Source organism: Agrobacterium deltaense RV3, assembly GCF_900013505.1.
Taxonomy (GTDB): domain Bacteria; phylum Pseudomonadota; class Alphaproteobacteria; order Rhizobiales; family Rhizobiaceae; genus Agrobacterium; species Agrobacterium leguminum.
The window spans coordinates 1,698,325-1,789,640 of sequence record NZ_LT009746.1; the positions used below are offsets into that span (position 1 = coordinate 1,698,325).

82 protein-coding genes and 2 pseudogenes are annotated in these 91,316 nt (G+C 61.1%); 33 read left to right on the forward strand and 51 right to left on the reverse strand.

Annotation, left to right across the window (positions count from 1 at the left end; translation table 11 throughout):
* Positions 1-129 precede the first annotated feature (129 nt).
* From trhO to AGR7B_RS22160, 3 genes are all read right to left on the reverse strand, one after another.
* Positions 130-1,074, reverse strand: a complete 945-nt coding sequence (gene trhO, locus AGR7B_RS22150) for an oxygen-dependent tRNA uridine(34) hydroxylase TrhO (RefSeq protein WP_080857907.1) — start codon at positions 1,072-1,074, stop codon at positions 130-132.
* A gap of 291 nt (positions 1,075-1,365) precedes the next feature.
* Positions 1,366-2,274, reverse strand: a complete 909-nt coding sequence (locus tag AGR7B_RS22155) for a CHAD domain-containing protein (protein WP_080857908.1) — start codon at positions 2,272-2,274, stop codon at positions 1,366-1,368.
* Complete coding sequence (locus AGR7B_RS22160) at positions 2,258-2,746, reverse strand: CYTH domain-containing protein (protein ID WP_065655372.1); 489 nt, start codon at positions 2,744-2,746, stop codon at positions 2,258-2,260. Before AGR7B_RS22160 ends, AGR7B_RS22155 begins: the two co-directional genes overlap by 17 nt.
* A gap of 171 nt (positions 2,747-2,917) precedes the next feature.
* Between AGR7B_RS22160 and AGR7B_RS22165 the strand changes: the two genes are divergently transcribed.
* The 4 genes from AGR7B_RS22165 (at position 2,918) to AGR7B_RS22180 (ending at position 5,569) form a co-directional block, all read left to right on the forward strand.
* Positions 2,918-3,556, forward strand: coding sequence for a 2-dehydro-3-deoxy-phosphogluconate aldolase (locus AGR7B_RS22165; protein WP_004433419.1), 639 nt, complete (start codon positions 2,918-2,920; stop codon positions 3,554-3,556).
* 108 nt (positions 3,557-3,664) lie between these two features.
* Positions 3,665-4,360: a tellurite resistance TerB family protein gene (locus AGR7B_RS22170; RefSeq protein WP_004445183.1), complete on the forward strand. Its 696-nt coding sequence runs from the start codon at positions 3,665-3,667 to the stop codon at positions 4,358-4,360.
* A gap of 269 nt (positions 4,361-4,629) precedes the next feature.
* Positions 4,630-5,322 carry a GNAT family N-acetyltransferase gene (locus AGR7B_RS22175; RefSeq protein ID WP_080857909.1) on the forward strand — a complete coding sequence of 231 codons (693 nt, stop codon included), beginning with the start codon at positions 4,630-4,632 and terminating at the stop codon, positions 5,320-5,322.
* Positions 5,309-5,569: a hypothetical protein gene (locus AGR7B_RS22180; RefSeq protein WP_080857910.1), complete on the forward strand. Its 261-nt coding sequence runs from the start codon at positions 5,309-5,311 to the stop codon at positions 5,567-5,569. The genes AGR7B_RS22175 and AGR7B_RS22180 overlap by 14 nt, the downstream gene beginning before the upstream one ends.
* Here AGR7B_RS22180 and AGR7B_RS22185 read toward each other — a convergent pair.
* From AGR7B_RS22185 to AGR7B_RS22195, 3 genes are all read right to left on the reverse strand, one after another.
* On the reverse strand, positions 5,566-6,615 hold the full coding sequence (locus AGR7B_RS22185) for a nickel/cobalt transporter (RefSeq protein ID WP_078053199.1): 1,050 nt from the start codon (positions 6,613-6,615) through the stop codon (positions 5,566-5,568). The two genes, AGR7B_RS22180 and AGR7B_RS22185, sit on opposite strands and share 4 nt — an antisense overlap.
* On the reverse strand, positions 6,609-7,250 hold the full coding sequence (locus AGR7B_RS22190; protein WP_161987894.1) for a DUF1007 family protein: 642 nt from the start codon (positions 7,248-7,250) through the stop codon (positions 6,609-6,611). The genes AGR7B_RS22185 and AGR7B_RS22190 overlap by 7 nt, the downstream gene beginning before the upstream one ends.
* A gap of 107 nt (positions 7,251-7,357) precedes the next feature.
* Positions 7,358-8,536, reverse strand: coding sequence for a hypothetical protein (locus AGR7B_RS22195; protein WP_080857912.1), 1,179 nt, complete (start codon positions 8,534-8,536; stop codon positions 7,358-7,360).
* 270 nt (positions 8,537-8,806) lie between these two features.
* On the opposite strand from AGR7B_RS22195, the gene AGR7B_RS22200 reads away from it, so the two are divergent.
* The 3 genes and pseudogenes from AGR7B_RS22200 (at position 8,807) to AGR7B_RS22210 (ending at position 11,779) form a co-directional block, all read left to right on the forward strand.
* Entirely contained in the window at positions 8,807-9,094 is a 288-nt protein-coding gene (locus AGR7B_RS22200; RefSeq protein WP_004433441.1) for a hypothetical protein, read from the forward strand.
* A 525-nt stretch (positions 9,095-9,619) separates the two neighbouring features.
* Positions 9,620-10,267, forward strand: coding sequence for an outer membrane protein (locus tag AGR7B_RS22205; protein WP_080857913.1), 648 nt, complete (start codon positions 9,620-9,622; stop codon positions 10,265-10,267).
* A gap of 328 nt (positions 10,268-10,595) precedes the next feature.
* A pseudogene (locus AGR7B_RS22210) lies at positions 10,596-11,779 on the forward strand (MFS transporter).
* A gap of 28 nt (positions 11,780-11,807) precedes the next feature.
* Here AGR7B_RS22210 and AGR7B_RS22215 read toward each other — a convergent pair.
* The 3 genes from AGR7B_RS22215 to AGR7B_RS22230 form a co-directional block, all read right to left on the reverse strand.
* Entirely contained in the window at positions 11,808-12,800 is a 993-nt protein-coding gene (locus AGR7B_RS22215) for a WD40 repeat domain-containing protein (RefSeq protein ID WP_004433450.1), read from the reverse strand.
* A gap of 482 nt (positions 12,801-13,282) precedes the next feature.
* Positions 13,283-14,401: a CobW family GTP-binding protein gene (locus AGR7B_RS22225; RefSeq protein WP_059758487.1), complete on the reverse strand. Its 1,119-nt coding sequence runs from the start codon at positions 14,399-14,401 to the stop codon at positions 13,283-13,285.
* 113 nt (positions 14,402-14,514) lie between these two features.
* Positions 14,515-15,315 carry a creatininase family protein gene (locus AGR7B_RS22230; protein ID WP_078053192.1) on the reverse strand — a complete coding sequence of 267 codons (801 nt, stop codon included), beginning with the start codon at positions 15,313-15,315 and terminating at the stop codon, positions 14,515-14,517.
* A 79-nt stretch (positions 15,316-15,394) separates the two neighbouring features.
* Between AGR7B_RS22230 and AGR7B_RS22235 the strand changes: the two genes are divergently transcribed.
* The 3 genes from AGR7B_RS22235 (at position 15,395) to AGR7B_RS22245 (ending at position 18,362) form a co-directional block, all read left to right on the forward strand.
* Complete coding sequence (locus tag AGR7B_RS22235; protein WP_035263256.1) at positions 15,395-15,904, forward strand: MarR family winged helix-turn-helix transcriptional regulator; 510 nt, start codon at positions 15,395-15,397, stop codon at positions 15,902-15,904.
* A gap of 134 nt (positions 15,905-16,038) precedes the next feature.
* Positions 16,039-17,061 carry a LacI family DNA-binding transcriptional regulator gene (locus tag AGR7B_RS22240; RefSeq protein ID WP_080857914.1) on the forward strand — a complete coding sequence of 341 codons (1,023 nt, stop codon included), beginning with the start codon at positions 16,039-16,041 and terminating at the stop codon, positions 17,059-17,061.
* Between the two features lie 338 nt (positions 17,062-17,399).
* Positions 17,400-18,362, forward strand: a complete 963-nt coding sequence (locus AGR7B_RS22245; RefSeq protein WP_080857915.1) for a 2-hydroxyacid dehydrogenase — start codon at positions 17,400-17,402, stop codon at positions 18,360-18,362.
* A gap of 162 nt (positions 18,363-18,524) precedes the next feature.
* Here the strand turns inward: AGR7B_RS22245 and AGR7B_RS22250 are convergent, their stop codons facing one another.
* The 11 genes from AGR7B_RS22250 to AGR7B_RS22305 form a co-directional block, all read right to left on the reverse strand.
* A complete protein-coding gene (locus tag AGR7B_RS22250) occupies positions 18,525-19,652 on the reverse strand; it encodes a Gfo/Idh/MocA family protein (protein WP_080857916.1) in 1,128 nt (375 codons plus the stop codon).
* A 235-nt stretch (positions 19,653-19,887) separates the two neighbouring features.
* Positions 19,888-20,700, reverse strand: a complete 813-nt coding sequence (gene iolB / locus AGR7B_RS22260; RefSeq protein WP_080857918.1) for a 5-deoxy-glucuronate isomerase — start codon at positions 20,698-20,700, stop codon at positions 19,888-19,890.
* Positions 20,701-20,890: 190 nt separating this feature from the next.
* Positions 20,891-21,799 carry a myo-inosose-2 dehydratase gene (gene iolE / locus AGR7B_RS22265; RefSeq protein ID WP_080857919.1) on the reverse strand — a complete coding sequence of 303 codons (909 nt, stop codon included), beginning with the start codon at positions 21,797-21,799 and terminating at the stop codon, positions 20,891-20,893.
* 1 nt (position 21,800) lies between these two features.
* Positions 21,801-23,627 (reverse strand): 3D-(3,5/4)-trihydroxycyclohexane-1,2-dione acylhydrolase (decyclizing), encoded by a 1,827-nt coding sequence (iolD, locus tag AGR7B_RS22270; protein ID WP_080857920.1) that lies wholly within the window; start codon positions 23,625-23,627, stop codon positions 21,801-21,803.
* A complete protein-coding gene (locus AGR7B_RS22275) occupies positions 23,624-25,540 on the reverse strand; it encodes a bifunctional 5-dehydro-2-deoxygluconokinase/5-dehydro-2-deoxyphosphogluconate aldolase (protein ID WP_080857921.1) in 1,917 nt (638 codons plus the stop codon). Before AGR7B_RS22275 ends, iolD begins: the two co-directional genes overlap by 4 nt.
* A gap of 208 nt (positions 25,541-25,748) precedes the next feature.
* Complete coding sequence (locus AGR7B_RS22280) at positions 25,749-26,564, reverse strand: MurR/RpiR family transcriptional regulator (RefSeq protein WP_080857922.1); 816 nt, start codon at positions 26,562-26,564, stop codon at positions 25,749-25,751.
* Between the two features lie 275 nt (positions 26,565-26,839).
* A complete protein-coding gene (locus AGR7B_RS22285; protein WP_080857923.1) occupies positions 26,840-27,556 on the reverse strand; it encodes an ABC transporter ATP-binding protein in 717 nt (238 codons plus the stop codon).
* Positions 27,537-28,301 (reverse strand): ABC transporter ATP-binding protein, encoded by a 765-nt coding sequence (locus AGR7B_RS22290; protein WP_080857924.1) that lies wholly within the window; start codon positions 28,299-28,301, stop codon positions 27,537-27,539. Before AGR7B_RS22290 ends, AGR7B_RS22285 begins: the two co-directional genes overlap by 20 nt.
* Positions 28,298-29,305: a branched-chain amino acid ABC transporter permease gene (locus AGR7B_RS22295; protein ID WP_080857925.1), complete on the reverse strand. Its 1,008-nt coding sequence runs from the start codon at positions 29,303-29,305 to the stop codon at positions 28,298-28,300. The genes AGR7B_RS22290 and AGR7B_RS22295 overlap by 4 nt, the downstream gene beginning before the upstream one ends.
* A gap of 1 nt (position 29,306) precedes the next feature.
* Positions 29,307-30,170, reverse strand: coding sequence for a branched-chain amino acid ABC transporter permease (locus AGR7B_RS22300; protein ID WP_003519826.1), 864 nt, complete (start codon positions 30,168-30,170; stop codon positions 29,307-29,309).
* 89 nt (positions 30,171-30,259) lie between these two features.
* Positions 30,260-31,432: an ABC transporter substrate-binding protein gene (locus AGR7B_RS22305; protein WP_080857926.1), complete on the reverse strand. Its 1,173-nt coding sequence runs from the start codon at positions 31,430-31,432 to the stop codon at positions 30,260-30,262.
* A gap of 377 nt (positions 31,433-31,809) precedes the next feature.
* On the opposite strand from AGR7B_RS22305, the gene AGR7B_RS22310 reads away from it, so the two are divergent.
* On the forward strand, positions 31,810-32,181 hold the full coding sequence (locus AGR7B_RS22310; RefSeq protein ID WP_080857927.1) for a hypothetical protein: 372 nt from the start codon (positions 31,810-31,812) through the stop codon (positions 32,179-32,181).
* 27 nt (positions 32,182-32,208) lie between these two features.
* Here the strand turns inward: AGR7B_RS22310 and AGR7B_RS22315 are convergent, their stop codons facing one another.
* The 6 genes from AGR7B_RS22315 to AGR7B_RS22340 all read right to left on the reverse strand — a co-directional run bounded on the left by AGR7B_RS22315 (position 32,209) and on the right by AGR7B_RS22340 (position 41,743).
* Positions 32,209-33,942, reverse strand: a complete 1,734-nt coding sequence (locus tag AGR7B_RS22315) for a M14 family metallopeptidase (RefSeq protein WP_080857928.1) — start codon at positions 33,940-33,942, stop codon at positions 32,209-32,211.
* A 5-nt stretch (positions 33,943-33,947) separates the two neighbouring features.
* A complete protein-coding gene (locus AGR7B_RS22320) occupies positions 33,948-34,796 on the reverse strand; it encodes an ABC transporter permease (protein ID WP_078053180.1) in 849 nt (282 codons plus the stop codon).
* A 6-nt stretch (positions 34,797-34,802) separates the two neighbouring features.
* Positions 34,803-35,726, reverse strand: coding sequence for an ABC transporter permease (locus tag AGR7B_RS22325; RefSeq protein ID WP_161987893.1), 924 nt, complete (start codon positions 35,724-35,726; stop codon positions 34,803-34,805).
* 75 nt (positions 35,727-35,801) lie between these two features.
* Positions 35,802-37,337, reverse strand: coding sequence for an ABC transporter substrate-binding protein (locus tag AGR7B_RS22330; RefSeq protein WP_080857929.1), 1,536 nt, complete (start codon positions 37,335-37,337; stop codon positions 35,802-35,804).
* A gap of 41 nt (positions 37,338-37,378) precedes the next feature.
* The gene (locus AGR7B_RS22335; RefSeq protein ID WP_080857930.1) at positions 37,379-39,199 is read right to left on the reverse strand and encodes an ABC transporter ATP-binding protein; all 1,821 of its coding nucleotides are present in this window, start codon (positions 39,197-39,199) and stop codon (positions 37,379-37,381) included.
* A 642-nt stretch (positions 39,200-39,841) separates the two neighbouring features.
* Positions 39,842-41,743, reverse strand: a complete 1,902-nt coding sequence (locus AGR7B_RS22340) for a bifunctional sugar phosphate isomerase/epimerase/4-hydroxyphenylpyruvate dioxygenase family protein (protein ID WP_080858213.1) — start codon at positions 41,741-41,743, stop codon at positions 39,842-39,844.
* A gap of 124 nt (positions 41,744-41,867) precedes the next feature.
* Here AGR7B_RS22340 and AGR7B_RS22345 point away from each other — a divergent pair, with 124 nt between their 5' ends.
* Positions 41,868-42,560, forward strand: a complete 693-nt coding sequence (locus AGR7B_RS22345) for a TetR/AcrR family transcriptional regulator (protein ID WP_080857931.1) — start codon at positions 41,868-41,870, stop codon at positions 42,558-42,560.
* On the opposite strand, the gene aroQ is transcribed toward AGR7B_RS22345, so the two are convergent.
* The 11 genes from aroQ to pcaD all read right to left on the reverse strand — a co-directional run bounded on the left by aroQ (position 42,535) and on the right by pcaD (position 51,132).
* Positions 42,535-42,978 (reverse strand): type II 3-dehydroquinate dehydratase, encoded by a 444-nt coding sequence (aroQ, locus tag AGR7B_RS22350; protein WP_065655344.1) that lies wholly within the window; start codon positions 42,976-42,978, stop codon positions 42,535-42,537. The genes AGR7B_RS22345 and aroQ overlap by 26 nt on opposite strands.
* Positions 42,975-43,844 carry a shikimate dehydrogenase gene (locus AGR7B_RS22355; RefSeq protein WP_080858214.1) on the reverse strand — a complete coding sequence of 290 codons (870 nt, stop codon included), beginning with the start codon at positions 43,842-43,844 and terminating at the stop codon, positions 42,975-42,977. The genes aroQ and AGR7B_RS22355 overlap by 4 nt, the downstream gene beginning before the upstream one ends.
* Positions 43,845-43,916: 72 nt before the next feature.
* Positions 43,917-44,675: an amino acid ABC transporter ATP-binding protein gene (locus tag AGR7B_RS22360; protein WP_078053225.1), complete on the reverse strand. Its 759-nt coding sequence runs from the start codon at positions 44,673-44,675 to the stop codon at positions 43,917-43,919.
* 202 nt (positions 44,676-44,877) lie between these two features.
* On the reverse strand, positions 44,878-45,717 hold the full coding sequence (locus AGR7B_RS22365) for a transporter substrate-binding domain-containing protein (protein WP_078053175.1): 840 nt from the start codon (positions 45,715-45,717) through the stop codon (positions 44,878-44,880).
* 41 nt (positions 45,718-45,758) lie between these two features.
* On the reverse strand, positions 45,759-46,409 hold the full coding sequence (locus AGR7B_RS22370; protein ID WP_035262651.1) for an amino acid ABC transporter permease: 651 nt from the start codon (positions 46,407-46,409) through the stop codon (positions 45,759-45,761).
* Positions 46,410-46,419: 10 nt separating this feature from the next.
* Complete coding sequence (locus tag AGR7B_RS22375; protein ID WP_059758436.1) at positions 46,420-47,088, reverse strand: amino acid ABC transporter permease; 669 nt, start codon at positions 47,086-47,088, stop codon at positions 46,420-46,422.
* 369 nt (positions 47,089-47,457) lie between these two features.
* Positions 47,458-48,519 (reverse strand): 3-carboxy-cis,cis-muconate cycloisomerase, encoded by a 1,062-nt coding sequence (locus AGR7B_RS22380; RefSeq protein ID WP_080857932.1) that lies wholly within the window; start codon positions 48,517-48,519, stop codon positions 47,458-47,460.
* A 32-nt stretch (positions 48,520-48,551) separates the two neighbouring features.
* Positions 48,552-49,172, reverse strand: a complete 621-nt coding sequence (gene pcaG / locus AGR7B_RS22385; RefSeq protein WP_065655341.1) for a protocatechuate 3,4-dioxygenase subunit alpha — start codon at positions 49,170-49,172, stop codon at positions 48,552-48,554.
* A 2-nt stretch (positions 49,173-49,174) separates the two neighbouring features.
* Positions 49,175-49,915 (reverse strand): protocatechuate 3,4-dioxygenase subunit beta, encoded by a 741-nt coding sequence (gene pcaH, locus AGR7B_RS22390; protein WP_065655340.1) that lies wholly within the window; start codon positions 49,913-49,915, stop codon positions 49,175-49,177.
* Complete coding sequence (pcaC, locus tag AGR7B_RS22395; protein WP_065655339.1) at positions 49,912-50,331, reverse strand: 4-carboxymuconolactone decarboxylase; 420 nt, start codon at positions 50,329-50,331, stop codon at positions 49,912-49,914. Before pcaC ends, pcaH begins: the two co-directional genes overlap by 4 nt.
* A 3-nt stretch (positions 50,332-50,334) precedes the next feature.
* Positions 50,335-51,132, reverse strand: coding sequence for a 3-oxoadipate enol-lactonase (gene pcaD / locus AGR7B_RS22400; RefSeq protein WP_080857933.1), 798 nt, complete (start codon positions 51,130-51,132; stop codon positions 50,335-50,337).
* Positions 51,133-51,226: 94 nt separating this feature from the next.
* Here pcaD and pcaQ point away from each other — a divergent pair, with 94 nt between their 5' ends.
* Positions 51,227-52,168, forward strand: a complete 942-nt coding sequence (gene pcaQ / locus AGR7B_RS22405) for a pca operon transcription factor PcaQ (RefSeq protein WP_065655337.1) — start codon at positions 51,227-51,229, stop codon at positions 52,166-52,168.
* Positions 52,169-52,366: 198 nt separating this feature from the next.
* Here the strand turns inward: pcaQ and pobA are convergent, their stop codons facing one another.
* Positions 52,367-53,539, reverse strand: a complete 1,173-nt coding sequence (gene pobA, locus AGR7B_RS22410) for a 4-hydroxybenzoate 3-monooxygenase (RefSeq protein WP_080857934.1) — start codon at positions 53,537-53,539, stop codon at positions 52,367-52,369.
* 117 nt (positions 53,540-53,656) lie between these two features.
* Here pobA and AGR7B_RS22415 point away from each other — a divergent pair, with 117 nt between their 5' ends.
* A complete protein-coding gene (locus AGR7B_RS22415) occupies positions 53,657-54,580 on the forward strand; it encodes a helix-turn-helix domain-containing protein (RefSeq protein WP_080857935.1) in 924 nt (307 codons plus the stop codon).
* Here the strand turns inward: AGR7B_RS22415 and AGR7B_RS22420 are convergent.
* A complete protein-coding gene (locus AGR7B_RS22420) occupies positions 54,550-55,311 on the reverse strand; it encodes an IclR family transcriptional regulator (RefSeq protein ID WP_080858215.1) in 762 nt (253 codons plus the stop codon). The genes AGR7B_RS22415 and AGR7B_RS22420 overlap by 31 nt on opposite strands.
* A gap of 136 nt (positions 55,312-55,447) precedes the next feature.
* Here AGR7B_RS22420 and AGR7B_RS22425 point away from each other — a divergent pair, with 136 nt between their 5' ends.
* The 10 genes from AGR7B_RS22425 to AGR7B_RS22475 all read left to right on the forward strand — a co-directional run bounded on the left by AGR7B_RS22425 (position 55,448) and on the right by AGR7B_RS22475 (position 65,772).
* Entirely contained in the window at positions 55,448-56,155 is a 708-nt protein-coding gene (locus AGR7B_RS22425) for a 3-oxoacid CoA-transferase subunit A (RefSeq protein WP_080857936.1), read from the forward strand.
* Entirely contained in the window at positions 56,152-56,847 is a 696-nt protein-coding gene (locus AGR7B_RS22430) for a CoA transferase subunit B (RefSeq protein ID WP_003519795.1), read from the forward strand. Before AGR7B_RS22425 ends, AGR7B_RS22430 begins: the two co-directional genes overlap by 4 nt.
* Before the next feature lie 10 nt (positions 56,848-56,857).
* Positions 56,858-58,063 (forward strand): 3-oxoadipyl-CoA thiolase, encoded by a 1,206-nt coding sequence (gene pcaF / locus AGR7B_RS22435; RefSeq protein WP_080857937.1) that lies wholly within the window; start codon positions 56,858-56,860, stop codon positions 58,061-58,063.
* Positions 58,064-58,467: 404 nt separating this feature from the next.
* The gene (locus AGR7B_RS22445; protein ID WP_059758408.1) at positions 58,468-59,496 is read left to right on the forward strand and encodes a LacI family DNA-binding transcriptional regulator; all 1,029 of its coding nucleotides are present in this window, start codon (positions 58,468-58,470) and stop codon (positions 59,494-59,496) included.
* A gap of 278 nt (positions 59,497-59,774) precedes the next feature.
* Complete coding sequence (locus AGR7B_RS22450; RefSeq protein WP_080857939.1) at positions 59,775-60,716, forward strand: sugar ABC transporter substrate-binding protein; 942 nt, start codon at positions 59,775-59,777, stop codon at positions 60,714-60,716.
* 137 nt (positions 60,717-60,853) lie between these two features.
* The gene (locus AGR7B_RS22455) at positions 60,854-61,762 is read left to right on the forward strand and encodes a sugar ABC transporter substrate-binding protein (RefSeq protein WP_162934257.1); all 909 of its coding nucleotides are present in this window, start codon (positions 60,854-60,856) and stop codon (positions 61,760-61,762) included.
* 45 nt (positions 61,763-61,807) lie between these two features.
* Positions 61,808-62,704 carry a sugar phosphate isomerase/epimerase family protein gene (locus AGR7B_RS22460; RefSeq protein ID WP_020808848.1) on the forward strand — a complete coding sequence of 299 codons (897 nt, stop codon included), beginning with the start codon at positions 61,808-61,810 and terminating at the stop codon, positions 62,702-62,704.
* Positions 62,705-62,714: 10 nt separating this feature from the next.
* Positions 62,715-63,725 (forward strand): Gfo/Idh/MocA family protein, encoded by a 1,011-nt coding sequence (locus AGR7B_RS22465; protein WP_065655329.1) that lies wholly within the window; start codon positions 62,715-62,717, stop codon positions 63,723-63,725.
* Between the two features lie 8 nt (positions 63,726-63,733).
* Positions 63,734-64,519: a TIM barrel protein gene (locus AGR7B_RS22470; RefSeq protein WP_080857941.1), complete on the forward strand. Its 786-nt coding sequence runs from the start codon at positions 63,734-63,736 to the stop codon at positions 64,517-64,519.
* Positions 64,520-64,725: 206 nt separating this feature from the next.
* Positions 64,726-65,772, forward strand: a complete 1,047-nt coding sequence (locus AGR7B_RS22475) for a LacI family DNA-binding transcriptional regulator (protein ID WP_208616052.1) — start codon at positions 64,726-64,728, stop codon at positions 65,770-65,772.
* Positions 65,773-65,781: 9 nt separating this feature from the next.
* Here AGR7B_RS22475 and AGR7B_RS22480 read toward each other — a convergent pair whose 3' ends face one another.
* The 6 genes from AGR7B_RS22480 to AGR7B_RS22505 are packed head-to-tail and all read right to left on the reverse strand — an operon-like array spanning position 65,782 to position 73,925.
* A complete protein-coding gene (locus AGR7B_RS22480; RefSeq protein ID WP_020808844.1) occupies positions 65,782-66,831 on the reverse strand; it encodes a carbohydrate ABC transporter permease in 1,050 nt (349 codons plus the stop codon).
* Positions 66,832-66,833: 2 nt separating this feature from the next.
* Entirely contained in the window at positions 66,834-67,829 is a 996-nt protein-coding gene (locus tag AGR7B_RS22485) for a carbohydrate ABC transporter permease (RefSeq protein ID WP_080819041.1), read from the reverse strand.
* Position 67,830: 1 nt separating this feature from the next.
* Positions 67,831-68,937, reverse strand: a complete 1,107-nt coding sequence (locus tag AGR7B_RS22490) for an ABC transporter ATP-binding protein (protein ID WP_080857943.1) — start codon at positions 68,935-68,937, stop codon at positions 67,831-67,833.
* Positions 68,937-70,289, reverse strand: coding sequence for a polygalacturonase PglB (gene pglB, locus AGR7B_RS22495; RefSeq protein WP_162934230.1), 1,353 nt, complete (start codon positions 70,287-70,289; stop codon positions 68,937-68,939). The genes AGR7B_RS22490 and pglB overlap by 1 nt, the downstream gene beginning before the upstream one ends.
* 5 nt (positions 70,290-70,294) lie before the next feature.
* Positions 70,295-71,389: a beta-galactosidase BglB gene (bglB, locus tag AGR7B_RS22500; protein ID WP_080857945.1), complete on the reverse strand. Its 1,095-nt coding sequence runs from the start codon at positions 71,387-71,389 to the stop codon at positions 70,295-70,297.
* A gap of 13 nt (positions 71,390-71,402) precedes the next feature.
* Complete coding sequence (locus AGR7B_RS22505; protein ID WP_080857946.1) at positions 71,403-73,925, reverse strand: hypothetical protein; 2,523 nt, start codon at positions 73,923-73,925, stop codon at positions 71,403-71,405.
* A 194-nt stretch (positions 73,926-74,119) separates the two neighbouring features.
* Between AGR7B_RS22505 and AGR7B_RS22510 the strand changes: the two genes are divergently transcribed.
* Positions 74,120-75,400, forward strand: a complete 1,281-nt coding sequence (locus AGR7B_RS22510; protein ID WP_031233411.1) for an ABC transporter substrate-binding protein — start codon at positions 74,120-74,122, stop codon at positions 75,398-75,400.
* A gap of 253 nt (positions 75,401-75,653) precedes the next feature.
* Positions 75,654-77,636 (forward strand): phosphatase PAP2 family protein, encoded by a 1,983-nt coding sequence (locus tag AGR7B_RS26455; protein WP_080857947.1) that lies wholly within the window; start codon positions 75,654-75,656, stop codon positions 77,634-77,636.
* 56 nt (positions 77,637-77,692) lie between these two features.
* On the opposite strand, the gene AGR7B_RS22520 is transcribed toward AGR7B_RS26455, so the two are convergent.
* From AGR7B_RS22520 to AGR7B_RS22540, 5 genes are all read right to left on the reverse strand, one after another.
* Positions 77,693-78,916 carry an MFS transporter gene (locus tag AGR7B_RS22520; protein ID WP_080857948.1) on the reverse strand — a complete coding sequence of 408 codons (1,224 nt, stop codon included), beginning with the start codon at positions 78,914-78,916 and terminating at the stop codon, positions 77,693-77,695.
* Complete coding sequence (locus tag AGR7B_RS22525) at positions 78,916-81,345, reverse strand: TonB-dependent siderophore receptor (protein WP_080857949.1); 2,430 nt, start codon at positions 81,343-81,345, stop codon at positions 78,916-78,918. Before AGR7B_RS22525 ends, AGR7B_RS22520 begins: the two co-directional genes overlap by 1 nt.
* Positions 81,346-81,453: 108 nt before the next feature.
* Positions 81,454-82,422 carry a FecR family protein gene (locus tag AGR7B_RS22530; RefSeq protein WP_080857950.1) on the reverse strand — a complete coding sequence of 323 codons (969 nt, stop codon included), beginning with the start codon at positions 82,420-82,422 and terminating at the stop codon, positions 81,454-81,456.
* Positions 82,423-82,506: 84 nt separating this feature from the next.
* Positions 82,507-83,013 carry an RNA polymerase sigma factor gene (locus tag AGR7B_RS22535; protein WP_080857951.1) on the reverse strand — a complete coding sequence of 169 codons (507 nt, stop codon included), beginning with the start codon at positions 83,011-83,013 and terminating at the stop codon, positions 82,507-82,509.
* Positions 83,014-83,210: 197 nt separating this feature from the next.
* Entirely contained in the window at positions 83,211-84,359 is a 1,149-nt protein-coding gene (locus AGR7B_RS22540; RefSeq protein ID WP_080857952.1) for an ROK family transcriptional regulator, read from the reverse strand.
* 145 nt (positions 84,360-84,504) lie between these two features.
* On the opposite strand from AGR7B_RS22540, the gene AGR7B_RS22545 reads away from it, so the two are divergent.
* The 6 genes from AGR7B_RS22545 (at position 84,505) to AGR7B_RS22570 (ending at position 90,300) form a co-directional block, all read left to right on the forward strand.
* Positions 84,505-85,734 carry an ABC transporter substrate-binding protein gene (locus tag AGR7B_RS22545; RefSeq protein ID WP_080857953.1) on the forward strand — a complete coding sequence of 410 codons (1,230 nt, stop codon included), beginning with the start codon at positions 84,505-84,507 and terminating at the stop codon, positions 85,732-85,734.
* A gap of 83 nt (positions 85,735-85,817) precedes the next feature.
* Positions 85,818-86,858 (forward strand): ABC transporter ATP-binding protein, encoded by a 1,041-nt coding sequence (locus AGR7B_RS22550; protein WP_080857954.1) that lies wholly within the window; start codon positions 85,818-85,820, stop codon positions 86,856-86,858.
* Positions 86,858-87,712 (forward strand): ABC transporter permease, encoded by an 855-nt coding sequence (locus tag AGR7B_RS22555; RefSeq protein ID WP_080857955.1) that lies wholly within the window; start codon positions 86,858-86,860, stop codon positions 87,710-87,712. Before AGR7B_RS22550 ends, AGR7B_RS22555 begins: the two co-directional genes overlap by 1 nt.
* Positions 87,712-88,575 (forward strand): ABC transporter permease, encoded by an 864-nt coding sequence (locus tag AGR7B_RS22560; protein WP_080857956.1) that lies wholly within the window; start codon positions 87,712-87,714, stop codon positions 88,573-88,575. Before AGR7B_RS22555 ends, AGR7B_RS22560 begins: the two co-directional genes overlap by 1 nt.
* A 46-nt stretch (positions 88,576-88,621) precedes the next feature.
* Positions 88,622-89,518, forward strand: a complete 897-nt coding sequence (locus tag AGR7B_RS22565) for a glycerophosphodiester phosphodiesterase family protein (RefSeq protein ID WP_080857957.1) — start codon at positions 88,622-88,624, stop codon at positions 89,516-89,518.
* On the forward strand, positions 89,515-90,300 hold the full coding sequence (locus tag AGR7B_RS22570; protein WP_080857958.1) for an inositol monophosphatase family protein: 786 nt from the start codon (positions 89,515-89,517) through the stop codon (positions 90,298-90,300). Before AGR7B_RS22565 ends, AGR7B_RS22570 begins: the two co-directional genes overlap by 4 nt.
* A gap of 104 nt (positions 90,301-90,404) precedes the next feature.
* Here the strand turns inward: AGR7B_RS22570 and AGR7B_RS22575 are convergent.
* Positions 90,405-90,884, reverse strand: a pseudogene (locus tag AGR7B_RS22575) (SDR family NAD(P)-dependent oxidoreductase); the annotation flags it as partial.
* Positions 90,885-91,049: 165 nt separating this feature from the next.
* On the opposite strand from AGR7B_RS22575, the gene AGR7B_RS26550 reads away from it, so the two are divergent.
* Positions 91,050-91,259, forward strand: coding sequence for a hypothetical protein (locus AGR7B_RS26550; RefSeq protein WP_420868492.1), 210 nt, complete (start codon positions 91,050-91,052; stop codon positions 91,257-91,259).
* The last annotated feature ends 57 nt before the right edge of the window (positions 91,260-91,316 follow it).

The following is a 91,316-nucleotide window of genomic DNA, read 5'->3' on the forward strand; positions in this document are numbered from 1 at the left end:
CCACGCTGCCGGATCTCGGAGAGCTTGCCCCCTCATCCCGCTGCCGCGGACTTCTCCCCGGCGGGGAGAAGAAATACGCGGGGGCCGCTCAATCGAAATCCTACTCTGAATACCGATCGCCGACCGGGCTTACCGCCCCAGATGCCGCTCGCCACGCTTCTTTGCCAGTTCGATCTGCTGCTGCCGGTCGCGGAAGCGCTGGCGATCCTCTTCGCTGCGATCATCGTAGCAGCTTGGGCAGGACACGCCTTCCTCGAATTTGGGGGATAGGCGCACTTCCGGTGTGATCGGATTGCGGCAGGCGTGGCAAAGCTGGTGGTCGCCTTCGGCAAGGCCGTGCACCACGGAGACGCGCTCGTCGAAGACGAAGCAGGCGCCTTCCCACAGGCTTTCTTCTTCCGGCACTTCTTCCAGATATTTCAGGATGCCGCCCTTGAGGTGATAGACCTCGTCGAAACCCTGTTCCTTCATGAAGGCCGTGGCCTTTTCGCAGCGAATGCCGCCAGTGCAATACATGGCAATCTTCGGCTTGTTGTGCAGGCCGGGATTGTTCTTCACCCAGTCGGGAAACTCGCGGAAAGTTTTCGTCTGGGGATCGACCGCGCCCTTGAAGACGCCGATGGCGGTCTCGTAATCGTTGCGGGTGTCGATGACGATTGTATCCGGATCGGAGATCAGCTCGTTCCAGTCGCGCGCCTCGACATAGGTGCCGACGATGCGGTTCGGATCGATATCCGGCACGCCCATGGTGACGATCTCTTTTTTGAGCTTCACCTTCAGCCGCACGAAAGGCATGTGCGAGGCGCGGCTTTCCTTGTGCTCCAGCGCGGTAAATTCCGGCTGGGCGCGCAGGAAGGAGAGCACGGCGTGAATGCCCGCATCCGGCCCGGCAATGGTGCCGTTGATACCTTCGGCAGCAAGCAGCAGCGTGCCCTTGACGCCGTTTTCCTGGCAGAGCGCAAACAACGGCTCGCGCAGGCTCTCGAACCGCGGCAGGCGGGCGAAATGATAAAGCGCGGCCACAAGGAAATCACCAGAGACTTCCGGGCGGGGGAGAATGGTCGTGTCGGTCATGGGCGCTGAAATACAGCGACGGCGGCCGCAAAGCAATATTTATCGGCGGGTTCGGGTATTTTGAAAATCGTCAAATCGGGAGGGTTTGCGGGCTTTCTGTCGCTCCTGCCGCCGTGTGCAGGCAACAGGGTGTTGCATTGGCGCCTCCGTCATTCCGGCCTTGAGCCGGAATCCAGCCGACGCGCGTCTGCGCGGCGGAGAGAATCTTTTCAGCCCAAGGACTTGGGCTGGCTGGATTCCGGCTCAAGGCCGGAATGACGGAGGTGGGTGAGCGCCGAAAGTGGCGTTAGCCTATTTCGCCGCCTGCCGCCACAACAGGCCGACGATGCGGCTTTCGGTGCGGGCGGATTCGGAAAACACCTCGTTTGCCAGCGCAAGGCCTTCCGTGCGCAGCGCCTGCTGCCTCTCGATGATCGCGTCCAGCAGCAGGGCCAGCCGCTCGCCATTGCCGAAACGCTCCGGCTCGCGGTCGGCGACGGCGGCAAGAACCGAGAGATCGTGCTCGTGGCCGAGAATATCCACCAGCCGCTTGGTATCGGCCCGCTTGGCGCGCATGGCGGAAGGCCAGAGCCGGCGCATCAGGCCAAGATGCATCCAATAAGCCTGCCCGGACTTGCGCAATTCATGGAAATGCTCGGCGTCGGCCTGCTTATGGCAATCGGTGAGCGCCTTGCGCGCCCTTTTTCTCTGTTTCGCCCAGGCGCTTTTCAGCAGCCGGGCGGTGTCTTTCAACTCATCCGGCAGCGACAGGTCCTCGAGCTTCTGGCGCGCTTCCCCGCAGCCGGCAATGGCGGCGGCTATGGCCTCGTCGAGACCCGCTTCATGTTCTATGGCGTCGTCGCGGCGCGCGCGCAGCATCGCGGTGATCGAGCGCAGCGCTTCGCCCTGCGCATCGGAACGCGCGAAGGCCTCGAGATATTCCGCTGTCTCCACCAGCGCCGTCGCATCGCGCGCAAAGGCGAGGGAGCGGGCGATATCGCGAATACGGGCGTTTTCTTCGCGGCCGAAATCCGGCGCCCCCTTGCGGATGAGGCGATAGAGGGCGCGCAGCCGCTTGAACCGCTTGCGGGCGTCGTGCACGGCCTCGTGCGATCCGGACGGCTGGTCGCGAAGGATCGTGACCGTATCGTCGATCAGCTCCAGCCCGGCCCGACGGATTTCATTGTCGAAGGGCTTTTTCGGATCAATTCTGAAGGGCATCCGGCAGGTCTCCGTTCGGACAGTCCATGGCGAGCGACTGGTTGGAGAAGCGCTTGTCTCCGGTGACTTCCCTGCCCAGCCAGGACGGCAGATCGGGATCGGCATTCTCGTCGTTCATTTCCACTTCCGCCACCACCAGCCCGTGATATTTCCCTTCGAAAACATCCACTTCCCAGGTGAAGCCGCCATGATCGACGGTGTGGCGGGTTTTTTCGATCACAACCCCCGGCGCGCTCGCCATCAGCTCTTCGGCGTCCTTGAGGGGGATTGAATATTCATATTCGTCGCGGACAAGCGCGCTTGCGCCGATCTTGATGGTCAGGGTCGCATCGCGCTGGTCGACGATCCTGACCCGGACCGAGCGGTTTTCCATCGAGGCGACATATGCCTGCCGGAAAGCCATGCTATGCGTGACCTCATTGCGCCATTCACCGCCTGCAACAAGAAACTTCCGTTCAATTTCCTTGGCCATGCTGTCTCCGCGAACTGGGGCGCCAGATTATCGCAATATGATAGTGCGATGAAGCGAATTGATTGAAGTATCTGGATAAAAATGCGGCTGGCGCGCCTCGACATGAAAGCCGAGGCAGGCTAATCGGTAGACGGAATTTCAATCGTTTCAATTGCGCAAGGGAGGCTCATCTTGGCCCAGGACTCCGAAAAACTGCTCTCCATCCTCAAGCTCCAGCCGGTCGTGCCGGTGCTGATCGTGGATGACGCCGCTTCCGCCGTGCCGCTTGCGCGCGCTTTGGTCGCAGGCGGCCTGAAGGCGATCGAGATCACCATGCGCACACCGGCGGCGCTCGATGCCATCCGCGCGGTTGCGGCGGAAGTGGAGGGTGCGAATGTCGGCGCCGGCACCATTCTCAATGCCAGGGATTTCGAAGCTGCGGCGGAAGCCGGCTCCACCTTCATCGTCAGCCCCGGCATCAATAAAAGCGTGCTGGAAGCCGCACGCGGTTCGAAGGTGCCGCTGCTTCCGGGTGCTGCCACCGCCAGCGAAGTCATGGCGCTGCGCGACGAGGGTTACAAGGTGCTGAAGTTCTTCCCGGCCGAACAGGCGGGCGGCGCACCTTATCTCAAGGCGCTGTCCTCGCCGCTCGCCGGCACGGTCTTCTGCCCGACCGGCAGCGTGTCGCTCAAGAACGCCAATGATTACCTCTCCCTGCCGAACGTCGTCTGCGTCGGCGGCTCCTGGGTTGCCCCGCGCGAACTGGTGGCGACGGGTGACTGGGCGGGCATTACCAAGCTTGCCGCTGAAGCCGCCGCACTGCGCGCCTGATTTGCATTCTGTCAAACCCGTTCACGAAGGCGTGAGCGGGTTTGACATTTGTATTCGGCCCACGGCTTCCTATCTCCCCTGTAGATTTGACCTCTACAGGAGATTTTGATGTTCGACGCCAAGAAGCTTCTTGAACAATTCCTCGGCTCGCAGGTGCCGGGCCTTTCGGGAAGCGTCCGTGACAGAGCCGGGCAGGCCGCCGATATCGCCAAGAATAATCCTCTGAAGGCCGGCGCGCTCGCCGCCGCCATTCTGGGCACCAAGACCGGCCGCAAGCTCGCCGGCAATGTCGCCACCATCGGCGGTGTCGCCGCCATCGCCGGTCTCGGTTACCTCGCCTACAAGAATTACAAGTCCGGCCAGGCGCCTGAAGCAGCGCCAAAACCCGAGCCGGAGCTGCTCGCCCCGCCCGCCGATTCCGCCTTCCATCCGCAATCGCCCGCTCTTTCCAACGATTTTGCGCTGAAGCTCATCCAGGCGATGATCGCCGCCGCCAAGGCGGATGGTCATATCGATGAGAAGGAGCGCGCCAATATCATGGACAAGGTGCAGGTCTCCGGCCTCGATAGCGAAGCCGAGCGGTTCCTCGAAAAAGAGCTGGCCGATCCTCTCGACATCGACGCGCTGGTGGCTGCCGCCCGCACGGAAGAGCAGAAGGTGGAGCTTTACACCGCCTCGCGGCTTGCCATCGAGGCCGATACGCGGGCGGAGCGGGGGTATCTCGACCTTCTTGCCGGGCGGCTTGGGCTGCCGGATGCGCTGGTGGACCATATCGAGGCGACGGTGGTGGCGGCGAAGGTTTGAGGTAGGCGTTTAGCCTCGGCGGGCGCGGTTCACCCCCCTCTGCCTGCCGGGCATCTCCCCCTCAAGGGGGGAGATCGACCCGAGGCGATCTCTTGGCCATCTTCAACGTTGCGAGTAAGCGAGCGTTTCCTTCTGGCTGATCTCCGTCCCTTGAGGGGAGATGCCCGGCAGGGCAGAGGGGGGTGAACCGCGCCCGCCGACCCGACACATGCACTGTTGTCATCCCGCCCCGCTTGCCCTAATCCTTCTCCCAGCAAATGGGGAAGAGAATGCGCGATCTGAGTGATTTCAAGGGATGTCCGCCGCCGCAGCCGGTGGTGTTGAAGGGCCGTTACGTGACGGCGGAGCCGTTCGATCGCGAAAAACATCTCGCAAGGCTCTGGGCCGCACTTGGCGGCGAGGGCGTGAATGAACTGCTCAAATATTTCCCGCAAAGCGCCTTTCCCGATGCCGACGCTTTCGGCGACTGGCTCGTCGGCGCAGGGCAGAAGCTCAACTGGGTCACGCTGGTCTTCGTTGAAAACGCCACCGGCGATATCGTCGGCATGGCGAGCTACATGCGGCCCGATCCCGCCAATGGCGTGGTCGAGGTCGGCTCCGTCGCCCATGGCGCGAAGATGAAGCGCTCGCCTCTTTCCACCGAGGCGCATTACCTGATGGCGAAACATGTTTTCGAGGATCTGGGGTATCGCCGTTACGAGTGGAAATGCCACAATGAAAACGAGCCCTCCAAGATAACGGCGAAGCGTTATGGCTTCACCTTCGAGGGCGTTTTCCGCCAGCATATGATCTCGAAGGGCCAGAACCGCGATACGGCGTGGTTTTCCATGATCGACGGCGAATGGCCGCTGATCGGCAAGGCCTTCGAAGCCTGGCTTTCGCCGGAGAATTTTGCGGCCGATGGCGCGCAGAAGCGCAAGCTTGAGGATATCCGTGCGGAGTTTGCCGATGCCGTTGCCTGAACACTCGGCGCCTGAAAATCCGGCGCCTGAAAAGCCGCGCCCCGGCAAGAAGGATTGGTCTCCGGCCTTCGCCGCCGCCCTCATCATCGTCGGTTTCGGGCTGGTCTTCTTCGTCATGCCGAAGATCATGCTGTGGCTCGGCGATTATTCGCCCTGGCTCGCCGCTGCCTTCGGTACGGTGGCGGTACTGTGTTTCTTCCTGCTGTTCTGGCTGCGCGCCCGTTACCAGCGTCGCCGTGACGGTTAGAGCTGAAGCGACGCGCCGAGCAGCAACAGCCCCATGATGAGCACGAACAGCGCACCGGCGATCTCTATCGCATGGCTGATGCCGGCTGCCCTGCGGCTGCCGGGGCCGGCGAAACGCACGGCGAGGCCTTTTGCCGAGACGGCCATGATGGCGAGCAGCGATACCGTTATGGCCGTGCCGAGCGACATGGCGAGGACGGAGAGCACACCGCCGAGATAAAGCCCGTTCAGAAGCGCGAAGCTCATGACGATGATCGCGCCAGAGCAGGGCCTGAGCCCCACGGCGATGATGGCGGACCATGCCTCGTGCAGGCTGAAGTTCTTGCCCTTGAGCAGCATCGGATCCGGCGCATGGGATTTACCGCAGGCGGCGCAGAGATCGCCCGTGCCGTCATGGTCGTGATCGGCAAAAACCGGCTTGCCCTGGAACCGCAGCCCCGTGCCCATGCCGCTGGTTCGGGCCACCGATGCCTCGCCCGCCGTGGCGAAGACGGGAACGGGTTCCCGCCGGATGCGCAGCGACCAGAGTTTTCGCACCAGCAGCCAGGCGCCGAACAGCGCCACCATGGCGAAGCTGGCGATTTCCATCGCCTGCGTCGCCTTCGTCATGGTGATGGAGGTGCCGCGCAGCACCAGCCAGGCCGCACCGACGAGGCCGATGGCGACCGCACCCTGAATGAGCGCCGAAACGAAGGAAATGAGAATGCCGCGTTTCAGCTGCGTCTCATTGGCGATCATATAGGACGAAATGACCGCTTTGCCGTGGCCGGGACCGGCGGCATGGAAAACGCCATAAGCAAAGGAGAGGCCGATCAGCGAGCTGAGCGCCCAGCCATCCTCACGCATGGCCTTCAACGCGCCGGTCAGTGCCCGATAAAACATCTGCTGGTGCACGTTGATCCATTGCATCAGCGGCGCGAAGGGGCCGCCGACGGAAAAGGAAGGCTCGGCCGAGCCGATGCCGAGCGGCGATTGCGCATGGGCCGCACCGGCCACGACAATGAGGCCAATGGCGACTGCGAAGAGGCCGGCCCTGCGGCTCAGCATGAGACCTCCAGCCGGGTGGCGAAGAGTTTGGTCATGTCGGTGCCGGTCGGATCGTTGAAGAAGGCGTCGGTGAGCGTGCCCTGGTTCTGCGAGATCACCTCGTCGGGATCGGGACGGACGACATGATGCTTGCAGGCATTCAGATCCTTACCCTGCGTGGCGATATCGCCGTCCTTGGCGAAATCGATTGCCGTATACATGGTCGGATCCCAGGCGCCGAAGCTGAGCTTGCCCTTGACGGCCAGAGGCTTGGTCGGCTTCACGGAGAAGAACATCAGGATCTGCTGATCCTTATAGTCCACGTGAATGGCCTCGGGCTTCCCAAATTCCACCGGTTTTCCATTGGCGGTGATGAAGGTGTAGTAGGAATATTCGGCGAGCGATTCCAGCACGGTATTGCCGATCTCGGCCAGTTCGTCCTTGTCGAGCTTCAGATCGCTGTTCTTGTCGTAATCCATCACCACGCTTGCCGAGAACATCTCGTCGAAACGCCAGATATTGCGCACTTCCTGAACGGTGCCGTTCGGCCCCTCGACGATTTCCATGCGGGCTTCGGCAAAGATATGCGGATGCGCCGCCGCGGCGACGGGAACGCAGGCAAGGCCGGCCGCGAGGAGCAAAAAGCGTCTGTTCATTATCCGGTCTGTCCTGCCTTCGAATCTGGAAGGCCCGACTCTAGCAGAAATTGGGACCGAATTTCGACCTGATGCGGCTGATCCTTCGCGCGGGCCGACACTAAATTTCAGAAGGTGCCGCTGAAACGCGAGGTGATGCTGGAGCCGCTATAGGCAAGATCGGTATCGCGCTCGCCATGCAGCAGGCGGTTGAACTCCACCTCCAGCTTGCTGTTCTTGCCGGTATCGAAGGAGAGCGTCGCGACCAGCCGGCGCTCGCTGGTATCGTAATTATAATAGATCCAGTCCTTGTGGACCCGGTGCAGCGCAAGATCGAGCCCCACCTTTTCGGTGAGCCTGCTTTTTATGACGAATTGAAAGCGGCGATGGAATTCGGCAATCGGGTCATCCGGGTCGAAAAGCGCATAGTCCTGCGAAAAGCCCGCGCCGAAGGCGATGTGCTCAGTGGCCTTCACCTCGGCCTCGGCCCGCAGATAGGGGCGGGTGCGCTTTACCTTGTCGCTGATCTCATCGCCGGAAATGGATGTGAAGCCCGCTTCGGCCAGAACCGCGAAACGGTCGGAGAACTTGTAACCATAGGCCAGAGAACCTCGCAGCGTGTTGGCCGGGAAACGTTCATATTTTTCCTGCTGCCCCTCCGGCACGGCGATACGGTCGTAAGCAAGCGTCAACCCGGCCTCGCCGCCGCCGAGTGATCGTGCATGTTCGGCCTTCAGCGATAAAAGCGCCTCGTTCGCTTCCAGTCGGGTGGGCAGGAAATAGGCCGGGCGGAAGCGCGCCTTGCCTTTCATCAGGCTGGCGAGGCTTGCCGTCAGCGTATTCTTGCCGCCAAGGGCGAGGATGCCGAGCTGGGAAGACGCCTCCAGCTTGTGATCCAGCTGCCGGTAGCCAATGTCTTCTTCCGGCAGGTGCAGGAAAATATCGCCGGCATCGCTGCGGGTGCCGCGCAGCTCAAGGGCCCATTCCAGCTTCTCGGAAAATCGTTTCGTCAGCCCCAGCGCCGCGATGGTGTTATGTTCATTGGCGAAACGATAGCGGGGCAGGCGAACCTCTTCCTGCTCGAGTGAATAACGCAGCTCAGCCCCTTCCAGCGCGATCTTGCCGTTGAGCCCGAAGCCGGCGCGCAGCGAAATCGCGCTCAGCCGGTTGGTGTCGGCGAAATAATTGCTGTCATAAGCAATGCCGGATTTATAGGTGACATTGTGCTCATCGGCCTTTTCCCCCGCCCGCGCGCCGCAGGCGCAGGCAAGCCCGAGAACAAGCGCGATATATCCCCCCACCCTCATTCGCATCTCCGGTATCTAATTAAGCAATATCTTATATTTGGATGGTTAATAAAGTTTCCCGCACCGCTTTACTGTCGCGATACAGGTGCCGACCGGCATTGTTCGAACAAGAGGTGGAAGCGCGAAGATGCGATATGTAAAATTTTATTAAAATCGCAAGTATTAGTGTTAATCGTTTATTGTAATATTAGCCTTTGCTTGAATTAGAATACTCTAAATATACAGTTCAGTTACGCCAGATGGCGTGATCAAACAAAAGAGGAGAGAGAAATGATTGCAAAGTTCGCTTGTGTAGCCGCTATTCTTACTGTCGCTTCCGTTGGTCAGGCCAATGCGGGCGGTCTTCTGGGAGGCATCCTGTCCGGCAACAGCAACAAGGGCGGCGCCCTTGTCGTCGTCTCGCCCAGCATCGATCTGGGTGTCAGCGGCATCCTGTCCAATAACGGGATCCTGAACGGCAACAAGACCGGCATCCTGAACGGTGTGCTGAACGGCAACAAGACGTCCGTCGATGTCATCGACAACAAGAATGACGGCGGCAAAAAGCGCCGCCACTAACTGAAACCCGGAACGGGATGGCGAAACCATCGGGCTTTTCTCCATCCCGCTCCAACGCAACAGCTCGAAAATCATCAGGGATTTTCGACGCAGACGATGCGCGCAGCGCATAAGCCGGCAATGATCCTTGAGTTGCGTGTGTTTGACGCATGGCGTTTCCGGCAAGAACAAACGGCGCATCGCATGACTGGAAGAGGGCCTCGCGGCCCTCTTTTTTTATTCTGGATGCTCCATCAGCACCTTGTGTCCGCCGATCCGTGAAGGCTTCGGAAAGGGGGTGCGCCGATGGATATTTATATTTTCATATTATAATTTCTATATTTGTAATAAATGAAATTATAAAGTAAAAATATGATCTATATTTTAAAATACTTTCATTTTTGCTGCTGCTGTTACTTGCTTTTAACTTTTGGATGTTTCAATTAACACGTGTCCACGACTCGCCATTTGTGATTGTGATTTCGGTGGCGGGTATGTTCGCGGCTCGCATTTCGGCGGGTAAGGAAGTTTTGAAGGAGCTATTTCATGTTGAAACAATCATTTCTCGCGCTCGCCGCGCTCGGCGTTCTTTCCGGCGCAGCCATTGCTGCCGATGCCGTCAGCGACATTCCGGCAGCACCTGTCGTCAACGATGCCGCGCCTGCCTTCTCCTGGGACGGTTTTTACGCCGGTGTTTCGGGCGGCTATGGCTGGGAGCGGTTGAAAACGACTGAAGACGGTGAGACCGACAAGCATAGTTTCGATGGCGCTCGCTTTGCGGGCTTTGCCGGTTACAATGCCGAAGTCGCGCCGTCCGTCATTCTCGGTGTCGAGGGTGATCTCGGTTATGCCTGGGGCAAAAAGACGATCAACCTCAGCAAGGTTTCCTCGGGCCTGAACGGCTCCGCGCGCCTGCGTGCCGGCTATGCGGTCGACCGCGCCCTGATCTACACCGCCGGTGGTTACACCGCGACGGACAGCGAGATCAAGACGCCCTTCGGCAATACCAGCAAGATGCTGAATGGCTGGACGATTGGCGCCGGCATCGATTACGCCTTCACCGACAACGTATTCGGCCGTCTCGAATATCGTTACAACGACTTCGGCAAGGAAACCTACACTGTCCGGGGCATTTCCGCCGATGGAAAGCTCAGCGAACATGTCGTCAGCGTCGGTCTCGGCGTAAAGTTCTGATTTGCGGATTTTCGTTTCCGAAGAGGGTCGCCCATCTTTGCGGTGGCGGTATCGGGGGCGACAGTTCGACGCATATCGATCCATAACCAGCCCGGCGGCAAGAAAAACCGCCGGGCAGGTGCTTCTAATTGAGTGACACGGGCTTGCGGTTGAGGGCTTGCGTCCAGCCCCAGGGCGGCAGCCAGGCCCGGCATAAAAGAAGCGGCTTCGCCTTTAACCGGCAATGAAACCGCATCCTGCTTTCCAAGCAGGCTTGAACAGCGGGCCTTTTTGATGTGATGGTGGTCGCCGCCATCCCGTCCCGCCTCCCAGCCTTCAGTCGATTCCCATGCTCCAGAAAAGCACTTTGCCGGGCGCTTTCGATCGTCAGGCCTATTTGATCGCCCTGCTGGTTTTTATTGCCGGCAGCACCAATGCAGCTGTCGTGCCATTTATCGGTTTTTACATCATCCAGGTGCTCGGCCATCCGCCGGCCACCGTCGGTTTTTACAGCGTCACGGCGGCGCTGGCTTCGATTGCCGCCAGCCGTGTTTATGGCGAGCGTGTCGATGCCGGGGTGCGGGTGAGGCCGTTGTTGATGCTTTCCGTGTGCGGCGCTTTTGTCGCGGCCGCGGCGGCGAGTTTCGGGCATCTGGCGCTGCTGGTGGCGATAACGGCGACCGGCATGGGGCTTTCCAATGCCGCCAGCACGCTCATTTTCAGTTACGGCCGGTATCATGGCCGGGTGAAGGCGCTCGATACGGCCGCCTATAATGCCTTCCTGCGGACGATGGTGTCGCTGGCATGGATGCTGCTGCCTGCCGCCGCCTATCTGATCTTCGATCTTGCCGGCGCGAAGGCCGTGTTCGTGAATGCCATGCTGATGGCGGTCATCTGGGGCGGGCTTGCCCTTGCGGTCGTGCCGCGCGATCAGACCAGCCCGATGGAGCGGCGACCGGCGGGTGACGACGATACACGGCGCAACCTGCCGCTGCTTCTGGCGGCGGCCGCCAGCTTCTGCATGTCTTTTGCCCATGCTCTCTGCGCCTCGGCCCTGCCGGTGTTTCTGGTGCGGGAGGTCGGCCTGCCGGATTACGTGCCGGGCCTGTCGCTCAGCGTCAAATGCGCCATGGAGGTTCTGTTCATCCTGCTTGCGCCGCGAATGATGCGCCGCTTCAGCGCCCGCCTGCTTCTGGGCGTTTCGGCGGTGATGGCCATCGTCGCCTTCAACGTCATCGCCTCGGTCACCACATTGCCGGCCATGATCGCGGGTGCAGCGCTGGAAGGCGCCTATTACGGCCTTTGTGCCGGCACTTGCCTTACTTTCGTGCAGGGCTTTGCGCGCGGCCGCACGGCCCGGGCGACGGCGCTCTACATGAACTCCATTTTCCTCGCCGCGCTTTTTGCGGTGCCGCTGATGGGCTTCGTATCGCAATATGCGAGTTTCGGCGTCTCGATCCGGCTCGCTTCGGTTGGTGCGCGGGCGCGGCCTTGCTGCTGTTGTTTTTGACGCGGCGGCAGGTGGGGGAGTAGGGCGGCCTGTTACCCCCGCGTCCATCCCTCAAGCCGAAATATCGATGATCCCGCAATCCCCCGCTTCGGAGGCGAAGGCAAGCAGCTTGCCCGTGGCGCTCCAGTCCATGCCGGTGATGGCGCCCTTGCCGGGGCGGCGCAGCAGGGCTTCCTTGCCATCGGCAAGGCGAACGCCGAGGATCATGCCGTCGATGAAGCCGATGGCGAGCACATCTTCCACGGGGTGGAAGGCGACATTGGTGACCATGATGTTGGCGCGGCTGCCGAGTTCTTCCGGGGCCTTGCCCATCGGGCCGTCCTTGCCGGCAAACGGCCAGACGATGGCGGCCGGCGCACCGGAAGAGGCGAGCCATTTGCCCTTTGCCGACCAGGAGACGGATTTGACCTTGGCGGGATAACCCGTCATGCGCATATGGCGGGCTTCCATGCCGCCCTTGGTGGCTTCCATCTTCCAGCCGTGCAGGGCATTTTCCTGCATGGTAGTGACGAGGAACTTGCCATCGGGCGAAAAGGTGACGCCCGTATGGGCGCCCTTCCATTCCAGATCGACGGGATCGCCGGCGGTCGCCACCCAGTGCAATGTCACACCGTTATAACGGGCAACGGCAATGCGCAGGCCCTTGGGCGCAAACGCGATGGCCTCCACCGTGCGCTCTTCCTTGAATTCCTTGACCGTGCCGTCCGACAGCCGGACGAAACTGGATTTGCCGACGCCATAAGCGACAGCCTTCTGCGGCCCCCCGGCAACGACGCCCACCCATTTGCGCGGCACATTGGCGATTTCGCCGATGCTGCCGTCATGGCCGATGCGCAGCACGCGGCCGTCTTCACCGCCGGAAAGCAGGGTGGCGCTATAGGGATCGCGCACGCAGGTCAGAAGCCCGTCATGCGCCTCAGTCACCTTCTCGCCGCCATCCAGCCGGTGAATGGTGCCGGCGGCGGTGGCAAACAGGGGAATGTCGCCGAGAAAATGGGTCGAGACCACGTGGCCTTCGATATCAAGCGGGGCAACAGTCGGCATGAGGCATCGGTCTTTCGTATCTGTGTCGGATGGGCGGGGGCGTTGCTCCCGCTCGCTGGCATGGTTCTAGAGCATTTCCGGCAAAAGCGGAACCGCTTTTACGTTCGGACGATTCGTGAAATCAAGGAGATAGAGCGATTTGTGGTAGAGGAACCACCCTACACGACAGTTAAAATCATTGACGCGCCGGCGCTCCGGGCTCACCCCCCTCTGTCCTGCCGGACATCTCCCCCTCAAGGGGGGAGATCGGCAAGACGCTTTCTTGTCACTTCATTCTCGACCGTCGAGAGGTGCGAAACCTCGCCACGGGCCGATCTCCGCCCTTGAGGGGGAGATGTCCGGCAGGACAGAGGGGGGTGAGCCCGGAGCGCCGGAGTGTCAATGATTTTCAACTGCCGTATACGGTGTCGAAGAACGCGCGTCGGGCGGATGACGGACGCAGCCGCACCCCGGTCTGGCACCGGGGTGACGGGGCCGAACGATCAGGCCGTCGCGAGGCAGGCGTTGAAGCTCTTTTCCAGCTTCTCGCGGTCCAGTTCGCGGCCGATGAAGACGAGGCGGCTTTCGCGTTTTTCGTCTTCCTTCCACGGGCGCTGGTGGTCGCCCTCGATGATCATGTGCACGCCCTGCACCACGTAACGTTCCGCATCGCCCTTGAAGGCGATGATGCCCTTGAGGCGCAGAATGTTCGGGCCATCGGTCTGGGTGACCTTCTGGATCCACGGGAAGAACCGCTCGGGGTTCATCTCGCCGCCGCGCAGCGAGACCGACTGCACCGTCACATCATGGATCGGCGAAACCGCGCCATGGTGGTGATGATCGTGGCCATGGTCATGATCGTGGTGATGATGCCCATGATCGTGGTCATGGTCATGATGATGGTGGTCATGATCGTGGTGGTGATGATCGCAATCAGGGCCGCAAACATGGTCGTCATGGCCGTGCTCGAGGAAATGCGGATCGTTTTCCAGCGCGCGCTCCAGATTGAAGGCGCCCTGATCGAGAACCCGGGCGAGATCGACGCCGGACCGGGTGGTCTTGTAGATGCGCGCGGAAGGATTGATGGCGCGCACGATATCCTCGATGCGGGCCACTTCCTCCGGCGAAACGAGATCGGTCTTGTTGACGACGACGACATCGGCAAAGGCGATCTGGTCTTCGGCCTCGCGGCTGTCCTTCAGGCGCAGCGGCAGGTGCTTGGCGTCAACCAGGGCAACGACGGCGTCAAGCTCGGTCTTGGCGCGCACGTCGTCATCCATGAAGAAGGTCTGGGCGACGGGAACGGGATCGGCAAGACCTGTCGTTTCGACGATGATGCCATCGAAACGGCCGGGACGGCGCATCAGGCCTTCAACGACGCGGATGAGGTCGCCGCGCACCGTGCAGCACACGCAGCCATTGTTCATTTCGTAGATTTCTTCATCGGACTCGACGATCAGATCGTTATCGATGCCGATCTCGCCGAATTCATTGACGATGACAGCGTATTTCTTGCCGTGGTTCTCGGAGAGAATGCGGTTGAGAAGCGTCGTTTTGCCGGCGCCGAGATATCCCGTCAGGACGGTGACTGGAATGGGCTTGGCTATAGCTGTTTCGGTCATGGAAAACCCCGCGTGGAGAGAGGCCGTCAGGCCTCAGGAAGATGTGTCGTCGTCCATATAGGCGCGACGTCCGGGCAGTTCAAAGAGATTTTGGCCGAATTCGGCCATGGCACTCAAATTTTGTTATGAAATAACGTTATGTCAAAAGCGTGGATATCTTCAAGCAGTTCGACAAGGCCTTTTACGGCATGGGAAATCAGCCTTTCGCCCTTTTCCGCAGTGGCGGCGGCGGCGTTTCCGGCAACGCCATCAGGGTTGAGGTCGCTCATCAGCCAGCCGAAGGCGTGGGGGCCATAGGCGCGCAGGTGTTTGAAGCGGCTGGCGAAATCGCTCTGGCGGGAGGGAAAGTCTTCGGCCTTCTGCATCGCCACGCGTTCGGGATGAAGCGCCAGCATGACCGATGTTTCGATATCGCCGCCATGGATGTCGACCGCCTTGTCCTCCGGCTTCACGATATCGGCCGGTACGCCGAAACGGGTCCAGCTTGTGGCGACCGCCAGCATGCCGAAACGGGCGCGGGCCTCGGTGGCGACGATGGTCATCAGCGGTGAGTTGCCGCCATGGGCGTTCAGCATCACGAATTTGCGCACGCCCTTTTTATATTCCGCCTCGGCGATGCCGAGCCAGCGCTCGATGGCCTCATCGTAACGCAGGGTTTTCGTGCCCGGCACATTCATGTGTTCGATGGAATAGCCGACCGGTTCCGCCGGCAGGAAGGAGACGGGCAGGTGGGCGGGCAGGGTGGCGGCGAGACGGGCGGCGATGCCTTCGGCAATCAGCGTATCGGTCTCGAAGGGCAGGTGCGGCCCATGCTGTTCATGCGCGCCGAGCGGCAGCACGGAAATTGCAGCTGTTGCGCGAAGATGCGGGTCTGTTACGTTTTCGTCGTGATAATGCGTGTATGAGTTTGGCATATGGCAGTCCGCGCGTGCATTCGTTAAGGATTTCCAGCAACATATATCGGTTCCGCCACAGGGTAAAAGGCACTCGCATATGAGCAAGGACAAAACCGGGCATAAGGACAAAAGCGCCAAGAAGGAAAAGGGCGGCAAGAAGGTAAAGGACGCCAAAAAACGGGATGAGAATTTCAACCCCGAGGAACTGGCGCAATCCATCACCCAGGCGGCCCGTTCCATGCGCACGGCGCTGAGCCACAGCCTTGCCGAAAGCGGGCTTTATGCGGGCCAGGACGGCGTTATCCTGGCGCTGGCGCAGGAAGGCAGCCTCACGCCGGGGCAGATCGCCCAGAAACTCGGCGTCAAGGCGCCGACCATGACACGCACCATCGGCCGCATGGAAGCACAGGGCTTCGTGGAACGCAGCGGCGACGACGAGGATGGCCGCGTGACGCTGGTGAAGCTGACGGAAGCGGGTTTGAAAAGCGTCGAACACATCAATGTTTCCATCGCCAATTGCGGCGCAAGAGCCGTCGAGGGGCTTTCGGCCAAGGATGTGCGCAACATCGTTAAACTCTTGAAGGCCATAGACGCCAATCTTCAATAATTTTTGCTGAAATTTTTAAAATAACCATCTGTTTTGTGGGTATTCCTTAAACGGGTTGCGGATTTTGTTTAAATTGTTTAATTGCAATTTAAACGGAGCCATCCGTCACTGACACGCGTTTGGGGAGGAATGCCGTGGCCCAAAAGGTCAAACTGTCCACGATTGCCGAAAGCCTCGGTCTTTCGACCGCCACCATTTCTCTTGCATTGCGCGACAGCCCGCTGGTCGCTGCCGATACGCGGGACAAGATCAAGGAACAGGCGCGGGCGCTGGGATACATCTACAACCGCCGCGCCGCCAGCCTGCGCACCTCGCGTTCCGGCATCGTCGGTGTGGTATTCCACGATGTGATGAACCCGTTTTACGGGGAAATTCTGAAAGCCATCGAAAGTGAGCTGGACCGCAGCCGCCAGACCTTCATTCTTTCCAACCACTACGATTCGGTGGAAAAACAACGCACCTTCATCGAAACGCTGCTGCAGCTCGGTTCCGACGGCATCATCATGTCACCGGCCATCGGCACGCCGATCGAGGATATGACGCTGGCCGAAGAAAACGGCATGCCCGCCATTCTGGTGGCGCGTTCCATGGACGGCGTCGACATGCCGACCTATCGCGGCGACGACAGCTACGGCATTTCGCTCGCCACCAACCATCTGATCAGCCTCGGCCACCGCACCATCGCCATGGTTGGCGGCACCGACCAGACATCGACGGGCCGTGACCGTTATCAGGGTTATGTCAATGCGCTGCGCAAGGCCGGCATCGAGGTCGATCCGAACCTTCGCATTCCCGGCCCGCGCTCCAAGCAGGGCGGTTTCGAGGCTGCCGTGCATTTCCTCTCCCTGCCGCAGAAACCGACGGCGGCCGTCTGCTGGAACGATCTCGTTGCCATCGGTCTCATGAACGGCATTTCCCGCGCCGGTCTGGTGCCGGGTGTCGATATTTCCGTCACCGGCTACGACGATCTGGAAGAGGCGGCGATCGCTACGCCGGCGCTGATCACCGTTTCCAACGGCCAGGCCGAGGTGGGGCGCTTGGCGGCCCGCGCGCTGCTGGACCGGCTGGCGGGCAGCCACGAGCCTGACGGCATTCACCTCATCAAGCCGGAAATGCGCATCCGGCAATCGACCGGGCCGGTGCGGCCGCGGGTGTGAGGCTTCAGACGATGGGAAATGGTGCGCGTTCTGTGCATTGCACCTTTCCGTCATTGCGGCCTTGAGCCGGAATCCAGTCACCGCGTGTCTACGCGGTGAAAAAGACTCTCTCAGCCAAGGACTTGGGCTGGCTGGATGCCGGATCCAGTCCGGCATGACGGTGAGGGCGCTTAAAAAAATCGGCATGAAACTTCCGTCTGCCCCCATAGCATCCCCTTATTGCCCTTTTCACAGCCGTCTTTGTTTGAAAAGATCGCCGCCCAGAGGAGTGGGATGGCGGAAGGTTCGCCTGAAAGCCGCTCCGGCTATCGGAATGTTATCAGGAGGAATATCCGCTCATGTCTGACAAAAAGGCCGTCGTTCTCGTTCCCGGCAAGATAAACCCGCGCGTTCTCGAACGCCTCGAAGGCAAGGTCGAGATCGTGACTGTGCCTGCCGGCGCCGAGCCGGTTCTGCCTGATGGTGCGGCCGAGCGTGTTAACGCCATTGCCGTTTCCGGCGTCGTCAACGCCAAATGGATCGATGCGCTGCCGAAGCTCGAGATCATCGCCAATTTCGGCGTGGGTTATGATGGCGTCGACGCCAAACATGCCGCTACGCGTGGCATCGTGGTGACGAATACGCCTGATGTGCTGAACGACGAGGTGGCGGATACAACGATTGCGCTTTTGATCAACACCGTGCGCCGTCTTTATCAGGCCGAGACCTGGTTGCGCGACGGCAAATGGGTTGGCGAAGGTCCGTTCGCGCTGTCGCCGTTTTCGCTGCGCGGCCGCAAGGTGGGTCTCTTTGGCATGGGTCGCATCGGGCAGGAAATCGCCAAGCGGCTGGAGCCTTTCAAGGTGGAAATCGGATACCACACCCGCAGCAAACGGGATGGCCTTTCCTACACCTATTACGACTCGCTGAAGGAGATGGCGGAAGCGGTCGATATATTGATCTGCATCGTGCCGGGCACGCCGGAAACGCATAAGGCGATCAACGCCGAAATCCTGACGGCGCTGGGGCCTGAGGGCGTGTTCATCAATGTCGGGCGCGGTTCCAGCGTCGATGAGGATGCGCTTTTGCAGGCGCTTAAGAGCGGTGCTGTGGGCGCTGCCGGTCTCGATGTGTTCTATGCCGAGCCGAAGGTGCCGGAAGCCTTCCTGTCGCTGCCGAACGTCTCCCTGCTGCCGCATGTCGCCTCCGCCTCGGTTCCGACGCGCAACGCCATGGCCGATCTGGTGGCCGATAATATTCTCGGCTGGTTCAAGGACGGCAAGGTGCTGACGCCGGTGCCGGAAACGCCGGTCAAGGGGTGAGGCTTTACCGCCACACGCCCGTCACCCCGGACTAGATCCGGGGTCCAGCGCGATCAAGTCCTTGATCGCGAAATACTCCTCTCACGGCGCAGACGCGCCGTGGCTGGATACCGGCTCAAGGCCGGTATGACGGAGGAGACGTTTTCGCCCTTTGTGGGCGTTCTATTCCGCAATCTCCGCACTTCCCACCCATCGCCCTTCCGCAAATGATCGCGCCATGGCATGAATGCTGCGCTCGATCTTCAGCCCTTCCTCGAAATCGATGATATGGGCCTTTTTCCCCTCGATTGCCGCGATCAGTTCCCGGCATTCGATCACCTTCAGATCGTTGAAGCCGAGGCCGTGGCCGGGGGCGGGGATGAAGCGGTCGTAGGGCTTGTGGTGCGGTGCGGTGAGAATTGTTCTGAAACCCTGTTCTTCCGGGCGTCCATCCGTGGTGTAGAGCTGGAACTCGTTCATCCGCTCCTGATCGAACAGGATCGAGCCGGTGGAACCATAAATCTGGATGGCGATGCGGCCCTTGCGGCCCCAGGCGGAACGGTTGGCAATGAGCACGGCGGAAATGCCGCCTTCGAGCTTCAGCAGCACGCTGGCGAGGTCATGTGTTTCGACGGCGCGTTCGCCACCGCCGGCAAGCGGCCGGGTTTCATAAGGCTTCACCATGTCGGTGATGGCGCTTTCGGCATGGCCGAAGAGGGCGAAGAGCAGGGACAGAGGGTGCACGGCAAAATCGTCCAGCGCGCCGTAACCGGAGGAAGATTCGCTCTTCCAGTAGAAGGGCTGGGTGGCATCCGCCATGAAGTCCTCGTCCATTTCGGCGCGGACGTGATAGACCCTGCCGATGGCGCCTTCGTCGATCAGACGGCGGATATGGCGGATGACGGGGTTCTGAATATAGTTGTAACCCATCGCTGCCGCCTTGCCGGAGCGGCGGGCCGCATCGCGCATCTTCACCGCGTCAGCAAAAGCGGGCGCCATCGGCTTTTCGCACCAGACATGTTTGCCGGCCTCAAGGGCGGCAATCGCCATTTCCGGGTGGAAGGCGTTGGGCGTGGTGACCGAGATCACGTCGATCTCGGGGTCGGAAAGCAGGTCGCGCCAGTTGCCCGTCGAACGGGTAAAACCGAACTCGGCGGCTTTCTTCGCGGCAAGCTCGGGGTTAACTTCCGCGAGCGTCACGAGGCGGGGGCGTTCCACATCGCCGAAGACGCTGGTGACGTTGTTCCACGCCAGCGCGTGGCATTTGCCCATGTAACCGGTGCCGATAAGGCCCACGCCAAGAGCGGCCATGGTATTCTCCTCCTGAAATTATTTGAATTAATTCAATTGTTTGGATGCGTTGGTTCAGCTCCGACGCAGAGTCGAGAAGTACCTCCGCAGACCCCTCATTCCTGTGCCTGTCACAGGAATCCAGCCGACGCGCGTCGCGCGACGGAAAGACTCCTTTCAGCCCAAGGACTTGGGCTGGCTGTATCCCTGTGACAAGCACAGGGATGAGGAGGCGGCGGTGTTTGCCTGAAATGCCTTACGGATTATCCCGCTTGAAAATCCAGTCGTGATCCGGGTGGTTCTTGAACCGCCATTTGCGCATCGGCCCCGCCATCACGTTCAGATAGTACATCTCATAACCATAGGGCGCGCCGCAGGGGTGGTGGCCCTTTGGCACCAGCACGACATCGCCGTCCGACACCGCCATGGTCTCATCCAGCGAACCGTCTTCGGTGAAGACGCGCTGGAAGCCGAAACCCTGCGCCGGGTTGAGGCGATGATAATAGGTCTCCTCCAGATAGGTCATATCGGGATAGTTATCCTCATCATGCCGGTGCGGCGGATAGGAGGACCAGTTGCCCGACGGCGTGAAGACTTCCGTTACCAGCAGGCTGTCGGCCACATCGCGCTCTTCCATGGCGATGGGGAAGATGTAACGCGTATTGGCGCCCTTGCCACGCTCGGTCAGCTGCACGCCATTCGGGCCGATCTGCTGCGCCTCGCGGCTGCCTTTTTCGCCGGGTGCGGTGCAGACACCGATGGTGCAATCCGTTGTGGCGGTCAGCGACCATTCGGAGCCGGCCGGAACATAAACGCAATGCGGCGGCTTGCGCTCGAACACATTCATGCGGTCGCCGAGTTCACCGAAGTCCTTACCGCCTGCGGAAATCGTCGCCTTGCCTTCCACCAGCACGAGGATGACTTCCGTATCGCCGGTGTTTTCCGCCGCCGTCTCGCCCGGCTTCAGGCGGTAGAGGCCGAAACCGACATAACCCCAATCCGCGCTTTGGGGCGTGATATCGTGCACCTTGCCGCTGGTCGCGACCGGCTTGCGCAGAAGTGAGGTCATGGTGGTGTTCCTTTTTGGTCAGTCGTTCGTCGGTTCTTGCCATCTCGTCACCCCGGCCTTGAGCCGGGGTCCAGCCGACGCGCGTCCGCGCGGCGGGGACAACTCTTTTCAGCCCAAGGACTTGGGCTGGCTGGATACCGGCTCAAGGCCGGTATGACGGGCGGGGTATGCCGCCCGTTATCGGTTCAGTTCAAGCAGCCTGAGCCTTGTCCAGCCCTGCCTCGCGCGCAAAAGCCTTCAGCGATTTCAGCCCGAGGCTCTGATATTCGAACGGGTTGCGCACGTCAGGGTCCTGTTCCGCCTCGATCACCAGCCAGCCGCTGTAACCATGCTCGGCCGCCACCTTCAGCACCGGCGGGAAGTTCACGCCGCCTTCGCTGTCGCCGGGAACGGTGAACACGCCGCGGCGCACGCCTTCGAGGAAGGAGAGCCGCTCACCCCGAACCTGATCGGCAATGGCAGGGCGCACATTCTTGGCATGGATATGGCCGACACGACCCATGTATTTCTGCGCAACGCGCACGGGATCGCCGCCGCCGAACAGGCAATGGCCGGTATCGAGCAGCAGATGCGTCTTCGGGCCGGTGTGTTTCATCAGGAGATCTATTTCCTCTTCGCTCTCGACCACCGTTCCCATGTGGTGGTGATAAACGAGGGTGATACCCTGTTCTGCGGCAAAGGCGGCCAGGGCCTCGACGCCCGCGCCGAATTTCGCCCAGTCCCCGGCCGCAAGGCGCGGACGGTCGACCAGCGCCTTGTTGTCATCGCCATGGATGGCATTGGAGGTCTCGCAGACGATGATGACCTTCGAGCCCATGGCTTTCAGCAGGTCAAGCGCCGGCTGCATCGCCTTCTTTTCGGACTCGATGTCGTCGGTCAGAAGGTTCAGCGAATGCCAGCCGGAGACGAAGGAGAGGCCGCGCGGCGAAAGCACGCCCTTCAGGCCTTCCGCCTCAGTCGGGAACTTGTGGCCCTTCTCGATGCCGTCAAAACCGATCTTGGCGGTTTCATCGAGGCATTGTTCGAGGCTGATATGCGCGCCCAGCGTGCGGTCGTCGTCGTTGGACCAGGCAATCGGGTTGGTTCCGTAACGGATCATCTTACTGTCTTTCCTTGACATGGTTTTCATAACGGACGCGGGCCGGGCCGATTTCGGCGCGGTCGGAAACTTCTGGCACCGCGACATCCCACCAGTGACCGCCGGCCTGCGGCGTCGGGTAAGGGTCGGTATCGATAACGATGACGGTGGTGCGGCTGGAGGCACGGGCTGCCGCAAGCGCCTCTTCCAGCTCGGTAATGGTGGAAACCTTGCGCGCATCCGCCCCCATCGAGCCTGCATGGGCCACGAAATCGATGGCGATCGGGTTGACGTTGGTGTGGGCGTAGAGATTGTTGAACTCCGCGCCGCCGGTTTCCATCTGCAGCCGGTTGATGCAGCCGTAACCGCGATTGTCGGTGATGACGAGCGTGATCTTCACGCCCATGGCAACCGAGGTCGCAAGCTCGGAATTCATCATCATGTAGGAACCGTCGCCGACCATGACGATCACGTCGCGGTCCGGTTCCGCCATCTTGATGCCGAGGCCGCCGGCCACTTCATAACCCATGCAGGAGAAGCCGTATTCCATGTGATAGGAGAGCGGCAGCTTGGATTTCCACAGCTGGTGAAGCTCGCCCGGCATGGTGCCGGCCGCGCACATGACGACGGTATTGTCACGCGACTGGCGCTGCACCGCGCCGATGACCTGCATGTCGGTGGGCAGGCTGTTGGCGTTGTCCTCGCCCGGCGCCGCCGTATCGGCATCGGCCTTTTTAAACCACGCCGTCTTGAGGCCGGCGTCCGGCGCGGCAAAACGGTGGCTGCCGAGTGCTGCGGAGAGCTTTTCAAGCCCGATCTTCGCATCCGCCGTCAGGCTGATCGCATCGTGCTTGGCGCTGTCATAGGGCTGAACGTTAAGCGCCAGGATTTTGCGGTTCGGGTTCTTGAACAGCGCCCAGGAGCCGGTGGTGAAATCCTGAAAACGGGTGCCGACACCGAAGACCAGATCGGCCTTTTCGCTGATGATATTGGCGCTCTCCGCTCCGGTCACGCCAACGGGGCCGAAATTCAGATCATGGTCCCAGGCGAGGGCCGATTTACCGGCCTGCGTTTCGACGACGGGAATGGAATGGGTTTCGGCAAAGCGCTTCAGGGTTTCGGTTGCGCCGGCAAAATGCACGCCGCCACCGGCAACGATGATCGGGTTCTTCGCCGCCTTGAGCGCAGCGACGGCTTCATCGAATTCCACCACATCCGGCTCGGGGCGGCGCTGGCGCCAGACACGCTTTTCGAAGAAGCTGACAGGGTAATCATAGGCCTCCGCCTGCACATCCTGGCAAAAGGCGAGCGTGACGGGGCCGCAATCGGCCGGGTCCGTCATGGTGCGCATGGCGCGGGGAAGCGCTGTCAGCAACTGTTCCGGCCGCATGATGCGGTCGAAATAACGGCTGACGGGGCGGAAGCAGTCATTCACCGTCATCGTGCCATCGCCGAAATCTTCGAGCTGCTGGAGGACGGGATCGGGCCCACGATTGGCGAAGACGTCGCCGGGGATCAACAGCACCGGCAGGCGGTTGACATGGGCAAGGGCTGCCGCCGTTACCATATTGGCGGCACCTGGGCCGATGGAGGAGGTGACCGCCATGGCGCGGCGGCGGCGCAGCTGCTTCGAATAGGCGATGGCCGCATGGGCCATGGATTGCTCGTTCTGGCCGCGATAGGTCGGCAGTTCGTCGCGGATACCATAAAGCGCTTCGCCGATGCCGGCGACATTGCCATGGCCGAAAATGGCCCACATGCCGGCGATATAGGTTTCGCCATGTTCATTCATCTGCGCTGCCAGGTAACGAACCATGGCCTGCGCAGCCGTCAATCTGATTGTCTTCACGCTGCCTCTCCCTTTTTGGCGCGCGCCTCATCCCAAATGCGGCACAGGCTGGTATAGCGCTGCGCCATATCCCTGACCGCTTCCTCATCGGTCATCTTGCCACCGAGCCAGCTGCGGGCGGCATCCGCGAAAATCGTGCGGCCAACGGCGAAACCTTTGACCAGATCGAAAGCGGCGGCAAGGCGGAAGCTCTCTTCCAACTCGCTTTGCGGTGCGTCGAGACCGAGAACGACGATGCCCCGAACGTAAGGATCGTTGCGATGCACGGCGTCGCAGGCGTTTTTCCACGCGGCACGGGTCTTCATCGGCTCCAGCTTCCACCAGTCGGGATAGACGCCGATCTCGTAAAAGCGCTCGATGATGCGGGCGGCGGTGAGATCGTCGGTCGGGCCGACCTTGGAGGGAATGACCTCCAGCAGCATTTCCAGCCGGTTGCGGCGTGTCGCCTGGAACAGACGCATGACCGTCTCTTCCTGCGCGGCGCGCATCTCATCCGTATCGTCGGGATGATAGAAACACAGAACCTTGACGACATTTTCAAGCGGCCATTCGGAAAGACCGCCGAAATCCTTGCCGAGATCCGGTTCCAGCGTCAGTGGGCGCGAACCCGGCCATTCCACCGGGCGGCCGATCCAGAGGCCCGAGCCGCTGGCGGCAAACAGGGCGTCACGTCCGAGACGGCCATCGCAGAGAATGCCGTAACCCGGCCTGTCGCCGGCAACATGCTGTGCGGCCTGAAGGCAGAGTTTCTTGAAAGCGCCGATCTGCTCGTGCTTGACGCCAAGCTCGTCGGCGATGGCTTCCAGCTGCATGCGGTGATCGAAGGCGAAGACGCGCATCGTGTCCCAGTCGCCCTTGCGGTTGGTCGACCAATGCACCTGCTCCAGCGCCTCGTCCTTGCGAAGCGCCTTGTTGCGAATGCCTGCCTTGAAGAAATATTGCAGCTCTTCCCAGCTTGGATAGGCGGGCGTGCAGCCATGGCGGGAGACGGCGAAGGCGCCGCAGGCATTGGCATATTTCAGCGTCGTCGGCCAGTCTTCGCCGCGCAGCCAGCCGCGGAACAGCCCAGCCATGAAGCCATCGCCGGCACCGAGAACGTTGAAGACCTCGATCGGGAAACCCTCGCCAGTCTCGCCATCGTCGAGGCTGGAAGGAATTTCACCGGCGAAAACCGAAGCGCCCATCGGCCCGCGCTTGCACACCAGCGTCGCGTTCGAAACCTTGCGCACGGCGTTCAGCGCGGTCAGCGTATCGGTGGAGCCGCCGGCGATGTGGAACTCCTCCTCCGTGCCGACGATCAGATCGAAGAGATGCAGGGTGGATTGCAGCTTGGCGGTCACCTTCTGCGATTCGACGAAACGGCTCTCGCCATCGCCGTGACCGGCCACACCCCAGAGATTGGGGCGGTAATCGATATCGAGCGCGGTCTTCGCGCCATTTTCGCGGGCGAGTTTCAGCGCCTTCAGCACGGCCGCTTCCGTCTTCGGATGTGACAGATGCGTGCCGGTGGCGCAGATGCAGCCGGCCTCGGCAATGAAGGCTGGATCGATGTCGTCTTCGCTGAGCGCCATGTCGGCGCAGTTTTCGCGATAGAAGATCAGCGGGAACTGGTTCTGGTCACGAATGCCGAGCAGCACCAGCGCGGTCAGCCGCTCCGGATCGGTCTTCACACCGCGCACATCGACGCCTTCGCGCACCAGCTGTTCACGGATGAAGCGGCCCATATGCTCATCGCCGACACGGGTGATGACGGCGCTGTTGAGCCCGAGGCGCGCAGCGCCGGCTGCGATATTGGTGGGAGAGCCGCCGATATATTTGGCAAAGGAGGCCATGTCCTCCAGACGGCCGCCGACCTGCGAACCGTATAGATCGACAGACGAGCGCCCGATCGTGATGAGATCAAGTTTTTTCAAAAGGTTCCTCCTTAGCACCGCACCTCGGTACGGTCTGCCTCACATGTCTGGAGCGGCATTCAGGCGATGATCGCCCGCATCTTTCGCCATCCCGCTCCGATGAGCCTCCTCCGCTCATTTTCGTTCGTCACGAGACGGACGATTATGGAATGCCCGTTTCATGGATTTGGATCATAAATTCTATTTTTTCCGTTTTCAATAAAAATATTCAGGCTGTTTTGCGAGTTCCCACAGCCACGGCCAGCGTAATGGCCAGACAGAGCGTGGCGGAAAGCGAGCGGAATGCGCCGAAATCGATCTCGGTGACGGTCAGCAGCGTCGCGCCGGATTTCCGCAGCGGATTGACGGCGGAATCGGAGAGCGCCACGACCGGAATACCGTCAGCGCGGGCGTTTTCCGCCAGCTCCAGCGTTTCTGCGGAATAGGGAGAAAAGGTGATCGCGATCAGCGCGTCGTCGCGGGAAATGGCGCTGATATTGCCGAGCCCGCCGACCGCACTGTGCAGAACCGCCGGCACCTTCATCTTCTCGAAGGCGTAAGCGAGATAGCTGGCAATGGGGAAGGAGCGCCGCAGACCGATGATATGCACGGTGCGCGCCTTCGCCAGCGCCGAAACCGCCTCGTCAAGCTGGCGGGTATCGACCGATTTCAGCAGCATTTCCAGCGAGGAACGGCCGGCCTCCACGAATTCGGCAAGCAGGCCCGATGCGCTTTCATCGCCCTTCTCCCGCAGATGGTCGAGTCGCGTGGCATAATCCGGCCAGCCGCCGACATAGGAATCGCGGAACAGCCGCTGCATTTCCGAAAAGCCGGAAAAGCCCATGATCTGGCAAAAACGCATGAAGGCCGAGGGCTGCACGCCCGCCCCTTCCGCCATTTCAGCGACGGTGGAAACGGCGATGCGATCCTGATTGGAAGCGACATAATCGGCGCATTGCCGCAATCGTTTCGGCAAACCCTCCGCGACCTGGAGCAGCCGCTCCTCAAAAGCCTTTACGGATTCTGGCGCCTCGATTGCCGTCATTGTCGTTCCTTTGTGCAGACTGAAATCGTGTGCACTTTAACTGCAGTGGAATTTTTATTCCATTGGGTTTTTTGAGGAAGGGCAAATGAGACGGCGGGGGGCTTTGTGTGATCGCTCACCCTCCGTCATTCCGGCCTTGAGCCGGAATCCAGCCGGCGCGCGTCTGCGCGGCGCGAAGTGTCTTTTCACCCCAAGGACTTGGGGTGGCTGGATACCGGCTCAAGGCCGGTATGACGGAGATTGTATATATGAACGCGCAACGGCGATGCGTTGGCTCAATGCAGCCCGCCAACCCCAAGATGCGTATCGATAATATCCGGGTTCTCCGCAAGGTCGCTCGACGGCCCTTCCCAGACGATGCGGCCGCGTTCCATGATGATGGCGTGGTCGGCGAAGTCGATGGCCATCTGGATGCGCTGTTCGACGAGGAGAATGGTCATTTCACCCGATTGCGCCAGTTTGGAGAAGGCGGCCATCAGCTCCTCGCAGATGACGGGGGCAAGGCCTTCGAGCGGTTCGTCGAGAAGCAGCACCCGCGGTTGGCCGAGAATGGTGCGGGCGGTGGAAAGCATTTGCTGTTCGCCGCCTGAAAGTTGCGAGCCGAGATTGCGGCGGCGCTCTTTCAGGCGCGGAAACAGCGTGTAGGCTTCCTCGATGGCCGATTTCGGCCGGGCCTTGAGGCCGACGAACAGGTTTTCCTCGACGGTGAGGGTGGAAAACACATCCCGCGTCTGCGGCACATAGCCGAGGCCGGCTTTGGCGCGGGCGGCGCTCGGCAGGGCGGCGATGTCCTGCCCGCCGATGCGGATATCGCCGGCAAAGCGTTTCGTCTGGCCGGCCAGCGTGGCGAAGAGGCTGGTCTTGCCGACGCCGTTGCGGCCGAGAACCGCGAAACGCGAGCCCGACGGCACGGAAAGCGACAGGCCCTCGATGACGCGGGTGGGGCCATAACCGGCGGTGAGGTTGACGATTTCAAGCGGCGCTGCGGGCATCGGCGTAACTTCCCAGATAGGCTTGGCGGACTTCCGCATTGCTGGTGACGTCTTCAGGTGAACCGTCGAAGATGACGGCGCCGGCTGCCAGAACGACGACGCGTTTGGCGAAACGGAAGACCAGATCCATGTCGTGCTCGATCATCAGGATCGCGAGATCGGCCGGCAGCCGGTCGAGCGCCTGTTCGATGCGCGCGGTTTCCGTGGAAGGCACGCCGGCGGCCGGTTCGTCCAGCAAAAGGATTTTCGGGCGAAGCGCCATGGCAAGCGCGATCTCGATCAGCCGCTGCTGGCCATAGGCGATTTCGCGCACCTTTGTTTCGGCCAGGGCCGTGAGGCCAAGTGTGCCGAGAATATCGCGGGCTTCGCTCATCACCGCAGGCATGGCGCGGTAACGGCCGAAAATCCGGCCCGTCCTGCCTTCGCGCTGGAGAATGGCGAGCGCCACATGTTCCTCGGGCGTCATGTCCTGAAACAGCCGGGTGACCTGGAAGGAGCGGACGAGGCCGCGCTTCACCCGCTGGCTGGCGCTGAGGCCGGTCACGTCCTCACCGGCGATGCGCACCGTGCCGGCCGAGGGCTTGATATTGCCGGTGACGAGATTGACGAAGGTGGTCTTGCCGGCGCCATTGGGGCCGATCAGCACCGTGCGGTCTCCCGGCGACAGCGACAGCGAGACATTGTTGGTGACGACGAGGCCGCCGAAATTTTTCTTGAGGCCGGAGACTTCGAAAATGGCGCTCATTTGCGACCTCCACGGATGCGCGCAATGATCTGCTCACTCGCGCCATAAAGCCCGCGCGGCGCAAAAAGCACGACGGCGATCAGCAGCAGGCCGACAATGGTGAGCCAGTGGAACGGATTGGCGGCGGAAACGACATCTTCGAACCACATGAAGGTGACGGTGCCGATCAGCGCGCCGTAAAGCGAACCCGCGCCGCCGAGCACCAGCATGACCAGCGCTTCGGCCGAAAGCGTGAAGCTGAGGCTATCGAGACCGACGACCTGGGTGGAGATGGCATTCAGCGCACCGCCAATGCCGGCGACGATGCCCGATATGACGAACATCTTTAAAATCGTGCCGTTGACGGCGCCGCCCATGGCCTGAATGCGGATGCTGTCCTGCTTGACGCCGCGGCACAACATGCCGAAGGGCGAATTGACCACGACCCTGAGGGCGAGGAAGACGACGAGCAGCAGACAGACGCCGTAAATATAGGCGGTGCGGCCGAAAAGGTCGAATTCGAAGGTGCCGAACAGCGCGTCCGGGGAAACGCCGGCAAGACCGTCGCTGCCGCCCGTCCAGCCCGATGCCTTGTTGGCAGCCTCATGGAACAGGTGGATGACGGCGATGGAAAGAACGAGCTGCGGCAGGCCGTGGGCGCGCAAGAGAACCGTGCCGGAGACCAGCCCGGCAACGCCGCCCGCGCCTGCGCCGATCACGGTCATCAGCAGCGGATCGGTAATCTCGAAATGGGCGGCGGCGATGCCGGCGGCATAGGCGCCTGCGCCGAACAGCGCGGCGTGGCCGAGCGTGGCGACGCCGCAATAGCCGGTAACGAGATCGATCGACAGCACGAGAAGCGCGATGGCGATGATACGGGTCAGAAGCGCCAGATTATCCGGAAACAGGTAATAACCGGCAATGGCGGCGATAATGATGAGGAGCGGCCCCGCAAGCGCGCGCAGCGGCGAGCGCGCCTTCGGGATTTCTGCCGTTTCAGTCACGTCGTTCATGAGCACCGCCATCTCATTTCGCCCTTCCGAGAAGGCCGCGCGGGAACAGCGTGATGATCACGATGACCGCCAGGTAAAAGAAGAATTCGCCATATTCGGGCGCGAGATACCGCCCGGTCGTATCGATGGCGCCGAGCAGCAGGCAGGCGATCAGCGCGCCGGGAATGGAGCCCGCGCCACCGACCGAGACCACCACGAGGAAGGTCACCATATAACGCAGCGCATAATAGGGTTCGACCGGCAGCAATTCCGCGCCGATGACGCCGCCCATGGCGGCAAGGCCGACGGCGATGGCGAAGCTGACGGCATAGATGACCTCGGTGCGAACGCCGAGTGCGGCCGCCATGGCGGCGTTATCGACAGCAGCGCGCAGCTTGATGCCGAAAGCGGTCTTTTCGAAGGTGAACCACAATGCGCCGGCAACAGCCAGACCGCAGGCAATGGCGAAGATGCGGTGGGTGGCGATGGTGCGGAAGCCGAGATCGGTGGGGCCGGCCAGCTGCTGCGGCAGCGGAATGGTCTTCAGCGTCGGGCCGAAGACGAAATTGGCGATGCCGATGATGCAAAACGTGATGCCGATGGTCATCAGCACCTGTGTCAGCTCCGGCGCGCCATAGATGCGGCGATAGAGAAAACGCTCAAGCGGTATGGCGATGACGATGGTGCCGACGATGGCGACGAGGATCGCCACGGCATAACCGAGGCCGAGGCCATGGGCGGCATAGGAGGCGAGATAACCGCCGATCATGGCGAAGGCGCCATGCGCCAGATTGACCACCCGCATCAGCCCCATCGTCACCGAAAGGCCGATAGAGATGATGAACAGGACCATGCCATAGGCAAGCGCATCGACAAGGATGCTGAAGACCGTCTGCATGCTGAAAAACCCTCCCGGTGCTGCAATGCCCATCCGGGCCGGAGACGGGCCGCTATTGGCGGCCCGACAACGTCTTTTAAATGCTGCCGTTACTTCGCGGCGGCGAGGCCCGGATCGCCCTGTTTTTCGAAGGTCTGGACTTCCTTGTTGTAATAATTGCCGTCATCGCCCTTGGCCACTTCGCGCAGGTAGATATTCTGCGTGATGTGGCGGCTTTCCGGATCGATGCTGACAGGGCCGCGCGGGCTTGTCCAGGAAAGACCCTTCACCGCGTCTACTGCCTTTTCCGCATCCTGTTTGCCGCCGGTGGCCTCGATCATCTTGCTGATGACATACATGCCGTCAAAGGCGCCGATGGAAGGGAAGGAGAGCTCCTTCGGGTTGCCGATCGCCTTGGCGGCGGCCTCCACGAAGGTCTTGTTCTCAGGGGAATCATGCGAGACGGCGTAATGGAAGGTCGTCTGCATGCCGAGCGCGGCTTCCCCGAGCGCCGGCAGGTCGGATTCCTGCGTCAGATCGCCCGGTGCGAAGAGCTTGACGCCTGCGGATTTCAGGCCGTTATCGTTGAAGGCCTTGACGAAGCCGAGCGTGGTCGGGCCCGACGGCAGGAAGGCGAAGACGCCCTGCGCGCCGGAATCCTTCACGCGCTGCATGATCGGGCTGAAATCATTGGTGGAAAGCGGCATGCGAATGCTTTCGACAACCTCGCCGCCGGCGGCGGTGAAGGCCGCCTTGAAGGCGTTCTCGGCATCGACGCCCGGACCATAATCGCTGACCAGCGAAATGACCTTCTTCACGCCGCCATCAAAGGCCACCTTGGCGATGGGGGTGGAGGTCTGCCAGGTGGTGAACGAGGTGCGCACCACATAGGGGCTCTTGGTCACGATGGCCGAAGTGGCGGCATTCATGATGACCATCGGCACATTGCCCTGCTTCAGCAAAGGCGTGACGGCCATGGCGTCGGGGGTGAAATAGAAGCCGGCGAGATATTGTACGCCTTCCTTCACCACCAGTTCCTGCGCCAGCGCCTTGGACTGCGCCGGATCGGCCTGCGGCACATCGCGATAGACGACCTCTACCGTATCGTCGCCGACCTTGTTGCCGTGCAGCGCGAACCAGGCATCGATGCCGGCCTTGAAGTTCTTGCCCTGCAGCGCGAAGGGGCCGGAGAACGGACCGACCACGCCCACCTTGATTGTATCGGCATAAGCGGCAGTACTGAAGCAGATGGCCGCGATGGCGGCGGTGATCCGTAATTTCATGATTTCCTCCCAATTGATCCGTGGCTCCCATCCACCGATCCAGACTGCCAGATTGATGAGTGCGGTGGCCAAAGTAAAATGAAATAAGGGGGGTGATAAATAACCTGACGGTTATCAATACCCGTCTCGCCGGGTTTGTCTCATGTAAGATCGCACAATAGTGATCATCCCGTGATTCTCAATGTATAGCGCCGCCGCAGCCATCACGACCGGTGTTTTCGCGGCACGTGGTATCGAAATGCTTCCTCATGAAAACCAGCTTTTGTGACATGTTTCGAAAATGACGGTCATACCCGCGCAAGCCTCGTGCCTTAACCAGTTCTAAGGGGATTGTTTGTAGCCTCGCGAAGCATATTGTGAACTTTATTTGGTGTCTGATGGGCGAATATCAAAATAGAGTTGTTGAGTTGATGCGAGATCGCCTTGGCGAAAGTATACTCAACAATAAGATCGAGCGCCGCGAAGCATTTCTTCGCAAGGCGCTGGCGCTGTATCACGTCATGGGCGGAGACGCGCAAGGCATGCACGCTGCGGCGGAGGATGCGATCAACCTGCAAAAGCCGAGTGTCGATGTCGCTATTGGCGACGTGATGCATGAGCTGGCAGCAATCGGTCACGTTGCCGATCTTGATATTATCCAAGCCGGGTACAACAAGCTTGATGCCGCCAATATGCATATTCTAAGCAAGGGCAAGAGGCTTTTGCAGAAGCAGCGGGACCAAAAACTCGCGAGCACGGCGGGAAAATAGGCCGCCCATCGAGGGCGGCCCGCAATATCAGGCCACTTCCCCGACGAGAATCTCCTGCCAGGCATCATAGGCGGAGAGAACCGTTTCCATCTGTGCGGTGTGGCCGGTGATGAAGTCGTTGCCGTAGATCGTCTCGTCCGGATATTCGGTGATCAGCGTCATCGGCACGGTGTGACGGTCATCGACGGAGGACAGGCACGGGAAGCCGTTGATGATGCGGAAACCGGTTTCGCCGGCGTGGATTTCATAAAGCGCGATCTGGCGGTTATTGTAATCGAGCAGGCCGGGAATGGCGCCGAGATGGCGGGTTACCCGGTCGAGCAGGGCTTCGGCCTGCCTTTCCCAGTCCGCATGGTGGCGGATGATGAGGAAGAACCCTTTCGGCAGCGTCCACATGGCGAAATTGCGCGGGACATAACCGGAAAGCGGCCGGGTCCATTCGTGGGATGGATAACCATGCAGGTTCACATGCAGGCTGGCGCCGCTCATCTCCTGCGCCCTGAAACGGATTGCCTTCTCGTTGAGATGGACACCCGAATTTTCCCGCGTGCGATATTCGAGATCGTCGCCGAGCGCCGTGTAACGCGCCGCGTGATGCATGTGGCGCGGATTGTCGGCTCTCAACCGCTGATGCAGGGCGTAACCATCCGGATTTTCCAACGGCGAAATGGTGAAATGTGCGCCCTTGCGCTCTGCGAATTTGCGGGCGGCGCGGATGGCGCCAACGATGCCTGTGGTCTCGTTGGGGTGCTGACCGCCGCTGATCATCACGGCGGCATCGCTGCCGGGGACATAACGGGCGGCAAGAATGCGGCCGGAACGCGAGCGGGCCTCGAAGGCTTCGCCGCCGATCTCTTCAAGCAGTTTTGCGAGCTGGCCTGCAGCAACCGGTTCGCTGGCCGTATCGATCTGCTGTTCGCGGCCATCGAGAAAGGCGGTGGTGAGCGTGCGCGCCTCGATGCGGACGGAGACTTCGCCTTCGCTTTTGACAATTTCCGGCACGATCTGGCCGGGCTTCAGGCCCCGGTCACCCAGCGGCCGGCCGGACTTCTTCTGGAAGAATTCCAGGAGCGAGAAATAGAAATCCTCATGCAGGGCTTCGCGCAGGCTGACGACCTCATCGCCGAGGGCAAGTGGCAAATCTTCGGCCGGATGCGCGACGCGGATGTTCAGTTCCTCGAAATAGGGCTCTTCATCGCCCCAGCCGTGGTTGGCGACGGCATGGATCGCCGCTTCGAAAAGCCGTTCGTAATCCGTCTCCAGCCGCTCACCCACAGCATCGCCGGCAAGCCGGAACCAGCCCGTGGGTGAAACATTGGTTTCGCCGACGATATCCGTGTGCACCCGGTTTGGCGCCAGAATCTTCAGGGTTTCCTTCTTGCCGTTGCGGCTCAGGGTAACATCATAATGGAAGGCGTCGTCGTTCCGGGCGACGAAGTCGATCTTCGCATCGCCCACCAAAGCCGCCAGCGGATAGGCTTCCAGCCGGAACCGGTTGACGGGGGCGTTTGCGTGTACGGGGTAACGCACCTCGATGGTGTCGACGCCATCCAGATTGATCTCTTCCATAAAGGTGAAGAGAAGCGGCTTGTAGGCGCTGCGGATGCGGGCGCTGACGCCTTTTTTCTTCAGCCGGTTTTCGGCTTCGCGGCGGCTTTTGGCATCATCGAAGCTCCATGCCTCGAAGGACTGGCCGGGCTCGGCATTGGCGAGAAGCGCATCCAGCGTGCGTTCGAAAGTCTGGTCGAAAATCTGGCTCATCGCTGTTACCTCGAGGTTCTGCCGGTGGGGTCGAGGCTGTCGCGCAGCCAGTCGCCGAGAAGGTTGAGGCCAAGCACGGTCAGAAGGATGGCAAGACCCGGGAAGACGCTGACCCACCATGCCGTCTGCAGATAGGTCCGCCCATCCGCCAGCATGCCGCCCCAGCTCGGAATGGTCGGATCGACGCCGAGACCGAGGAAGGTGAGGCTGCTTTCCAAGAGGATGTTATTGGCGACATTCAGCGTCATCAGCACGATGACCGGGCCGATAAGGTTCGGCAGCAGGTGCTGGAGAATGATGCGCCAGTCTTTCACGCCAATAGCGCGGGCGGAAAGGATGAATTCCCGTTCCCGCAGCGTCAGCACCGAGCCGCGCACGAGACGGGCATATTGCACCCATTGCGAGACGATCAGGAGGATGATGGTGTTTGTGAGGCTGCCGCCGACAATGGCGATGAAGGTGATGGCGAGCAGAATGAAGGGCATGGCGAGCTGGATATCGGCAAAGCGCATGACCAGGATATCCCAGAAGCCGCGATAATAACCCGCCACCAGTCCGACCGCGACGCCGAAGATGACCGCGCCGATAACCGAGGTGAAACCGACAAGCAGCGAAATCTTGCCGCCGGCGACGACACGGGCGAGCACGTCACGACCCAGCGGATCGGTGCCGAGCGGATGGGCGGCATTGGCAAAGGGCTTGGCAAGGCGCGCCATCAGGTCGATCTTGTCCGCGCCGCCCGGAAACAGCACATCGGAAAAGACGACGGCAAGGCAGATGACCACGGTGAGGAACGCGCCGAGGACGAATTCGAGATTGGTGAAGCGCGCGAGACGCGAGGTTTTGGCAGCCATCGTCACTTACTCCGTGCGGATGCGCGGATCGACAAGCCCATAGGCGATATCGACCAGAAGGTTGATGCCGACGATCATCAGCGACAGCACGGTGATGACGGCCTGAAGCACGGGATAATCGCGCGCGCCGACCGCATCGAAAGCCAGCGTGCCGAGGCCCGGCCAGTTGAAGACGCGTTCGATGACGACGATGCCGCCGAGCAGCCCACCAAATTGCAGGCCGAAATAGGTGATGAGCGGAATGGCGCAGTTGCGCAGCGCGTGTTTGTAGAGAACCTTGTTTTCGCTGAGGCCCTTGGCGCGCGCCACCATGACATATTGCGAGCGCAGCGTATCGAGCATGGCTGTGCGCACCAGGCGCACATTGGTGGCGGTGAGGATGACACCCATGGTGACGGCGGGCATGATGTAGCTGGCAAAGCCACCCATGCCGCTTGGCGGCAGCCAGCCGAGCGTGATGGAGAACAACAGCACCAGCATGGTGGCCAGCCAGAAATTCGGGAAGGACAGGCCGACGAGCGAGAAGATACGGATCACCTGATCGACCGTCTTGCCGCGCGAGGTCGCCGCCTTGATGCCGAGCGGAATGGAAAGCGCAATCGACACCGCCATGGAGATGAAGGCGAGAAGCAGCGTTGCGGGCAGGGCATCGGCAATGAGGCGCGAGACCGGCGTGCTGCCGGTGAAACTGCGGCCGAAATCGAGCGTCACGAGGCCCTTCAGGAAGCTGAAATATTGCACGAAGAACGGCCGGTCGGTGCCGAGTGCTGCGCGAATGCGCGCCAGATCGTCTTCCGTCATGCTGCCGCCACCCTGGAACATGGTGACAGCCGGATCGCCGGTGAGGCGAATGGCGAAAGAAACGAGAAGGGTGATGGCGATGACGACAAAAATCGCCTGCAGCAATCGCTTGATGAGGAAACCGGCCACGTTTTTTACCTTGAAGAGAAGTTCTGCCTTGCCCGCGCGTGGCGGGCAAGGCGACTTATGAGAGGATTAACCAGCTTATTCGACGGTGACGTCGGTCAGCTTCAGGCGGTTGTCCGGCGGTGCGACGAAACCCTTGACCCGCTTGTTGATGCCGTAAATGGCATTGGTGTTGTAAAGCGGGATTTCCAGCGCGCGTTCGGCGGTATAGCTGCCGATTTCCTTGAGGATTTTTTCGCGCTCGGCACGGTCGGTCAGCGGACGCTGGGATTCCAGCAGCTTGTCCAGCTTCTCGTCCTTGTCGTAAGGGTTCCACTTTTCACCGGAGTGATACATGGAATAGGCCGTGTTGTCGTAATCGAAGGTCCAGCCGCCCCATTTCTGCTGGAACATCGCGCCGGTCTTGCCCTGCGGGATGATGTCGTTCAGCAGCACGTTGGTTTCATAGGGCTTGATGGTGGCGGTGATGCCGACCATGGAAAGGTAGCTGGAAATAACCTGCGCCACCTCGTTCATCGTCGCGTCGTTGCCGCGGATGTCGATCTGCAGCGCCGCACCCGGCTTGACACCGGCTTCCGCGAGCAGCTTCTTGGCACCTTCCGGATCGTAAGGCAGCGGCTTCAGTTCCGGGTCGTAACCGAAGGACAGCGCGCTCTGGAAGCTCGCGATCTCCGATGCCTGACCGGCAAGGATCGACTTGACGATGGTGCCGCGGTCGACGGCCATGATGATGGCCTTGCGCACCTTCGGATCGGCGGTGATGCCGTCACGGGTGTTGAAGCGCAGCGCATCGACGGTCGGGCCGGGCACGCTGACGATCTCAAGCTTGGAATCGCCTTGGATAACCGGAATCATGCCGATCGGGATGGTGGGCGGAATGACGAGATCGACGCGGCCTGCCTGCAATTCGGCAACGGCGGTCGCCGGCTCGGAGATGAAGCGGTATTCCAGTTCGGAAAGCTTCGGTGCACCGCCCCAATAATCCGGGTTGGCTTCAAGCTTGATGTCGGTCTTCGGCGCATAGGATACGAATTTGAATGCGCCGGTGCCGACGGGGTTGAGGTTGAAATTGTCCTCGCCCTTTTCCTGAATATATTTCGGCGGAACGATCATGCCGCCATAACCGGCAAGCTTGGTCAGAAGCACCGGATCGGGCGCCTTCAGCTTCATGTCGACGGTGTAATCGTCGATGACATCGACGCTTTCGATGGCGACGTAGTTGGAACGCTGCGGGCCCTTGGCACCCTGTTCGCCGAGAAGGCGCTCGAAGGTGAACTTGACGGCGGCGGCGTTGAAGGGCTCGCCATTGTGGAACTTGACGTTCTGGCGCAGCTTGAAGCGGATGCGCTTGCCCTCATCCAGCTCTTCCCAGGATTCGGCAAGGCCGGGCACAAGTTTCAGGTCCGGGCCGCGATAGGTGAGGCCATCGAAGATGTTGGTGGCGACAGCCGCCCATTGCACGAGGAAGGTGTCGATGGGGTCCCAGCTGCCCGGGTCCTGCGGGCTGGAAATGGTCATCTTGCCGGCGGCGAAAGCCGGTGCGGCGGTCAAGGCCGTTGCGGCCATGGCAAGCGCGACGAACGTTGTCGTCATCCCCTTCTTGATTATTGTCATCTACCTGTTCCTCTTCAGATGGTTGTGGTTCTGGTTGTTATTCAGGCGCTCTTCGCGATGAAGTGGCCCGGATTGATTTCCTCATGGGCGAGAATGGCCGGCTCATCGCCGACACGGCGCACGGGATTGGGTATTTCTCCTTCGATCATCGCGATGCGGCGCTCGATGGTCGGATCGGCCACCGGCACGGCCGACAGCAGGCGGCGGGTGTAATCATGCGTCGGGGTTTCGAAGACCTGGCGGCGGCTGCCCATTTCCATGATCTGGCCGAGATAAAGCACGGCGACGCGGTGGCTCATCTTTTCCACCACCGCCATGTCATGGCTGATGAAGAGATAGGCGAGCCCGCGTTCGGCCTGCAAATCCATGAACAGATTGATGATCTGCGCCTGAATGGAGACGTCGAGCGCCGACAGCGCCTCGTCTGCAATGATAAGCTTCGGATCGGAAGCGAGCGCACGGGCAATGCAGACACGCTGGCGCTGGCCACCGGAAAACTCGTGCGGATACCGCGCGGCGTGCTCGGAGGAGAGGCCCACACGCTCCAGCAATTCATCCACCCGTCGCTTTACGGCCTTCTGATTATTGATCAAACCATGGGTGTTGATCGGCTCGGCAATCGAAAAACCGACCGTCTTGCGCGGATCGAGCGAGGCGAAGGGGTCCTGGAAGATATATTGCACTTCCTGGCGCATGCGGAAACGCTCCGCCGCCGACATCTCAGAATAGCTGCGACCATTGAAGGCAATTTCGCCCGAGATGGCCGTCTGCAATTGCTGGATGGTGCGGCCGATGGTGGATTTGCCGGAACCGGATTCGCCCACCAGCGCCAGCGTTTCGCCGGCGTGAATATCGAAGCTCACCTTCTGCACGGCGCTGAGGCGGTGCGTCGCCTTGCCGAACAGGTTTTTGCGGATATCGAAGCGGACAAACAGGTCCTTGACCGACAGAAGCGGCTTGGCGTCGTATTTCGCCGTGTTTTGCACGCGCTCTTCGCCGACCACGACCGGCTGGCCGTCCTGCAACACGGTGAGCGGCAGGCGCTTGGGAAACTCTTCGCCTTCCATGCTGCCGAGGCGCGGAACGGCGGACAGCAGGGCGCGCGTGTAAGGGTGCTGCGGGTTGGCGAAGATATCCTTGACCGGGCCTTCCTCGACCTTCTTGCCCTTCCACATGACGACGACGTCATCGGCCATTTCCGCCACCACGCCCATATCGTGGGTAATGAAGACCATGCCCATGCCGAGCTTCTTTTGCAGGTCGCGCATGATGTTGAGGATCTGCGCCTGAATGGTCACATCAAGCGCCGTCGTCGGTTCGTCTGCGATCAAAAGCTTCGGCCGGCAGGCGAGCGCCATGGCGATCATCACGCGCTGGCGCATGCCTCCGGAAAGCTGGTGCGGATACCGCTTCAGAAGTTCCGCCGCATCGGGCAGGCGCACCATTTCGAGCAGCGTCTGTGCTTCCGCCATCGCCGCCTGTTTACCCATCTTCTCATGCAGGACAAGCACTTCGCAGATCTGGTCGCCGATGGTGAAAACGGGGTTGAGCGAGGTCATCGGCTCTTGGAAGATCATGGCGATCTCCTTGCCGCGGATCGCGCGCATCTCTTTCTGAGACGCCTTCAGCAAGTCCTTGCCTTCAAACAGGATTTTGCCGGTGGGGTAGGTCGCGCCCATCATGTCGGCAAGGCGCATGGTGGAAAGCGAGGTGACCGATTTTCCCGACCCGGACTCGCCGACGACCGCGACAGTGCGGCCGGGCTCGACGCTGAAGGAGATATCGTCCACGACGCGGCTATTGCCGAACTCGACGCTCAGGCCTTCGACCGAGAGGAGGGCGTTTGCGGGTGCGGCAGTCATGTCAGCGTCTCCGGCGTGGCCTGCGCGGCAAAGCTGGCGCGGCCATGTGAAAATGAGGAAGGGGCAAATGTCTCAGGCAGGCGCGTGCTGGGCGACGCCACGGGCAGGGACGGGGATTTCGCGAAGAACTGCATGTCTTCAGGCCGCTTTGCCAGCGGAACGCGCATTGGCCGTCGCCCGCGGACACGGCACATTCGATGTCACCGAAGCGCCGCAGGCAACCTCATCGGTACCGGCCGGATGATTTGCGTCGGCCGCAGATTCGACGATGCGCATGTAACTCTAATTCCCCACCCTTGTTTTGCCGAAAAAGCTAACAAAACCGAACAATCATGTCCAGAGTGTTGAACAATTTTTGTGTACTGCTCTACAAATACGCAATGTGCATTTTAATTTGGCGCGGATTCGTCCGGGATGGGACCAAACAGCGAGCAGTGGTTCGTTGCACTCACCTCCCTCATCTCTGTGCTTGTCACAGAGATCCAGTCAGCCCAAGTCCTTCGGTTGAAAAGATTCTTCCCGCCGCGCAGACGCGCATCGGCTGGATCCCTGTGACAAGCACAGGGATGAGGAGGGGGAAGGTGGCGGCAGGCTGAAAGGAGCACCCTCTTAGCTCAATGCCACCCGGTTTCATGCAGGCTGTTATTCCTTCGGCATGCCGACCGGCGGCGCAAGCCGTCTTTGTGCGGCAATGCGGAAGGGGGCGTTCATTGCGCCATAACCGCCATAGGCTCCGCGCCTTTCGATGATTTCGAAGAAGAAACCCTCGCCGAAGGTGCGGCTGTAGATCTGGAAATATTCGCCATTGTCGTCGCGGTCATAAAGAATGCTCGCGGCCCGGAGCGCATCGGAAAACTCCGGCTCCAGCCCGAAACGGGCTTCCAGATCGTCGTAATAGTTGCGCGAGATCGGCAGGGCGTGGAAACCGCGCGCCTGCAGGGCTTTTGCTGTGGCGAAGATATCGTCGGTGGCAAACGCGATGTGCTGGATGCTGGTGCCGAAGCCCTCGGCCAGAAATTTGCCGGCGAAAGTCTTGCGATTGTCCGCACCGTTCATGGTCAGACGGAAATGCGGCGAGGGCACGCTTTCAATCGCCTGGCTGCGCACCAGCCCGCCCGGATCGACCACATCGACCATCGGTGTGCGCCGCGTCGCAAACAGCGAGGTGTAGAATAAAAGCCAGGTCAGCATTTCATCGTAATGCGTTGTTTGCGCAAGATGATCGATCCGCCTGAGGCCGGCATCGCCTTCCGGCGTTCGGCCTTCCGTCGGCACGAATTCATTGTCCCAGATGGAAGAAAGCTCTGGTGAACCGTCGAGGAAATAGATGACGCCGTTGCCCACGCCCTGAATGGCGGGAACGGCGACCTCGCCTGACTTACGCGGCTCGGCGAATGTAGGCGCGCCGAGCGCTTCGGCCCGTGCCAGCGCTGCTGCGGCATCATCCACCTTCAGCCCGAAGGCATAAGCATTGGTGCCATGGATGGAATAGGAGGCTCCCGCGAAACTGTCGCCACCATCGCTGGTATTGATGACGATGCGAATATCGCCCTGCGTATAAAGATCGACATCGCGGTTGCGGTGCCGGGCGGTGTTTTCAAAGCCGAGCGTGGCGAGAAGGGCTTCCAGATTGGGTTTTTCTTCCGGTGCCGTGGTGAATTCGACGAACTCCACGCCTTCCGTCTGCACCCGTTCCGGCATGGCCGGCACATCGATGCGGATATCGGGTTCGAGACGGCGCACCTGGTCCATCAGGTTGATGAGCGAGCGGTGGCCATCCTCGGCCAGCAGCCGTGCCGAGCCGCCGCGGAACTGGTCGTTGAAGATTTCGAGCGATAGCGGGCCGCTATAGCCGGTTGCCGCCACGGCGCGCATGAAATCCACCACCGGCAGATCGCCTTCGCCCGGCATGTTGCGGAAGTGGCGGCTCCAGTAAAGCAGGTCCATGTCGATCAGCGGCGCATCGGCAAGCTGCACGATGAAGATTTTGTCGCCGGGAATGGAGCGGATCGAATTGGGGTCGATCTTGCGCGACAGCGTGTGGAAACTATCGAGAATGATGCCGACATTGGCGTGATCGGCGCGGCGCACCACCTCCCACGCATCGCGGTGATCGCTGATATGGCGGCCCCAGGCCAGCGCCTCGTAACCGACGCGCACGCCATGTTTTGCCGCAAGCTCGCCGAGCTGATGGAAATCGGCGGCGGCGCGGTCGATGCCGCCGAGCGAGACCGGCGAGACATTCGAGCAGATCAGCATCAGGTCGGTGCCGAGTTCGCCCATGATGTCGAATTTGCGCTGAGCGCGCTCGAAGGCGCGGGCACGGTGGGGTTCCGGCATGCCCTCGAAGTCGCGAAAGGGCTGGAAGAGGGTAATCTCAAGGCCGTGATCGGCGGCTAGCGCCTTCACCTCGCGCGGCGAAGCATCGTAGGTCAGGAAATCGTTTTCAAAAATCTCAACGCCCGAAAAGCCTGCCTTGGCAATCGCCGCCAGTTTTTCGGGGAATTCGCCACTGATCGATACGGTTGCAATGGATGTGCGCATTGGCATGCCGTGTCCTGCTGTGTCATAGCTCGCCATATTGCCTTCCTTTTCAGCCTTATGTACTGATTGGTTAATAATACGGGCGTGGGCGGTAACCGCAAGCCCAAGGGTGGATTGATCGACCATGACGAAAACCGCGACCTCCAAAGGCACAGCAGAAACTCGCCCGGCGAAAAGAGACCCGGAGGGTGTGCGGCGCGATATTCTGTCCGTGGCTATGGAGGAATTTTCGCAAAACGGTCTGTCGGGAGCGCGGATCGACGAGATCGCCGCGCGCACGCGCACGTCCAAGCGCATGATCTATTATTACTTCACCGACAAGGAGAGCCTTTATCAGCATGTGCTCGAAGAGGCATATGCCAAGGTACGCGGTGGGGAAAGCGATCTGGGCCTGGATGATCTGGAGCCTGTGGCGGCACTCGAGAAGCTCTGTCGGTTCACTTTCGATCACCACCGGCGTAACCCGGCCTTCATCCGAATGGTGATGATCGAGAATATTCACCACGGGCGGCACATGCAGTCTTCCGGGACGATACGCGAGTTGAACCGCACCGCCATCGAGGCGCTGGAGAGCGTGCTGGTGCGCGGCCAGCAGAGCGGCATCTTTCGGCAGGGCATCGACGCCTTGGAATTGCACTGGCAGATCAGCGCCCTGTCGTTTTTCAACGTCTCTAATGTCGCGACGTTCTCGTTTATCTTTGGCGACAGCCTGTTTACCGATGAAGGCCAGGAGACCTTGTCGCAGCACGCCAGCGACATGGTGCTGCGTTATGTGCTGGCGCCCGCCCATCTCACGAAGATCGTGAAAGACGCTTGATAAGGTGGCTGAGAGCCACCTCGTATCCTTCGATACCCAACCCAGCGATCACGCCCTCTGCACGGGGCGAAATGTAGGAGTGGTGCCGGAAGGCCTCGCGCTTGTGAATGTTCGAGATGTGCACCTCGATGACGGGAGCCTCGAAGGTATTCAAGGCATCGAGGATCGCCACAGACGTGTGTGTGAACGCGCCGGGATTGATGACGATGCCCGCGGACTTGCCGCGGGCTTCATGGATCCAGTCGATGATCTCATATTCCCGGTTGCTCTGGGCAAAAAACAGTGTGTGCCCGGCAGCGTCGGCAATGGCGCGGCAGTTTGCTTCGACGTCGGCAAGCGTTTCATAACCATAGATTTCCGGCTGGCGCTGGCCAAGCAGGTTGAGATTGGGACCGTTGAGGACCGTGAAGAGGCTCATGCGACGCCCTCCGCCATACAAAGCTCGGTGAAATGCGCCGTCATGCGCCCGGCATCCGGCTCGCGGCCGCAGAATAGGCGGAATGCGCCGACGGCCTGAAACACCGTCATGCCGCCGCCTGGCAAGGTGCGGCAACCCTTCTGTGCCGCGGTGGCCAAAAGCTCTGTCACAAGCGGCATGTAGACAATGTCGGCCACCCAATGTCGCTGTTCGATGAGATCGGCGGCAACAGGCATTCCGGGATGCGCTGGCATGCCCATCGGCGTGGCGTGAATCAGGCCATCTGCATAGGGCAGGGACGCGGCCGGGTCCTTCACCGCAAAGGCGCGACCCTCGCCAAAACGGCCGTTGAGGTCCTGCGCCAGGCGTTCGGCCCTTGCCAAATCCCGATCAAAAATATCAAGGCGGGCAATGTCGAGCTTCAACGCCGCGTGTGCGACGGCAACCCCGGCGCCACCCGCGCCGACCAGCAGTGCCCGATCGCGTTTTGCATCCGGCAGGCCACGGACAAAGCTTTCGTGAAAGCCGTACCAGTCCGTATTATGGCCGATCCGTCGCCCATCGCGAAAAACCACCGTATTGACCGCGCCCAGCATCCGGGCGTCGTCCGACAGTTCATGCAGATGCGGGATGACCGCCTGCTTGAACGGATGGGTAATGTTGGTGCCGGCAAACCCGCGTGCTTCGAGCTCGGAAAGAAGCTCCGGAAGCGCCGTTTCCGGCAGTTTGCGGGCGGTGACATCCACAAGCTCATAGGAATAATCGAGACCATGGGCCGCGCCCTCGCACATATGCAGAGCAGGCGATTTCGATAGCTGGATGTCGGCGCCTATCAGGCCGACCTTGAAGGATGTTTTTTCTGTCATGATCACGTGTCGCTCATCGGACGGTGTGGGAGAGGCGGGATTATTCCCGCCTGTCTTAAGAGCGCGCGAACCTCAGTGGTGGGCGAGAATTTCGCCGAGGAACGTGCGCGTGCGCTGGTGCTTGGGATCGCGGAAGAATTCTTCCGGCGGGCCTTCCTCGATGATCTCGCCGTCCGACATGAAGATCACCCGGTCGGCCACCTGCCGTGCAAAGCCCATTTCATGGGTCACGCAGATCATCGTCATGCCGTCGCGGGCAAGGCCGATCATGGTGTCGAGCACTTCCTTGACCATTTCCGGGTCGAGCGCCGAGGTCGGCTCATCGAACAGCATTGCCTTCGGCTCCATGCACAGCGCCCGGGCGATGGCCGCACGCTGCTGCTGGCCGCCGGAAAGCTGGGCCGGGTACTTGTCTGCCTGGTTGAGAATACGCACGCGCTCCAGATATTTGCGCGCCGTCGCCTCCGCATCGGCTTTCGACAGGCCTTTCACCCGCATGGGCGCGAGCGTGCAGTTTTCCATGATGGTCTTGTGCGGGAAGAGATTGAAGCTCTGGAACACCATGCCCACTTCGCGGCGAACCGCATCGATGGCGCGGCTGGAATCCGACAGCGTCGTTCCCTCGACCGTGATCTTGCCCTCCTGGATTTCCTCCAGATGGTTGATACAGCGGATGAGCGTGGATTTGCCCGAACCGGACGGCCCGCAAAGAACGATTTTTTCGCCTTTGCGAACCGTCATGTTGACGTTTTTAAGCGCGTGGAAGGCTCCATACCACTTTCCCACCCCTTCAAGGGCGATCAGCGGAGCCTGTTCGGCAGATTGCGGCATGGAACGTTCCTTCATGCAAGCAGGAGTTTCAGTTGACGATGCAAGGGACGTCTTCTTCAAATGTTCTGGCACTTGCACTCGCAGGCGTCAGGATTGGCAGCAAGCTGCCAATCGTGACGCCAAGCGCAGTGCGCATGCTGTCTCTTGTCTGAAGATTCCCATCGGTTTCCCGATATTTCGATCTTGCACCGCGGGTGAAGGGTCACTTCACGGTGAACGGGATATCAGGCAGGCTTTCCGGGAATGCAGGCACTTCGCGCTTCATCCACTTGTCGTAGATCTTGGCGAGCTGGCCATCCGACTTGATCTTGTCGAGGAAGGCGTTGATGGTTTCATTCCAGTCCTTTTCACCCGGGCGGGTGCCGGCGCCATTGTAAAGCGTCGTCAGGTCGAACTTCGATTCGTATTTTCCATCAGCAGCCTTGTTCAGGCGGTCACCGTAGAACTGGTTGCCGCCGACGACTTCAACCTGGCCGGAAATGAGCGCCTGGATGTTGGCGGCGTCGTCGTCAAAACGCAGAATGTTGGCCTTGGAGCCGGCGCCGGCGGTGATAGCAGTGTCCATGGCGCTCGACTTCGGAACGCCGACGGCAACGCCGGTCAGATCGTCGTAACCAGCAATCTTCTTGTCCTTGGGACCATAGACGGAGAGCACGTTACCGGCATAGGGCTTGGAATACTGGATGGTCTTGGCGCGCTCTGCAGTCATGCCCATGGTTGCGAAAAGGACATCGACCTTGCCGGTCAGCAGTGCCGGAATACGGTTGGCGACAGCGAGCGGTACGAACTCAACCTTCACGCCAAGATAGTCGGCGAAAGCCTTGCCGATATCGGCATCGAGACCATCCTGAACGCCGCTGGAATTGACGAAGCCCCACGGCGAATTGTCGCCCTGAATACCGATAACGACCTTGCCCTTGGCCTTGGCTTCTTCCACGGTGCCGGCGAAAGCATCGACCGGTGCGACGAAGGGCAGGGCAACGGTTGCCGCGGCGAGCGCGAGCAGGGCGCGGCGAGAGAATTTCATGCTGGTGGTTTTCATCTTTTGCTCCTCCTTACAAAGCTGATGAGATCTTCATGGACTTAGCGGGTTGCGGTCTGCAGCCGCTTTTCAACGCTGGCGCCCCACAGGGAAAGCGGCCAGCAGATCAGGAAATAAATGACGCCGACGAGGGCGAAGACGGTGAGCGGGCGGAACGTCTGGTTGGAGACGATCTGGCCGGCGCGCGACAGCTCGACGAAGCCGACAATGGCCGCAAGCGAGGTGCCCTTGATGAGCTGCACGAGGAAACCGATGGTGGCCGGCAGCGAAATCTTGAAGGCCTGCGGCAGAACCACGTCCTTCATGCGCGAGATGTAATGCAGGCCGAGCGCATTGGCGGCTTCCGTCTGGCCTTTCGGCACCGCCTGGATGCCGCCGCGCCAGATTTCACCGAGGAAGGCGCTGGCATGCAGCGTAAAAGCGATGGCGACCGCGATCCAGGCATCGACATTGAGGCCCGCAAGCGCCACGCCGTAATAGACCACGAAAAGCTGCATCAGGAGCGGCGTGCCCTGAAAGACGGCGATGTAACCGGTGCTGGCGCGCTGGATTGCCGGGCTATCCGCGACGCGGGCAAGCGCCACGCAAAGGCCGAAGACGCCGCCGCCGATAAAGCCGATGATGGTCAGCGCAAGCGTCCATTTCAGGCCTTGCAGCAGGAAGAAGAGTTCGTTGGGACCGATGGATGCCATTGTCTTTTCCTCACTTGACCGGATAGCTGAAGGACGCGCGGGAGATGAGCGAGAAAATGCCCATCATCAGCGAGGAAATGACCAGATAAAGCAGCGTGATCGAGAAATAGACCTCGAAGGACCGGAAGGTATCCGCCTCGATCTTCTGCGCCACCGAGGTCAGCTCGTAAGCGGCGATCGAGGTGCAGACCGAGGTGGTCAGCGTCAGCATGATGAACTGGCTGGTGAGCGAGGGATAGACCGCCCGCAGCGCCGGCTTCAGGATGATGTGCCGGAAGATTTGCGCGCGGTGAAGGCCGAGCGCAAGTCCCGCCTCCACCTGGCCCTTGGGAATGGAATCGACCCCGCCGCGAATAATTTCAATCGCATAGGCGCCGCCGTTCAGAGCCAATGCAATGATGGCCGTTACTGTCGGGTTGAGCTTGATGCCAATCTGCGGCAGGGCGAAGAAGATGAAGAATATCTGCACCAGAAACGGCGTGTTGCGGATTGTTTCCACAAAACCGATGACGAGGCCGCGCAGCAGCTTGAACCGCGAGCGGCGGGCGACGACGCCCAGAACGCCGATGACGGTGGCGAGCGACATGCCGGCAATCGCAAGGCCGATCGTCGCCAGACAGGCTAAAAGCAGCTCGGGAAGGCGGTCTATGACCGCCGAAAAATCGAGACTGTAAGACATTCTTCCTCCCAACCCGTTCGGGTCCGGACAGGCGTTTCGCCTTGTCCGCATTGCTTTGGAAACCTTGCGGCGCCAAAGCCCTCCATTTGTCGTTCACTGTCGCCGCAGGCTTCAAAACCCTTGTTGGCGGCAGGCTGTTAATTATAATGTTTGTACCAGTTAGTTCATTTTTGTGTCAAGCGGCATGTCCGGTTAAAAAGCAGCTTTCATGCTGTTTTTTCATTTTCTGGATTTCTGAATAAAGTCTTTTTTATCAATGACTAATGCGGAAAAGCGCAATCACTTCCCGCGCGTCGTCGCATCGTCTCCGGCTGCTGTTCGGCAGTGCCCGAAAACCAAGTTTGCACACGAAATCGACCGGCCTTGCGGCTAGTTTTCGCCTGTGCCCAGCCTGTCTATCTGCTCGGCCAATCGCCCGGCGATCAGCAGCGAGGCGCCCGTTGCCGTCACCATTTGCGGCAGCGACAGCCATTCCAGCATCCAGCCCGCGCCAGATCGTTCCTGTTCGTGCACGAGCGACTGGTGCAGGGCGGATATCTGCACGGCATTGAAGCGTGCGAGCGTCACCAGCGTTTCGGCATTGACCGGGTTCTGTTTGTGCGGCATGGCCGAGGATCCGCCGCCACCGGAAAGGCGGATTTCCGCACCGAGTTCGGCCATCAGCGCAATATCCTGCCCGAACTTGCCGAGCGCGCCGGTGATCAGCGAGAGCAGATTGGCGAATTCGGCGATGCTGTCGCGCTGGCTTTGCCATTGCGGCCTGTCGGCAAGGCCGAGCCGTTTTGCGAGATCGGCACGCACCGCTGCGGCATTGTCACCAAGCTTTTCCAGGGTACCGGCCGCCCCGCCGAATTGCAGGGCGAAGCCGCTCTGCGTAAAACTTTCGAGCCGCAGCAGGTGGCGTTCCAGCGGCGCAGTCCAGCTCGCCGCCCGGTCGGCGACGGTGATGCCGATGGCGGCCTGCATGCGGGTATAGCCCGTCAGTGGGTTGTGGCCGTCGCGGGAGGCAAGGTCTCCCAGCGTATCGATTAGGCGGCCGAGCCGGGCGGAGATGATTTCCGTCGCAGCCTTCAGCCGCAGCATCAGGCTGGTATCAATGACATCCTGGCTGGTGGCGCCGAAATGCACCCTTTCCGCCGCCTGGCCGGCGACCGCCGCGCGCATCTGCCGGATGAGTTCGGGAACCACGACGCCGTCCTTCGCGACGCCATGGCGAAGCGCGGTCATATCGGCGGCAAAGTCCGAAAGCCGCGAAACGATTGCTTCTGCCGCATCCTCGGGGATGATGCCGGCCTGCGCTTCCGCCTGCGCCAGCCCCGTCTCGAAACGGACCATGGCGTCGATATCCGCTCTTGCCGAAAACAGCTCGACGATCTCGCTGTCGCCGAAGAGGCCTGACAAAAACGGATGCTCGAAGGGGGAAAGGCTCATCTTCCGTCTCGCTTTCTTTTGCGCGATATTCGTCAGATATCGAAAAACACGGTTTCGCCTTCGCCCTGAAGGCGGATATCGAAACGATAGACGTTGCCTTCCTCTTTTTTGGCGACAAGCGTGGCGATGCGGCTTTTCTGCTCGATGCGGGCAAGAACCGGATCGGCGGCATTGGCCTCCTGTTCTTCGGGAAAATACATGCGGGTCTGCAGGCCGATATTGATGCCGCGTGCGACGATCCAGAAGGTGATGTGCGGCGCCATCGGCCGGCCGTCGCGGAACGGCACCTTGCCCGGCTTGATGGTTTCGAAGACGAATTCGCCCGTATCCATGTCGCCGGGCGAGCGGCCCCAGCCGATGAAATTCGGATCTGCCTTGCCCCGCGTTTCGCTGGGGCTGTTGTAATAACCGTCGGTATCGGCCTGCCAGATTTCGATCAGCGCATCCTTCAGCGCCATGCCCGCACCGTCATAGACCGTGCCGCGCACGCTGATGCGTTCGCCGCGGGCCTTGTCGTTATAAAGCGGACCGGAGCCGAGATCCTTCTCGAACACGCCCTCGATGCCGACGAAATTCGGCGTGCAGCCGATATGCACGTAGGGGCCGGCCGTCTGCGAGGCGGTTTCCTTGAGATAGTTGAGCGGCTGAACCATGGTCAGTTGCCCTCCATGCGGTTTTCGAAAAGGGTCGAGCGGCGCCCGCGCAGCACGATATCGAACTTGTAAGCCAACATGTCCATCGGCAGCGTCGCATTCATGTCCAGCGGCGCGATCAGTCTTCTGATCGCATCCTCATCCGGAATGGTCTTGACGATCGGACATTTCCAGATCAGCGGGTCGCCTTCGAAATACATCTGGGTGATGAGCCGCTGGGCGAAACCGTGGCCGAAGACGGAAAAATGAATATGGGCCGGCCGCCAGTCATTGACGCCGTTCGGCCAGGGATAAGCGCCGGGCTGGATGGTCTTGAACCAGTAATAGCCGTTCTCATCCGTGATGGTGCGGCCGACGCCGCCGAAATTCGGATCGATGGCGGCGAGGTAGCTTTCCTTCTTGTGGCGGTAGCGTCCGCCGGCATTGGCCTGCCAGAATTCCACCAGCGCGCCATCTACGCCGCGGCCGCGCTCGTCCAGCACCCGGCCGTGCACCAGAATGCGCGGCCCGACCGGCATTTCGCCGGGGCGGGCATAGTTGAGGATGAGGTCGTTATCCAGCGGGTTCAGCATGCCATGGCCGAAGACCGGGCCGGTGATCTCGCTCCTGGTGCCTTCCAGCGAAATCAGCGCGCGCTGCGGCGAACGCAGGATCGAGGTTTTGTATCCGGGCGCATAGGCGAGCGGATGAATGTCGCGGTTGCGTGCGAAGAACGGTCCGGTTTCCGGCGGCTGGTTGCTCATTTCGTCTCCTCCTCGCTGGAACTATCGGCTTTCATGCTGGCCAGGGCAAGCTTGGCGATTTTGAAAGCGTGGTTGGCGGCGGGCACGCCGGCATAGATCGCTACATGCAGCAGCGCCTCGCGAATATCCGCCTCGGTGGCGCCGGTATTGGCGGTGGCGCGCACATGCATGGCCAGCTCTTCGTCCTGCCCGAGTGCGGCGAGCAGGGCGATGGTCACCATCGAGCGCTCGCGCTTCGTCCAGTGGTTGCCGGACCACACCGTGCCCCATGCGGCTTCGGTGATGAGCTGCTGGAAAGGCTGGTCGAAACCGGACGTCATGGTCTGCGCCCGGTCGACATGGGCGTCTCCGAGCACGGAGCGGCGGGTCTTCATGCCCTGTTCGAAACGTTCGTTCTTGTCGATATGGTCCGCCATCGGTCAATGCTCCGGCAAGGTCTTGAGAAAAATGGAGGCTGCCTGTGCGTAGGCGAGCGGTTGTTCAAGGCAGGGAATGTGGCCGCAGCCGGCGATGGTGACGAGACGGCTTGCGGGAATGATATCCGCCAGCGACCGCACCAGTTCCGGTGGGGTGGAGCCATCCTGATCGCCCGCCACGCAAAGCGTCGGCACGGCGATGCGCCCGGCCTCTTCGGTAAAATCCGCATCGCGGATGGCGGCGCAGGTGCCGCTATAGCCGGCTTCCGGCTGTTGCGAGAGCATGTTGCGCGCGCCGGCATAGGCGGCATTGTGAGGCTGACGGAAGGCGGGAGTGAACCAGCGCTCCATGACGGGATCGACCAGCGAGACGAGGCCGTCTGCGGCGATCTTGTCGATGCGGGCGTTCCACATCTCGGCCGTGCCGATCCTGTGGGCGGTGTTGCTGAGTATGAGCGCGCGCACCAGATCGGGACGGCGGGCATAAAGCCCCTGCGCAATCAGGCCGCCCACCGACAGGCCCCAGATGATCGCGCTCTTCACGCCAAGATGATCGAGCAGCGCGATCAGATCGCCGGCATGATCGTCGATGGAATAGGGAGCGTGCCCGATATCGGAGAGCCCGTGGCCGCGCTTGTCGTGCAGCACATAGGCATAATCATCGCCGAGCGCTTCGATCACCGCATCCCATATGCGGAAATCGGTGCCGAGCGAATTGATGAAGGCGATGACCGGCTTGCCTGTGTCCAATCCCCTGACGCGGTAATGGATCACGGTCTCGCCGCAGCGCAGAAAATGCATGATGTGCTCCTCCTGCCGGGGATATTGCAAGCGGGTTCCGGTTAAGTAAAATGACATTATCGATGAAAATCATAACCTGTGGATTATATGAGCGATGGTCGATCAGCGTATCAAGTTCCGCCACCTGCAGACTTTCGTGGAGGTGGCGCGGCAGAAAAGCGTCATCCGGGCTGCGGAAATCCTGCATGTCAGCCAGCCGGCGGTGACGAAGACGATCCGTGAACTGGAAGATATTCTCGGCGTCTCGCTGTTCGACCGGGAGGGGCGCGGCATCCGCATCAGCCGTTATGGCGAGGTGTTCCTGCGCCACGCCGGCGCGACGATGACGGCGCTCAGGCAGGCGGTCGATTCGGTATCGCAGGAGGCGGCGCGTGCCGGTCCGCCGGTGCGGGTCGGCGCTCTGCCCACGGTGTCTGTTCGCATCATGCCGAAGGCGATGGCCGGTTTTCTCGCGGAAAAGACCGGCAGCCCGGTAAAGATCGTGACGGGCGAAAACGCCGTGCTGCTGGAACAACTGCGCGTCGGCGATCTCGATCTTGTTGTCGGCCGTCTGGCCGCGCCGCAGAAAATGGCGGGCTTTTCCTTTGAGCATCTCTATTCGGAAAAGGTCCGCTTCGTGGTGCGCGCGGGCCACCCGCTGTTGTCGCCCGGCCTTTCGGTGTTCGATCACCTGCATGAATATCCCGTGCTGATGCCGACACGCCAATCGGTCATCGGCCCCGTCGTCGAACAGTTCCTGATCGCCAACGGCGTACCGGCCCTGCCGATCCGCATCGAAACCGTGTCCGACGCCTTCGGCCGCGCCTTCCTGCGCACCAGCGATGCGATCTGGATCATCTCGGAAGGCGTGGTGGCGGCGGATGTGGCGGATGGTGTTCTGGCTATCCTGCCCGTCGAGACCGGCGATACCAGCGGCCCGGTGGGGCTGACGGTGAGGGCCGATACGCAGCCCTCGCTGCCGCTGTCGCTGCTGATGCAGGCTATTCGCGAGGCGGCGGGCGAGTTGCTGGATGGGAGGCCGGAGGCCGGTTATTGAGATGAGAGTGAGAGCCGGAAAAGTCTGAGAACCTCTCCTCCGTCATTCCGGCCTTGAGCCGGAATCCAGCCACCGCGCGTCTGCGCCGTGAAAAGAGTCTTTTGCGATCAATGACTTGATCGCGCTGGACCCCGGATCAGGTCCGGGGTGACGGGTGTGAAAACGGTAGAGATAAAAGCCGCGTGTCTGGGGCAGCCCCTAATAGGGAAGCCCCACATAATTCTCTGCAAGCGCGGTGGAAGCGGCGCGCGATTGCACGAGGTAGTCCAGTTCCGCTTCCTGAATGCGCTGGCCGAAATCTCCTGTGTCAGGGAAGCGATGCATCATCGTCGTCATCCACCAGGAGAAACGCACGGCCTTCCAGACCCGGGAAAGCGCCTTCTGCGAATAGCCGTCGATGCCGGCCTCGGAACGGTCGCGATAAAATTCGATCAGCGCCTCGCTCAGATAATGCACATCGCTGGCGGCGAGGTTGAGACCCTTCGCGCCCGTCGGCGGCACGATGTGGGCGGCGTCTCCGGCCAGAAACAGCCTTCCGAACCGCATCGGTTCACAGACGAAGGACCGGAGCGGCGCGATGGATTTTTCAAAGGACGGGCCGGTGACCATCACATCCGCATGGTTTTCCGGCAGGCGGCGGCGGATTTCGTCCCAGAAACGCTCGTCGCTCCAGTCCTCCGGCCGGTCCTCCAGCGAACACTGAATGTAATAACGGCTGCGGGTGTGCGAGCGCATGGAACAGAGCGCAAAACCGCGCGGGTGGTTGGCATAGATGAGTTCATGGTTGACGGGCGGCACTTCGGCCAGAATGCCGAGCCAGCCGAAAGGATAGACCTTCTCGAATTCCTTGATGGCGCCCTCAGGCACCGATTTGCGGCTCACCCCGTGGAAGCCGTCGCAGCCGGCGATGAAATCGCAATCGATCCGGTGGGTTACGCCGTCTTTCTGATAGGTGACATAGGGGCTGGCGCCATCGAAATCATGCGGTTCGACATTGCTGGCGTCGTAGATGGTCACAAGGTTTGCCGCTTCGCGGACATCCATCAGGTCATGGGTCACTTCGGTCTGGCCGTAAACCATCACATGGCTGCCGCCGGTCAGGTCGAAGAGATCGATACGGTGGTCGCGACCGTCGAAGGTCAGCGAAAATCCGTCATGCGGCAGGCCTTCCCGGTGCAGGCGTTTATCCGCGCCGACCTTTTCCATGAGCTGCACCGTGCCTTCTTCCAGCACGCCGGCGCGGACACGGCCGAGAATGTAATCCTTGCTGACCCGGTCGAGAATGACAGTCTCGACGCCTTCTCTGGCCAGAAGCTGGCCAAGCAGAAGCCCTGAAGGGCCGGAGCCGATGATGACGACCTGGGTGCGCATTGTTTCCTCCCGAACTTGTCTCCTATCAAGAAATTGACCAAGCGACGCGGCAAGCTCAATGGACTTTCTGATCGGTAAATTGCACAATCCGACCATTGTGCGGAGGAGCGAAGGAACATGCGGCTTGCTGCGAGTGAGGGTTTGTATGGCGAAGAAGCGGTGCAAGGCACTGATTTCCGGTTTCATTGCGAGACGCTTTTTTCGAGAAGCAGCCTGCACCGCTTTGAAATCGGCCTGCACCGTCACGCTGCGTTTCAGCAAATCTTGTACATTTGGGGCGGCGAGGGCGATGCGCTGCTGGATGACCGCATCGAGGCGATCCGCCCGCCGGTCGCCATTGTCGTGCCGCCGGGGTTCGAGCACGGCTTCCGGTTTTCGCGCGATATTGGCGGGGTGATCGTTACCGTTCTGCCGGGCGCCCTGCCGGCCTCGGTGCAAGCGCTGCTGCTGCGGAATTTCCAGCGGCCTGTCCTGTTGCCGTTGCGGGATTTTACCGATGGCGAACGTCTGCGCAGCGGGTTCGAACAGATTTCCGCCGAATATGAAACACGCGAGACGGGCCGGGATGCCATCATCGAAGGTCAGTTGGCCATCGTGACGGCGCTTCTGGCGCGGGCGGCGCGGCCGCTCATGGAAGGAACTGGCGACGGTCTGGCGGAGCAGCGTTTCGAACTTTTGCTGTCACTGATTGCACGCCATATTCGCGAGCCGCAAAAGGCGGAGTTTTACGCGAAAAAGCTCGGTCTTTCCGAGACCCATCTCAATCGTCTGGTCCGCTCCGTTTCCGGCCTCAGCCTGCAGCGGCTGATCGCCAAACGTCAGATCGAGATCGCTCAACAGGAGCTGATCTTTACCGTTTCCAGCGTGCAGATGATTGCGGAGGGGCTGGGTTTTGCCGATCCGGCCTATTTCAACCGCTTCTTCAAGCGCGAGACCGGCATGACCCCGCGCGCCTGGCGGCTGGCGGAGCAACGGAGAATGGGGGATTCCGGCGCGCGGCAGGCGCCGCTTCAGACCAGCATTCTTGCCAGTTCCCGCTGAACGGCAAGGAGGGCGGGCAGGTATCGCGCCACGAGGTCTTCCATCGAGGCGACCGAGGCGGCGAGCCCGACATTGAGGGCGGCCACCGTCTGCCCGCGTATGGTTTTCAGCGGCACTGCAATGGAGCGAAGGCCGATCTCCACCTCCTGATCGATCAGCGCATAACCGCGTTGGCCGGTGGCCTCGATTTCGGCGAGCAGGGCGTCCATGCTGGTAATGGTCTTTTCCGTGCGGCCGACCAGCTTCGAGGCTTCGAGAATGTCGCGCTGCCGCTCGGCAGTCTGCGCCGAAAGAAGAACGCGGCCCATGGAGGTGCAATAGGCGGGCAGGCGCGAACCCGGCATCAGCGCAATCGACATGACCCGCTGCTGCGCAGCGCGGGCGACATAAACGATCTCGGTCTCATCCAGAATGGAAACGGAGGTGCTCTGTCCGATCTCTTCGGAAAGGCGGTCGAGCAGCGGCTGCACGATGCGCGGCAGCGGCATGGTGGCAAGACAGCCGGTGCCGAGCCGCAGCACCTTCGGTGTCACGGTAAAGAACTTGCCGTCATAAGCGGCATAACCGAGTTCCGAAAGCGTCAGCAGGCAGCGCCGCGTCGTGGCGCGGTCCAGCCCGGCAATCTCGGCGGCATCGGAAATCGACAGGCGCGGCCGTTCGGCGCTGAAGGCCTCGATCACCCGCAATCCCTTGGCGAGACCGCCCATCATGTCTCTTTCGCTGACAGCCATGTCGCGGCTCCATTTGTGCGATATACGAACAAAAATCATATAGCGCACAAAATCCTTGCCGTCGAGCCGGTTTCGGATTTACCTCACGGTCAGGCAGCCTTGCGGGTTCCATCCGTCCGGCTGGATGGAGGTTTTAATGGACAAGACAATCAAGAGCGCGGAAGAGGCGCTTTCCGGCATCGGTGACGGTGCAACGATCATGATCGGCGGTTTCGGCGGCTCCGGTGCGCCCATCGAACTGATCCATGCGCTGATCGACAAGGGCCCGAAGAACCTGACGGTCATCAACAACAATGCCGGCAACGGCCGCATCGGCATCGCCGCGATGATCGACGCCGGCATGGTCAAAAAGATGATCTGCTCTTTCCCGCGCTCTTCCGATCCGCGCGCTTTCACCGACCGGTATCTGGCCGGCGAAATCGAGCTGGAACTGGTGCCGCAGGGCACGCTTGCCGAGCGCATCCGCGCGGGCGGTGCCGGCATTCCGGCCTTCTACACCCCCACCGGCTTTGGCACGGAACTGGCGCAAGGCAAGGTCATCGCGGAATTCGACGGCCGCTCTTACGTGCAGGAACGCTGGCTGAAGGCGGATTTCGCCATCGTCAAGGCGGAGCTTGGCGACACCTATGGCAACCTCACCTACAACAAGGCAGGCCGCAATTTTAACCCGCTGATGTGCATGGCCGCAAAGACCACCATTGCGCAGGTCTCGAAGATCGTCGAAGCCGGCGAGATCGATCCGGAGCATGTCGTCACGCCCGGTATTTTCGTGAACGGCGTCGTGGAAATCCCCGATCCGCAACAGGAAGAAGTCCTCATTCGCGCCGGAGTAGCCTACGCATGACCACGACCATCGACACCCGTGAAGACATCAAGCTTTCCAACGCCCAGATCGCATGGCGCGCGGCGCAGGACATCGAGGACGGCGCTTATGTCAATCTCGGCATCGGCTTTCCGGAAATGGTGGCGCGCTACCAGCCGCCCGGCCGTCAGGCGATCTTCCATACCGAAAACGGCATCCTGAATTTCGGCGAAGCGCCGCCGGAAGGCGAAGAGGACTGGAACCTCATCAATGCCGGCAAGAAGGCTGTGACGCTGAAGCCGGGTGCGGCCTTCTTCCACCATGCCGACAGCTTCGCCATGGTGCGCGGCGGGCATCTGGATGTGGCGATCCTCGGAGCCTATCAGGTGGCGCAGAATGGCGATCTCGCCAATTGGCGCGTTGGCTCCAAGGGCGTGCCGGCCGTCGGCGGCGCCATGGATCTTGTGCATGGCGCCAAGCAGGTCTTCGTCATCACCGAACATGTGACCAAGAACGGCGAACCGAAGCTCGTTGAAAAATGCGCTTTTCCGCTGACCGGCGTTGGCTGCATCACCCGCATTTATACCAGCCATGCTGTCATTGACGTGGTGGATGGCCGTTTCGTGCTGCGTGAAAAACTGCCGGCGATGACCTTCGATGAATTGCAGGCCATGACCGGCGCGCCTTTGGCGGTCGATGGCGAGGTTGCCGATCTCGTCGCCCCGGAACTTTGAGGAAAAACCGATGACCGACGCATTCATCTGCGACTATATCCGCACACCCATCGGCCGCTTCGGCGGCGCGCTTTCTTCGGTGCGGGCCGACGATCTCGGGGCGGTGCCGCTGAAGGCGCTTGTCGAGCGCAACCCGTCCGTCGACTGGGAAGCCGTCGAGGATGTGATCTTCGGTTGCGCCAACCAGGCGGGTGAGGATAACCGCAACGTCGCACGCATGTCGCTGCTGCTTGCCGGCCTGCCGGTTTCGGTGACAGGAACGACGATCAACCGGCTGTGCGGTTCGGGCATGGATGCCCTTATCGCAGCCGCCCGCGCCGTGAAATCGGGCGAAGCGGAGCTGATGGTCGCGGGTGGCGTCGAAAGCATGAGCCGCGCGCCCTTCGTTTTGCCGAAGGCGGAGAGCGCCTTTTCGCGCAATGCCGAAATCTACGACACCACCATCGGCTGGCGTTTCGTCAACCCGCTGATGAAGGCGCAATATGGCGTCGATTCCATGCCGGAAACCGGCGATAACGTCGCCATTGACTATCAGGTCTCCCGTGAGGATCAGGACGCCTTTGCCGTTCGCAGCCAGCAGAAGGCGGCCGATGCGCAGGCCAACGGTCGCCTCGACAGGGAAATCGTGTCCGTGACCATCCCGCAGCGCAAGGGCGATCCGCTGGTGGTGTCGAAGGATGAACACCCGCGCGCCACGAGCCTTGAAGCGCTGGCGAAGCTGAAGCCGGTCAACAGGCGCGAGGGCGCAACGGTGACGGCGGGCAATGCGTCCGGCGTCAATGACGGCGCGGCCGCACTCATCGTCGCATCGGCGGAGGCCGCGAAGAAATACGGTCTGACGCCGATTGCCCGCATTCTCGGCGGTGCCGCCGCCGGCGTGCCGCCGCGCGTCATGGGCATCGGCCCGGCCCCGGCCTCCGCAAAGCTGCTGGCCCGGCTCGGGCTGAAGCAGGAGCAGCTCGACGTGATCGAGCTGAATGAGGCTTTCGCCAGCCAGGGCCTTGCGACGCTGAGGCAGCTCGGCATTGCGGATGACGATGCGCGGGTGAATGCCAATGGCGGCGCCATCGCGCTCGGCCATCCGCTCGGCATGTCCGGCGCGCGCATTGCCGGCACGGCGGCGCTCGAACTTTCGCTGACCGGCAAGCGTCTTGCGCTCGCTACCATGTGCATCGGCGTCGGGCAGGGTATCGCCGTGGCGCTGGAACGGGTCTGATTGTCTGGCGGCATTCGGCATCGCCAAAACGGTGCGAATGCCGCTGCCTCGATTTCTTCTTGAGTGACTTCTGCTCGTCCGGCACTCGGTTGGCGATTCTCTCGCCTTGGTATCTCCCTCATTCCTGTGCTTGTCACAGGAATCCAGTCCACGCGCGTCTGCGCGGCGCAAGGAGTCTTTTCAGCCCAAGGACTTGGGCTGGCTGGATCTCTGTGACAAGCACAGAGATGAGGGGAGGAGGCGTGCTGGGCCAAGCAAGCCGGCCCTGCGATGCGGGCCCCGGTCGATTATTCCCTGATAAAGTACTCCACGCTCTTATCCCTCTGCACATGTTGGATTCCATCATGATCCGTGACATGTTTTGCGAGATATGACAGGAATCTTTCCGTCTACTGGGTGCCCGCATGAAACGTCCGACCATCACAGATGTTGCGACAGCCGCCGGCGTCAGCGTCGCCACCGTCGACCGGGTGCTGAACGGTCGCCTGCCGGTGCGGGAGGAAACCGCGCGGCGGGTGTTCGAAGCGGCGGAGAAGATCGGTTTTCACGCCACCAACATCATTCGCCAGCGCATGCTGGCCGATCTGCCGTCCTATAGTCTCGGCATCATCCTGCGCAAGGAACGGCACGCCTTCTACCAGACCTTCGCCGACGAGCTGGAGCTTGCGGCGCGCAACGTCCGGGATCGCCATCTCAATCTGCGCATCGAATTCGCCCAGTCGGGCGAGCCGAGCGAGCTTGCGGCCCTTCTGACGGGCATGAAAGGACGCGTGCAGGCCGTGGCGGCCACCGGGCCGGACCATCACGATGTCACCGCCGCCGTCGAGGCCCTGAAGGCGAAGGGCATTCCGACATTTTCGCTGCTTTCGGATTTCGCGCAGGGGGTGCGGGAAGCTTATCTCGGCGCCAACAACATGAAAGTCGGGCGCACGGCGGCCTGGATGATCTCGCGGCTGGCGCGCAGCAGAGGCAAGGTGCTTCTGCTGCTCGGCGGCCACCGTTTTCACGGTCATTCGTTGCGCGAAACCGGCTTTCGCAGCTATATGCGGGAATATGCGCCGGAATTTGAGGTGATGGATGCGCTGATCACGCTGGAAACCCGGCGGCTAACCTATGAGTTGGTGATGGACACCATCGCCAAGCACAAGGATCTGGTCGGCATCTATTGCATCGGCGGCGGCATGGAAGGTGTCATCGAGGCCCTGCAGCAGGAAAACCGGCAGGAGGCCATCGTCTGTCTTGTGAATGAACTGACGCCCGAATCCCGTCAGGCGCTGCTGGAAAAGCGTATCAGCGGCATATTCCAGACGCCGCTCCGTGAATTATGCGCGGACCTCATCGCCACCATGGTTCACAGCATCGAACATGGCATGGCGGAAACGCCGGGACAGCGGTTTGTACCCGCCCATCTGTGGGTTCCTGAAAGCCTTTGATGGTTTGATAGATTCTATCATAAATTCCGCGTCTCTTTCTATCAGCCTTGATGGTTTCGGTTGCCGCTGACCCGTTGACGCCGGACCAGGACTGGGAAATCTTGCCTGCGTGTGGAGCGGGCAGGAGGCTGATCCACGACAATAACGATGTTTCGGATTGCTTCAGGCTGCGGACTTGTCTTCGCGGCGACGGGTATTTTTTGCCGGAAAACGGTGGCGGCGCGATGGGCGCTGGACCGTGCAGCCGGCTCTTTTCAAGGGTTTTGGAGGAGAACGACATGAAAAGACATTTCGCGATTGCAGCGCTCGCCACCATGCTGGCGACGACCGCCTCGGCGGAAACCATCGGCGTTTCGATGGCCCTGTTCGACGATAATTTCCTGACCGTGCTGCGCAACGGCATGATCGATTATTCCAAGGGCATGAGCGGCGTTTCGCTGCAGATCGAGGATGCGCAGAACGATGTCGGCAAGCAGTTGAGCCAGGTGCAGAACTTCGTCGCCGCCGGCGTCGACGCCATCATCGTCAACCCGGTGGATACGGATGCTACCGTGGCGCTTTCGCAGGCTGCCGCTGCCGCCGGCATTCCGCTCGTTTATGTCAACCGCCAGCCGGTCAACCTCGACAGCCTGCCGGAAAAACAGGCCTTCGTTGCCTCCGATGAAAAACAGTCCGGCACCCTGCAGACGCAGGAAGTCTGCCGCCTGCTGAAGGCGGCCGGCAAGGCGGAAGCGAAGGCGGTGGTGATGATGGGCGAGCTTTCCAACCAGGCGGCCCGCATGCGCACGCAGGATATCAAGGACGTGGTGGCGACGCCCGATTGCAGCTTCATCAAGCTTGTCGAGGAACAATCCGCCAACTGGTCGCGCACTCAAGGCTCGGACCTGATGACCAACTGGCTTTCGGCCGGGGTGCAGTTCGATGCGGTGATTTCCAACAATGACGAAATGGCCATCGGCGCGATACAGTCTCTGAAGGCGGCCGGCCGGTCGATGGATGACGTCATCATCGCCGGCATCGACGCCACGCAGGACGCGCTTGCCGCCATGGCGGCGGGTGAGCTGGATGTGAGCGTTTTCCAGAATGCCGCCGGTCAGGGCAAGGGCGCGGTTGATACGGCGCTGAAACTGGCAAAGGGGGATGCGGTGGACAAGAAGGTTTTCGTACCCTTCGAACTGGTCACACCCGCAAACCTCAAGGACTATCAGGCCAAGAACTGAGACCGTTCGGGCCAGACAACGACGTGACAGACCGAAGACGCTGAAGGCGGGGGGAGGATATTCCGGCTTCAGCGATATCAGTGCGATTGAACCAGCGGAGATTTTCCGCGGGAGGAAAGACTTTGAAAAACCTGTTGATGGCGACTGCGCTCTGCATTTTCGCAACGCCTGCCCTTGCCGAGACCCGTGTTGCGGTCTCCATGACATCGTTCGACAATCCGTTTCTGACGATTTTGCTGAACGGTATCAGGGCTGAGGCCGGGCGTGACAAGAACATTGAGCTTCTGGTGGAGGACGCCCAGCTCGATCCTTCGAAACAGCTCAATCTGGTGCAGAATTTCATCGCCAACGGTGTCGATGCGATCATCGTCAACGCGGTCGATGGCGATGCCACCTCGGCGATCACCAAGGCCGCATCCGCCGCAAAAATCCCGCTCGTCTATGTCAATCATCCGCCCGCCGAACTGGAAACCGGCCTGCCTGACGGCACGGCCTTCGTCGGTTCCAACGAACTCGATTCCGGCACCATGGAGGCGGAAGCCGCCTGTAAGCTGATGGGCGGCAAGGGCAAGGCTGTGGTCCTGATGGGACCTTTGGAAAACCATGCGGCGCTGGTGCGCACCAAGGATGTGGAAACGGTGTTTGCCCGGCCGGACTGCAAGATCGAAATCCTCGAAAAGCAGACGGCGAACTGGAGCCGCACGCAGGCGCAGGACCTCGTTTCATCCTGGCTGACGGCGGGCATCCAGTTCGACGCCGTCATCGCCAATAACGATGAAATGGCGATCGGCGCCGCGCAGGCGCTGAAGGCGGCGGGCGTTTCCATGAAGGATGTCGTCATCGCCGGCATCGACGCCACGCCGGACGGCCTTGCCGCCATGCAGGCCGGCGATCTCGATATTACCGTCTACCAGAATGCGACGAAGCAGGGCGAGGTCTCCGTCCAGACGGCGGTGAAGGCCGCTGCCGGGCAAAGCACTGAGAAGACGCTTTGGGTGCCCTTCGAACTCGTCACCCCGGAAAACATGTCCGCCTACGCCAAATAAGCGGGGCTTCGACCCGGTCCATCTATCACTCCACTGGAAACAGCCATGAAACATACGCTCGACCCCCACATGTTCCGACACCTTTCGCTGGCCGAGACCTGCCGCAAGGTTGCCGATCTCGGCTATGATTACGTCGAACTTTCACCCCGTCCGGATTTCCTCTCCTGGTGGACCCGGCCGAAGGTCTATCCCGAACGCGTCGCCGAATTCAAAAAGGCGCTGAAGGACCATGGTGTCGGCCTTGCGACGCTGCAGCCCATGTATCGCTGGGCAAGCCCCTATCCGGACGAATGGGAGGTCGCGATCGACAACTGGAAACGCGCCATCGAGATTGCGGTTGAGATGGAATGCCCGATGTTCGTTTCGGAATTCGGCCGCGGCGGTTCGCCGGATCGCAGCCTTAACGACCGTTCCGGCCTGCATCGCCCGGAAACCTGCGAAGCGCAGTTCTTCCGCGCAATGGATATTCTCGTGCCGATCCTTGAACGGGAAGGTCTGGTGCTGTCGCTGGAGGCCCATCCCGAAGACTGGATCGAGGAGATCGCGCCGGCCATCGACATCATCAAGACCATCAATTCCAAGGCGGTAAAGGCCTCCTTCATCGCGCCGCACACGTTCTTTTACGGGCCGGACATGGTGGCGAACCTGCGTGCGACCGAGGGCCATCTGGTGCATGTGCGCCTTGCCGATACCTATGACCACAACAAGTCGTCGCAGCTGCGCTACATCGTTAATCCCCCCGGTTCCAAGGTCAGGGTGCACCAGCACACCGATTTCGGCCAGGGCGAGATCGACTGGGAAACCTTCTTTGCGACGCTCGCCGACATGAAATTCGACGGCGTGCTCTCGAACTGCGTGTTTGCCTGGGAAGATCGTGTCGATGAAAGCGCGCGGTTCATGCTCAGCGAAACCCGGCGATACGTCGCCAAATACTGGAAATGAGGTTTTTCAAATGACTGTCAGAATTGGTGTCGTCGGCACCGGCGCAATCGGGCGTGATCATGCCCGCCGTATCAACAAGGTTCTGGGCGGCGCGAAGATCGTTGCGCTGAGCGACGTCAACCGCGCCTCGGCCGAGGCGGTCAAAAACGACATCGCCCCGGATGCCGTCGTTTTCGCCACCGGTGAAGAGCTGATCGCATCGCCGGATGTGGATGCCGTGCTCGTCACCTCATGGGGCGCAACCCATGAGCAATATGTGCTGGCGGCAATCGCCGCCGGCAAGCCGTGCTTTTGCGAAAAACCGCTGGCAACAACGGCGGAAGGCGCAAGACGCATCGTCGACGCCGAGGTGGCGCATGGCAGGCGCCTGGTTCAGGTGGGCTTCATGCGCCGATATGACGCCGGTTACGTGGCGCTGAAACAGGCCGTCGATAGCAGGATCGGCGCGCCGATCATGGTGCACGCCGCCCACCGCAACCCGGCGGTTCCGGAGCAATATGTCACCCCGATGGCGATCCATGACACGATGATCCATGAGATCGACGTGCTGCGCTGGCTGCTCGACGATGACTATGTTTCGGCGCGGGTTCTCTTTCCCCGTTCGGCGGCCAGAAGCCATGCGCGGCTGAAGGACCCGCAGATCGTCATTCTGGAGACGGCGAAGGGCACGATCATCGACGTCGAAATCTTCGTGAATTGCCATTATGGCTACGATATCCAGTGCCAGGTGGTGGGCGAGGACGGCATTGCCAGCCTGCCGGAGCCGATGTCGGTGCAGACCCGCCTTGGCGCCAAGCTGCAGAACGATATCCTGACCGACTGGAAAGACCGCTTCATCGCCAGCTACGATGTGGAATTGCAGGACTTCATCCATGCGGCGGCGAAGGGCACGGCATCGGGACCCAACGCATGGGACGGCTACGTGGCCGCCGTCACCTCCGACGCCTGCGTGGCCGCGCAGGAAACGGACGGGGCAGCAGTTGAAATCAAGCTCCCCGCCCGTCCCGCCCTTTATCAGTGAGGTCTTTCATGCGTTTTGCCATCAACCACATCACCGCGCCGAAGCTCTCCCTTGAGGCGTTCTTTGCGACGGCCCGTGAGCTCGGCCTTACCGAAGTCGAAATCCGCAACGACCTGCCTGATATCGTCGGCACGGTGGATCCGGCCGAGGTAAAGGCGGCGGCCGAAAAGGCGGGCGTGACGATCATCTCGATCAATGCGCTTTATCCCTTCAACGTCTGGTCGGGCGACCTGCCTGCGCGGGCCGTCGCCATGGCCGATTATGCGGCGGCAAGCGGTGCCAAAGCGCTGGTCATGTGCCCGCTCAACGACGGTACGCCGGTGTCTTTTGACGATCTCGTCACGGCGCTGAAGGCCATGAAGCCGATCCTTAAGGAACGCGGACTGATCGGCTTCGTCGAGCCGCTCGGTTTCCCGGTCTCTTCGCTGCGCACCAAGGCCGAAGCGATCAGGGCCATCGATGCGGCCGGTGGCGGCGATGTCTACAGGCTGGTGCACGACACCTTCCACCACCATCTCGCAGGCGAGACGGAGTTCTTCCCGGAGCGAACGGGACTGGTCCACATTTCCGGCGTGATCGATCCTGCCGTCTCCGTCGCTGACATGCTCGACGCCCACCGCGTTCTGGTGGATGGCGGCGACCGGCTGGACAATATCGCCCAGATCAGGACGCTTGAGGCGGCCGGTTACAAGGGACCTTACAGCTTCGAACCCTTCGCGACGGAAGTGCACGAGCTGAAGGATCCGGCCGCTGCCGTAAAGAGCAGTATCGACCATATCTCCCAGGCGCTCTGACCGCCTTGCCGCCCGCGGTTCGCTGCGGGCGGCGTTTCTTGCGGGGGATTAAAAACCCAGAGAAATCAATTCCGCATTTACGGATGATGCTGTAGTCTTCGAGCGACGAGAGAGCAGCAAACAGGCACGGGTATTCTTCAGATCGACTGCGTGAGGCAGGCTTTCTGCCCGCACCGTCCGAAGTAGAGTGGTTGAATTTCCCCTTTATGAAAATAGACAGGAAAACGACGCTTAAGGACGTGGCGCGGGAGGCGAATGTTTCGCTGAGCACGGCTTCGCACGCCATCAACGGTACAGCACCCTTGACCACGCAGGTGCGCGAGCGGGTGCTGGAGGCGGCACGCGCACTCGGTTATCTCGAAAACCGGCGACAGAAGGCGACGATCGCCACTTTGCGTGTCGTGCTTCTGGCCATGACCAATGATGCAGCACCGCAGAGCGACCTCAACATGGTCAGCTGGACGATGCTGAACGGCTTCAGGCGCGAATGCGAGCGGCGCGGTATTCGCATCGTTCCCTATGTCAGCACAACGAGCCGGCTCGACCCGGTTGCGGTGGCAGCGGCGGCGGATGCCGACAATGTCGATGGTATCGTGATCCTGAACGATGACAGGCCGCAACTGGTCGAGGCTCTGTCTGCGCTTTCGCGGCCGGTGGTGCTGATCAATGGCGAGGACCCGGCCATGATCGTCGATACGGTGACGGCCGAGAACCGTTTTGGCGCGCGGCTCGGTATCGAACATCTGCTGTCGCTCGGGCATCGCAATATTCTGCACATCACCTGGAAAGGGCGCACGACGATCCGCCGCCGATATGACGGTTATAGCGACGCGTATCTCGCGGCGGGTCTCGCTGTTCCCGCCGATATGGTCATCGAGGTGGAGAGCTACGAGCCGGAATGGGGCGAGGCCGCCACGCGCCGCCTGCTGGCCGAGGAAAAACCGCTCAGAAACGCCACGGCGATCTTCTGCGCCGCCGATAATCTGGCGCTCGGTTGCCTGAAGGCCCTGACCGAGGCCGGAATCCGGGTGCCGGACGATGTTTCGGTATTGGGGTTTGACGATATCATGCCGGCGGCCTTCAGTACCCCGCCGCTCAGCACCATCCAGTTGCCCGCCGACAGGCTGGGCGGTGCGGCGCTTGCGCTGCTGGAGCAGCGGCTTGTGGCGGCCGATCCCACCCGCCCGGCGCACCGGCTGGAACTCGGTTGTCGCCTTGTGCTGAGGGGCAGCATCGCGCCGCCCCCCAAATGATTTGTCGTTTTATTTCATCCCCGTGCCGGCAATCCCTGTCGTGATGTAACGCTGCAGGAACAGGAACACGACGGTGACTGGCGCCAGGCTGAGGAAGGTCATGGCGAGGATATAGTGCCATTGCACCGAAAACTCGCCCTGGAAGGCGTTCAGCCCCACCTGCAGCGTGAAGTTCTCGCGGCTGCTGAGAACGATCAGCGGCCAGAGGAAGTCGTTCCAGCGCCAAAGCACCGAAAAGATGGCGAGAACCGCAAGCGCCGGCGCCGTCAGCGGCAGGATGATGCGCCAGAAGATACGGAATTCGCTTGCCGCATCGACGCGGGCCGCCTCGATCAGCTCATCGGGAATGGTCAGCATATATTGCCGCAGCAGGAACACGCCGGTCGGCGTCGCAACCGTTGGGATAATGACGCCCCAGAGATTGTCGACGAGGCCGACGCCGACGATGACCAGATAGGCCGGTACCATGACGACGGTGAGCGGGATCATCAGGGTGGAGATGATCAGCACGAAGATCGCCTTCTCGCCGCGGAAGCGGTACTTCGACAGCGCAAAGGCGGCCATGGCATTGACGATCAGCGTCAGGACGGTTGCGACGAAGGTGACGAAGACCGAGTTCTTGAGGAAGGTCAAAAAGCTGAACCGCGTGAGCGGATCGGTGAAGTTCTCCGTCGCGATAGTCAGTTTCTGGACGGGTGTTATTTCCCGCGTATCGACGCTGACCGGTGGGCCGGGATTGGCGGGGTCGACCATCTGGGCTTTCAGGCCGATGCGGCGGACCATGGCCATTTCCCGCTCCATGCCGTCGATGGGGGCTTTCCAGAGGCTGAGCGGCTTGTCGTAACCCTGCACGTCCACCTGCACGGCGGCGCGCGGCAGAAGGCTCGGCGGAAACCGGGTGATTTCGGCTTCCGGTTTCAGCGATGACATGGCGGCCCAGACGACCGGGATGAGGACGGCGAGCGTGCCGCCGATGAGCCAGACCCATGACAGGATATCGGTGAGACCGATCCGGCCGGGGCGGCGGGTGCGCGTGAGGAAGGAGACGGCGTTGGACATGGTCAGGACTCCATCTTTTTGCCGAGGCGCAGTTGCACGAGCGTCAGCGCGAGAAGCACAAGGCCCATCAGAACCGATGCGGCGGACGCAAGGCCGAACAGCCTCAGATCGCTGCCGAAGGCCATCTGGTAGATATATTGCACGACGAATGTATTGGCCGTGCCCGGCCCGCCGCCATTGGTCAGAACCCATGCCTCATCAAAGATTTGCACCGAGCGGATCATCAGGAGGATGAGCACGACGAGCAGGTTGGGGCCGAGAAGCGGCAGGGTGATGCGGAAAAGCGTGCGCCGGGGCGAGGCGGCGTCGATGGCGGCGGCTTCATAAAGGTCCTTCGGGATGGCCTGAAGGCCGGCCAGCAGGATCAGCGTATAAAAGCCCATGTGGAACCAGACCGAGACCACCACGACGAAGAAACGCGACCAGCCGACATCCAGCAGGAAGATTTCCGGCGGCACGCCGAGCATCTGGAAAAAGGCGTTGAGCAGGCCGTTGCGGTCGAGGAACCATTTCCAGATGAGGCCGATGACGACGGGCGACAGCAGCACCGGATAAAAGAACATGGCGCGGAAGAAACCGCGCGCGGCAATCGCCCGGTTGAGGATGAGGGCGGTGATGAGCGCGACCAGAAGCGTGGCGATGACGTTGAAGCCGACGAACCACAGCGTGTTCCAGATCGCGGTCCAGAACAGCGATTCCCGGCAGCTTCCGGGGTCCATGTAGCTCTGGCAATCCAGCAGCTTGCCGAAATTTTCCAGCCCGACGAAGGGGCGGTCGGTGATGAGAAGTTCGGTGCCGCCGGTGAAGGCGTAACCGACGGCAATGGCAATCGGCAGGAAGGTGAAGATGCCGAAGAGAACGAGGTTCGGCATCAGGAAAATATAGGGCATGCGCCTTTTGCCGATCAGCCGCTCGATGAAGTTGAGCGGCACTTCGGCAATCGCCATCACGGCATCGAGCGCACGGTCGGACAGTCTCGCAAGCGTCGGATTGGCCATGCTAACCTCTCCCTTCGCTGTTCAGGCGCGGCAACGCCAGTTCGGTGGCGGGATCGAAGACATGCACCTTTTCCCGTGCCGGCATGATCCTCAGCACCGAGCCGGAAGCGGGGGCGAAATGGCCCGCCTGATGCACGATGATCTGCTCTTTCTCGCCCTGGAGATTGCCGTAGAGATAGGTCTCGGTGCCGAGACTTTCGTGATACTGCACCTCGAATGGCAGGCCGGCACTGTCGGAGATGGTGAAATGCGAGGGGCGGATGCCCGCGAGAACCGCCTGCCCGGAGCTGACGGCTGCCGGATCGACAAGGCAGGGCAGGGACACACCGTAGCCGGCGTCGATGGCGATGCTACCGTCGCTGCCCTTGGTGATCGTGCCCTTCAGCATGTTCATGCGCGGCGAGCCGAGGAAGCCGGCAACGAAAAGGTTGCGCGGATTGTCGAAAAGCTCAAGCGGGCTGCCCACCTGCTCGATGAGCCCGGTTCGCAGCACCACGATCTTGTCGGCCATGGTCATGGCTTCCACCTGATCATGGGTGACATAGATCATCGTCGTCTTGATATCGCGATGCAGGCGGGTGATTTCGGCGCGTGTCTGCACGCGCAGCGCCGCATCGAGGTTGGAAAGCGGCTCATCGAACAGGAAGATATCCGGCTCGCGCACGATGGCGCGGCCGATGGCGACGCGCTGGCGCTGGCCGCCGGAAAGCTGTTTCGGCTTGCGGTCGAGATAGGGCTCGATGGCGAGCATCCGCGCGGCCTCATTGATGCGGCTTTCGATTTCCGCCCGCTTGAAACGCAGGTTTTCCAGGCCGAAGGCAAGGTTCTTGCGCACGCTCATATGCGGGTAAAGCGCGTAGGACTGGAAGACCATGGCGATCTTGCGCTCGGCCGGAGACAGCGCGCTGACATCGCGCCCGCCGATAGCGATTGTGCCGGCGGTGACGTCCTCGAGACCGGCGATGATGCGCAGCAGCGTCGACTTTCCGCAGCCCGAAGGGCCGACGAAGACGACGAATTCGCCGTTCTCGATCTGAAGATCGATGTCATGCAGCACATGAACGGCGCCGAACGCCTTGTTGAGGTTTTCGAGTTTCAGACTTCCCATCACCTGCTCCCTTCGGGCAAGTTCGTCGTCGCGACGATCTCTTGGCTGTTCCAGCCCTCGGGCAAGGGCGTCGTTCTTTTGATGGCGACATCGCGGGCCGCAAATCCTTCCACGCCGACAAGATAGACCGCCGGCATTCCGCCGGGATAATCCTCCATTCCGACGATCCTGCCCTCAGCATCCTGCGTCCAGGCATTGGCGCGGCCGGCGGCATGGGGGCTTGGCGCAATATCCGCATTGGTTGGGCGCAGATCGTATTGCAGGCCGGTGCCGAGCTTGCCGGGTTGCTGCGACAGCGTGATGCGCTCCAACCGGACATTGTGAATGCCGGCCTTCGATATGGCGACGAGGTTGATCGCCCCTTCCATGGAGCCGCTCAAGTCTTCCACGACCAGATTGTCGACGCTGCCGGCCTGACGCTCGGGGCGTCGGTCGACGACGGTGACGGTGACAGCCTCACCCGAACCCCAGAAGCCGCCCGGCGTTTCGTGGCATTCGGTCTCGATCCTTGAAAAGCGGATGTTGCGCATCGCGCCGCCATCGCGGGAAAACAGGCCGACGCCGCGATTGGACTGGACGATTTTGCAATCCTCGAACACGACATCGGTGAAATCGCCGAAGGATTCCGTGCCGAGCTTCAGCGCGCAGCTCATGCTGGAAACGGTGCAGCGGCGAACGATGATATCGGCGCAGGCTCCAACGGCCTTGCCGTCCGGCCCGGCGCTGGTCTTCAGGCAAATGCCGTCATCGGCGGTCGAGATGAAGCAATCCTCGATCAGGGCGCGCCGGCAGGCATCGAGCACAATGCCGTCTGTATTCGGCAGGCGGCGGTCGTTTTCGATGCGGAGATTGCGGAAATGAAGGTCTTCGCAATCGACCATGTGCAGCGTCCACATCGGCGAACCACTGACGGAGAGGTTTTCAAGGCGCACGTTGCGGCAGCTTTCCAGCACCATCACGCGTGGGCGTTTTTTCGCCGGGACATAGGTGCCCATGGCCTTGTCGTCGCCGACGATGAAGTTTTCACCGCCGGCCTCGATACGGCCGGGGCCGGTGACGGCGATGTCATGCGCGCCCCTGGCGATGATCATGCCGCGATCGGAGTCTTCGGCAATCACCGAAACCCGGGTCAGGGCATAGGCGTCGTAATCGGAAACGGGGGCAAGCACCGCATCTTCGGCAAGGTGCAGTTCCACGCCGCTTTTGAGATGGAGGCCGGCGCTGACATGACGCCCGGCCGAGAGAGACACGCGCCCGCCGCCTGCGGCCGACACGGTGTCGATAGCCTGCTGGATGGCCGCCGTGGCATCAAGGCCACCCGCCGCGACTGTGATGTCCTGACTGATGTTCATGATGCTCACGATGCCTTTGGCCTTTTCAGAAAAACGTCGATCAGGAGCAGCATCGTCAGCGCCTGCCCGTAGGGCGTGGGCAGATTGGGAATGCGGCGGTAGAATTCGAGATCGTGGCCCATCGGCGTGCCGTCGGAAACGCCGTGGACGACGCCTTCATCGTCGATATTGCCAAGCACGGCCTTCAGCGCACGTTCCGCATGCGGGCGATTTTCCTCGCCGAGAATGCCGGCTTCGATGCCGCGCAGGATGCCATAGGCGATGCCGGCCGTCGCCGATGTTTCCACCGGCGAGGTCGGGTCATCGAGCAGCGTGTGGAACATGCCGTCCTCGCGCTGATACTGCCTGAGCGACCGCACCTGGCTTGCCAGCACATTGGCGAGGAAACGCCTGTCCTTTTCGCCAAGCGTCGGCACCAGTTCGAAAAGCTCGGGAATGGCGACGGTGATCCAGGAATTGCCGCGCGCCCAGAAGGCGTCAGCGAAATTATGGCGTCCGTTGAAGGTCCAGCCGTGATACCAGAGCCCGGTGACGGGGTCCGAGAGATAACGCGTATGGATCATGAACTGGTAGACCGCCTCGTCGATCCAGTCCTGACGTTTGCAGACGACGCCGGCGCGGGCGAGGAACAGACATGCCATGAACAGCGTGTCGTCCCAGAGTTCGCCCTCATTCAGCCGCTCCTTGACGACATGCTGGAAGCCGCCATCCTCGGTTTTCGGCAATTGATGCACCAGCCAGTCGGCCCAGTCTTCCACCAGCGCGCGGAAATCCGGCCGGTCGACATGTTCGGTGAGGATGACAAGCGGCAGCATCGGCGCGGAACTGTTGATCTGGCGCGGCGGCAGGCCACGGTCGATCTGCCAGCCGTACCATGTCACGAGGTCATCCAATGCCTTCTGGTCGTTGGCGGCGAGCGCCCGGCGCAGGAAACCGTAAAGGCCGACACCCACTTCCCAGTCCCATTCATCGAACTGGATCTTGCCATCGGAACTGCCGCTGACCAGACCTTCCTGAATGCCCTTAAGGCGGCTGAAGGCGGCGGCGACATTGTCGATTGTCGTCCTGAGAGTGTCTTTTTCCATGCTTGGCTGGTTCATCTGTCAATTCCGCTTACGAGTAGAAGGGTTTTGCAGCGCTGCCCGAAGCTGGGTCGGCACTGTCGAAGGTGATTTTTGGTTGCGGGTGGTCATGGTCGAAGGCCATGGCCTGCCCGCCAATGGTGAATGCGCCGTCCCAGTTGAGAGTAAGTTCTGGCCCGCCGGGCGGCGTGATCGAGAGCAGGCGGCTTTCGGCATCGAAGGTGATCTGCGTGGCGAGGATTTTTTCCCGAAAACGGGCAAACTCCTCGACATTCCCACAGCCGATGATGCCGACCCAGCCGGCGCGGCGGCCGGGCGATCTGATCTCGCGATTGGCGGTGGCGCCGGCGGTGATGGGCTGAAGACCGTTCGTCGCATAAAGTGCGGCAAAGCCGTGGCCCGAGCGGGTGATGAGCCAGTTGCCCTCCACCAGCACCTCGTCCAGCCCGTCGCGGCCGAGATAGGCATGGGTCCAGTCGTTGCGGTGATCCTGCGTATCGAAGATCAGCATCGCCAGATCGCGATGTTGCGCCACGCGCGGCAGGATGCCGCTTCCCGCCCAATAGGAGGGGCGCTGGGTGCCCCACGGATCGTCTTCGCCCGGATGATTGACCCACAGCCGTGCCATCGGGTGGCCGGCAAGTTTGATGTCCATGACGTGCTGCTGATGGCCCTTGCGGCCGGTCTTGTGATCGACAACGGTGGAAAGCTGGGCGGCCTCGTTCTTGAAGAGCACGAGCTTGCCGGGCTCCAGACCCTGCGCATAACGCGCCTCGACCATGCGGCCGCCTGTCAGTTGGGAAAGGGAGGCGAGATGCGCCGGTGGCAGGTAATCGCCGCAGCAGAACATCGGCAGCGAGGCAACGCCATTGTTCAGCCAGCCCTGACCGAAGGCGACCTGCGCAAAGGGCGCCAGTTCCGTCAGCGGCCCGGCGCGCAGCTCCTTGTCATAAGCCCGCCCTTGCGAACCGGAGGGAACGCCGCCGAGCGTGTGCAACGCGATCATTTCGAAGATGAGATCGATCTGGCGGCGCGCGCGGGCGGCAAGCTCCGGTCCCGCCCAATGTTCTATGGCGAGAAGGCCGATGAAATCCACCGGATAATAGGCGGCCGAATTCCATTCGGCGAGGCCATGCGCCTCGACGCTGTCGAACCAGCGCTCCAGCCGCTCAGTGGCCAGCGCCGCCTGTTCTCTGCCGGTGCGGCCGGAGGCGGTGAAGACGGCATCCGGCAGATATTCGCCAGCCAATAGCTGACTGGTGTGGAAGCAGAGAACATGGTTCTCGCTCCAGAACCACATGACGTCATTGCCCGGTTCGTCCACCCAGTAACGATAGCCGAGGATCGAGGCGTCGATCCGCGCCCGCATCTCGGCCGGCAGGCGGTCGCCATAGGCGCGCACCAGCCACAGAAGTGGGATCATCACGAAATCGGAGCAGTCTTCCCGCCGATCGATGGAATGCAGCGTCGCATCGACGATCCCGCCGATCGTCTCGATATCGTCGCTGCCGGTGGCGACCATCGCCAGCGCGCGGCCGATGCGCCAGGCACCGAAACGGGCGCTGAAGGACAGGGCGGCCTTTTTTCGCCCGTTGATATCACCATTGGATGCTTCCGGCGCTATGTCATGCATGAAAGCCGCGTCGATGACGCGGGTTACCGTTCCCGCTCCCGAACCCATGGTGATTTTGACACCGTGATATCCGTCCGAAATGCCTGTCGTTTCGGGGACCGTCAGCGAGGATTGCCCGGCCTTCAGCACGGTGTCGACTTCCGCAAGCGAAGCGCGCTCATGCCCATGGCTTTTGACGGCGATGTGCACCGGCAGGTCGTTTGCGGGTGCCGCCCCGAAGACCAGTTCGAGGGCCGTGCCGGAAAACACGTCTCGCGCCGGGCGAACATCGCGCACCAGCGCGGCGCGACGCTTCGTTTCCTCCCGGTCGAGCAGCACGGGCAGCACGACGGTCAGCGGCACGGCGTCGACGACCTCAAGTTCGAAGAACCAGATGATGTCGCGTTCCGCCAGATCCTCGCAGAGCAGCAGCACCTCGTTATCGCCGGCTGCGAGATCGAGCGTGATGTCACGGCTGCTTTCGACATTGCGGATGAAAGGTTCGAAACGGACCTGTTCGACGCCGCCCACCCAGATGCGGACGCCGCCGCAGGTGCGCAGCCGAAAATGCGCCTGTCTTGCCGCATCGCTGCGGAAGGTGCCCTTCAGCCAGCGCTGCACATGGGTGGGAACGTGCCAGAAACCGGTGAATTCGACGCGGCGATTGGAGCCCGGCAGGTTGAGGTGCGATACCGGCCAGCTGGTATCGGGTGCGATATCGCGGCCGATCATGGTCTGCTGGAAGGCCTTGCGGCAGGGCAGGTCGCCCACATCCACGAAACCGTTGATGAAGCGATAGTTCACACGGTCTTCGGCGGGGGCTGCGGTGCCGGGAAACGACGTCTCCACCAGATCGGAGACGATCCAGGCGGTCACCGTTTCGCCGTTTGCGACGGTATATGTCGGCTGCGACGCGTTCGCCGCAAATGGTCCATCCGTCATAATGGATCGCCTCCCGTCGATCTTTATGAAATTATTTTCACAATCCGATTTTCGCTTTTCCGCGTCGATTTGTGCGATTTATGCAAAACAAACAGCTTGACGTTTATTCTGTCAAGCCGCAAAACATTATAAATCGAATTAAGCAGAGGAGCTTCCGTTCGATTTATGAAAATATTTTCATTGGGAGGATGAGCATGATGAAATTGTTTTCGGGCGTCAGCGCCCTCGTAGTGGCCTCTGTCGCCGGTCTTGCGACGGCCCAGGCCGAGACCCGCACGATTACTTTCCTTTTTACGGATGACGACCAGGGTTATGTGCAGCGCATGTCGGAACTCAGCAAGGAGTTCGAGACGGCCAATCCGGGTGTGAAGATCAATTTCGTGTCTTCGGGTTATGACGCGGTTTCCAAGCAGCTGCCGGTGCAGCTTGCGGTGGGCGAAGGTCCTGACATCGCCAAGATCACCGACTGGCAGCTTGCGCCCTATTATCTCGACATGCGCCCCTATATGAAGGATGCGGAAGCCTTCGCGAAGCTGCACGGTTCCAGCCTCAACCAGCTTCGCCTGCCGAATGTCAACGATCCGCAGTCGATCAACGGTTACATGGCGTCGCAGACGCTCAATCTGCCCTTCGTCAACAAGACGCTGTTCGAGCAGGCGGGCGAACCCTTGCCTGGCCCGACCGCGAAATTCAGTGAGATCGTCGAGGCTTCCGCCCGTGTCGCCAAGGCGACCGGTGTGCAGATTCCCTTCACCATGGACCGTTCCGGTCACCGCTTCTCCGGCGGCGCCTTTGCTTACGGCGCGACCTATGTGAAGGACGGCAAGTTCAGCTTCCCGGACGATGCGGCGAAAAAATATATCGCCGATATCTATTCATGGACGCAGAATGGCAGCTTCCCCAAGGAAATGTGGGGTGCGGCCGGCGGTTCGCAGTACAAGAACATGGGTGACGAGTTCGTCAACGGCAATGTCGTGACCTATCTGGCCGGCAACTGGATGGTCAATCCGTTCCAGAACAAGATCGGCGACAGTTTCGAATGGACGGCGATCAATGCGCCCTGCGGCGAGGCCGGATGCTACGCCATGCCCGGCGGCACCGCCATTGTCGGCTTCAAGCGCACCAAATATCCCGAAGATGTGGCTCACTTCATCGAATTCCTCGGCTCTGAAAAGGTGCAGCGGGAAATTGCCGAGAACTACGTCATCCTGACCGGCGCGGAGATCGTCGATCCGCAATACAAGCTGAAGAGCGAAGACGCCAAGGCGGCGATGAAGGTGTTCCTCGACAACAAGAAGAACGTGCCGCAGGCCGCCCGTGAGTTCGAACGCGCCAAGGGCGGCAGCGCCATGTATCAGCAGATCGTGCAGCGCATGAGCCAGCTCATCGTCGGTGAGTTGACGCTCGACCAGACCTACAAGGTTCTGGAAGATGACGTCGCCAAGATCAACGAGGCTGTCGCGGTCAAGAAATAACGGCCCGACCGTCCGCCTCCGGCGGAACGATGAAGTTCTCGAAGGATATGCCCGGAGTGGCGCTCCGGGCATATCGCGCCGTTTCTTTCCGAAGACGGCGCATTTTCGCTGGAGGAACTGCCGCAGGGAGCCGTTCCCGGCGGCCCATCGAAAAACTGAAATACGCTCCGTTTAAACCTGACGATGAGGCGCGCGGAACGCCGCGCCGCCTCTTTTCGTCACGCGTCACTCGCTGAAAATCATAGGATTCGTCATGGCCAGACTGAAGATGTCGTCTTTCTTTTCCGCACGCTCGAGCCTGCTCGCCTCCGTCGCATTGCTGGTTCTGGTTCCGGGCGCGCAGGCGTTCGATCGCACCGGGCCGGCAGGTGAGGGTTATGCCATAACGGTGCCGGAACCGGCGGCAACATATCCGCTGCCGCTTGCCGACAATTATCGCAACCAGACCGGCAAGAACGAGAAGGGCGAGGCGGTTCGCGCTTATGATGACCGGGACAACCCGATCATTGAAATCCTCACCGGTTTCAACCGCATCTGGACGCTTGGCGATGAAAAATGGGCGGATGGCGGCGCCAATGGCGATGGTCCGGCGGATTTCAGCCATGTGAAGATAGTCGATCCCACCGTCTGGCAGGAAAACATGCGTTACGTGCTGTCCGTGACGGGTGAAAACCGCACGCGCGCTGCCGCTTTCGAAGCCTATATGAATGATCGCCGTTCGCAGGGTTACAGCGTCATCGACGGCATGGGGCCGCTTGCCGCCTGGTATCGCGAAGGGGCGGGCGCGACGACGACGATCAATCATACGCTTACGGATTTCGACCCGAACGAGGTTATCACCCGCAAGGAAGACGACAAGGGCACCGAGGCGGGTGCAGCCGATAGCGAGTTGAAGGATTTCGTCGCCTTCATGAAGGTGATCCGCGGCCCGGAGGGCACGACGTCGCCGGCGAAGTATTTCTATTCCTCACCTCGGCCCTGGCGCATGAACGACAAAGGCGAAGTGATCGAGACCGGCAAGGAGACGATTGGCGACCGCAGCTTCGAAAGCCATGACAGCGATCCGGGCGTCATCGTGCCGGCGCTGAAATATGCGCGGGAAAATCGCGGGCGCGGCAAGGATGGCGGTTTTCCGAGCGGGCACACCAATGCCGCCTATCTGGCCGCCATCGCCTATGCCTATGCCGTGCCGGAGCGCTTTTCCGAATTGCTGACGGCTGCCTCCGAACTGGGCGAGAGCCGCATCGTCGCCGGCATGCATTCGCCGCTCGACGTGATCGGCGGCCGCATCACCGCAACCGCCATGGCCGCGGCCATGTTGCAGGACCCGAAAAATGCCGAGGTGAAGAAGGCCGCGCATGCGGCCTTGCAGGCCTATTTCACTAAGCGCCTGCCGCAGGGCCAGTCTCTTATCGATTTTGCCCATGGCGCGAAGCCGGATGTCGACCAATTTGCCGATGCGACGAAGAACGGGGCGGATTATCGCAGGCGCATGACCTATTCCTTCAGCCGCGACAGGGCCGCAGGCGATGCGCCGATGGTGGTGCCGAAGGGGGCGGAGGTCCTGCTGGAGACACGTTTGCCCTATCTCGATGCCGCCCAGCGCCGCGCCGTGCTGTTTTCCACCGGCATCGAGGCCGGTTATCCGCTGCTGGATGACAGCAATGGCTGGGGCCGCATCAATCTGGTCGCTGCCGCCGGCGGTTACGGCGCGTTTGACGGCGATGTCGAGGTGACGATGGACGCTGCCGCCGGCGGGTTCAATGCGGCGGACAGATGGACGAACGATATTGCCGGGGCAGGGCGTCTCGTCAAATCCGGCAGCGGAGCGCTGACGCTTGGCGGCCATAACAGTTATGGCGGCGGCACCATTCTCAGGGAGGGAACGCTGGTGGCGTCGTCCGCCGATGCGCTTGGAACCGGCGGCGTGCTGGTCAGCGGCGGCACGCTTTCGCTCGGCGGAGAGACGGATATTGTCATCGGCGGCGACTATGCGCAGTCGGGCGGCACGCTGGCGGTCGACCCGCAGAAGGCTGCGCTTCGGATCAAGGGCAATGCGGTGCTGGACGGCGCGACGCTGAAGCTCGCTTTCGATGGCGGCGCGCCGGCCGCCGGCACGCGGTTCGACGTGATCTCCGCCAACGGCTTGACCGGAACCTTTACCTCGATAGATGCGGGCAATGTGAAGCTGCGGCCGGTCTATACCGGTTCGGCGCTGTCTGTGGTGGTGGAATAGGGCGATGCAAGAGGCCTGCCGGGCGCGGTTGAAGCCGCCGCGCCCGGAGGTTCGGTTCAAGAGTCCTGCCGCCGCATCAGCAGGAAGATGACCGGTGCGGCGAGCACCGAAACGATGGCGGCAATGATGAAGGAGGCCTGATAACCGAATTTCTCGGCGATCGCGCCTGCGCCCAGCCCGCCGATCATGCCGACAACGCCATCCATGCACTGGAACAGGGTGAAATCGACCCCGGCCTGCCGGGGGTCGGACCAGCCCATGAAGCAGGCGTAAAGCGCAACGAAGCCGATGGACATGATGCCCGACGAGCTTGCCACCGCAACCGCCATGACGACCCATTGCGAAATATCGCGATGAACGCTGAAATAGGCGAAAAGGCACAACAGCGCCGTCTGCACGAAGATGGCGATGAGCAGGATTCGTGATGCCCCGTAGAGGCGCACCAGCGTGCCGCCGAGCAGCGCGCCGGCGAAACCGACGATCATGCTTCCCACGCCATTCAGCGCGCCGATGGTGGCGAGATCGAAGCCGTAATCGACCAGAAACGGGCCGAGCATTGCCAGACCCCATTTCTGCGCGGCGACATAAACAGCCGCGACGAGAAGGCCGGTGCGGACTTCCCGTCGCCTGAGCGCGTTTTTGATCGATGGCAGGTGGTCCCGTGTTTGCGTGACCGTTCTTGCCGCCGGGCCGAAGAGGAAGGGGAGCGCGAGCAGGATGACCAGCCCGGCCATGACCAGCGTGGCGCTCGTCCAGCCGGCGCGCTCCACCAGTACCAGAAACAGGCCGGCGCCGATGGCGGAGCCGAGATAGGAGCCGCCCACCTGTGCGGCGTTACCCCAGCCATGATGCTCTTCCGCCAGCGTTTCGACCGCATAGCCGTCGCAGGCGATGTCGACTGTCGCCGTCACCAGCGCGATTACCGACAGGATGGCGATTGCGACGGAAACCGGCGACGGGCCGGTGAATGCAAGAACAGCGAGGCCGCAGGCGCAGGCGGCGATGCCCGTGCCGACGATCACCCGCGACCGGTTCCTGCCGACGGGCGGCAGCCGGTAACGCTCCACATGCGGCGACCAGAGGAATTTCAGCGCCCAGGGCAGAACGACGAGATAAAGCAGGCCGATCTGGTCCAGCGGCAGTCCGGCGGTTCTGAGCACCGCCGGCAGGCCGAGAAAGGTCAGCCCGCCAATCACGCTCTGGCCGACATAAAGCCCGCCGACCGCCACGAAGACGGCGGCCGGCGACGGCTTGGTTGTGGCAGGGTTCTGCTGCAGCATCAGAAGCGATACCGGATGCTGCCGACGACCTTGCGGCCTTCGTCATAATAGCAGAAGCCCGTGGTGCAGACCTGTTTCACCTCGTCGAGAAGGTTGGTGGCATTGATCTGCAGTTTTACGCCTTCCAGCGAGGGCAGGGCCTTGCCGAGATCGTAGCGCAGCGAGGCGTCGACGAAGGTGCGGGCCTCGTTGTCGAGAATGGGCGTGTGCTGGTTGTCGCCGAAGCTCGATCCGACATAACGCAGCCCCGCGCCGATGCCGAGGCCTTCGAGCGCGCCGCTCTGGAACTCGTAATCGGCCCACAGCGAGAAGGTGTGATAGGGCGAGGAATTGAGCTGCTTGCCCACCGTTTCCGACGTCAGTTTGGTGATTTCAACGTCGTTATAGGAATAGGAGCCGATGAGGCTCCAGCCATTGTCGAGCGAGGCCGTGGCTTCGAGTTCCACGCCGCGCGAGCGCAGGTCGAGCTGGCGCAGCAGGTTGATGCCGGACGAGGTCTCGTAGACCGTCGCATTGTCCTGATCGAGATTGAAGAAGGCGGCGCTCAGCAGGGCGTTATATTGCGGCAGGGCATATTTCACGCCGAGTTCATATTGCTTGCCGACCGTCGGCTGCGCCTGTCCTGTTACCGTTCCCGTGGTGATGATGACGCCCGGATTGGCGACGAAGGAGGTGCCGTAGCTGACATAGGGCATCACGCCGCTGTCAAAGACATAACCGAGGCTGGCGCGGCCGGTCGTCTTGGTTTCATCGCCGTCATAGGTGGGAGCCGTTGCGTCTCCGACGGTCTGTGCCTGATATTCGGTATCCAGCCAGTCGTGACGAATGCCGGCCGTCAGGCGCCAGCGGTCGATTTCGATCTGATCCTGCGCATAGATGCCGAGCGTGTTCATCCGCTGCTTCAGTATCAGCGACACATCAGGCACATAGGTGAAGGTGTCGGTGAAGGGGCTGGCCCCGCTGCCCTGTTTCGAGGTGTAGGACATGTGGCTGAAGTCGATACCGGTCAGCAGCGTATGTTTCGCCGGGCCGGTGTCGAATTCGGTCTTCAGGTAATTGTCGGCGGAGACGCCTTCATTGTCTTCGATGGTGATGCCTGGATAGTTGGCGAAGACCCATTGCTGGTCGGCCGAAAGGGCCGAATAACGCGCCTTGCTGTAGAAGGTGACGTTGTCGTTGATTTCATGCTCGAACTCATAGCCGATACGCCATTGTTTCTGCTCGAAATCATTAAAACGGGAATCGCCGCCATAAACCGGCGTCGCGCCGATCGACTTGCCGTCGCTGCCGTAATTGTTGATGTATCCCCAGGTGCCGCCGGTGGTGCTGTCCATATATTCGCCGAGCAGCGTCAGCTTGGTGCCGGCATCCGGCTGGAAGGTGAAGGCCGGCGCGATGAACAGCCGGTCGTCCTTGATGGCGCTGATTTCGTTGCGGCCGTCGCGGGCCACCCCGGTCAGGCGGTAAAGCATGGTCTTTTCGTCATCGACGGCGCCGGAAAGATCGAAAGCGCCCTGAACGCGGCCGAAGGAGCCATATTGCAGCTCCACCTCGCGCAGCGTTTCTTCGGTCGGGCGTTTCGAGATGATATCGACGATGCCGCCGGAGCTGCTTGCGCCATAGATGGAGGCGGCGGGACCGCGCAGGATGGAAACCGCTTCCACGCCATAGGGCTCAAGCCGGGCGCTGCCGTTCTGGCTGCTGACCTGCCGCAGGCCGTCGCGGAAGATGCCGGTGGTGCTGAGATCGGTGCCGCGCACCTTGAAGGCGTCGAAACGCGGCTCCGCGCCATATTGGCCGATGCGCGCGCCGGGCGTGTAGTTCAGTGCTTCCGAGAGGTTCTGCGGCTTCAGGTCATCGAGCTGCTTGCGGCTGACCGTGGTGATCGACTGGGCGGTTTCGGCGACCGGCGTATCGGTCTTGGTGGCGGTGCGGCCGGATTTTCCGACATAGCCATTGCTCTCGATGATGCCCCTGGCGCCTTCAAGGCCGGTGCCCTGCACGGTGATCGGCGCAAGCAGGGTGCTGCCGGCGGCAGCCGAACCGCCGCCTTCGCCGGTCTGGCTGGCGGGATCGAAAATGCGGACGGTATTGCCGCCGGCCAATGCGTAGTTCAGTCCCGATCCGGCCAGAAGCCCGCTGACGGCCGCCGATACGCTGAGCGTGCCCTTGACGCCGGCGGTGCTGCGACCCCTGGTGATCGCGGAGGGGTAAACCATGCGCAGATTGGCCTGACGGCCGAAGCTGAGGATGGCGTTTTCCAGCGGCCCTGCGGGAATGGAGACGGTGACGGTGGCGGGTGCGCCGCTTGCGGCGGGCGGTGTCTGCGCGCTAGCGGCCGTGGCGCCCGGACCTGCGGCGACGATACCCCCGATGATCGCCGTCGTCGTCAGCCAGAACCAGCCGCGTGCCTGCTTGCCCAAATTCATGTCATTCCCTCTCACTCGTGATCTCATGCCCCCGCTGAAACGGGTCCTGATTGTCTAGAGTGAAAAGGCGGGCCGACTCCTGACGTCGGATTCGCGAAAAAAGTTATTTTATCGCGAGCGGACGAAAACCAGTATTCCGGAAAGCCGCGATACCGAAACGGGAAGGCTCTCTTCGAGAATGGTGAGGGCCTGATCCGTGTCCTTGAGGTCGAAGATGCCGGAGACGTGCTGCCTCGCCGCCGCCTCATCGAGGATGACGATGCGGCCCCGGCGATATTGCGAGAGAATATCGAGAACCTCGCGCAGCGGCTGGCCGGAAAAGACGAGCTTGCCTTCGCGCCAGGCCATGCTGTTGGCGACATCCTTGCGAGCGCGCACCAGCCTGCCGTCGCCGCCAAGGGTCACGGCCTCTCCGGGCGTCAGCACGGCGATCTCGCCGCCTGTGGTCACTTCCACCCGGCCTTCCTCCACCTGCACCTCCTGCGGCAGCGCGCCATTGCCGGTGCGCACCGAATAATGGGTGCCGAGCGCTTTTGCTGTCAGCGCTCCATCCTCGACAATGAAAGGCCGCTCCGGGTTTTTGGCGACATCGAAATAGGCTTCGCCGCGAAGAAGGGTGATGCGCCGTTCCTTTTGCGAGTAATGAACGGCAATCGCGGTATCGGTGTTCAGGCTGATGCGGCTGCCGTCTTCCAGCGAAAGCAGGCGTGTTTCGCCGATTTCGGTGTAATAATCCGCCTGCCAGCGGTCCTTCAATCCGCTTTTCTCCGCAAACAGCGCTGCAAGCCCGATGAGGCAGAGACCGGCAACACCCGCCAGCATTGCCCGGCGAGGTCCGCGCCGTTTTCGCTGCTCGACCGGCGCAAGCTCGATATCGCCAAGCTCACCCCAGAGGCTCTGCATGTCCTCATAGGCGCTGGCATGGGCGGCATCGGCCCGCAGCCAGACATGAAACGCCTCGCGCTCCGCTTCCGTCGCGTCTGCCGATTGCATGCGCGCCACCCACAGCGCGGCCTCTTCGGCCAGACCGTCATCGGTCAAGCCGTTATCCTTCAGACCGTCCGGGCGCTTGTTCATGTCCTGATCTGCCGTTCGTTGCGTGCTGAGATGTGGTCCTTTTCCCTTATAGAGTGAAAAAGGATGCGAACACCTGATGCCGGTCTACATTTTTATTTGCGCGCGGACCTGACGGCAGTGCAGCAGCGCCTTGATGATGTGTTTTTCCACCATGTTGCGGGAAATGCCGAGAAGGGCGGCGATTTCGCCGTTGGAATGGCCATGCAGGCGGCTGAGCACGAAGACCTGCTGGCAACGCTTGGGCAGGGCCTCGATGGCGCGCGCCATTAAAATAAGGTGCTGCCGCCCGGCGACGATCCGCTCCTGCCCCGGTTCTTCGCAGGCAACGGCAAAACCCGCTTCGTAAGGTGCGAATAACGGCCGCTCGCGCGACTGGCGAATGGCGGTCAGGCGGGCGACGGACCGGGCGATCTGGAAGAGATAGGCCTGTGGATTGTCGATCAGCGTCGCATGAGAAACCTCCAGCGCCCGCAGCAGGGTTTCCTGCATGGCGTCGGCAGCGTCTTCCCGGTTCTGCAGGCGCCGGCGGAAAAACCGCATCAGGCGGCTTTCCTCCTCGGCATCGAGAACCTGTAACAGGGCTTTGCTCATCAATCGACCCGGTGACGTATTGGCTTGGCGCATGAAGCAGCCGGATATGCTGCGTCATGTCGCGATAAACATGATATTTGTAATCATATTTATCGCCTTCGGATGCAAGCTGCCAACCAGTAAAAAACCGGGGGCGAAATCAGGCTCACGTTTCCGTGATGATTGTTGCGGGATTACATCAGGCCGCTTGGGCTGAGTTACAGGAAATAGCGCACCCTGAGCGGCAGCAGCGCCGCACCGATGGCGGATGGATCGCCCTTTGTTTCGCTGAGAACCAGCTTCGCCTCCTTCGGCCCGACACCGTAACGATGTGCGCGCCGGGAGGGCATGTGCGTGCGTTCGATCATCATCCGGCCAAGCGCACGCGGCAATTGCCCGCCAAAGACGATAGCCTGCGGATCGAGAACCGCGATCAGGCTCGCCACCAGCCTGTCCACCTGCGGCATCGTCTCGGCGAGCCACTCCTCGACGCCCGGCCATGCGGGGTCGAATTGCTGGTAGAGCGCTTCGATGGAATGGATGTCGACGCCGTTTTTCTGGAGCGTGGCGATCAGATATTGCAGCGCCGGCCGCTTGGGCGATTCATCCGTGCTATATATGCCGCTGAATTCGCCGGCATTGCCATGAAAGCCGTGAAACGGCTGGCCACTGAGGATCAACCCGCCGCCGAAACCGTAATTGAACGACAGATAGGCAAAGGTCTGGCACCAGGAGCCGACACCGCGAAGGCTTTCTCCGATCGCCCCGGTGGTGGCGTTGTTCTCCAGCCAGACCGGCAGGCGGAACCGTTTCTCAAGGATCGGCTTCAGGTCCATCAGCGACCAGTCGCGCAGGGGCTCCGGCGCATTGAAGGCGCGGTCCTCAGACACGAAGAAGCCGGACATTGAAAAGCCGAGGCCAAGCAGGCGCTCGCGCGGGATGCGATGTTCCGAGAGCAGCCTGTCGAGGGCCAGAGACAAAGCGACAAGCGTCTCCTCCCGGTCCTCCGGAAGCATCTTCAGTTTTTCCTCGACGATCACGTCGCAGCGAAGATCGGCGATACAGATCACCACGGAGTCGGTGTTGATGGAAATGCCAAGCGAATAGGCCGCTTCCGGCACCAGTTCGATGGTGGGGCTCGGCTGGCCGCGCGTGCCCTTGAGCGGCGCGCCGGTTCGCAGAAGCCCGCGCTCCAGCAGACCTTCGATCAGCCGATGCACGGATTGCTGCGTCAGGTTCGTGTGACCGGTGATCGATGCGCGGGCGATGGGCCCATGGCGGCGCACGATATCCAGAATGAGACGCTCATTCTCGCTGGCAAGCGGCTGGCGATCGAAGGTCTGGTGCGGCGTCTGATCTGTTGTCATGGCCTTGGATAACGGCTGTGCGGGGCAGCGGCAACACGGGGCATTGGTTTGCGACAGCATTTTTCACTGGACTGTCACAAATATTACACTTAGAGTGTATTAATAAGGGGCCGGTCTACAACGGGTCCCCAGGAGGAACCATTCAATGCGCATGAAATTTCTTGCGATCGCCACGCTTGCGCTGGCGACGACGGCAGCGCCGTGCCTTTCCGCTGACAGCAATATGAAAAACCTCGACTTCGATCTTTCGAAGGTCACGCGCGACAATTTCTACGACATCGTCGTTCCCGCCGCCAAAGCCGAGGGCTCGGTGACGATGTATAATTTCGCCGGCAGTTTTGCCGATACGTGGAAGGAACTGATCACCCGTTTCGAAGCCAAATACGGTATCAAGGTCGCCTATAGCGACGTGAAGGGCGATCAGGCGAACCAGCAGCTGATCGCGGTGCACGCGGCAGGGCAGGATTCGCCCGTCGACGCTTATTTCGCCGGTGGCGGCAGCTATCCGCTGCTCTCTGCCAAGGGTGTTGTCGGCAATATTGCGCTGACGAAAATCCTGCCGAACATGGCCAACTACAATCCGGAACTGGCCGAAACCGTCTTCGGCAAGGCGCATGGCGGCAGCTTCCCGCTGGTGCATCTCAACCAGACCGCAATAGGTTACGATTCCGCCTTCGTGAAGGCCGAGGATGTGCCGAAAAGCTTCGAGGATCTTCTCATCTGGGCTGAAAAGAACCCCAAGCGGCTTGGCGTCACCCTGCCGGCCAAGGGCGGCTCGGGCGGCGGTTTTATCTATTCGGTGGCTCTCAATTATCTCACCGGCGACTGCCGCAAGCAGCTGACCGACTATAACCAGACGCTGCAGCAGGCCGAAGACTGGGCGATGGAGTCCGAGTGCCTTACGCCTGTCTGGGACTATTACCGCCGTCTTCTGGCCGTGGCTGAGCTGACCAATGGCAATGCCGATACGCTCAACCTCATCAACAATCAGCAGCTTTACATGGGCACCGTCTGGGAAGATCAGGTCATGAGCTTCCTCGGCACCAAGCAATTGCCCGACAGTTTCCGCGTCACGCTTCTGGAAAAGGGCCAGGTTGGCTCTGGGGACGCCATGTTCGTGCCGGCCAACGCCAACAATGTCGCTTCGGCGCTGCTGCTGATCGATATGGCCATGAGTAAGGAATTCCAGCTCTGGAAGCTGGAAAACAAGGCCTCCCGTTCTCCACGCGCCGATGTCACCAACGATTTGATGCCGAAGGCTGTGCAGGAGCATGTGCTGCCCCAGAGCGTCTATCCGCGCCTGTCGCTGCCGGCTTTCTGGGACATGTCGACAGCGCTTGCCGAAGCGCTCGATGAAAAAGTCCTCAACCAGTAACGCGACAAGGATTGCCGGATCGTGTGCCGCAAGTGGCTGCACGGTCCGGATAGCCTTGGTCAAAAATATGAGGGAGGCTCGCCATGAGCGAACTTGAGATCAGCAATATCTGCAAGGACTACGGGGCGAGCCGGGCGCTTCATCCCGTGTCGATCGCCGTCGAGCGGGGCGAATTCGTCACCATTCTTGGGCCCTCGGGTTGCGGCAAGTCCACGCTTTTGCGCATCCTCACCGGTATCAGTCAACCTTCGGGCGGTGAAATCCGGCTCGGCGGCAAGCGCATCGATCAGGCGCCGCCGGAAGCGCGCGATATCGCCATGGTGTTCCAGTCCTATGCGCTTTTCCCGCATATGTCGGTCGCCAAAAATCTCGGCTTCGGGCTGAAGATGAAGAAGGTCGCGAAGGATGAGCGGGTCCGCCGCATCGCCCATGCGCTTGATATCTGCAATCTCACCGGTCTGGTGGATCGCATGCCCCGGCAATTGTCCGGCGGCCAGCAGCAGCGGGTGGCGCTGGCGCGCGCCATTGTCATGCAGCCGAGCCTGCTTCTGTTCGACGAGCCGCTTTCCAATCTCGATGCCAAACTTCGCGATACGCTGCGCCATGAGCTGACCGAGCTTCACCGCCGCATCGGCGCCACCAGCCTTTATGTGACGCATGATCAGGCCGAAGCCATGGCGATGTCGGACCGGATCGTCGTCATGAATGCCGGTCGGGTGGTTGAGATCGGCACGCCGCTCGAGCTTTACCGCTCACCCAAACACGCCTTTACCGCCGGCTTCCTCGGCCAAACCAATCTTTTGCCGGTCTCCGCTGAGGGCCAGCAGGCGCAATTGCCCTGGGGCCAGTCCGTGACGCTTGATCGGGTTGCCGCCGGCAATGTCCAGATTTCCGTTCGTCCGGAAAATATCCAGATCCGTGCCGATCAGGCCGGTGAGGGCACGGTTTCCGCTGTTTCCTTCATGGGCGCCAATGCGCTCTATACGGTCGAGATCGGCGGCCGCCAGATAAGGGTCAGCCAGTCCGGCGCGGAAACCCTGATCGACGCCGGGCAAAGGGTGGCCCTGCAATTTCCCGGTTCGGTCCATCTTCTCGATGACAGGATGGCGGGGGAGGCGGCATGATGGCCGGGCTCCTTCGAAACAAGCGGGCCCAGCTTCTATTCCTGCTTTTGCCGGGCGTTGGGTATCTTCTGGTCTTCTTCGGCGGGCCGCTGCTGTCGGCGCTGATCGGCAGCTTCAGGCAGGAGGATGGCAGTTTCACGCTGATGTTCTATGAGCGGATTTTCACCCGCGCGTCGATGATCCGTGGTCTTACGACCTCCATCTATTACGGCGTCATGCCTGTCATCGTCTCGCTTGCGGCCTCGGTGCCGCTGGCGCTTCTGATACGCAAGAGCTTTCTCGGGCGAAAACTGTTCAGCGGCCTTTACAAGCTGCCGATGGCGGTGCCGGGCATCATCGTCGGCCTGATGGTGATCGTCGTTTTCGAAAGGGGCGGGTTCCTCGACCGGTTGGTCGCGCCGCTCGGGCTCGAACTGCCCAAGCTCGTACGCGACGACTGGGGCGTCGGCGTCATCCTCGCCAGCGTCTGGAAGCAGATACCCTTCATGACGCTGATCATCACCAGCGCCTTTGCCGCCATTCCCGAGGATATACGTTACGCCTCGCGCACGCTTGGCGCTTCGCGGTTGAAGACATTCTTCTTCGTGGAAGTGCCGCTCGCCATGCCGGGCATCACCGCCGCCATTCTTCTGACCTTCATCGGTTCCATGGGCTCTTACGCCATCCCCGACATCGTCGGTCCGCCGACGGCTCGGCCGCTTTCGGTGCTGATGGTCAAGGAATTCAACCAGGGACGTTTCAACCAGGTCTATGCCATGGGCATGGTGCTGAGCCTCTTCGCGGTCTGCGTGCTTATTCTTTATTATTCCCTCACATCCCGCATCGGCCCCGGGCAAAACCGAGGAGACGCATGATGAGTGTTATCACCATCGACCCCGCCATCACTCCCCGCCGCCGCGCCTTCACGCCCGAGGACCGGATTTCTGTCTCGATCGGGCTGTATGGCGCGCTGACGCTCGCCATCGCCGTGCCGCTGGCGCTGATGTTTCTCTGGAGCATTGCCGACGGCTGGTCGCCACCGCTCATCGTGCCGAAGGATTACACCACGGCGCGCTGGGCGAGCATCCTGAGCGATGGCAGCCTCATCCGCGCTGCGGTCAACAGCATCCTCATCGCCATCGTCGTCACCTTCCTGACTGCGGCCATCGCCTTGCCCACCGCCTGGGCCATGGCGCGTTTTCCCTTCCGGCTGAAACGGCTGGTGGAAATCTTCATTCTGGCGCCGATCATCATTCCCGGGCTCGTCGTCGCCGTTGGCATCGGTCAGGTATTCCTGCTTTTCGGTCTCGCCTATTCGGTAACGGGGGTCATTCTCGTGCAGATCGTCGGCACCCTGCCGCTGATGATCCGGCTGATGACAGCGGCGCTGGAGACCATTCCCGACGATCTCATCCATGCCGCGCGCTCGCTCGGCGCGGGCACAGTCGGCATCGTCATTCACATCATATTGCCGCTTGCGGTGCCCGGGCTTTTGGCCGGCGGGCTAATGTCGTTCATCGGCAGCTTCGAGGAATTCGACAAGTCCTTCATCGTCGGCGCGCCTGTCGTCGAGACCCTGCCGATCAAGCTCTACATGTATCTCGATCCCTATTCGATGCAGCTGCCGCTCGCCGCCATCGTCTCTTTTATCCTGCTTCTTCCCGCACTCGTCGTTTTCATCATCGCCGGCCGCATCCTGCGCGACGATCTGATGGCGGCGGGCATGGGAAAAATCTGATCCGGGCAGCCAAACCCGGTAATTGCAACGTCCGAAAGTGAAAACCATGCACCAGACCCTTGCCACCTCCCGAAAGACCTCCAATCCCTGCAATGTGCTCGCACTCTGCTCGCGCGACAATCCGGCCATCCTGACCATCGCCCATCGCGGTTTCTGGACGGCCACTGCCGAAAACTCGCTTGCCTCCGTCCGCGCTGCGGTCGCGGCCGGCGTCGAGATGATCGAAATCGACACACAGGCGACGGCCGATGGCCGGCTGGTCGTCATTCATGACGAAACGCTCGACCGCACCACGACGGGCAAGGGAACCGTGAGCGCGCTGTCGTTCGAGGTGGTCCGCGCAGCGAAGCTGAAGGCCGGTGCGGGCGGCGATGCGGCTGACGTGACCGATGAATGCGTGCCGACGCTGGAAGAATTGCTGGAAGAGGCGCGCGGCAGGATCACCGTCAATATCGACACGAAATTCACCCGCGATCTGCCGCAGGTCATGGAAACCGTGCTGCGGCTTGGCGTCGAGGATCAGGTGCTGGTCAAGACAGATATCGATCCCGAAGCGGGCCGTTTCGAGGTGCTGGATGCCGACTGGTTTGGCAAGATCCCGCATATGCCGATGTTCCCGGTGCGGAAGGGCAAGTTCGCCGAAGATTTGCGCCGTATCGAGGCGTTGCGTGCGCCGATGATCGAGGTGAAATTCACCGATATAGCCGATCTGGCCGAAGGTCGTGCCGAGATGGAGCGCCAGAATATCCGTCTCTGGATCAACACGCTCGACGTCTCCCATTGCCTCGATTTCAACGACACGCGCGCACTGGCAGACCCAGAAGCCGTGTGGGGCGCTCTCGCCGAGGCCGGCGTCGGTGCGATCCAGACGGATGAGGTGGAAGCCTTCACCGGCTGGTTGAACGCGGGTGCGGGTGTGACAGGCAGAGCGTGGGCACGATGAGCGAACGTCTTGAAGGCGCAGTTGCCATCATCGAGGAGGCGATGGGCCTTGCCCTTCGCTTTTTCGAGGCGCGCGATGCCATCGTCACCCGGACGAAGGGTTTTCAGGACTTTGTCTCGGAAGCCGACACTACGGTCGAAAGACTCATCCGCGAGCGGCTGGCCGCGGCGTTTCCGGGCGAAGCCGTGCTGGGCGAAGAAATGGGCGGTGTGGCCGATGATGCCTACTGGATCATCGATCCCATCGACGGCACCGCCAATTTCCTGCGCGGCTCGCCGCTCTGGGGCATTTCGCTCGGTTTCGTGCGCAGTGGCCGGCCGGAACTCGGCATTGTCGCGATCCCGGTCTTCGGGGATATCTACGCGGCGGCTGATGGGACCGGGCTGATGCTCAACGGCAAACCGCTTGCCCGCCACGTGCCTTTCGAGGATGTGCAGGTCATGTCGCTCGGAGACAGCGCCGCTGCCGATGCCGCGGAGGTGGCGGCCCTCAACGTCGGGCTTCGGCATGCGGGCTGGGTAGTGGAATCCATCCGCTCGACATCGATCGGCCTTGCCTTTGCCGCACGCGGCATCTTCGACGGCCATCTGCAGAAGCTGACCACCATGTGGGATATCGCCGGCGGCGTCGTTCTCGCAAGGGAAGCGGGTCTCGATGTCCGTATCGGAATACGCCCCGGTAGCGGCATCCCGTGGGTCGCCGCCGCAACGCCGGCATTGATGGCGGTGACGGAGGGGTTGTGGCCTGAGATTACGGGAAGAGTGCTGGCGGAACCTGCGTGACCTTTGGTAAAGTCGATGGCAGATGTGCTGAAACATCTGCCATCTGCATATCGCCGGCTGAAACGCCGCAACCGAGCAATGTCCGGTCAGGCCGCTATCGATCGTCAGTTCACCCGAGACAGCGCAATTGCGTCAGGACCTGCGGGAAAACGAAGCTGGCCGGATAGGTCAAGGACGGCGCTCCAGATCGCTTCGGCAACATCGCCTTCGCTGGTCGTCATGGCCCGTTTGGCGAAGCCTTCGAGGATTGGCCTGCAAAGTCCATGTAATCGTCCGGCAGCAGCTGCTCCAGCGGCAGGATGGCGTTCGTCGTGAAGCGGGTGGTCGGGGCACAGCCCGGTTCCACCAGTTTCACCCGGATGTTGAAATGACCGAGCTCATGCGCGAGCGAGCCGGAGAAACCCTGGATTGCCTGCTTGCTGGCGGTGTAGGCGGCGGCGAGCGGGAAGGAGGCGAGCGTGGCGCTGGATGTGACGTTGATGATGGTGCCTGATCGGCGCTTTCGCATCTGCGGGATTATCCCCTGCGTCATAGGGACCACCGAAACTATTGGTGTCGAAGATCGTGCGGATTGCCGACATGGGGTCGCTTCAAAAGCGCTCAGGCGTGGCGTGATCTGACCAATAGCGAACGTCAGCTCATTGAGCTGTTACTGGCAAAAAGGGTTTCTTGTAGCGGAAGCTCTACGCAGTTAGCTGGAAACAGCGAGAGTGTCAGCTATAGACGCAGAAGGTAGCCTCCTGTTTAGGGTGTCCGGCCCACTCGCCAATTTACAACAGCGGCTTCCCACGGAGGGATATTACTTTGATGCGGAAGGTGTGGATTATCGTCCTGCCGTGAATGTCCTTCTGCATGTCGTAGAGGGTAAGCTCCATGAGTTGGAAGTTTATAAGGATGATGGCTCAGCAATTGAGACGTCGCTTGATTCAGTGGACATAAGCCAGTTCCATCTCCTTTGAGAGTTCGATTCGGAAACGAGAAGTGCTGTAGGCTATCACCGGTCCGCTATCTTCCCA

What these genes read in the sequence shown, in the direction of transcription:
- AGR7B_RS22375 (WP_059758436.1), bottom strand. Translation starts at nt 47,088, where the DNA reads ATGTCTTACAGTCTCGATTTTTCGGCGGTCATAGACCGCCTTCCCGAG.
- AGR7B_RS22550 (WP_080857954.1), top strand. Translation starts at nt 85,818, where the DNA reads ATGAGCGAACTTGAGATCAGCAATATCTGCAAGGACTACGGGGCGAGC.
- AGR7B_RS22185 (WP_078053199.1), bottom strand. Translation starts at nt 6,615, where the DNA reads ATGCTGAGCCGCAGGGCCGGCCTCTTCGCAGTCGCCATTGGCCTCATT.
- pcaH (WP_065655340.1), bottom strand. Translation starts at nt 49,915, where the DNA reads ATGAGCAACCAGCCGCCGGAAACCGGACCGTTCTTCGCACGCAACCGC.
- AGR7B_RS22530 (WP_080857950.1), bottom strand. Translation starts at nt 82,422, where the DNA reads ATGAACAAGCGCCCGGACGGTCTGAAGGATAACGGCTTGACCGATGAC.
- AGR7B_RS22330 (WP_080857929.1), bottom strand. Translation starts at nt 37,337, where the DNA reads ATGACAATAATCAAGAAGGGGATGACGACAACGTTCGTCGCGCTTGCC.
- bglB (WP_080857945.1), bottom strand. Translation starts at nt 71,389, where the DNA reads ATGAACCAGCCAAGCATGGAAAAAGACACTCTCAGGACGACAATCGAC.
- AGR7B_RS22415 (WP_080857935.1), top strand. Translation starts at nt 53,657, where the DNA reads ATGCGGCTTGCTGCGAGTGAGGGTTTGTATGGCGAAGAAGCGGTGCAA.
- AGR7B_RS22280 (WP_080857922.1), bottom strand. Translation starts at nt 26,564, where the DNA reads ATGACGGCAATCGAGGCGCCAGAATCCGTAAAGGCTTTTGAGGAGCGG.
- AGR7B_RS22455 (WP_162934257.1), top strand. Translation starts at nt 60,854, where the DNA reads ATGGCGACTGCGCTCTGCATTTTCGCAACGCCTGCCCTTGCCGAGACC.
- AGR7B_RS26455 (WP_080857947.1), top strand. Translation starts at nt 75,654, where the DNA reads ATGGCCAGACTGAAGATGTCGTCTTTCTTTTCCGCACGCTCGAGCCTG.
- AGR7B_RS22245 (WP_080857915.1), top strand. Translation starts at nt 17,400, where the DNA reads ATGTCTGACAAAAAGGCCGTCGTTCTCGTTCCCGGCAAGATAAACCCG.
- AGR7B_RS22285 (WP_080857923.1), bottom strand. Translation starts at nt 27,556, where the DNA reads ATGCCCGCAGCGCCGCTTGAAATCGTCAACCTCACCGCCGGTTATGGC.
- AGR7B_RS22365 (WP_078053175.1), bottom strand. Translation starts at nt 45,717, where the DNA reads ATGAAAACCACCAGCATGAAATTCTCTCGCCGCGCCCTGCTCGCGCTC.
- trhO (WP_080857907.1), bottom strand. Translation starts at nt 1,074, where the DNA reads ATGACCGACACGACCATTCTCCCCCGCCCGGAAGTCTCTGGTGATTTC.
- AGR7B_RS22540 (WP_080857952.1), bottom strand. Translation starts at nt 84,359, where the DNA reads ATGACAACAGATCAGACGCCGCACCAGACCTTCGATCGCCAGCCGCTT.
- AGR7B_RS22295 (WP_080857925.1), bottom strand. Translation starts at nt 29,305, where the DNA reads ATGGCGGTGCTCATGAACGACGTGACTGAAACGGCAGAAATCCCGAAG.
- AGR7B_RS22230 (WP_078053192.1), bottom strand. Translation starts at nt 15,315, where the DNA reads ATGCCAAACTCATACACGCATTATCACGACGAAAACGTAACAGACCCG.
- iolB (WP_080857918.1), bottom strand. Translation starts at nt 20,700, where the DNA reads ATGACCTCACTTCTGCGCAAGCCGGTCGCGACCAGCGGCAAGGTGCAC.
- AGR7B_RS22235 (WP_035263256.1), top strand. Translation starts at nt 15,395, where the DNA reads ATGAGCAAGGACAAAACCGGGCATAAGGACAAAAGCGCCAAGAAGGAA.
- AGR7B_RS22290 (WP_080857924.1), bottom strand. Translation starts at nt 28,301, where the DNA reads ATGAGCGCCATTTTCGAAGTCTCCGGCCTCAAGAAAAATTTCGGCGGC.
- AGR7B_RS22560 (WP_080857956.1), top strand. Translation starts at nt 87,712, where the DNA reads ATGAGTGTTATCACCATCGACCCCGCCATCACTCCCCGCCGCCGCGCC.
- iolE (WP_080857919.1), bottom strand. Translation starts at nt 21,799, where the DNA reads ATGATCCGTTACGGAACCAACCCGATTGCCTGGTCCAACGACGACGAC.
- pcaG (WP_065655341.1), bottom strand. Translation starts at nt 49,172, where the DNA reads ATGGTTCAGCCGCTCAACTATCTCAAGGAAACCGCCTCGCAGACGGCC.
- AGR7B_RS22485 (WP_080819041.1), bottom strand. Translation starts at nt 67,829, where the DNA reads ATGGCCAATCCGACGCTTGCGAGACTGTCCGACCGTGCGCTCGATGCC.
- AGR7B_RS22480 (WP_020808844.1), bottom strand. Translation starts at nt 66,831, where the DNA reads ATGTCCAACGCCGTCTCCTTCCTCACGCGCACCCGCCGCCCCGGCCGG.
- AGR7B_RS22520 (WP_080857948.1), bottom strand. Translation starts at nt 78,916, where the DNA reads ATGCTGCAGCAGAACCCTGCCACAACCAAGCCGTCGCCGGCCGCCGTC.
- AGR7B_RS22160 (WP_065655372.1), bottom strand. Translation starts at nt 2,746, where the DNA reads ATGGCCAAGGAAATTGAACGGAAGTTTCTTGTTGCAGGCGGTGAATGG.
- AGR7B_RS22250 (WP_080857916.1), bottom strand. Translation starts at nt 19,652, where the DNA reads ATGGCCGCTCTTGGCGTGGGCCTTATCGGCACCGGTTACATGGGCAAA.
- AGR7B_RS22525 (WP_080857949.1), bottom strand. Translation starts at nt 81,345, where the DNA reads ATGAATTTGGGCAAGCAGGCACGCGGCTGGTTCTGGCTGACGACGACG.
- AGR7B_RS22505 (WP_080857946.1), bottom strand. Translation starts at nt 73,925, where the DNA reads ATGACGGATGGACCATTTGCGGCGAACGCGTCGCAGCCGACATATACC.
- pcaC (WP_065655339.1), bottom strand. Translation starts at nt 50,331, where the DNA reads ATGGCGGACCATATCGACAAGAACGAACGTTTCGAACAGGGCATGAAG.
- AGR7B_RS22305 (WP_080857926.1), bottom strand. Translation starts at nt 31,432, where the DNA reads ATGAAATTACGGATCACCGCCGCCATCGCGGCCATCTGCTTCAGTACT.
- AGR7B_RS22175 (WP_080857909.1), top strand. Translation starts at nt 4,630, where the DNA reads ATGCGCGATCTGAGTGATTTCAAGGGATGTCCGCCGCCGCAGCCGGTG.
- AGR7B_RS22200 (WP_004433441.1), top strand. Translation starts at nt 8,807, where the DNA reads ATGATTGCAAAGTTCGCTTGTGTAGCCGCTATTCTTACTGTCGCTTCC.
- AGR7B_RS22445 (WP_059758408.1), top strand. Translation starts at nt 58,468, where the DNA reads ATGAAACGTCCGACCATCACAGATGTTGCGACAGCCGCCGGCGTCAGC.
- AGR7B_RS22545 (WP_080857953.1), top strand. Translation starts at nt 84,505, where the DNA reads ATGCGCATGAAATTTCTTGCGATCGCCACGCTTGCGCTGGCGACGACG.
- AGR7B_RS22565 (WP_080857957.1), top strand. Translation starts at nt 88,622, where the DNA reads ATGCACCAGACCCTTGCCACCTCCCGAAAGACCTCCAATCCCTGCAAT.
- AGR7B_RS22195 (WP_080857912.1), bottom strand. Translation starts at nt 8,536, where the DNA reads ATGAGGGTGGGGGGATATATCGCGCTTGTTCTCGGGCTTGCCTGCGCC.
- AGR7B_RS22450 (WP_080857939.1), top strand. Translation starts at nt 59,775, where the DNA reads ATGAAAAGACATTTCGCGATTGCAGCGCTCGCCACCATGCTGGCGACG.
- AGR7B_RS22315 (WP_080857928.1), bottom strand. Translation starts at nt 33,942, where the DNA reads ATGAGCCAGATTTTCGACCAGACTTTCGAACGCACGCTGGATGCGCTT.
- AGR7B_RS22570 (WP_080857958.1), top strand. Translation starts at nt 89,515, where the DNA reads ATGAGCGAACGTCTTGAAGGCGCAGTTGCCATCATCGAGGAGGCGATG.
- pcaD (WP_080857933.1), bottom strand. Translation starts at nt 51,132, where the DNA reads ATGCATTTTCTGCGCTGCGGCGAGACCGTGATCCATTACCGCGTCAGG.
- AGR7B_RS22420 (WP_080858215.1), bottom strand. Translation starts at nt 55,311, where the DNA reads ATGGCTGTCAGCGAAAGAGACATGATGGGCGGTCTCGCCAAGGGATTG.
- AGR7B_RS22190 (WP_161987894.1), bottom strand. Translation starts at nt 7,250, where the DNA reads ATGAACAGACGCTTTTTGCTCCTCGCGGCCGGCCTTGCCTGCGTTCCC.
- pcaQ (WP_065655337.1), top strand. Translation starts at nt 51,227, where the DNA reads ATGGTCGATCAGCGTATCAAGTTCCGCCACCTGCAGACTTTCGTGGAG.
- AGR7B_RS22340 (WP_080858213.1), bottom strand. Translation starts at nt 41,743, where the DNA reads ATGCGCACATCCATTGCAACCGTATCGATCAGTGGCGAATTCCCCGAA.
- AGR7B_RS22360 (WP_078053225.1), bottom strand. Translation starts at nt 44,675, where the DNA reads ATGCCGCAATCTGCCGAACAGGCTCCGCTGATCGCCCTTGAAGGGGTG.
- AGR7B_RS22170 (WP_004445183.1), top strand. Translation starts at nt 3,665, where the DNA reads ATGTTCGACGCCAAGAAGCTTCTTGAACAATTCCTCGGCTCGCAGGTG.
- AGR7B_RS22425 (WP_080857936.1), top strand. Translation starts at nt 55,448, where the DNA reads ATGGACAAGACAATCAAGAGCGCGGAAGAGGCGCTTTCCGGCATCGGT.
- pglB (WP_162934230.1), bottom strand. Translation starts at nt 70,289, where the DNA reads ATGAACATCAGTCAGGACATCACAGTCGCGGCGGGTGGCCTTGATGCC.
- AGR7B_RS22180 (WP_080857910.1), top strand. Translation starts at nt 5,309, where the DNA reads ATGCCGTTGCCTGAACACTCGGCGCCTGAAAATCCGGCGCCTGAAAAG.
- AGR7B_RS22215 (WP_004433450.1), bottom strand. Translation starts at nt 12,800, where the DNA reads ATGCCGACTGTTGCCCCGCTTGATATCGAAGGCCACGTGGTCTCGACC.
- AGR7B_RS22510 (WP_031233411.1), top strand. Translation starts at nt 74,120, where the DNA reads ATGATGAAATTGTTTTCGGGCGTCAGCGCCCTCGTAGTGGCCTCTGTC.
- aroQ (WP_065655344.1), bottom strand. Translation starts at nt 42,978, where the DNA reads ATGAGCCTCTTCACGGTCCTCAACGGTCCCAATCTCAACCTGCTTGGC.
- AGR7B_RS22225 (WP_059758487.1), bottom strand. Translation starts at nt 14,401, where the DNA reads ATGACCGAAACAGCTATAGCCAAGCCCATTCCAGTCACCGTCCTGACG.
- pobA (WP_080857934.1), bottom strand. Translation starts at nt 53,539, where the DNA reads ATGCGCACCCAGGTCGTCATCATCGGCTCCGGCCCTTCAGGGCTTCTG.
- AGR7B_RS22380 (WP_080857932.1), bottom strand. Translation starts at nt 48,519, where the DNA reads ATGAGCCTTTCCCCCTTCGAGCATCCGTTTTTGTCAGGCCTCTTCGGC.
- pcaF (WP_080857937.1), top strand. Translation starts at nt 56,858, where the DNA reads ATGACCGACGCATTCATCTGCGACTATATCCGCACACCCATCGGCCGC.
- AGR7B_RS22355 (WP_080858214.1), bottom strand. Translation starts at nt 43,844, where the DNA reads ATGACAGAAAAAACATCCTTCAAGGTCGGCCTGATAGGCGCCGACATC.
- AGR7B_RS22475 (WP_208616052.1), top strand. Translation starts at nt 64,726, where the DNA reads ATGAAAATAGACAGGAAAACGACGCTTAAGGACGTGGCGCGGGAGGCG.
- AGR7B_RS22320 (WP_078053180.1), bottom strand. Translation starts at nt 34,796, where the DNA reads ATGGCTGCCAAAACCTCGCGTCTCGCGCGCTTCACCAATCTCGAATTC.
- AGR7B_RS22310 (WP_080857927.1), top strand. Translation starts at nt 31,810, where the DNA reads ATGGGCGAATATCAAAATAGAGTTGTTGAGTTGATGCGAGATCGCCTT.
- AGR7B_RS22345 (WP_080857931.1), top strand. Translation starts at nt 41,868, where the DNA reads ATGACGAAAACCGCGACCTCCAAAGGCACAGCAGAAACTCGCCCGGCG.
- AGR7B_RS22465 (WP_065655329.1), top strand. Translation starts at nt 62,715, where the DNA reads ATGACTGTCAGAATTGGTGTCGTCGGCACCGGCGCAATCGGGCGTGAT.
- AGR7B_RS22460 (WP_020808848.1), top strand. Translation starts at nt 61,808, where the DNA reads ATGAAACATACGCTCGACCCCCACATGTTCCGACACCTTTCGCTGGCC.
- AGR7B_RS22490 (WP_080857943.1), bottom strand. Translation starts at nt 68,937, where the DNA reads ATGGGAAGTCTGAAACTCGAAAACCTCAACAAGGCGTTCGGCGCCGTT.
- AGR7B_RS22335 (WP_080857930.1), bottom strand. Translation starts at nt 39,199, where the DNA reads ATGACTGCCGCACCCGCAAACGCCCTCCTCTCGGTCGAAGGCCTGAGC.
- AGR7B_RS22430 (WP_003519795.1), top strand. Translation starts at nt 56,152, where the DNA reads ATGACCACGACCATCGACACCCGTGAAGACATCAAGCTTTCCAACGCC.
- AGR7B_RS22300 (WP_003519826.1), bottom strand. Translation starts at nt 30,170, where the DNA reads ATGCAGACGGTCTTCAGCATCCTTGTCGATGCGCTTGCCTATGGCATG.
- AGR7B_RS22470 (WP_080857941.1), top strand. Translation starts at nt 63,734, where the DNA reads ATGCGTTTTGCCATCAACCACATCACCGCGCCGAAGCTCTCCCTTGAG.
- AGR7B_RS22155 (WP_080857908.1), bottom strand. Translation starts at nt 2,274, where the DNA reads ATGCCCTTCAGAATTGATCCGAAAAAGCCCTTCGACAATGAAATCCGT.
- AGR7B_RS22370 (WP_035262651.1), bottom strand. Translation starts at nt 46,409, where the DNA reads ATGGCATCCATCGGTCCCAACGAACTCTTCTTCCTGCTGCAAGGCCTG.
- AGR7B_RS22535 (WP_080857951.1), bottom strand. Translation starts at nt 83,013, where the DNA reads ATGAGCAAAGCCCTGTTACAGGTTCTCGATGCCGAGGAGGAAAGCCGC.
- AGR7B_RS22555 (WP_080857955.1), top strand. Translation starts at nt 86,858, where the DNA reads ATGGCCGGGCTCCTTCGAAACAAGCGGGCCCAGCTTCTATTCCTGCTT.
- AGR7B_RS22205 (WP_080857913.1), top strand. Translation starts at nt 9,620, where the DNA reads ATGTTGAAACAATCATTTCTCGCGCTCGCCGCGCTCGGCGTTCTTTCC.